The organism is Pseudosulfitobacter sp. SM2401 (assembly GCF_042932805.1).
Lineage (GTDB): Bacteria > Pseudomonadota > Alphaproteobacteria > Rhodobacterales > Rhodobacteraceae > Ascidiaceihabitans.
Map to the genome: position 1 here is coordinate 3,296,886 of NZ_CP170633.1, position 113,981 is coordinate 3,410,866.

The window sequence follows — 113,981 nt, forward strand, 5'->3', positions numbered from 1 at the left end:
AACCTGTATCAAAACCAGCTGGCGACGTGCAAACGCCGCTAGCCGATTTACTTCAGCTTTGATCCGGGCGAACCTGTGTTGAACTTGGCGTTGGAAATATTTCCACCCTTGTTCAACGCACCCAAAATCACAGTCGTTTGACCGCCATTTGAATCGTTGATGACCCATTGGCGCAGTTCGACCGGGCTATCCGTGAACTTCATCGCGATGCTGCCGTATTCGGGGTTGTCGGGGTCTTGCGCGGTCACAGTGGTCGCAGTGCCATCATAGCTATGCCCCGTGACCATCCGTGCTTTTCCAAGGTTCACATTGCGCGCCAGAATGATCGACAAAGGCGTGCGTTTTAACGGATAAGTCTCGGGTGGTTGGTTCGATTTTTTGTCATCGACAACAACCGAACCACTGCCCGCAATCACAATCGCACTGTCAGGCGCGTTGTATTCAAACCGCATTTTTCCGGGCCGTTTGATGTAGATTTTGCCGGTGCTGATCGATCCGTCATCGTTGATTTGGGTAAAATCACCTTCCGCCGTTTTCATTGCATTCAGGTACTGCGAAATCGTGTTCAACGGCAGAATGTCCGCGCTGGCGATAGACGCATTACCGATAAATGCCGCTGCAAAGAGCGATCGAAATATGACTGACATGGTTACTGTCCTGTTCGTTATTGCCTGTTGCCATCAGATATAGGGGGCGACGCGGTGTTATGCGATATCAAACGTAAAAAACGCGCCAAACCAGCGGCTTGACGCGTCTTTCACGAGGTAACTTTGGTTGGTTAACCTTGTTCAGGTACCAGAATTTCACGTTTGCCGACGTGGTTCGCAGGTGAGACCAGACCCTGATCCTCCATCTGTTCCACAAGGCGGGCTGCTTTGTTGTAGCCAATCGCCAACTTGCGCTGGATGTAACTGGTCGAACACTTGCGATCCTTGATCACGATGGCAACCGCGGTGTCATACAACGCATCTTCGCCGTCTGTATTGCCGCCAAGGCCAAGCACCGCGTCGATGCTGTTTTCTTTGTCCTCGGCAGGTCCTTCGACCACGCCGCTGACGTAATCAGGGGCACCAAACGCTTTGAGGTGGTTGACGATTTCCTCGACCTCTTCGTCCGACACAAACGGGCCGTGACAGCGGGTAATTTTCGCGCCACCTGCCATGTACAACATGTCGCCCATGCCCAACAATTGCTCGGCACCCATTTCACCAAGGATGGTGCGGCTGTCGATTTTCGAGGTCACCTGGAACGAAATCCGCGTCGGAAAGTTTGCCTTGATCGTACCGGTGATCACGTCCACCGACGGGCGCTGTGTCGCCATGATCAAGTGGATGCCCGAGGCACGCGCCATCTGCGCAAGACGCTGAATGCAGGCTTCGATTTCCTTGCCCGCAACCATCATCAGGTCGGCCATTTCGTCGACAACAACGACGATGTAGGGCAGCGCAACAGGTGTGTTTTCTTCTGTCTCAAAGATCGGCTCGCCAGTGTCTTCGTCAAATCCGGTTTGAACCGTACGGCTGAACAGCTCGCCTTTGGCCAGTGCTTCGCGCACACGGCCATTGTAGCCCTCAATGTTGCGCACGCCCATTTTCGACATCTTGCGATAGCGTTCTTCCATCTCGCCGACGGTCCATTTCAGGGCCACAACCGCCTTTTTCGGGTCGGTCACAACCGGCGACAACAAGTGTGGAATGCCGTCATAAACAGACAGCTCCAACATCTTTGGGTCGATCATGATCAGGCGACATTCTTCGGGTGTCAGCTTGTACAGCAAGCTTAGGATCATCGTGTTGATGGCCACCGATTTACCGGAACCTGTAGTCCCCGCGATCAACAAGTGAGGCATCTTGGCAAGGTTCGCAACAACGCTGTCGCCACCAATGTCTTTGCCCAGCGCAAGCGGCAGGCGCATGTTGCTGTCACCAAAATCACGGCTGGACAGGATCTCGCGCAGCACAACTTTTTCGCGGAATTCATTCGGCAATTCGATACCGATCACGGACCGACCGGGCACCGTGGAAACACGCGCGGACAAGGCCGCCATCGAACGCGCGATGTCGTCTGACAAACCGATCACACGGGATGCTTTCAAACCGGGCGCGGGCTCCAATTCGTACATCGTTACGACCGGACCGGGACGAACCGAGACGATCTCGCCTTTGACGCCGTAGTCGTCCAGCACGTTTTCCAACATGCGCGCATTTTCCTCTAACGCTTCATCGCTGAGGTGCTGGTGATTGTCGTCAGTTGCGGCCTCAAGCAGGTTGAGCGGCGGCAATTCAAACCCAGGGTGCGTGTCGTCAAACGACAGGCTTGGCTGCGCTTCGGCTTTAGCACGTACACTTGGTTGCACGGCTTTGCGGATCGGTTGTTGAACAACTTTGCGCTGCTCTGGAACCGGGATCGGCATGGGGGCAATGGCGGCGGCAGGCGCGGGCTCTGGCGCGATAATCGGTTCGGGGGTCAAAACAGGTTCAGGCGCAAATGCCGTTGGCGCGGCCACTGGCATCGGGGCCACCTGCGTGATCACCGGGGCTGCGGGCGCAGGCGCGCTTAGTGGCGGTTCAGCGCGTATCTGCGACGCGGTCAGCGGCGGCTCTGGCGGCAAGTGCACGTCCGAAGATTGCGCCATCTCGACATGTGGCTGGGTGTCCAAAACCAACGGCTGAGGACCACGTCCACGCCCTTTGATCAAAGGCGCAACCGTGTTGATTTGCACACCTGTGGACTGGCGCACGCGTGATTTGATCACGTCAGAAATTTTGGATTTGATCCGGTCCTCGTTTGGTCCCTCGTCTACTTCAGCGGTGCTGAACGCCTCGATCAACTCGGGTTCCGGCATTTCTTCGGGCAACGGATCAGCGCGTTTGATCAACGATGGCATCCGTGCCAACAGACCCGTTTTTGGCTCTGCTTGTTCAAACATCGGCTCTGGTGCTTCGACAATCGGCTCAACGTAGGTTTGCATGTCTGGCTGACTGGCCGCGAATATCGCAGCCTCTTCGGCGTCGACGCGCTTGCGCTCACGGCGATCCGCGTTGCGGGCTTGCATACCTCGTGCTGCAAACAGTGCGCCCTGCGCGCCTTTGCCGAACAGCATCATAATACCTGCGTAAACCATGATCAGACCGACCAACAGAAAACGCCCCATGCGCAGCAATTCTGGTTTCGTAAAGCCCAACACAAAGGCCCCCATTCCAAGAATGCAAACACCCATAATCAGCGACATCATCTTGATCGTAAACGCAGATCCGATGGGCAACAGCGTCAGCACAAAGCCGACAACCGTATCACCCAGCAATCCACCCAAACCAAAGCTGTGCGTCTGCATCCAAGCTGCGTTCGGCTCTAGCGTGGCACCGTAAATTGAACCAAGGACAATCGCGATTGGCGCAAAAATCAGGCGGCCCAAAGCGCGATCTTGCCCCCAGTGACCTGCAAAACGCACGCCCCACGCCAACAACACAGCGGCAATGCCCCACGCGCCCCAGCCCAAAACCATCATCAGCGGCGCGGCAATCGAAGCCCCAGAACGGCCCAGCCAATTTTGCACAGGCGCGTTCGTAGACACCATCCAATTTGGATCATGCGGCGTATAGCTAACGATCATCGCAGCGGCCAACAACCCAACAAGGATCAACGCGATGCCGATCAATTCCTTGCCGCGCTTTTCAATCGCCTCGGCCATGTTGGTGTCCAACAGGGGATCGCGCCCGCGTGTTTGATATGCCATCTAGCTCACCTCGCCTTTAATTTTTATGCGCAAAAAGACAGTCGCGGATGGCTTCTAACCCGCGCGTCATTTCTGCTTTTGGGGCCACCATGGCGACCCTGATGTATTTCTGTCCGGGATTTTGCGCGCCTGCATCCTGCGCCAAATAGGCACCGGGCAGCACACGAACCCCTGTTTCTTTCCACAATTTCAGTGCAGCTGCTTCGCCGTCTTCGACAGGCAGCCACAGGAAAAATCCTGCCTTTGGGCTGTTGTATCCGGCCACGTTGCCAAAGATACGATCCGCAATCTCAAACTTTTCAACGTAGAGCGCACGGTTTTCGATTACATGCGCTTCGTCCGCCCAAACAGCCGCCGCCGCCATCTGCAAAGGCAACGGCAAAGGCGCGCCTGCATAGGTTCGCAATTGGCGGATTTCAGCCATCGTTTCCGGCCCACTGGTAACAAACCCGGATCGTAACCCTGGCAAGTTCGATCGCTTTGACAACGAGTGAAACGCCACCACCCGTTCGGGGTTCGCGCCGATCTCGTGGGCAACTTGCAGGGCACCAACGGGTGGTTCGTCGCGGTAAATCTCGGAATAACACTCGTCCGCGAAAATGCGGAAATCATAGCGTTCAGCCAAGGCAATCAGGTCGGTCCAATACGCGCGATCCGCCACGGCACCCTGCGGATTGGCAGGCGAACAAATGTAGACAGCAACGGTGCGTTCGAGCAATTCCGCAGGTTGCGCGGCGTAATCTGGCAAGTGCCCGGTTTCTTCGGTGGCCGACACAAACACAGGGTCCGCCCCGGACGAAATCGAAGCCAACATGTAGACCTGATAAAACGGGTTCGGCATCATCACGACAGGACGTTGACCGTTCTTTGTCTCAGGACACAGGGCCATCGGCGCGTTGTACAGCCCTTCGCGGGTGCCGTTCAGCGGCATGACATTCACGTCGGGATCCAACGTCACACCGTACCGGCGCGCAGCCCAATCACAAAATGCAGCGCGCAATTCAGGCGCACCTTCATTCGGTGGGTAGCGATTAAAACCAGCGGCATTTTCAGTGATCACATCAGTGACCCACGCGGGAAAGGCATGCTTGGGTTCCCCAATCGTCATATGCACGACATCGCCGCCTGCTGGATGAACATCCAATAGGGCGCGCAAACGCGGGAACGCATAAGCCGGAAGGTTCGAAAACCGCTCGGGAAACTTCATCAAAACTGCCTCGGTGTCGGGATCGTTAACGCCCCGTTCACCTCAAACTACGCAAATCGCTTAGTTTCGTCCACTAAAACAACTCGCTCACCGAACAATTGTGGCTTTTGAGTCAAATCATGCTTGTTCTGATCAAAAATACTCAAATTGACTAGGTCAATGCAGCCTCGGCCGCCGCCCCGATGCGCAACAAATGCTCTTCCATGTCTGGTGCGCACAAAAACATGATCCCACAACTGGGAACGCCCGTCGGCAAGGTCAAACTACACAAGCCCAGCATGTTACCAACACGGGTGTTGCGCAGCGCCAGCAGGTTTTCGGTGACGTAGTACCCCTCGTCCGTGTTCAACCGGTCCAAGTTTGGTGGCATCACCGCAGAAGACGGTCCCAACACAGCATCGTACCCACAGGTCGCCGCGTCATACCCCGCACGAGCGGATTCCAGCGCACCCCATCCGGCAACATAGTCTGCGGCGCTGTGTTCAGCACCGATACGGAAACGCTCTAGGATTTTGTCATACATCACGTCAGGGTTGGCTTCGATCACGTCTTTCCAAAGGCCGTAAGCCTCTGATGTAATTAGCGTCGACGACAGGTTCAGCGCATCCTCGACCTCTGGCACGTTGATGTAGTCAACCGATGCGCCTGCTGCTTTCAGGCGCTCAACCGCGCTCTCGAATGCTGCACGAGGCTGTTCGCGTGTGTCATCCAACATCTTGGTGCGCAGCACGGCAAAGCGACGCCCTTTTAACGAAGCACCACGCAGATCTGCAACTTTTCCACCTTCCATCACGGCAAGCAAATGCGCTGCATCCTCAACTGAACGCGTCAGCGGGCCAATCGTGTCAAACTTTAACGCCAGTGGCACAACACCTTCTAAGGTCAGTCGCCCAGCGGTGGTTTTTAATCCGACCAAATCGTTCCACGCCGCCGGAATGCGCACCGAACCACCGGTGTCGGACCCGATGCCAGCTGCGGCCAAATCAAACGCAACGGACGCAGCAGCACCCGACGATGACCCGCCCGGAACCGCATCCGCGTCGTTCACGCACGGCGGCGTTCCTGTGACTGGATTATAGCCAAGGCCCGAAAATGCCAGTTCGCTCATGTGGGTTTTGCCCAAGCACACCAGCCCCATGGACGTGGCGTTAGCGAGCACAACGGCGTCCACATCTGGCACCCGCCCATCGAGCAGTTTTGACCCTGCCTCGGTGCCTGTACCCGCCGTGTCAAAAAGATCTTTCCAACTGATTGGCACACCATCCAGCAACGACAACCGCGCGCCCGATTTTGCGCGCTCTGCGGCGGCACCCGCTTCGGCCAAGGCCCGCGCGTGGGTTGTTCGCGCGTAAATCCGGTTTTTCAATTCATGTGCGTCAATCGCATCCAAATAGGTCTGCGTCAGGGCCACCGGATCAATTTCGCCCGCGCCAATGCCACGCCCCAGATCACTGGCCGTCATTTTCAACCATTTTTGCATCGACTTTGCCCCATTTTGATTTCACTTAAATGTGGACGGTAGCGACGCAAGCGCGCATGGACAATCCCCCCTGCCCTGCCCATATCTATGGCATGAGCTTTGATACAGATATCGTGATTGTGGGCGGTGGGCTGAATGGCCCGATCCTTGCCCTTGGGTTGGCGCAGGCAGGTTTAACCGTGACTGTAATCGACGCGCTGAGCACCAAAATTCGCAAGAATGCAGGCTTTGACGGGCGGTCTTATGCCGTTGCGCTGACCTCGCAACGGTTGTTGAAAAACCTTGGCTTGTGGACCGCGGTGCAAGACGACGCCCAGCCGATGCTGGAAATCAAGGTCAGTGACGGGCGCGCGGGCGAAGGTGCCTCGCCGTTTTTCATGCACTTTGATCACGCCGAAATCGAAGAAGGACCAATGGGTTACATGGTCCAAGACCGGCATTTGCGGCGCGCCTTGCTGGACGCGATGGATGCTGACGAGGGCATCACGCATCTGGCCGGGCAAACCGTTATCGGACAAACGCCAGATGCCGGTGGCGTCACGGTGACTTTGGCAAACGGCGATACTTTGCGCGCGCGGGCTTTGATCGGATGCGACGGGCGTGGCAGCGGCACCGCCACGCGCGCAGGCATCAAACGCAACGGCTGGGGATACGGGCAAACGGCGCTGGTCTGCGCGATCGAGCACGAAAAACCACACAACGGCATCGCGCATCAGTTCTTTATGCCCTCCGGGCCGCTGGCGATTTTACCCCTTACAGGCAACCGCAGTTCAATTGTCTGGAGCGAAACACAAGACACAGCCGGGGCAATCAACGCCCTTTCAGAAGCGGACTACCTCAGCGTTTTGCGCCCTCGCTTTGGCGATTTTCTAGGCGATTTCAAATTGGCCGGCGCGCGCTATTCCTACCCTCTTAGCCTGTCGATGGCGCAGTCATTGATCGCGGATCGCGTCGCCTTGGTCGGCGATGCAGCCCACGGCGTTCACCCGATTGCGGGCCAAGGATTGAACGCTGGCATGCGCGACATTGCCGCCCTCATTCAGGTGATGTCAGAGGCGTTGCATCGCGGCGAAGACGTCGGGTCTGAAAACGTATTGCACCGCTACGAGGAATGGCGCCGCTTTGACAACGCCGCGCTTGGGATGGCGACAGACACGATTAACCGTTTGTTTTCAAACGACAACCCACTGCTGCGGGTTGGCCGTGATTTAGGGATGGGGATCGTGAATGCGATGCCACGCCTGCGCCGCAGTTTCATTCGCGAAGCCGCTGGACTGACCGGTGATCTACCGGAATTGATGCGTTGAGTTAGTCGATAATCCGCGCTTCGTCGACCAGCATTACGGGGATTCCGTTGCGGATCGGGTAGGCTAGATTTGCGGCCTTTGACACCAGTTCTTGGGCCTCGGCATCGTAACGCAAAACTGTTTGCGTGCGTGGGCAAATCAGTGCTTCCAGCATCCGGCGATCTGTTTCAGTGCTCATTGCATCATGTCCCCTTCAAGGCCACCGCGCAGGGTGTATTCGATCAGCGTGACCAGCGTTTCGCGGCGCGTCGACAACGACGGGGCCTCTAGCAACGCTTGTTTGTCTTCCGGTTCGAAATCCAACATCATCGACAGGGAATTGATTAGCAATTCATCGTCGGCGTCGGTCAGTGTTTCCCAATCCGCGTTCAAACCACGCGCCTCAAAGAATTGGCTAAGCTTGTTCAGGAACGGCTCGCGGTTGAACACGACGTCCATTTCCATCTTGCCCAAGTCCCGTTCAAAACCGTCCCAATTCACTTCGCAACGACGATACGGATGAAAGCCATCGACCTCGTTCACGACACGGAAACGCGACACGCCGCCCAACGTAATCATGTAGCGGTTGTCTTCGGTTTCGGAAAACTGCGTGATCCGCCCCGCACAGCCAATGGTGTGCAAACCCGTGCCATCGCGCCCCGGCACTTCGTTTGGTTGCACCATCCCGATCAAGCGCGTTTCGGTTTTCAGCGCGTCGTCGAACATTTGCAAATACCGGGGTTCAAACAAATGCAGCGGCAGGCGCGCACGCGGCAGCAACAGCGCGCCGGGCAGCGGAAACACAGGAAGGGTATCGGGCAGGTCAGCGGATTTTATCATATTGTTCGATCTAGCGCGCGCATCGGATTAGGCAAAGATCATCGAGCTAAGCTTGCGCCGCCCGTTCATCGCAACCGGATCGTTCGGCTTTAGCGCATCAAACACTGTGAACAGCTGGGTTTTCGCTGCACCGTCGTTCCATTCTTTGTCGCGGCGGAACAACTCTAGCAGTTGATCCACAGCCCCTTCTGCATCGCCATTTGCGTGCAAGGCTTGCGCCAAATCGAAACGTGCTTGGTGGTTGTTTTCATCTGCGGCAACCGCTTTTTGCAGATCGTCAACCGGGCCTGCGCCTGCTGCTTGGCGCGCCAATTCCAACTGGGCTGCGGCGGCTTCTAGTTCCGGAGATGTCGAAATTTCGACAGGTGCACCGTTCAGAATTGCCTCGGCCTGATCCAGATCATCCAGTGCAATGTACGCGCGCACCAAACCGCCATAAGCACCGGCGTGGTTTTCGTCTTCTTCGACAATCGCCGCAAAGGTTTGCACCGCGTCAGCCGCATCACCGGCAGTCAGCATTTCCTCAGCCGCTTCAACAGCTGCGTTCAGATCATCCGCAGGCGTCGTGCCCCCACCGGCCTGAACCACGCGATCAACAAATGCGTTCAATTCAGACTGCGGAACAGCACCTTGAAAGCCATCGACCGGCTGGCCTTTGTGAAAGGCATAGACCGTTGGGATCGACTGGATTTGCAGCTGACCGGCGATGCCTTGGGCCTCGTCAACGTTGATCTTGACCATTTTCACAGCGCCACCCGCAGCGCGCACGGCCTCTTCTAATTGTGGCCCCAGCGTTTTGCATGGCCCACACCAAGGGGCCCAGAAATCAACGATGACGGGAATGGTTTGGCTGGCCTCAACCACATCCGTCATAAACGTGGCTTCGGTTGCGTCTTTGATCAAATCGGCGTCAACTGGGGCGGTTTGGCCCAACAAGTCCATCATGTCATTCTCTCCTGCAGCGTTGATCCCTATATGAAACCTATGAGGGCGAAAACCAAGGCCCCAAACGATATCAGAAAGGCCTGAGATGGCAAAAACCTTTGATATATTCGCAGCGTCCGAAAAAATGATGGGCATGGATGACGCCACATGGGCGCGCCACGCCAATCCATGGTCAGTCTATTCGCGCATGAGTGCGATGCCATTGCTGAGCGGCGCGATCGTGTCCCGTGTCTGGCTTGGCTGGTGGGCGTTGATACCGTTGGCAGTCGTTATCGTTTGGATTTGGTGGAACCCCCGCGCCTTTGTGGCACCCGCACACACCGATCACTGGGCAGCCCATGGCACCTTTGGTGAGCGGGTGTTTCTGAACCGCAAGACCATCGCAATTCCGGCGCATCACACGGCTTGGGCCTATGCGTTGGCGTGGGTTTCTACGGTTGGAATTCTGCCTTGGGTCTATGGGTTATGGGTCATAAACCTGTGGGCTGTATTGCTAGGGATCGTCATCATCGTAGGCGGAAAACTGTGGTTCGTGGACCGGATGGCATGGCTTTATCAAGACATGAAAGACGCCGATCCACGCTATTCTGATTGGCAGCGTTAAACGTCAAACGTCGCAAAAACCGGCGCGTGATCTGATGGCTTTTCCCACCCGCGTGCATCGCGGTAGACGCGGCTGGAATGGGCCGATTGTTTGATGTCGCCTGTAGCCCAAACGTGGTCTAAACGCCGTCCTTTGTCGGCCAAATCCCAATCTTTGGCGCGGTAAGACCACCATGAATACAGCAATCCTTCGGGGATGTCGGCGCGGGTTACGTCGTGCCAATCACCCGATTCCATCACGTCGTTGAAATGCTCAACCTCGATTGGCGTGTGGCTGACGATTTTCAGCAATTTCTTGTGATCCCAAACGTCATCTTCCCGCGGTGCGATGTTCAAATCACCTACAAGGATCGACTTTTTCGGCGGATCTTTGCGGAAGGCATCGCGCATGTCAGTGAGGTAATCCAGCTTTTGGCCAAATTTCTCGTTCACTTCGCGGTCCGGCACATCGCCGCCTGCGGGCACATAAAAGTTGTGGATGGTCACGCCGTTTTCCAAACGCCCTGCGATGTGACGCGCGTGGCCCAGATCGGCGTGATCCTCGGCACCGGCCTCAACCATCGGCAGTTTTGACAGGATCATGACGCCATTGTACCCCTTTTGACCGCGCGCGACCATGTGGGTGTAGCCAAGCGCTGCGAACCCTTCGAGCGGGATCTTGTCGACGGGGCTTTTGCACTCTTGCAAGCACAGCACGTCGGGGGCCTGTTCCTCGAGCAGCTTTAGCACAATCGGCTCGCGCAGACGGACCGAGTTGATGTTCCAAGTGGCAAGAGTGAATGACATGGCGCTGGCTCCGAAATTTGGGTTCGCGCGCAGCTTAGGCCGCGCGCGCTACAGACGCCATGCCGTTTCTTGCGCTAAATGCCGTTGGGGGCCAACAGGACCTTGCCTTTGCGTTCGCCCGCCCAGGAATATTTAGCCGCTTCACCGATTTGATCCAGCGTGAATACTTTGTCGATCGGCGCGTGCAATTCGCCTTTAGCGACCGACGCTGTCAGGGACGCGTAAACGCCCATGCGTTCCTCTTTGCTGGCCTTTTCGAACCACAGAACCAGCCAGAACCCACGCACGACAATATCGTTAAAGATCAACGCTGCAGCGCCCAATGCTGATGGCTGATTGGACATGCCGCCGTAGTTCACTAACGTCGCGCCACGTTCCAGCGTGTCAGCCAAACGGCCTGCCGTGTCGCCTGCGACCGCATCAACCGCCAGCTTCATTTTGGCGCCCGTGGCTTTGTGCACGTCTTTTGCCAAATCCGGGCTGTCGACGATCACTACGTCTGCGCCAATCGCTTTCATGTCAGCCACAGCTGTGTCGCGGCGCACCACGTTCACCACGTTGATGCCGCGCGCTTTGGCCAGCTGAACGATGTAGGTGCCAACGGCAGAATTGGCCGCCGATTGGATCATCCAGTCGCCCTCTTTCAGGTCGACAAATTCGGTCATCAGCAATTGCGCTGTCGCGGGGTTCACCATCATCATGCACAGCTGGTCCACATCGCCTTCTGGCATCGGGATCAGGTGGCGAATGTCGGCGATAACTTCAGTGACCCACGTGCCCACGCCTGCGGGCAACAGAACCAATTGGCCAACCGCCATGCCGCTGCCGTTAACCTCGGTCACGCGGCCAATGCCTTCGTTGCCAGCGGTTGCGGGCAGTGGCGGGCGCACACCGTAGTTGCCGGAAACCTGGATCAGATCGCTGGGGTTGATCGGCGCGCGCAGCACGTCAACGCGGGCTTGGCCGTCAGCCAACGCGGCCGCGTCGACTTCGACCACTTTCAGCACATCCACAGGATTGCCAAATTCTTCGTACATGACTTTTTTCATCGCATCGCTCCCAAATTGTTTGGGGCAACATGTCAAAGGCCCAACACTTTGACACGCCAAACCTCACGTCACGCAGGTATTGGGCAAAAAAAGACCGAGCACAGAGGCTCGGCCAAGTCCAACAGGGAGGTGCACGTCATAACCCGGACGTACGGCGGAAACTGTTATCACGCTTCTACCCTAAGTAGGTTAACAGGGTCTCAACGTATTGCAATAAGCGAGGTTAAGCCGCTTACGCCATCAACCGATATCCGCCGGATTCGGTCACAAGAAGGCGAACATTGGACGGATCCGGTTCGATTTTCTGGCGAAGACGGTAAATATGCGTCTCTAGCGTGTGGGTCGTCACGCCTGCATTGTATCCCCAAACTTCGTGCAACAGCACATCCCGAGCGACCACACCATCGTTGGAACGGTACAGAAACTTAAGGATATTCGTCTCCTTTTCGGTCAAACGAATCTTCTTTTCGTCATCGGTGATCAACATCTTCATCGCCGGTTTGAAGGTGTATGGCCCCAGCGTAAAGACGGCGTCTTCGGATTGTTCGTGCTGGCGCAACTGTGCGCGAATACGCGCCAAGAGCACTGGAAATTTGAAGGGTTTGGCGACATAATCATTCGCACCCGCATCAAGGCCTAGAATGGTGTCGGCGTCGCCATCATGGCCCGTCAGCATCATAATCGGGCTTTTTACACCCTGTTTGCGCATCAAACGGCACAATTCGCGACCATCAGTGTCAGGCAGGCCCACGTCCAGAATCACCAGATCGTACAACGCCTCTTTTGCCCGATCCATCGCGTCGTGGCCGTTGGCAGCCTCGAATACGTCAAAGTCTTCGGTCATAATCAACTGTTCGCTCAGAGCCTCGCGCAGATCATCATCATCATCAACCAGTAGAATTTTTTTCAATTGTGCCATCGAACCGTTCCCTTTCGTGTTGCATAACAAATGAGCGTGCACGTGTGATCAAACAAGATTTGTGGCACCACTCTCACAGCCTCGTGTCGCATGAGGGGCAATTGTTTCAATTCCTTACGGTTTGCCCTAGATATTTGGATCAGAACAGGCAGAAAGTGTAACATGACTTTTGCACCGACAATTATCGAACGACTGGCCCGCGCCCGCGCTGACTTGCGCATGGGTGTTCCAATTGTGCTGACCGGGCAGAATTCTGTCGTGGTTTTGGCCGCCGAAACGCTAGACGCCGCGCGATTGGGCGATGTGTTGGCGATGGGCGGCGCACCGGTTTTGGCGATCACGGCACGACGGGCGGAAACCCTCAAGGCGCGTGCGTATGACGGGGATGTGTCGCGGGTGAAGTTGCCCGATGATGCCGGTCTGACCTGGGTTCAATCGATTGCTGATCCGGCGGATGATTTGCGCGCCCCGATGAAGGGGCCGCTGGCCTCGGTTCGTGACGGCGACGCGACGGCCCACCGCGCAGCAATTGCGCTGACCAAGACGTCTCGCTTGTTGCCCGCCGCCCTCGTTTTGGATGTGGCCAACGGTGCAGCCTTTGCAAATGAACACGGGTTGACGGCGGTGCCGCTCGACCTTGCCGCCCCACATCTTGTTGCCAGCAGCCCGTTGCATCCGGTGGTTCACGCGCGCCTGCCAATGGACGTATCAGAGGCCGGTCGCCTGCATGTTTACCGCCCCGAAGACGGCGGCGAAGAACACTACGCCATTGAAATTGGACGGCCCGATCGCAGTAAACCCGTGCTGACCCGCCTGCATTCCGCCTGTTTTACCGGCGATTTGATGGGCAGTTTAAAATGCGACTGCGGCCCGCAATTGCGTGGTGCACTGGCGCAGATGGGTGCGCTTGGCTCAGGCGTGTTGCTGTACTTGAACCAAGAGGGGCGCGGCATCGGCCTTGCCAACAAAATGCGCGCCTATTCCCTGCAGGATCAAGGGTTTGACACGGTAGAGGCCAATCATCGTCTCGGATTTGAAGACGACGAACGCGATTTTCGTCTGGGCGCAAACATCTTGAAATCAATGGGATTTTCGCAAGTTCGATTGCTGACCAACAACCCGAAAAAAGTCGAGATGATGGAGGCCAGTGGAGTCAAAGTGACCGAACGTGTGCCCCTGAAGGTTGGCGAAAACCGTCACAACACCGCCTATCTTGCGACCAAGGCCGCCAAATCCGGGCACCTGCTGTAATGGACGTTACGCTTTTCCTCAGCTTCATGGCTGCGACCGCAATTATCGTGTGTACGCCCGGTCCTTCGGTCGCGTTGGCCAGCAGCCAAGCCGTGCGATACGGCCCCCGTGCCGCAATGATTTGCGTGGCCGGTGATGCCTTGGGGTCAATCGTCCAGATCATCATCGCCACCGCCAGTTTGCACTATCTAGTGGCGCTGTCTGGGCACATTCTGCCGTGGCTACAAATGGCAGGTGGTGCGTATATTTTGTACCTCGCGTGGCATGCGCTGACGGACAGCGACGATCACGCCAGCCCGCAATCTGCCCGTCGCGCATCGTTCCTATCGGGGTTTTTCGCCTGCGTGACCAACCCGAAATCCATCGTGTTTTTCGCGGCTTTGTTCCCTGGGTTTATCTCGGGTGAACACAGCGTTTGGATGCAATCGTTGATCTACGGGTTGATCTTTGTGGTTCTCGATGCGGCCTCTATCATCGGTTATGCGCTGATGGCCCTGCGCGCGTTTCATTCGCCTTTGGGCCGGCGCGTCAGTGTCGCAACGCTCAGCGGTGTCGGATTGTTCGGGGTCGGATCCCTGCTGATCTACAAGGGTTACAAGGCGCTGTCGCCGCAATGAAGCCTGCTGATCTGGTCCTGACAAAACGCGGGGTGCGATTCTTTGGTCAGACCTACCCCTGCACGATTGGCAAAGGTGGCATGACAACCGACAAACGCGAAGGCGACGGCGCGACACCGCGCGGCATTCACCGCATTGTTGGAATGCTTTACCGTCCTGATCGCATTGCAAAACCAACGTCTTGGGCGCTGCCGATTGGACCAAACGATCTGTGGTCGGATGATGAGACTGACCAAGATTACAACATGATGGTTCGCGCGCCGTATGCACCCAGTCACGAAAAACTGCGACGTGCTGATCCGCTCTATGATCTGGTTATCCTGACGGATTGGAACTGGCCCTACGCGATCAAAGGGCGCGGGTCAGCGATTTTTATCCATCAATACCGCCGGCCCGGTTTTCCGACCGAAGGCTGTATTGCGTTTCGGCGCGACCACCTCGCGCAGATTGCCCGCAAAATCACGACCAAAACGCGATTGATCGTCGCCTAGACTGGCACCCGATCAGACTGGCACTTGATTAGACTGGCATCCGATCCCCAAAGATTGCCGAACCGACGCGCACATGCGTGGCCCCCAGCGCAACCGCGCGCTCGAAATCACTGCTCATCCCCATCGACAATCCGTTTAGCCCATTACGCGCGGCCATTTTGGCGAGCAAAGCAAAGTGCAACGCTGGCTCTTCCTCGACTGGCGGGATGCACATCAAGCCTTTGACCGGCAGATCCAGAGCAATGCAATCGGCGACAAAACCGTCCACATCCACCGGCATCACGCCTGCTTTTTGCGGCTCTTCGCCAGTGTTCACCTGAATGAACAGATCGGGGCAATGCCCCATTTCCTGCGCGAGGCGGGCAAATGCAGTGGCCAATTTTGGACGATCCAACGTGTGGATGGTTTGAAACAGCTCAAACGCCTGACGGGCTTTGTTTGATTGCAGTGGGCCGATCAAATGCAGATCAATGTTGTCGAACCGCTCGCGAAAATCGGGCCATTTGCCGGCCGCTTCTTGCACGCGGTTTTCACCAAAACAGCGATGACCTTCGGCCAGAACTGCGGCGACCCGTTCGTTTGGCTGGACCTTGCTGACGGCAATCAGCTGTGCGGCGTCAGGTGCGCGACCCGCCGCGATCAGTGCTTTTGCCATGCGTTCGGAAATATCGGTCAGTGCCACTTTGCGGAAACCTCATGCTGATGTTTGGCGGTACAAAATAGAACTGCGGTACAAAAGAAAAGAGGCGGCTCCGAAGAACCGCCTCAAATCGTTTAGGTTTCGGTCAACTTAGAAGTTGAAACGAACACCCAAGTCAGCACGTGTGGAACCGCCACCGAGGGAAGCAACACCACCGCGGATGGATGTACCGCCGCCGAGGGAGTGGTTGAAGTCAACACCGTAAGAAGTGTCGGCAAATTTGTCTGCATCAGCAACGTATACTTCTACGTTTGTTGCTGCGCCTACGTCAAAACGACCGGCCAAAACGACGTGGTCGCCATCTGTACCGTTGTCAGCATATGCCAATGTCACGTCTGCGATACCGATAGAACCGCCTACAGAGAACGCGGCTTCTGTGTCACCAGCGTCGTCAGAGTCTTGTACACCAACAGCAACTGTCCAACCGGAGAACGTGTATGCAGCGTGTGCAGCAATACGGTTGCTCGTGTCGGAAGCAGATACGTGAACAGACAGGTCGCCTGCGGAGTACATTACTTCAACGCCGTTGGAACCAGCTGCGCCGTTACCACCGGAAGAGTACGCGTCGCCGTTAAAGGCGTATGCTGTGTACTCATAACCCAGACCGGTCAGGCCCAGATCGATTGGGTACATGCCTGGCATGAATTCCAGAGCGCCAAAGATGTTACCAACACCAACTTCAAAGCCACCGGTACGTGCGAAGAAACGAACGCCGTTGATGCCTGTGCCGGCTGGGCCAGCTGGAGTTGCGGTCACGATATCGTCAGCTGTGCCTGCAATGCCATCAGCACCATCAGAAATGCCGATGGTTGTGCTGTTGTCAGTGTTGTTTTGCTGAATACGAGCGCGTGCACCGAATGTGACGCCTGCGTCAGATTCTGCTGTCGCGTCGATTTGCAAACGGAAACGAGAAGTTACGTTTGTTTCGTTGCCTACGTTGGCATCGTTGTACAAGATACCAAAACGGCCGTAACCGCCAAATGTAACGTCTGCTGCTGCAACGCCAGCTGTGGCAACCAAAGCTGTTGTAGCGAAGAGAACTTTTTTCATGAGTTGTCCCTCGGGTTTTAAAATTCACATGCCCCAAGCCGGGGAATCCGGAGAGGGTATGAGCAGTGTTTCGCTCGTTAGCCCCCGACTTGGCAAGGATTGCGCCGCCTTCAAATGCAATGTCCCGAGAGATGATGCAGCTTTGCCACACCCGCCTTTTGCGGCCCAAGTGGTCGTTTGGGTGGCTGCAACCGTCACATCTGGCCGCAACACTATATAGTATAAGACAGACAATCATCTTGCCCCTTGCACGGACGTTATGTAGATCATGTGAAAACAGGGAAAAGGACAGCTGGTATGCAGGTAGGCACCTTTATCAAAATGGCAGTCGCAATCGCGGCGGTTTCATCGCTGAGCGCGTGTGGCGGATTTCGTGGTACTGCCGCGACCGAACGCCCACAGCAGTATACTGACCCGAACAACCCAAATAACCTTGATACCCAGAACACCATTTGGAATGCGTTTCGAAACAAGTCGAACGAAACCAACGTTCTGGTGAACAAGTATATCTGGTCTGCAACCATCGAAGTTCTCGATTTCCTGCCGATCCAGACGATTGACCCGTTCACTGGCGTCATCGTGACAGGCTACGGCACCCCACCCGGTGGCGGGCGCGGCTATCGCGCAACCGTTCTGATCAATGATCCCGCACTTGATGCGCGGTCACTTAACGTCGCTTTGCAAACACGTGGTGGCCCTGCGTCCGCCGCAACAACCCGCGCGATCGAGGATGCAATCCTATCGCGCGCCCGTCAGTTGCGCATCTCGGACAACAAACTCTGAGTTCTTAGTGACATCGCTTTAAGTTTTGCGCCGGGCCTCCAGTCATCTGACCAAAGGTCCGGCGTTCTTATGTAAAACACCTGCCTCTTAACAGGACATCTATTTCATGCCCGCATACACCCCCTCCGAAATCGAAGCCCGCTGGCAAGCTGCCTGGGACAAGGCTGGCATTTTCACGGCCCAACGCGACGAATCAAAACCCAAGTACTACGTGCTGGAAATGTTCCCCTACCCGTCGGGACGCATCCACATGGGCCACGTGCGCAACTATACGATGGGCGACGTGATTGCGCGGTATAAGGTGTCGACAGGGCACAACGTGCTGCACCCGATGGGCTGGGATGCTTTTGGGATGCCTGCGGAAAACGCCGCCATGGCCATCGGCGGGCACCCGCAAACCTGGACCTACGACAACATCGCGGAAATGAAGCGCCAGATGAAACCGCTGGGCCTGTCCATCGACTGGTCCCGTGAATTCGCGACGTGTGACCCTGAATACTACGGCCAACAGCAGGCCTTGTTCCTTGATTTCCTTGAAGCAGGTTTGATCCACCGCAAGAACGCCTCTGTAAATTGGGACCCCGTCGACATGACGGTTCTGGCCAACGAGCAGGTCATCGACGGCAAAGGCTGGCGTTCTGGCGCTGAGGTCGTGAAACGCGACCTGACGCAGTGGTTCTTTAAGATCTCGGATTACGCAGACGAATTGAATTCAGCCCTCGACGGTCTCGAAAACTGGCCCGCCAAGGTACGCTTGATGCAGGAAAACTGGATCGGCGAATCGCGCGGCCTGCAATTTGCGTTCTCGACGACCAGCGGCGCGCCCAAAGGCCATGACCGGATCGAAGTCTACACAACCCGCCCCGACACGCTGAACGGCGCGTCGTTTGTTGGCATTTCTGCGGATCACCCGTTGGCCAAATCGCTCGAGGCGGACAACCCCGATCTTGCCGCGTTCTGCGCGACCTGCCGAAAAGGCGGCACCACCGCTGCCGAAATCGAAACCGCTGAAAAGATGGGGTTCGACACTGGCATCACCGTGCGTCATCCGTTTGATACCGATCACGAACTGCCGGTCTACATCGCGAACTTTATTCTGATGGACTACGGCACCGGTGCGATCTTTGGCTGTCCTGCGCACGATCAACGCGATTTCGAATTCGCCACAAAATACGAACTGCCGATCATTTCGACGTTCCTGCCGTCCGAAGACGCAGACCCCAAAGTGACCGAGGCCTACGTGCCGATGAAGTCCGAAAAGGTGTTCTACAACGGCGGATTCGCGGGTGAAGCGTGGCAGACCGGCGAAGAGGCGATCAAAGCAGCCATCGATTTCTGCGAAGAACGCGGCATCGGCCAAGGCGTCACCAAATACCGCCTGCGTGATTGGGGGCTGTCACGCCAACGCTACTGGGGCGCGCCAATTCCGGTTGTGCACTGCGATGACTGCGGCGTCGTGCCTGAGAAAAAAGAAAACCTGCCTGTCGAACTGCCCTTTGATGTCGAATTCGACACGCCCGGCAACCCGCTGGATCGCCACCCGACCTGGCGCAACGTGCCCTGCCCGGCCTGTGGCAAGGATGCGACCCGCGAAACCGACACGATGGACACGTTCGTCGATTCGTCGTGGTATTTTGCCCGCTTCACCAGCCCGCGCGCCGACACGCCAACCGTGGCCGAAGACGCCGCCTACTGGATGAACGTCGATCAGTACATCGGCGGCATCGAGCACGCGATTTTGCACCTGCTGTATTCCCGCTTTTTCGCGCGTGCGATGCACATCACCGGCCACCTGCCAGAATCAGCGATCGAGCCCTTCGATGCGCTGTTCACCCAAGGCATGGTCACGCACGCGATCTACCAGACGCCCGCCAAAAACGGTGCGCGCCCAGTTTATCACTACCCCGAAGCGGTTGATTTGCACGACGGCAAGGCGTTCCTCAAAGAGGGCGGCGAAGAAGTCGAAATCATCCCCTCCGCTAAAATGTCGAAGTCCAAGAACAACGTGGTCGACCCGCTGCACATCATTTCCAACTATGGTGCTGACACGGCGCGCTGGTTTGTGCTGTCTGACAGCCCCCCCGAGCGGGACGTGGAATGGACGGCCTCTGGCGCCGAGGCATCATTCAAACACCTGAACCGCGTCTGGAACATCTGTGACCGCATTGGCGCGATGGACGCGTCAGCCACGGGCGAAGGCGACGACGACCTGCTGCGCGCCATGCACAAGACGATCCATGACGTGACAATGGGCGTCGAATCCTTTGGCTTTAACGCCGCGATTGCCAAGCTTTACGGCTTTACCGCCACCTTGCAAAAATCCAAAGCAGGGCACGCCGCGCAACGCACCGCGATCATGACGCTAGCGCAACTGATGGCCCCGATGACACCACATTTGGCCGAAGATATCTGGGCGCATCAGGGTGGCACCGGGCTGGTGATCAACGCCCCTTGGCCCACAGCGGACGAGGCGATGTTGATCGACGACACCGTCACCCTGCCGATCCAGATCAACGGCAAACGGCGCGGCGAAATTCAGGTTCCCGCCGATATGCCAAAGGACGAGGTTGAAAAACGCGCGCTTGCCAGCCAAGCTGTGCAAAAGGCGCTGGATGGTCAGACGCCTAAAAAGGTCATTGTTGTGCCGGGTCGGATTGTAAATGTCGTGGTTTAAACTGCTTTTTGTGCTGCCACTGGTTGCCGCGTGCGGGTTCACCCCCGTTTACGGCCCCGGCGGCGTGGGCAACCTTTTGCAAAACAACCTGCTGGTAGACGAACCCACCACGCGCCAAGGCTTCTTTTTGACCCGTCAAATCGAAGACCGGTTGGGGCGTGCGGCAAACCCTGACTACGCCCTCGCGATCGAACTGGAAACAACCGAAAACGCACTGGCCATTGACGCGGACGGCGAAATTGCGCGCTACAACATTTTGGGCACCGCCGACTTTGCCCTGCGGGAATTGGCGACCGGCGCGATCCTTGAAACCGGCACCGTCAACGGATTTACCGGCTATTCGGCAACTGGCACAACCGTCGCCTCGTTGTCCGCGCAACGCGATGCAACAGAGCGGTTGATGACGCAACTTGCGGATCATATCGTCACGCATCTTTATGCCAGCACCAATCTCAAATGAAGCTGGCAGGCGCGCAAGCAAACGGCTATTTCCGCAAACCAGAAACCGACAAAACCGGCCTGCTGATTTACGGCAGTGACGCCATGCGCGTGGCCATCAAACGCCAAGAAGTCATCGCAGCCCTGATCGACCCCGCCGGCGAAGAAGAAATGCGTCTGACCCGTATTCCCGCCAATGAATTGCGCAAAGATTCGGCGATGTTGCTGGATGCGATCAAGGCCATCGGGTTCTTTCCTGGCCCCCGTGTCGCCTTTGTTGAGGACGCGAATTCTTACGTCGATGCCACGATCATCGACGCGCTGGAACAGTGGCAACCGGGTGACGCGCAGATCGTCGTGACCGCTGGTGCGCTGAAACCAACCTCCAAAACGCGCAAGGCATTTGAAGGGCACCGCAACGCCTACGCCGTTGGCATCTACGACAATCCGCCAACCCGCGAAGAGATCGAAACAGCCCTGCGCGCAGCCGGCATCACCGCGCCATCCGGTGATGTCATGAACGTGTTGACTGATCTCGCGCAAGCCATTGATCCAGGCGATTTCCGCCAGACTTTGGAAAAGGTGTCGCTGTACAAGCTGAACGATACAACGCCGCTGAACGCAGACGACATCGCCGCCTGCGCGCCGACCTCGACCGAGGCGGATATCGACGATATTTTGCTGGTCGTCGGCGATGCGCGCGCCGATCAGATCGGGCCGGTATTGCGCAAGCTGCAAGCCCAAGGCGTTAACGCTGTGGCGCTGTGCATCGGGGCCATGCGACATTTTCGATCCTTGCACCGTGTCGCCAGTGACAAGACGGGGCGGCCGCAGGTTTGGGGCCCGAACAAAGACCGCATCATGGCCCAAGCCAATCGTTGGGGGCCTGCCCGTTTGGAAACTGCGCTGACGGTTCTGACAGACACCGATTTGACGCTGCGATCTGCTGGGCAAAACGCGCCCGCCATGGCCTTGATCGAACGCGCATTTATCCGAATTGCGATGCTTGGATCGCGCTAAATTGGCGCATTAGGCGCGTAAATCGCCATGATTTCAGCCTCGGTCATTTTGTCAGTGTCATTGGCAAAACTGTAGCTGTCAGGCTTTTTGTCGATGTAAATCTCTCCGACCAATTCGATGCCACTGGTGTCGTCCAGCCCACCCAAACCGACGTACCGTGTCCCAAAATGCGGGCCGGGCATGGTTATTCCGCTGTAAATATTGCTGCCACACTTCGTGCAAAATGCGCGCTCTGCCCAAGGGGACGACGCAAAGACCGTCAGGTTTTCCGCGCCCTTGATGTCCATTTGGTCCGGCGCGATTTCTACGCCCAGATAGACACCGCCGCTCCACTTGCGGCACATGCCACAATGGCAGGCCCGGGTTTGTGTGACCGTGGATTTGATGGAGTAGGTGACAGCGCCGCACAGGCAACTTCCGGAATGTGACATGTAGGTGTTCCTTTATCGTGATAGGAACACTCTACACCTGCATCCTGTCAGTTTCTGTCAGCATGGAAATCTGCATCGATCCCAAGATGGCGGGCAGCAGAAATACCGGCCCAGCGACCAGTGGCGAAACATGCGGTCAAAAGATAACCGCCTGTCGGGGCCTCCCAATCCAGCATCTCACCTGCGACGAATACACCGGGTTTGCCGGTCAGCATCAGGCTAGGATCGACAGCAGACCACGCAACGCCGCCGCTGGTTGAAATCGCCTGATCCATGGAATTCAGACCATCAACTGGAACGGGCAGTGCTTTGATCAAGGCGGCCAGATCGCTTGAATCCTCCGGCAACGGCCGCGCCCATTCTTGCAGCAAGGCGATTTTCACAGCCGACAGTCGCAGAGATTTGCGCAGGTGGTTGGACAGGCTCGCCTTGCCGCGCGATTTAAGCAGGCGGGCACGAATGTCGGTAACACTTTGATCCGGCAGCAGATCGACGTGCAAGGCCGCGCCATTTCGCAACGCAGGCGTCAGCGAATAGACACCGCCACCCTCGAGGCCCTTGGACGACACGACGCCTTCGCCGCGCGACACCTCTTTGCCAGCAGTCCAAGCGACGCCTTTGATCGGCGCGCCGAAATGACGGCGCATGTGGTCGGACCAAGTAACCGAAATACCGACGTTGGACGGGCCGAACGGCACCGTTTCAACACCCAGCGTGTCGACCCATTTTCCGTCCGATCCCAAGCGCGCCCAGCTGGCACCGCCCAACGCGAGAACGGTGACATCGGCCTGCACAGATTGTGGTCCATCCGGGGTCGCAAAGGTCAGCGCGTCATCGTTCCACCCGGTCCACGACCAGCGAGTTTGGCGCTGCACACCCAACTCATCAAGGCGCTTGAACCACGCACGCAACATGGGTGACGCCTTCATCGCTTTGGGAAAAACACGGCCCGATGATCCGATGAAAACCGGCTGGTCCAGACCCTTTGCAAAGGCCTGAACCTTTTGCGCGTCAAACATCGAAACCATCGGGCGCAACTCTTCTGATGCCTGACCGTAGGCGTCTAAAACGGTCTCAAGCCCTTCGTCCTTGGTCAGGTTCAAACCGGATTTTCCAGCCATCAAAAACTTGCGGCCCATCGACGGTTTCGCGTCATAAATCGTGACCGACACACCGGCACGCGCCAGCATTTCGGCGGCCATCAGACCTGCCGGGCCACCACCGATTACAGCTGCAGTATTGCTCATTTTGTTAGACCTTTCAGGTCGCCTTTGATTTCCACCACACGGTGCGGATAGGGAATTTCGATGTCGTTGTCTTTTAGCGCGTTCCACACCAAAAACAGCACGTCCGATCGGAATTTGTTGCGCCCGTCGTCAATGCCATTGACCCAGAATTCGACGACAAAATCGATGCCGCTATCGCCAAATCCGGTCAGTTCGCAGTCAGGCGGGAATGGGTCATCCAGCACTTCGGGGTGCTTGGACACAGCCGCGTTGATGATCGCGGGCACGCGGTTGATGTCGGTGTCGTAGCTGACGGAAAACGCCGCCTCGTAACGATTGGCAGAGCCCGAGTCAGAATAATTCACGACCCGCGTGGTGATGAAATCTTCGTTCGGGACCACGATCCAGCGGCCGTCGTAGGTTTCCAAAATCGCGGCGCGCGCGGTCATTTTCACGATCGTGCCGGCCTCGCCACCGTCCAGCTCAACGTAGTCGCCAACCGTGGCTTGGCCTTCGACCAACAGGATCACGCCCGAGATAAAGTTGGAGGCAATCTTTTGCAGGCCAAACCCAAGACCAACACCAATCGCACCGCCCAAAACCGCCAGCGCGCTCAGGTTGATGCCCATGATGTTCATCAGCAGCAAAAACGCGATGCCAAAGATGGTGAATTCAATACATTTCGCCGCCAACTGGCGCAGCGACGGGCGCATCTCTTCTTGTTTGTGGATGAACTGCGAGGACTGCTGGTTCGACCAACCACCCAACCAAAACAGCAGTGATCCTGCGATGATCCCACGCACCAGTGCCATCACGGAAAAGCTGATGTTGCCGATGTTGACCTGCATCGCGCTCAGCTGCACTTGGGCAACATCGAGCAGACCAAGGGCGTAGAGCGCGGCCATCGGGACAAAAATGAACTTGCCGATCAGGTTCAGGAACGGGTCATTGATAATGTCGCGCACCAACGCGCGCACGGCCAAGAACAGAAACACGCGTTTGCCAAAGGCGATGACGGCACCGCTGTCAAAGATCGACCGCACAATGCCTTCGCCGATACCTGTCAGCGCATAGGCCAGCAGCGGCAGCAAAAGCGGCAAGAACAACATCACAAAACGGCGCGGTGCCGCAAAAATGTTGAGGCTCTCGCCCGGGTCAAGCAGTTGCTCCGCAAACGGGCGTAAACGTCGGGTGATCAGAACGGCAGCCAGATAGGCAACAACCAGCAAGCCAAATTGCGACCACGCAGCAGGACTTAGCAACCAGCCAGCGGCCAAATCCCAGCCTTGCTGAAGGTAACCCGCAGCGGTCTGCACCATCTGTGGCTGCTGCGATAGATCGATACCAAACATGTTAACCCCTTGCCCCAACGGATCTGCGATGCATGTCTCTTGCCTATAGCGCCCTTGGGCGCAACCCTACACGCGTCGAACGCCGGTAAGGTGTGCGTGTCGCACACCACGTGTCTAGCCTTGGCAAAGTGCCTTGATACCGGCTGCAATCTCGGGTTTCGCGGCAACTGTGTCGGCACATAGACTGCAGGCCTCGGCCAGCAAATCCTCGGGTTCCACGATCCGGTCCACCAGTCCAAACACCAGAGCATCCTGCGCAGTAATCTTTTGCCCACCCATCAGGATCAGTTTCGTGCGCGCAGGCCCGATCAGCGCCGACATCCGCGCAGGGTCAGAAGGCTGCGGCAAAAACCCCAGCTTCATCACCGGATAGAAAAACTTGGCCGTTGGAACCGCAATCCGCATGTCACAGGCCAGCGCCATACCCATCGCGCCACCGGCAAGCGTGCCGTTCAACGCTGCAATCGTCAGCCCCGGCAAACGCGCGATTGCACCCGACAAACGCTCCCAAACGTCCGACACGGCAAGGCCCGCTTTTGCCGCCTCAAGGTCAGCGCCCGCACTGAATACTGTGCCGTTCCCCGTCAAGATCAAGGCCCGCGCGGACCCTGCCCGCTCAGCAATATCCGCCAGTTCTGACAGCATCGCGTGGGTCAGCGAATTCGCCTTGTCGGGGCGATCAATCGTGACGGTCCAGATGTCGCCTGTGTCATCAAGCTGGATCATACCAAACCCGCCCGTGCGCGGATCGCATCCTCGCGCAGTGAAATTTCGTGACCGCAGAATTCATCCGCATCGGCGCTGCACATCCACAACAGGGCACGCGCCGGCCAATCGGCGGGAATGTGGTCCTCCCACGCCAGTTCGCTGACGGGATTGATGCCCGACGCCTTGATCTCGCGTTGCATTTGCGTCGCGACGGTGCCGGGTGACAGGCCGATGGCGCGAATGCCGTCACCCGCGTTTTCCAGATGCAGGCACCGGGTCATCATGTTGGCGGCGGCCTTTGAGGCGCAATAGTGGCTCCATGCTTCGATCGGGTTGTGTGCAGCGCCGGAACTGATGGTCAAAATGCTGCCGCCCCCCGCCGCGATCATCGCGGGCAACACGGCGCGCATGCCGTTGAACACGCCTTTGACGTTGATATCGATCGCGTGGCCCCAACCCGCAGGATCAGCGGTCGCAAGATGCGAGATCGGTTCGATCACACCTGCGTTGTTGATCAGCACGTCGACGGGGCCAAAGGCTGCTACGGCTGCCGCGACACTTGCGTAATCTGTCACGTCACAGGGCAAGGCCACGGCCTGTTCGCCAATTTCAGCAGCAAGCGTTTTGATCGCACCATCGCTGCGGGCCATTAGGCCAACACGCGCGCCTTGGGCTGCAAAAACACGCGCCGTTTCAGCCCCGATTCCACGGCTGGCACCTGTAATCAGTACAGTCTTTGCAGTCATATCCACGGGGTGTGCTCCTTAACTATTGGCTCATTTGGACCCGTGGTAAATGGCCCAAGCGGGCGCGTCCAGCCTTACTGCTCTTGGGGCCAATGCCTTGTGCGTCGCCCATAAGTGACTAAGTTGGCGTCTGAATCATATCAGGATGCCTCATGCTACAGTTTTCTAAATCCACATGTTCCGCCATTTTGGCCGCCTCTCTGAGTGCCGCGTTTAGCGCACCTGCCGCGTTCGCAGATGTCACCAATGCAGATGTTTGGGGCAACTGGCGTGGATACATGGAAGGGTTGGGCTACACCATTTCCGCATCCGAAAGCGCATCCGGCAATACGCTGACAGTCACCGATATCACGATGACCGTGCCCCCTGCCGACGGTATGGACGAAATTTCTGCCAGCATGCCCAGCATGACGATGACCGAACAGGGCGACGGCACAGTGCGCGTCACATTGCCCCCGCTAAGCCAACTGGTGTTCAACGTAAACCCCGCCGACAGCGAAGCGGTGCAGTTGAACATCGACTACGTCCAGGACGGTTTCAACATGATCGTTTCGGGCGATACTGCGAAACTGGATTACGCCTACTTCGCCAAATCAGTCACCGCAACGCTGACCAATTTGATTGTCGACGGCACCACCCTTGGCAACGACATGGCGCGCGGCAACATTAACGTATCCGACGTGTCCGGCACCTCGACCATCACGACAAACAATCCGCGCACCGCGCAGCAAAACCTGACGGCCGGTGCCGTGACGTATGCGATGAATTTCAGCGATCCCGACACCGATGCAGCCGCCAAATTCAACGGTTCCATGCAGAACATGACGACCACCGCGACTTCTGTGATCCCGACCGCTGGCGTCAGCATGCAAGACATGAACGCAATGCTTGCCGCTGGCTTTAGCGCCACAGGCACCGTAACCCATCAGGGCGGCAATCTGGACATGTCGTTTAACGGACCAGACGGCGCTGGCACCGCGCAAACCTCGTCCGGTAGCGGCACAATCGGGTTTTCCATGTCCTCAGACGGGCTAAGCTATGATGTGGGCCAAACCGATCTGTCATTGAACGCGCTGATCCCTGATGTGCCTTTGCCCATTGTGATGAACATGGCGCGCTCGAACCTGAATTTCGCAATGCCGATCCAAAAATCCGACGCAGAACAAGACTTTGCCTTGGGCTTTACCATGGGTGATTTCACCGTGTCCGACATGCTGTGGGGCATGCTTGATCCCGGCGCGCAATTGCCTCGTGATCCGGCCACGCTGGTTCTGGACCTGACGGGCAAAGCAAAGGTGCTGTTTGATTTCCTCGACCCCGACCAAGCCGCCGCATTGGCCAGTTCCGGTGCGAACCCGGGCGAGCTGAACGCGCTGACGTTGAAAAACCTGATCGTGGACGCCGTAGGTGCGCGGCTGTCAGGCTCGGGTGATTTCACATTCGACAACACCGACACGGCGACCTTTGGCGGCATGCCACGGCCAACGGGTGCGGTCGATCTGCAACTGGTCGGCGGCAACGGCCTGATCGACAAACTGGTCGGAATGGGCCTGCTGCCCGAACAACAAGCCATGGGCGCGCGCATGATGATGGGCCTGTTCGCCGTCCCGGGCGAAGCACCAGACACGCTGAATTCAAAGATCGAATTCAACGACCAAGGCCACATTCTGGCGAACGGTCAGCGTATTCAGTAGCGCTGCGTTTGAAGTGATCCGTAGATTGCGTTCCCGCGTGGCTGCACCTGAAAAAAGGAACCCGGTTCCATGAAACACAAACTTGTTAAGTTTGGAATCGGTGGCACGCTGTTGGCGATCCTCTGTTGCTTCACCCCTCTCCTGCCTTTTGTTTTGACGGCCTTAGGGCTCGGCGGGTTGATCGGTGCGCTCTATAACGACGCGGTCTTGCTGCCCGTTTTAGCCGGATTTTTGATCCTGACGGGATACGCAATTTGGCGGGCAAGGGGCCAAAAGTAACGCAGCACGGATCCAAGGCAGTCAATCCACGGCGTAAACCGAACCGCACAATGCACCCAAAGAACGGGCTGCGCCTGCGTTTGCTAACTCTCCATTTCCCCGCTCCCCTTGCGTGGCCTCAGCTGCCACGTTACCTCATGCCCAAACCCAACTTTGCGAGGCCTCCATGACGCAGTCCCTTGATGCGCTGACAGACGCGCTACTGAATGCCGCCAAACGGGCCGGTGCAGACAGCGCTGACGCCATGGCCGTCCAAGGCACCTCGGTGTCGATTGACGTGCGCAGCGGTGGGCTGGAACATGCGGAACGATCCGAAGGGATCGACGTGGGCCTGCGCGTATTTGTCGGCCAGCGGGTCGCGAATGTGTCGTCGTCCGACACTTCCAAACGCACGATCGAGGAAATGGCCCAACGCGCCATCGCCATGGCAAAAGAGGCCCCCGAAGACCCCTACGCCGGCCTTGCTGATCCGTCACAATTGATAACCGATTGGGACATCGACGCACTAGAACTGCACGACGCAACACCAGAACCCAGCCCCCAGGATTTGCAACGTGACGCCGCCGAGGCCGAAGCCGCAGCGATGGACGTGGCTGGCATCACCCAAGTGCAATCGTCGACCGGTGCCTACGGCGCACGGCAGGTCCACATTGCCGCCTCCAACGGATTTTCTGGCGGATACGCCCGCACCGACCGCGCGCTTAGCTGCGTGGCAATCGCTGGCACAGGGTCGGGGATGGAGCGGGATTATTCAGGCGACAGTCGCATTTTCCAGTCCGATTTGCGCGGCGCCGCCGAGATCGGAACAGAGGCCGCGACCCGTACGCTGGCCCGCATGGACGCGCGCAAACCGCCTACCGGCAGCTACCCTGTGTTGTTCGACGAACGCGTGTCTTCGACCCTGATCGGCCACCTATTGGCGGCGATCAGCGGTGCGGCCGTGGCGCGCGGGGCCTCGTGGTTGCGCGATGCGATGGGCGAACAAATCTTGCCAGACCACTTGTCCTTGATCGAAGACCCGCACCGCCCGCGCACTGGTGCCTCGCGCCCCTTTGACGCCGAAGGATTGCCAACGGCCAAACGCACCGTGATCGACAACGGCACGCTGACAGGTTGGACGCTGGATCTGGCGAACGCGCGTAAATTGGGCATGCAATCCACCGGCAATGCCGCGCGCGGCACGTCGTCTGGCCCCATGCCCAGCGTTTGGAATATCGGCCTGACCAGCGGCACCGCCAGCCACGCCGATCTGGTCCGCGACATGGGCACGGGCCTGTTGGTGACCTCGATGATCGGGTCGACGATCAACCCGAACACTGGCGATTATTCACGTGGGGCCGCGGGCCTTTGGGTCGAAAACGGCGAAATCACCCATGCGGTGAACGAATGCACAATCGCCGGAAACTTGCGCGACATGCTGCGCGAAATCGTACCTGCCAACGACGCGCGCGCGCATCTTAGCCGCGTGGTTCCGTCACTGCTTGTTCCGGGAATGACCCTTGCCGGCGCATGATCTTGCCCTTCTGATTGACGCCGCCCGCATGGCCGGTCGTGTCGCCACCAGCTTTGCCGGCGACACCGCGCAACGCTGGGATAAGGCCGACAATGCGGGCCCCGTGACTGCCGCCGATTTGGCCGTGAACGACATGCTGTCCGCGACCTTGCGCCTTGCCCGTCCTGATTACGGCTGGCTGTCCGAGGAAACCGAAGACAGCGCGGCACGCCTGTCGTCTGACGCCGTTTTCATCCTTGATCCAATTGATGGCACCCGCAGTTTTATCGAAGGCTCGCGCACGTGGGCGCATTCGCTGGCCATCGCGCATCACGGTAAGATCACCGCCGCTGTGGTCTATCTGCCGTTGCGCGACATGCTGTACACGGCCGCCGTTGGGCGTGGTGCGCATCTGAATGGGCAACCGCTTGAGATCAAGAACGACATCCCGTTGATTGGTGCGCAGATCTTGTCGACCAAGGCCAATATGGCCGATAGTCTTTGGCCGAATGGCGTGCCCGAGTTTGAACGTCATCACCGCCCGTCACTGGCCTATCGCCTTGGGCTGGTAGGAGAAGCAAAATTCGACGGCATGTTGACCCTGCGCCCCAGCTGGGAATGGGACATTGCCGCAGGTGCGTTGATCGTGACCGAAGCAGGCGGTACGATCAGTGACAAAACCGGCGCGCCCTTGCGCTTTAACAACCCCGAACCATTGCTGAATGGCATTGTTGCGGGGGGCACGCAAATGCATGCGGACACAATCGCCGCCCTGAACCATAGCGCAAACTGACGCCAACCAAAGGACCACGATCATGACCCAGCGCCTGCACCTCGTCCTTGGCGGCGACTTTATTGCACCCACCAGATGCGTGCCCTGCGCGATCAAAGAATTGGGCTGAATTGCAATGGGGCAGTCGCTTGGTCTCGCGGCCTACCGCGCTTACGTGCGCCGCTCTCAGCCAGAGCCGTATGTGGCCACGACCCAGCGCCCCAAAGGCGAACTGTTGTGGATTCATGCAGCCGAGCAAGGCAGCCTGCCAACCGTTCTAGACTTTGCACGGCGCCTGATCGCACATCGCTACGGCTTGCATGTTTTGATCACCTGCGCCGCCAAAACCGACATGACCTGCAACGGCATCACCGTGTCCGCCCCGCCGGGCGAGCACCCCAGCGATGTCGATGCGTTCCTTAATCATTGGGCCCCCGATGCCGGCCTTTGGCTGTGGGGCGATCTGCAACCGAACCTAATCCTCAAAACCGCTGAAAAACGCATCCCGCTGTATCTGGCCAACGCCGGCCAAGAGGGGTTCGACAACCGCCGTGAACGCTGGTTGCCAGAGGTGGCGCGCGATGTGTTGACCCATTTTGAACGCATCCTTGTACGCTCTGATGCGGCCATGGCGCGGCTGTCGAAACTGGGGCGCAATCTGGATACGCTTGAACAAACCGCGCCGCTGATGCCCGGCGGTCAGGCCCTGCCTTACGTGCACAGCGATTTTGTCGATCTAGGTCAGGTTTTGGCCGGACGACCGCTGTGGTTTGCCGCCTCTGTTCAGCCAACCGAAGTGTCCGTGGTTTTGGCCGCCCACCGCCGCGCGCTGCGCCTGTCACACCGGTTGCTGCTGGTTTTGAACCCCGGCTCCGAGGCGCAAACCGAAGAGTGCCTACGCCAATTGTCCGCCAAAGGATTGCGCACCGCACGCTGGGAAGACGGCGATATGCCCGACGACAATTGCCAAGTGCTCTTAGCCAGCGCGCAGGATGAACTGGGCCTGTGGTACCGGATTGCACCGCTGTCATTTCTGGGCAGTTCGCTTAGCTCCGGCCATGGCGGACTGGACCCGTACGAAGCCGCAGCCCTGGGCTCGGCCATTCTGTATGGCCCGAATGTGGGGCGGCATTTAGCAAGTTATTCACGATTGGCCGCCGCCGGGGCCGGACGGATTGTGAATGACGCAAACGCGCTAGGGGCCGCCGTGTCGCAGTTGATTTCACCCGATCACGCCGCCAGCATGGCCATGGCCGGATGGGACGTAATTTCGCAAGGGGCCGCCGTCAGCGACCGCGTCATGGAATTGATCCAGGCTGCACTGGACGCCCGACAAGAAGGGACGGCCTGATGCGCGCACCAAAATTTTGGGATCACAAACCCGGTTGGCAATCCGCACTGCTTGCCCCGCTGGGTGCGCTATACGGTGCCGCAACGGCGCGGCGTTTGGCCAAGGGCGACCCCCTTCCGCTAGATATCCCCGTGATCTGCGTCGGCAATCTGAACGCAGGCGGCACAGGCAAAACGCCCACCGTCATCGCCGTCGTCGAACGGTTGCGCGACATCTACCACACACCGCACGTGGTCAGCCGCGGCTATGGCGGATCGCTGATGGGCCCCGTTCTGGTCGACCCTGCAAAACACACCGCCGCCCAAGTCGGGGATGAGCCGCTGCTGCTCGCCGCCTTTGCCGACGTCTGGGTCGCCCGCGATCGCGCCGCAGGGGGCAAAGCCGCCCAAGCCGCCGGGGCCAGCGTAGTCGTGCTGGACGACGGCCACCAAAACCCCGGCCTGCAAAAAGACCTGTCGATCATCGTCGTCGACGCCGCCAAAGGTTTTGGCAACGGTCGCTGCCTGCCCGCTGGCCCCTTGCGGGAACCGGTTAAGGTCGGTTTGAAACGCGCCGATCTGCTGTTGTCTATCGGCGACGCTGCAGCGCAAACCCAGTTCAGCGAAACGCTTTCTGCCCCAACACCACCGCATGTCAAAGCCGCGCTTGAACCCCTACAAACCGGTATGGAGTGGACAGACACGCCCGTTTTTGCCTTTGCCGGCATCGGTCACCCCGAGAAATTCTTTGCCACCCTGCGCAGTCTTGGCGCGCGCGTCGTCCACGCCGAACCGCTGGACGATCACCAAAAACTATCGTCAAGTTTGCTCGCACGACTAGAAGCCGACGCCCGCGCAAAAGGCGCGCAACTAGTGACGACAGAGAAGGATGCCGTTCGGTTGCCGATAGCCTACCGGACCAAAGTGATCACGCTGCCCGTACGGTTGAAGTTTGAGGACGACGGGGCGTTGGACAACGCGCTAAGGGCATTGCCGAATTCAGGGTAAACGGCGTTGAGGCAAAGTCGAAAATGACTGACCGCAATGCGGACTTTGCTGCCCTTCTGGGACCATGCTATTGAAGAGCAAGTTTTTCTAAAAGTAGGAACTTCAATGGAATTTAGTAGTAGATGGCGGCGAAGTTTCTTGTTCATTGGAGCAATGTTGGCGGCATCTCTACAGGGCAACGCTGCGTTTGCAGGATGTATGGATGGCGATTACATCAAGAAAGCCTTCGCTGCTCAAAAAACGGTAAAATTTGCAGATTAGGGCGTTGTAGGACGGCCAAATTGTCTAGGCTGTGCAGCAACATAGATTACTCTTCATCGGACTATGAAACAAATACAGAGCAATGGCTGTTTCGTATCAGGTTTCATGGAGATGGTGTTGAAGACGATGAGTTTAGTATGCTTCTTAATGGACAAAAAATAACAGCAATTGCGGCCAAAGAGCTAACATGCAAACCAAAGCGCGGGAGCGAAGGCTGTGAAATTATCAATGGCGTGCTTAACAACATGCTCACAGAGTAGGTTTGGGCTCAAAGTCGCGATTGGCCGTCTCAGAAATCCACTACCCGTCATCCTCGCCCAGCTTTGGCGCGGGACGATGTAGCGCCAATTCAGCGTCTGAAAACAGCATTGGTGCGCGGACACCCGGCACGCCGTCCAGTTCGATTTGCATGCCGCGCGCGACCACTTGTGGGTCGACCATCACGTCGGCCATGTCGTTGATCGGGCCTGCGGGCACGTTGGATGCTTCGCAGGCGGCCAGCAGATCTGCGCGGTCGCGTTTGGACGTCGCGCCCGTCAGCAAAGCGGTCATTTCATCGCGATTGGCGATGCGGTCGGAATTGCGCAAGAATTTCGGATCAGACGTCATCCAATCCAGCCCCAGCATCGCGCAAAGCCGCTGGTATTGCCCGTCGTTGCCCGTCGCGATGATGATGTACCCGTCGGCGCAATCAAACACTTGATAAGGCGTCAAATTCACATGCGCGTTGCCCATCCGTGCAGGGGCCTTGCCGGTGCTCAGATAGTTCATCGCCTGATTGCCTGTGACGGCCACCGCCACGTCCAGCAGCGCCATGTCGATGTGCTGCCCACGTCCTGTTGTGTGCCGTTGGTGCACCGCCGCCATGATCGCGGTCGTCGCGTAGACGCCGGTAAAGATGTCGGTAATCGCCACGCCGGATTTCTGCGGCTGACCGTCGGGTTCGCCAGTGATCGACATCAAGCCCGACATGCCTTGGATGATGAAATCGTAACCGGGCCGGTGCGCGTAGGGCCCTGTCTGCCCGAACCCCGTGATCGAGCAGTAGATCAGCGACGGAAACGCATCCTTGAGGCTGTCATAATCCAGCCCGTATTTGGCAAGACCACCAACCTTGAAATTCTCGATCAGGATGTCGGCGTCGGCCAACAATTCCTTAAGATGCGCCTGCCCCTCAGCTGTTTTGAAATCCACCACGACCGAGGCTTTGCCTCGATTGGTCGAATGGAAATACGCGGCGGAAACATCGTCGTCCCGCGTGATAAAAGGAGGGCCCCACTGGCGCGTATCATCGCCTGCGGGGCTTTCGACTTTGATGACCTCGGCCCCCAGATCAGACAGCGTTTGGCCAGCCCAAGGGCCAGCCAGAACACGGGCCAACTCAATGACCTTTAGACCTGCAAGCGGTCCCGCCATTAGTTCGCTGCTTCGTCCAGAATGACGGACATGTCAGCGTAGCTCATGTTGGAATATTTGGTGCCGTTGATCACAAAGCTCGGGGTGCTTTCAATCTCGTCTGCGCCCGCGCTCGCTTGGTACCATTCAACCAAAGTTTTCGCCTTGGTTTCATCGTTCAAGCAGCTGTCGAGCAGTTCGTCATTCATGCCTGCCAAACGGCCAACTTTGCGCAATTCGCCGATGATTGCCGCAGGTTCGCCCGCGCGCGCCCAGGTGCTTTGACCAGCAAACAACAAGTCTGTCACGCCAAAGAATTTCTCTGGACCAGCGCAGCGCGCGATCATCGAGGCCCACAGGCCGTAGCGGTCAAAATACACTTCGCGGAAGATGAAATTGATCTTGCCCGTGTCGATGTAATCCGTTTTCAGCGACTTGTAGGTGCCAGAGTGGAACGACGCGCAGTGCGGGCAGGTGTAGGACGCGTATTCGATCACAGTCACCGGCGCATCAGGGTTGCCGATCATCATGTCCGGAATGGTAGAAATATCGATTTCGCCGTCTGCGTTTGCTGCAGGTTCACCGGCAGGGGTTTCCAGCGTCGCCGCCGCGATTTGTGGGGCTGGCGTGCTTGGCTCGTGCACAAAGGCAAAATAGCCGCCAACGCCGACCAATGCGGCCACTACCATAGGGATGATTTGTTTCATTTCGTTTTCCTCAATGCGCGCGCCTGTTTGGGGCTACGTGGTTTTCTGTGTCATAATGTTTGCGCCCAGACGTTCCAAGGCAGCGCGCAGACCTTCGTCTGCAACATCGCTGGCTTGTTCCTCTGCGCGGGCTTTGATTGCGGGGGCGAATTGTTTGGGGCCGGTGTCTTTCGGCTTGTGGGCGAAATCGACTTGGCCCTCGGCAAAACCGGTGGCCGCTGTTTGCGTGATCCGCACCCGTGAAATCGCGTTGTAGCCGTAGATCGCGTTGACCTTGGCCCGCAGCTGTTCCTTTTGCATTTCCAACATCGGGGCCTGCGCCCCTGTGGTCAACAACGTCAGCGTCGCACCCATGCCGCCACGGCCATACGACACCTCGACGGGGCGCGCGATAGACGCCACATCGGCGCCCGCGATCTCGGCCCAGTGGGTCAGCAGTTTGGATTGCGCAAAGCCTTTGCTTTCAGACGCACTACGAATCCGGTCGCTCAGCAAAGTTGCTGTGCGTTTGAACCCTTTTGTAGTGGCGCGGCGCGTGGCCATTGCTATGTTCCTATCTGTTAGACGCACCATACCGTAACCGCTGCGCCAAACCAGTGAAACAGGACAAAGTCAGGGATAAAGATTGCGTGATTTAAGCAAAGATTTGCTCGAATGGTACGATATTCACGCGCGCCCCATGCCGTGGCGCACGCCGCCGGCTGACAAAGTCGCAGGCGTCACGCCTGATCCCTACCGCGTTTGGCTGTCCGAAGTCATGCTGCAACAAACCACCGTGGCCGCCGTCACCGCCTATTTCAACCGCTTTACCGCGCGCTGGCCCACCGTCGCTGATCTGGCGGCGGCGGATGATGGCGACGTGATGGGCGAATGGGCGGGGCTGGGGTATTACGCCCGTGCGCGCAATTTGCTGAAATGCGCGCGGGCTGTGGCGGCTGATCACGACGGGGTGTTTCCTGCCGATCACGCAGCACTGCTAAAGCTGCCGGGCATCGGGCCGTACACGGCTGCGGCGATTTCGTCGATCGCGTTCGATCTGCGCCACGTGGTTGTGGACGGAAACGTCGAACGGGTCATGGCACGGATGTACGATGTCCACACGCCCTTGCCTGCTGCCAAACCCGAATTGACGGATCTGGCCGAGGCGCTGACTCCGCAAAAACGCCCCGGCGACTATGCCCAAGCGGTGATGGATTTGGGCGCAACGATTTGCACGCCGAAATCACCCGCCTGTGGGATTTGCCCATGGCGCGAGCCTTGTCAGGCTCGGACCAAAGGAACAGCGCCCGAATTACCAAAGAAGACCCCCAAAAAGGCCAAGCCCATCCGCCACGGCACCGCCTACATCGCCCAGCGCGCGGACGGTGCGTGGCTGCTGGAACGGCGCCCCGACAAGGGCTTGTTGGGCGGCATGTTGGGCTGGCCCGGGTCCGACTGGATCGACACCTCGGAACCGCGGCCAACGGGCACGCCGCCAACGGATGCGGCCTGGGCCGTGGTTGCAGGCGACGTGCGCCACACGTTCACCCATTTCCATCTGATCCTGACGGTCATGCAGGCCGCCGTGCCCGTCGAATCCGAGGGCAGTTTTGTGGCACCATCCGACTTCCGCCCCTCGGACCTGCCGACGGTCATGCGCAAAGCCTTTGATCTGGCGACAAAATAGGCGCGGCGCTGCGTCACTCTTTCTACAGCGCCAAAATCGACGTAATACTACTGCAAAGTTCTGCAAGGATGACCGCTATGACCATCTCGAATCATACCCTCGCCAAGCTGCAATCCGCGCTGCCGTTCTGGATGTCGCTTGGGCTGATTCCGCTGGCGTTCATCGGGGCGGGCTATGGCGGTTGGACAGTATTCCTGTTGCCGCTGGTCACGTGGTACCTGTTTTCGCTGCTTGATTTTGCCGTTGGTTTGAACACCGAAAACGCCGATCCCCAAGCCCCCGAAGACGACTTGTTTTGGTACAAGGCGATCACGATTGCCTGGGCCCCTTTGCAGTTTTTGACGGTCTTTGGGCTGATTTATCTGACGGCTGGCGCGGATCATTTGGTCACGTGGGAAAAGGTCATGCTGTTCTTTGGCATTGGCGTGATCACGGGCACGGTGGGCATTAATTATTCGCACGAACTGATGCATCAAAAGAACAAAACAGAGCGGCGCATGGCCGATATTTTGCTGGCGATGGTGCTGTATTCGCATTTCCGGTCCGAACATTTGCTGGTCCATCACCGCTATGTTGCGACGCCCCGTGATCCGGTGTCGGCCCGCATGAACGAGAGTTTTTACCACTTTTATCCGCGTGTTTTGCACCAATCGTTTTGGTCTGCGTGGGGCGCTGAAAAAGCAATGCTGGAACGGCGCGATCTGCCTGCCACCGATTTCAAGAACCCGTTTTGGATGTACGGCGGTCTGCAACTTGGGTTTCTGGCCCTTGCCCTGATCCTTGGTGGATGGGCCGGCGTCGGGCTGTTTTTGATCCAGGCAGGCGTCGCGATTTGGCAGCTAGAGCTGGTCAATTACATCGAACACTACGGCCTGACGCGCAAACATCTGGGCGACGGAAAATACGAACACGTGCAGCCGCATCATTCGTGGAACGCCGCGCATAAGGCGTCGAACTGGCTGCTGATCAATTTGCAACGCCATTCGGATCATCACTACAAACCCGATCGCCGTTTTCCTGTGCTGCAAACCTATTCCGCGTCCGAGGCCCCGCAATTGCCCTTTGGCTATCCGATCATGACGATGGCGGCGATGGTGCCCCCACTTTGGCGACGCGTGATGAACCCACGCGTGCGCAAATGGCGCGACATGTATTACCCCGAGATTACGGAATGGACGGGCTACACCAAAATGACCAACCCCCTGCCGCGTTAAGTGGGCGGCGTTAAATGCGACCGAATAATCAGTTCTTAACCCTGAGGTGACAAGGATAGAGCATTCAGCTCGATCTAAGGGGTTCTCTTTTGCACCATTCCGCCGCCGCACACGCTAAATCCAGTGAAAGTTTCCTGATTGTTGAGGACAGTCTGTTCGATCAAGAACGCATCACGCGTATTTTGGCGCGCAATTTTCAAAGTGCTGATTTACAGTATGCCAGCACGCTCGAAGACGCCCGTGAAATTTTGCAAACACAACGCTTTTCGATGATCCTGCTGGACAACAACCTGCCTGACGGGACAGGCGCGAATTTCGCGCTAGAATTGGCAGAAGACCCTGAATTATCAGAGATTCCTGTCATTATGATCAGCGACTGGCCCTCGCCATTCATGTGGCACAAGGCACAAACCGCAGGCGTAAAATTCGTTCTCAAAAAGAACGAATTCCATGCCGGGTATGTGCAATTCGGGCTGATGAACAAATCACGCGCAGCAGGTGCCATGGCCCCCGGATTTAGCGCGCTTGCATCCAAACTGTCTGCGCCTGGTCCAAGCCCCGAATAGCCTGCCCTTCACGCTGCACAAAACCCGCTAAGTCGGGGTTGTCCGCACTTGATTCGACAATCACACGAGTTCGGAAATCATCAGAGATGACCAATGTAGTCGCCAGCTGTCGTGTCAGCGCCTCTAGCCTGCTTGCAACATTCACCGTGTTGCCGATGACTGCAAATTCCAGCCTGTTTGCGCCAATGTCACCCATCACGACGGGTCCGTAATGCACGCCAAAACTGGCCTCGATCGCGCCATCGCCGTTTGCTGCGCGCTGCGTATTCCAGCGCTTTACCGCATCACCCATCGCACGCGCGCATTGCAGCGCCCGCGTGGCATCCGTGTCCGAGGTCACAGGCGTACCAAACGTCGCCATCAACCCATCGCCAAGATACTTGTCTAGCGTGCCGCCGTGGGCAAATACTTCGCCCTCCATCAACCCGTGGAACTGGCGCAATAAATCAATGACTTCGCGTGGTTCACGATTGGCGGACCACGCGGTAAAACCAACGATATCCACAAACATGACCGCCACATCTTGGGTTCTTATCTGCTTCAGCGGCTCGTCATTGGTGGACAGTTCATTGACCATTGTCGTCGAAAAATAGCGCGACAGGTTGGTCCGCGCCCGCTCCAACCCCGCGTTGCCCAGCACCAACCGTTCAAACCGGCGCATCGATAGGGCAAGGATGTAGGTACAAATCAGAAACACCACGACCTCTTGCAACCGACGTTCCCATTGCATGACATTGGGATCCACCAAGGATGCCAAGAACGGCTCATCAGGAAACGCCGATGACACAGCCTCGCTCATTTCGGGGTAAACATCGCCAAACCACCAGATCAGGCATGACCCGATCACCCACATACCAACCGTCCAATGCCCGACCGCCATAACTGTGCGCCATGAATATGACAGGCCACCCAACATCAGAATCACGAAGAAATATAAGAATGCATTGAATTCAAAGATCAGCGCAGTCGGCCATTCCTCTAGCACCAACGGGTTGGGGAACAGCAAAACAAACGTGACCAGCGCGATGTCGACAATGATGAAAAAGAACTCTGACGTGGATCGCCCCACTCGGCCGACGCGGCGCAAAACCCAACCGTTCAAGGCAATCAAACCCAGCAAACACATCGGATAAATCATCTCGAACTGTGGGTTCAAAATCGGCAACAACACCGCCACAACGGCCAAAGCCGCCCAGCGCGCACGCACCGCCAGCTCCAAACCTTCTTGTTTGTGCCGTGCCAACGCAGCTTGCGTAAATTGATTGGCATTTTCCGCGTCGCTGTCACGTTCGGGGCTGCTAAAATCGAAAAGGGGTATGTTCGCCATTTTGGCCTCGCTCTTTGCGCCCACCATAGGGCACAAAAAAAGCCCCGCCAACTAGGGCGGGGCATAGGTGAGTGCCATTGGTATTAGCCTTGGGTAAAAGGCCGCAGGCACCGGCGGTGTTCGTGAATTTCAGAGTTAGATCAAGTCGCTCAGTTGAGCATTTCGGCCCGGATTTGCTGACGCAACAGATCGATAGGAACCTTTTTCCCGTCTTTCTTGTAGCACCAGTATGTCCAGCCATTGCAGCTTGGCGCGCCTTCAAGATGGGCACCGACTTGATGGATTGAACCTTTGACATCATCGCCAATCAGGGTGCCATCAGCACGCACTTTGGCTTTGTGTCGCTTGTTCAGAGAATACAGTTCTTCGCCCGGACGCAGCATGCCGCGTTCAACCAATTGACCAAATGGCACACGTGGCTCGGCGCGTTTCGACGTGGACACCATCAGCGCCTCACGATCAAATTTGCGGGCATTTGCGATGCGTTTTTTGGCAACCTTGCGGTAGGCTTCTTCGCGTTCGATCCCGATAAAGTCACGGCCCAACATTTTGGCAACCGCACCAGTTGTGCCTGTGCCAAAGAATGGATCAAGGATCACATCGCCTGGATTGGTCGAACCAACCAACACACGGTGCAGCAAGCTTTCCGGTTTTTGCGTCGGGTGCGCTTTGTCGCCATTGTCGTCTTTCAGACGCTCGTGGCCAGTGCAGATCGGCAAGACCCAATCGCTGCGCATCTGGATCCCTTCGTTCAACGCCTTCAGCGCTTCGTAGTTAAAGGTGTACTTGCTAGTCTCGGATTTACCGGCCCAAATCATCGTCTCGTGGGCATTGGTGAACCGCTTGCCACGAAAATTCGGCATCGGGTTCGACTTTCGCCAAACCACATCGTTCAAAATCCAGAAGCCCTGATCCTGCAAAGATGCGCCAACACGGAAAATGTTGTGATAGCTGCCAATGACCCAGATCGCGCCATTGGGTTTCAATAAACGACGTGCTGCTTTCAGCCAAGCAGACGTGAATTCATCATACGCTTTAAAGCTGCTGAACTGATCCCAGTGGTCATCAACGGCGTCGACCTTGGAATTATCGGGGCGATGAAGCTCGCCTTTCAGCTGCAAATTATAGGGCGGATCTGCGAAAATCAGGTCAATAGAATCCGCCGGCAGCGAGTTCATCATTTCGATGCAATCGCCCTCGAGAATTTGGTTCAATGGAAGTGGCATAGCCGTATTGGATGGCGCCACCGCACGCTTTGTCGTTGTCATATCTATCTGCCTCTGTCCCGGACCATTGTTGGTCTCATTGGTTGCACCCAATCTGAGTCAAAGGTGATTCGCCGTCAAACTCTTTTTGAATCAATCAGTTACGATTTTTTCTTGATACAAGATATTGTGTACCGGTTTGAACGAACGTCTATGGTGTGGGGTCACGCCAAGGTGGGATAACGCCGACATGTGTTTTTTAGAACCATAACCCATGTTCGTTTCCCAGCCATAACCAGGATGGTGTTGCGCCAAGTCCACTAGGACACGATCTCGACATATTTTGGCCACAATTGAGGCCGCCGAAATGGACACAGAACGGGCATCTCCCTTGACCAACGCAGTGGCAGGCAATTCCAGCCCGCGCGGAATCATGTTTCCGTCAATCAACGCATGCTCAGGGGCCAACGCCAATCCGGCCAAGGCACGCTCCATCGCCAAATGGGATGCCCGCAAAATATTCAGCTCATCAATCTCGGCCACAGAGGCATGGGCAACCGACACCTCGGCGCAGGCCATCAACTCTGCGTACAACCGCTCGCGCGCCCGCGCCGTCAGCTTTTTGGAATCGTTCAGACCGTCAGGTATCCGCGCAGGATCCAAAACAACCGCCGCCGCAGTAACCGGCCCCGCCAACGGACCACGGCCAACCTCATCCACACCCGCAACACGACAACCCAACTCAGTCTCAAACGCAAAATCAGGCATCGTGCCTCCAGCTTGTCTTGATCAAAAATACTCCTGCGCAAATCCCGAACGGGATTTAAATCGATCGAACAACGGCGCAGCCGTTTCCTTTTGCCAGAGCGCAAGAAAAAGGGGAAGACGCCCGAACGCCCTCCCCAAGTTGGCAACGCACACACACGCGCTGCTATGAGCCCAACCTTAGTTGTGGGCCAAACGGTACCCTTCAGCGCGCAAGCAACGCGCACCAAACCCGTGGCGAACACCTTTGCGCGTACGATCAGAGCGGAAGCAATGGTTCGGCAAACGATTCACAAAACGGTAGTTTTTCTCAAGACACCGCAGCCCAAACGCACGGACGCGGTTGCCACGACGGTTTTCGATTGTGCGCATGCACTGACCGGGCAACAGCTTTTTGTTCACACGTTTCGGCAATGGGCGCGGCTGTACGTGCGGACGCTTGTTTGCTTTTGGACGTTTGTGTGGCTGCACTTGCGGACGATGCACCCGGGACTTTTCGTCTTTTCTGGCGTCATGAATAACAGCCCCGATGATCGCGACACCCAACAGGGCGGCAAGTGCGCGTTTGGCATCATCATTGCCGGCATAAGCCGGAGCCGCAGCAAAACCTGTGATCAGGATGGACGCGGCAGCGATGGTGGCGATGAATTTCTTGTGCATGGGGTATGTCCTCAGGTTGCTTTGTGCGGTGTGCCACGTTTGGTGTTGCGGCGGTGATGCAACCAAATTGGGGGCAACCCTGTCAGACAGGCAATAACAGCGCCCTGTTATCGAATATCAGGACACGTCAGGGGGCTTTGTTATTGAATATCGCGGCGGCTGCGGACATTCTCTGTGACATGAAACACATTCTTCTTTCCCTTTTGTGCGCAGGCGCTTTGGCCCTTGCCGCACCCGTTCATGCCGCAGACTGTTTTGCCGATTACAAAGCCAAGCAAGACAACCCTCTGCGCCTGCATTACGGCGTCGCCCAAATCAACGGCGCGTGCCAAGCAGGCCCTGCACGCGCTGAACTGAAATCCCGTCTCGCCTCCCAAGGCTGGACGTTGCTGTCTATAGTCTCCACATTCGACGCATCCGGATTGGCAGAAAGGAAAAACAGTGCAGGACCCTACTACCTCCGCTTCTGAGGCGCGTCGTTCAGGCACCCGTCTGGTCGGCTTTGGGCTGGCGGCAATTGTCCTGATCCTGCTCGGCGCTGCCGTTTTGCTGTTTTTCAACCTGCCCGACGCCAATGCGTTTAACGCGCGGGTCGAACAGATCTTTATCGAAAATGACGGGCTGACGGCACAGGCCGAAATCAAGCTGCTGGAAATCCTCGCGCAATCGGGCACCGCGTTTTCGGACGTGTTGATGTCGTACCGCACGATCATTTTTGTGCTGCTGGTCTTTGCCACGGCCCTGCTGATCGCCTCGCTGGTGTTTCTGGTGATGCTGGTCGCGATGAACCGTCGCATGGCCCGGATCGAACGCGCCGGGATCGAGGTGAATTCGCTGCTGATTTCACGCGAAGAAAACACCGTCTACCTGAACGACATGGGATTCAAATTGACCGACGCCGCGATGGAAACCATGTCGATCCTGGCTGAGGCGCGCATGGATGACGACGTGCTGACCGGTTCAGAAATCGAAGGCATGATTTCAGGCCGCAGCCCCGCTGACTGCGAAGAGGCCGCAGGGGCCACCCGCATCAAACGTCTGCGCGACACCCTTGGCAACCAAATGGTGTCCGAACTTTTGGTCAAAAACATCGCCCGTCGCGGCTATATGCTGGCTGTGGGCAAGGACGTGATCAAGGTGCTCTAAGCGCCCCAGCACTTGCGAACCACTCGCAAGTGACTACATGACATCTATGAACAGACGCCAATTTACCGCCTCCCTCGGGGCCGTCGCCACGTTGCCGATGCTGCCCCTGCCCGCCGCCGCTGCGGCAACAGTCACCGCTGAATTGCCACCTGCGGCCTATGCGTGGGCGCATTTATACGCCCGCGCGCAGCCCACAATGTCGGCGGCAAAACTGGCGCGCTATCTGCGCGTCGATGCCTCTGTCGCGAACCAGTTGTTCGGCACGCTGATCCGCGATGGCGTGCTTGGCGCACCTTCGGCCCTCGGCTCTGCGACCGCGCTTAAACCGATGCCGACGCCAACCGCGCCCCACGCCAATGATATTTTCCGGCAGATACAAAACGCCACTGAAAAGCTGGTCAAAGACGACCGCGTGCTTTTAGATGCAGACGAACAAATCGATCATCTGCAGGAGAGCACACATGCCAGCCCCGACCAACACCTTCAAGAAAGCCCTGCTCGCGGGTGAAACCGTCATTGGCTGCTGGCTCAGCCTTGCCAATTCGTTCTCGACCGAGGCGATGGGATCCACCGGATTTGACTGGTTGCTGGTCGATTCAGAGCACGCCCCCAACGACATCCGGTCGTTGCGCGAACAGCTGATCGCGCTGGATAGCAGCCCGTCAGATACGGTCGTGCGCGTGCCGATCGGTGAAACATGGATCATCAAACAAGTGCTCGACATCGGGGCGCAAACGATCCTCGTGCCCATGGTCGAAAGCGCGGAAGAAGCCCGCGAATTGGTCCGCGCCTGCCGCTATCCACCGCACGGCATTCGCGGCGTCGGCTATGCGACGACACGCGGCGGCGGCTTTGGCACGATCCCGGATTACGGCCAAACCGCGGACGAACAGGTTTGCCTTTTGGTGCAGGTCGAGAACCGCAAAGGCTTGGCGGCACTGGATGAAATCCTGACCATCGACGGCATCGACGGCGTGTTCATTGGCCCTGCAGATCTGTCTGCTGACTTGGATCACATGGCCGATATGATGCACCCCGAAATGCAAGAGGTCATCTTTGGCAGCATCAAAAAGATCGCCGCATCCGGCAAAGCGGCGGGCATCCTGAGCCTCAACGACGAGATGACCACCAAGGCGCTGGCAGCTGGCGCGCGCTTTGTCGCCGTGGGCATCGACATGGTCACATTGACCGGTGCCGCGCGCGCCTTGTCAGCGAAATGGAAAGATGTCGTTAAGTAACCGCCCGCTAACCCGTTGTTATTGCAAATGTTTCGCACGCGAAACAAATGTGCAGACTTGGGTTAGCCTTCTTTGATCTGCGTGGCGGCTTGGGTGTATCCCCCCGCCGCCCCGTCGATGAAATGCACGTGATTGTTTTCCATGATCGACGGCACGATGCAGGTCATCATCGCCTCGTCTTGTTGGTGCAACCCGAACTTGATCGTGCCTGCGGATTGCGCAGTTTCCAGCAGCGCCGTCAGGTCGCGGACCGTGTCTGCGTCGCAATCAATCGTCATTTTCAGCCCGTCGTCGAACTTGCGGAAATCTGCGTTCTCGCCAACCTCACGCTTGTAACTTTTGGCGTCGAACCCACCGATTTTTAGGCCCGTCTTGATCAGCACCCAGGCGATCAATGTCTCGAGCAGAACCTGGCGGCGTTGCTTGGCAACCGACTTGTCCCCGCGCGAGGCATGCGCCTCAAGCACAGCGCCGGGGGGCGGCCAGCCTGTACCGGGCCCGTCGGCGGGGGATGGATGACCGCCACGATCCAAGGTTCCGATCCGCTCCAGTACAGTCGCGCACAATTGTGAAAACGCGTCGTCGGAGGCGTCGTTTTCTTTTTGGATGACCACGGACAGGATCGTGCCGCTTTGCGCTTTCATATGGCTCCAACGGCACGAAAGGCCGGTCAAATCCGGTTGGGTGCCTGCGGGGGCTGGCGGCAAACTGTGCGCGCCTGCTTTCATCTGTGCCTCGGCCCAGGAAATTCCACCGCCCGAAAACATTGCGTAATCCACACCGTCGGACACGCGGTGACGGGCCACGCCCACGTCCAAGCCTGCCGCCCGAATGTCAGCCATCTTTGTCATGGCGACCCGCAGCTCCATCCCGAATTCTTCGCGCGCCCAGCACTGCACGGCCGCCAGCGCATCGCTTGCCGTTTGCGCGTGTTCAGGCGGGCAGGCAAACGCCGCACCATCGCCGCCAAAAACATAAGGCAAGGCATGACCATCCGACGCGTTGATCTGCGCCGAAATCACCGCCGCCCCGATCATGTTGACGGTCTTGTATTTGCCCGCTGCAATCGCCTTGGTGGACCCGACGATATCGGACGTCCCCACGACCCAATCATCGGGCAGGTTTGTGTAGCTTTCGCCCAGCGCCATTGCCTCAAATGAATCGACCCGCGCCAGGCCGTCGTAAAAATCAAAACCTGTATTCATTCCAGAACCCTAGCAGCAATCTGTCGGTGAACCTAGCACGCACTCTTGCGTATGTCCGGCTTGCGTGTCACCCAATCACGAATGGGTAAAGGAGACATGAAATGCGCACCGGTTTGATCCTCTTGGCGCTGGCCTATGTGCTCAGTCAATTCTTCCGCGCATTTCTGGCGGTGATCAGCGTGCCGTTGGAACGTGATCTTGGTATCGGACCAGAGGCCTTGGCCGCCGCAAGCGGGTGGTGGTTCATCAGCTTTGCCGCGATGCAAATTCCCGTCGGTTGGTCGCTTGATACTTTGGGGCCAAAACGCACGGCGTCGGTGTTGTTGCTGATTGGCGGCGCGGGTGGCTCACTGCTGTTTGCCCTTGCCGGCACCGCCATGCACATCAACATTGCGATGATCCTGATCGGGATCGGGTGCTCGCCAGTTTTGATGGCCTCGTTTTATATTTTTGCCCGTGAATTTGCGCCAATGCAGTTTGCGACACTTGCGGCTACGATGGTCGGGGTGGGTACCGTTGGCAACTTGCTCGCGTCCTATCCCATGACCTTTGCCGAGGCGACAATCGGGTGGCGCGCGACCATGATCGGGCTTGCGGTTCTGTGCACGTTGATCGCGATTGGCGTGCAAATTACAGTGCGCGATCCGGCCAAAGTCGTGACGGAAACAAAAGGCAGCCTGATCGATATCCTGCGCATCCCAGCCGTCTGGTTTATCGCCCCAATCGCGATCGTCGGCTACGTGCCAGCGGCGGCCATTCGCGGGTCATGGATGGGGCCATACCTGAACGATGTGCATGGATTATCCAGCGCACAAATCGGCACCGCCGCCGTCGTCATGAGCCTGTCGATGATCGGCGGCGTGTTCCTGTACGGCCCGCTAGATCGCTGGCTGGGCACACGCAAATGGGTGGTTTTTGGCGGGAACGTTTTGGGGCTTGGATGCCTGTTCGGACTGTACGCTTACGGCGCGTCTTCGATTGTTCTGGCAGTTGTTTTGATGTGCGGAATTGGGTTCTTTGGGGCCACGTATCCGGTGATCATGGCCCACGGTAAAGGGTTGTTTCCCGCGCACCTGACCGGGCGTGGCGTGACCTTGTTAAACATGTTCAGCATTGGCGGTGTTGGACTGGCGCAATTCGTCGCCCGGCCTTTGCACGCGTCCTACCAAGGCACCGATCAACTGACGCCTTACACGGCCGTGTTCGCCTTTTTCATCGCTCTGATGGTCATCGGCCTCGCCCTCTATCTGTTTTCGCGTGACAACAAGGACTAAGCGATCAAAGGCGTCCGTCTTGTTTGAAGCGGGCAACGCCTGCCGTGATCAGAGTATTCAATTCCTCAAACAGCGCACGATCCATTGTCCTGAAATTAAAACACGACTTGCCCTGCATGCGTTTTCGCAACGCGGGGCTGATCTGGTCCAGCATATCGGGATGCACGTAGACGGGCATCAAGTGGGCTGAAACATGGGCTTTCTTGATCTCGACCCCACCAAAATCTGTACGGTAGCCATCTTTGGCCCGAACCTCGTGGGTGCCAAGGTAATAGGCCATTGCTTCGTTGCGCAAAACGACACAAGCATCTGCATGCACGCGGTAAAGCGGGTGCAACGCGTTAAAAATGTCCTGGAAATCATCAGCCATGCAAACAGCATAGCCAACGATTGCTTTGGGTCAAATGCACCACATCACGCGCCCTTGTGCGCCGCCCCCTTCCCCCTTGCGGTCAACCGGTGTAAAGGCCACCCACCATCCCTGTTATATTGGAGAAAATCAGATGGGTTACCGCGTCGTTATTGCGGGTGCCACAGGCAATGTGGGCCGCGAAATGCTGAACATCCTGGCCGAGCGCCAGTTCCCTGTAGACGAGATTGTCGCGCTTGCGTCACGTCGGTCTTTGGGTACAGAAGTTACGTTTGGCGACAAGACGTTGAAGACGAAGGACCTTGATACATTTGATTTTACGGGCTGGGATATTGCCCTGTTCGCCATCGGTTCTGATGCGACGAAAAAATACGCGCCGGTTGCTGCCAAAGCAGGCTGTATCGTCATCGATAACTCGTCTTTGTACCGCTATGATTCTGACGTGCCGCTGGTCGTGCCAGAGGTAAACCCAGAAGCCGTTCTGGATTATCACAAGAAAAATATCATCGCGAACCCGAACTGTTCGACCGCACAAATGGTAGTGGCGCTGAAGCCGTTGCACGATCGCGCAACGATCAAACGTGTTGTTGTGTCCACGTACCAAGCCGTGTCCGGTGCCGGGGCTGGTGGCGCGGACGAGCTGTGGGATCAGACAAAGTCGATCTACAATCCGACCGATGACAAACCGCCAAAAGTCTTTTCCAAGCAGATCGCGTTTAACGTGATTCCGCACATCGATGTCTTCATGGACTCAGGTGAGACCAAAGAAGAATGGAAGATGGTGGCCGAGACCAAAAAGATCGTCGACAAAAGCATCAAGGTCACCGCGACCTGTGTGCGTGTTCCGGTTTTTGTCGGTCACTGTGAATCGATCAACATCGAGTTCGAAGAGTTCCTCGACGAGGACGAAGCCCGCGACATCCTGCGCGAAGCACCCGGCATCATGGTCATCGATAAGCGCGAAGACGGCGGTTACGTCACGCCGATCGAATGTGTTGGCGACTATGCCACTTTCATCAGCCGCATCCGTCAGGACAGCACGATCGACAACGGTTTGAACATGTGGTGCGTGTCGGACAACCTGCGCAAAGGTGCGGCGTTGAACGCGGTGCAGATCGCAGAAACGCTGGGCACGCGGGTCTTGAAAAAGGGCTGATATCCGCCGAAGGCTGAAACATTTTAAGGGGTGCTTTGCGGCGCCCCTTTTCTTTTGGGCACAGCGCGCGCACCCTTGCGCCAATGATGTCCAAAAAAGGTTTCTTACCCATGCGCTTTGTTGCTTTGTTGTTTGCTGTTTCACCGTCTTTTGTCTTTGCCGATACCATCGTCGCGCGCAGTGTGCCGAGTGACGTGACCGTTTATACGGACGGTGCGATTTTGACCCGCACCACTGGCATTGCGCTGCCTGCGGGGCGTCACACGGTGCTGTTGCCGGACTTGTTTTCGTACATGGCCGACGTGCCGCTGGACATTGAGCTGCCCGGTGCCACGATTTTGGCAAGCGAATGGAAGCTGACCAATCTTGGACCTGCCGAGCCCCCTCAGACGCCTGAACTGGTGGCGGCGGATGCTGTCCTTGAAATGGCCAAACAGGCCTTGCAAGATCAGCAGGACAAGATCACTGCCGCCGGATTGTCGGGCTCTGCCGCCCAATCCCAGATCGCATTTTTAAAAGAGCTAGCCAACAGCCAGACCCTGCCCGACGGCATCGATACGTTGCGCGATTTGTCCCGGATGATTTCCGAGGAAACGCTGTCTGCCACCTCTGCCATTCAACTTAGCAATATTGACGTGCGCACGCTGTCCAAGGATCTGAAACCGCTGCAGGATGATGTTTCGCGTGCGCAACTGGCCCGAAACGCGCTGCTGCCTTACGACGAACGGATCGCCCAGCTAAGCCTGACGATCAACGTGACCGACGCGCAAGATAGTGTTCTAAAGATGTCGCATTACACTGATGCGCGCTGGGAACCGACGTATGATCTGCGGCTGGACACGACAAAGGAAACTCCGCATCTGACGATGGAACGCGGGGCGCTTGTGCGTCAGAGTTCTGGGTTGGATTGGACAAACGTCGACATGACCCTGTCGTCGCTTTCGCTTAGCAGTCGCACCGATCCTTGGGGGCCGCGTTCGCAGCTGTTGCGGATACAGGACCCGGACAAAGCGCGTAAATTTTCCAACCAAACCACCAGTCTTGAGCGTGGCAGCGCGGCGGACATGATTTTGGAAGCTCCGGTGATTATCGAAGACGCCGGATCAGACGCTGTGTTCATTCCGGGCATCGCGGCCAGCTATTCGTTTGCCCACAAGGTCGACGTGAACGGGCGTTACGAAGACGTGCGTTTGTCGCTTGGCACGCTGGAATTTGACGCTGAAATGACCGCACGCGCCGTGGCCCAAGGTCACGACACCGCGTTCCGCATGGTGAAATTCACCAACACCAGCGGCGAACGTATTTTGCCCGCAAACCAAGCGCGTTTGTATGTCGATGGGACCGTGATCAGCGAAACGACTGTCGGGGAAATCGTGGCAGGTGCGGAAACCGAAATCGGCTTTGGTCCGATCCACGGTATCCGCCTGACCCGCACCGTCCTGAACCGCAATGAGGGTGACCGCGGCATCATCTCGCGCTCGAACGAAAAGACCGAAGACGTGCGGATTGATGTCGAAAACCTGACGGGTGAAACCTGGGCTGTGACCTTGCTGGACAGCGTGCCGCACACCGAACAAGAGGATTTGGAGATCACGTGGTCCGCCGCCCCGCGCCCCACGGATGAAAACTACGAGGACCGACGCGGCATCTTGCACTGGGCGCTGGAAATGGATGCGGGCGAACAGCAGTCGATTTCGCTCAAGACCAAGATCTCGTGGCCGGATGGCATGGTATTACGTTAAAATTCTAGTAAAACGCGGATGAAAAGTTCAACCGCATTTTAATTCCCATCGGTCATCCTGAGTCTGGGTGAGTTAATTGAGGTGGGTAGAATGGACCTATTACACAGGCTAGGCAGCCGGATTTTCAGATTTCGACCAAGGAACTACAAGGCACAGCAATGGGAACCTGATCGGGTCACCAAAGAAGAAATGGTGACCCTGTTTGCGCAGGAATTGCAGCGCTATTCCAAGATTGAATCCTGAACAGGGGCGCCTGGGCGATTAAAACCGTTCGGCGCGCAACACTTGGCAATCGCACACGCTGACGACACCGATATGACGATCGACAACCGCAAAGGCCGCGTCGAGCAAAGCGTCGACCATTTCGGGGCGGATGATGCAGATGACCTGCACCATGCCAGAGGCGCGGCTGATTTGGCCTTCGCGGCTCCACCCACCAGAGCGACCTGACCCGCCCAAAACGGGCAAGACGGTGTATCCGGTGACATCTGCGGCCTCAATTGCGTCGGTCAGTCGCTTTTGCATCACCGCTTCGATGGTGATTTCTACGCGTTTGGCGTCATGGGTTTGCATGGGTTAGCCTCCTGTCGCGAATTGGGCCACCGCAAGGTACAGCGGGATGCCAATCGTTAGGTTGAATGGGAACGTTACGCCCAAGGATAGCGTCAGATAGATGGATGGTTTTGCTTCGGGCAGGGCCACGCGCATGGCGGCGGGCACGGCGATGTAGCTGGCCGAGGCGCTGAGCACCATCATCAGGACCACGCCCCCGGTGGACAGGCCCAACAACAGGCCGGCCCCAAGGCCAAAGACGCTGCCGATCACCGGCATCAAGACACCAAACGCCAACAAGCCGGGGCGCATGACACCGCCGCCTTCGCGCAGGCCACGTCCGGCAACCAGACCCATGTCCAGCAAGAACAGGCACAGCACACCTTTGAATGGGGCGACGATAAAGCTTTCGATTTCCGCGAGGCCTGCGGGGCCTGTTGCCCAACCGATAAAGAACGCGCCGATCAGCAGAACGATTGATCCGTTCAACAAGATTTCACGCATCAGGTCGTTGTCCATCCGTTGACCGGATGATCCGCGCGACACCAGCCAAAGGGCCGATAGGATCGCTGGTGCTTCCATCGCGGCTGCGACGGCGACCATGTATCCCTCGGATGCGATGCCGGAACTTTCCAGAACAGATATAGCCGCCACAAAGGTCACGATCGAGATTGATCCGTAGTGTGCTGCGACCGCTGCGGCATCAAGCCTTGACAGTTTTGACATGAATTGCAGCAGACCAAACGCAATCAGCGGCAGTGCGAAAGACAGGATTATGCCGGCCAAAAGTGACAGGCCCAGCGTGCCGTCGATCCCGTGGTCTGCGACGCTGACACCGCCCTTAAATCCGATGGCAAACAGCAGGTAGATCGACATGCCTTTGGCAACCGCTTCGGGGATACTAAGGTCGGATCGGGCCAAGGCCGCCAACACGCCAAGCGCAAAAGACAAGATTATCGGCGACACCAAATTGTTCGCCGCAAGACTTAGAATATCACCCATACCAGTCATTCCTTGCTGATTTTATGAACGCTTGTTCAATTAATCGGAGATATAGATGAAATTTTAACGAAGTAAAGTCAAACGCCCTGAAATACTTTGGTTTCGGGGTTGAAATACTCCAGCCCGCCTTCGCCGATATCCGTCCACAAGCCGTGTAATGTCAGCGCACCATCCTCGACCCGGTCTTTGATAAACGGAAAGGTCATCAGGTTTTCCATAGAGGCCATAACCGCATGTTTTTCCAGTTGGCGGGCTTGGATTTCAGGATCAGGTTCGTCTGCAACCAGCGCGTATTTCGGGCGTAAAATATCCATCCAACGGCCAACGAAACTGGCCTTTTCCTCGAGCTGCGGCGCGTTGCCTTTGCACATGTCGATGCAGCCTTGAACGCCACCGCAGCTAGAATGACCCAACACGATTAAATGCGCTACATTCAAGGCAGTTACGGCATATTCCACCGCTGCACTGGTACCGTGATGATCACCGTCTGGCGCAAACGGCGGGACAAGATTTGCGATGTTGCGGTGGATAAAAAACTCGCCCTGATCAGCGCCGAAAATCGACGTGACATGAACGCGACTGTCACAACAAGAAATCACCATTGCGCGCGGGCGCTGCCCTTCGGACGCAAGACGGCGATACCAGGCTTGGTTTTCCGCGTAACCGGTGGCTTTCCACCCTTGATATCGTTGCAAAAGATAGGCCGGCAAAGGTTTCGCGTGCTGCATATTTGGATCCAAACCCTATTCAAACGTCCTGCTCATTAGCCTGAATTCTTATCGAATTCGAGAGAAAAAGACGTGTGGATGTTCGATGCACTAACCAAATCGAAAAGGTCTTTTGCCAAATTGACGTTGGCCGTGGGGGTCATGAGTTTAGGGTGAGAAAGAAATGCAAGTGGTAACACAACTCCGACTGACGGAGCAGGTCGATCTGGATCACAGCCAGCTCAGCACGCTTTATGCGCAGCTTGGCCCCGCCGGGGCCGAAGATGTGGTGTGTCGCGCAATGGAGGAATTGGCGCTGCGCCTGTCCCATTGTGAGCGGCTGTTTAAGGCGGCGAACTGGGCTGAACTACGCAAAAGTGCCCGATCTTTGGTCGCGATTGCTGATCAGATCGGCATGAAAGGCGTGTCAATTGTTGCCAACGACGTGACCGTTTGCGTCGACAACAAAAGCGATATTGCGCTGGCCGCCACCATGCACCGTCTGATGCGCATCGGCGAGGGATCGTTGACCGCAATTTGGGAACTACAGGACATCACGATCTGATCAGCGCGGCGTATGATCGGTCTTGCAGGTCGCGCACAAGCGGCTAGGCTGTGGCCAAATTCAGGTCACAGAAAGATACCTTATGTCCGTTCAATTTGCCGACCCCTCTGCGCCAACCATCCCCCTTCATGTGATTGACGAAGCAAACTGCGCTGATTGGCTCTCGGCCCAACCGGCATCTGTTCAGGGCTGGGCAACTGCCAACGGATTTACCGGCGGGATGCGCCAAGCGGTGGTTGTACCTGGACCCGATGGGCAAATTGCGATGGCTTTGGCAGGATTCGGATCAGACGCTGCACGGGCGCGGGGTCGTTTCCCGCTGGCCGCAGCCGCCGCGACGTTACCCGCAGGTGTTTATGCCATTGAGTCCGGCCTGACACCTGATCAATTGGCCGAAGAGTCCCTTGGCTGGTTGTTGCAAAGCTACCGGTTTGATCGCTACGCTACGGCTGCTCCTATGGGTGCACAACTGGCCGCACACGCCGATATTGATGCCGCAGAAATCCAGATACTCGCCAGCGGAGAAGCATTGACCCGCGACCTGATTAACACCCCCGCATCAGACATGGGCCCGCCAGATTTAGAACACGCTGCACGCAATTTAGCCGCCGCGTTTGAGGCTGACATCACAGTTATCACCGGCGAGGATTTGCTGGCCCAGAACTTTCCTATGATCCACACCGTTGGTCGTGCGGCTGATCGCGCACCGCGTCTGATCGACTTGCGCTGGGGTGCGTCAGGGCCCAAAATTACGCTGGTCGGCAAGGGCGTTTGTTTCGACACAGGCGGCCTAAATCTAAAGCCAGGTGCGTCGATGGGATTGATGAAAAAGGACATGGGCGGTTCTGCAGCGGTCTTGGGTCTTGCGCATATGTTGATGGCCACGGGGCAAGACATTCAATTGCGCGTGCTGATCCCTGCGGTCGAAAATTCAGTGTCTAGCAACGCGTTTCGCCCGCAGGATATCCTGACATCGCGCAAGGGACTATCGGTTGAGATCAACAACACCGACGCGGAAGGGCGCCTTGTTTTGGCCGATGCCTTGGCGCTCGCCGACGAAGAAAATCCTGATCTGATCATTTCCATGGCAACACTGACGGGCGCGGCGCGTGTCGCAGTTGGTCCTGATCTGGCCCCTTATTTCACGGATGATCCAAAACTGGCGACGGCGCTTGAGGCTGCCGCGTCAGCCTGCGCTGATCCGGTCTGGCGGATGCCGTTTCATGACCCCTACGAGGCGATGATTGAACCCGGAATTGCAGATCTCGACAACGCACCCAAAGGTGGGTTTGCAGGCTGCATCACAGCCGCGCTTTTCCTGCGTCGTTTCGTGACCAAAACGCCCGCGTACATGCACTTCGACATCTACGGCTGGCAACCAACAGCGGCACCCGCCCGCCCGAAAGGCGGTGTCGGCCAAGCAACCCGTGCCCTGTTCACAATGCTCAAATCAGACGTTCTGAAATGAGCGATCCTCGATCTACTCCTGATCCGGATCGGGTCACCCAAGACAGCAAGGCACGGGTGGTTTGGCCCGTTGCTGATCTGAACCGGCACCCCGGACAATCCCGTGATCGGCAGGTTCTGTTTGGGGAACGGCTGACTGTTCTGGGCCAAGACGGGGCGGACAGTTACGTGATTGCCGACAAAGACGGCTATGTCGGTTACGTCAACACGGCTGCTTTGGGCCCTGACACTCCGGTCACGCACCGCATCTGCGCACCCGCGACGCACGCCTACACAGAGGCGAATATGAAGTCCGCAGATTTAACCACCCTGCATCATGGCAGTTTGATTCATGTCACTGAAATGGTCGGAACCTTCGCACAAACAGATCAAGGATTTGTCCCGAAACAGCACATCGCGCCGGCAACGCACCCCGAAACGGACATCATCGCAGTCGCAAAACTGTACCTTGGCACACCTTATTTGTGGGGGGGAAATAGCCGGTTGGGCATCGATTGCTCTGGCTTGATCCAAGCTGCGTTGGTCGCCTGCGCCCTGCCTTGCCCCGGCGACAGTGATCAGCAAAAAGACCAACTTGGAACACACTTGCCACCCGAATCTTTCGCACAAAAGGGTGATCTGTTTTTCTGGAAAGGGCATGTGGCCTTCGCCGCAGATTCCGAAACTTTGATCCATGCAAATGCGCACCACATGCGCGTCGTATTCGAACCTATCGACACAGCTATTGCTAGAATTCAAGCCCAGGGGGATGGCCCTGTCACAGCCCACAAACGATTGGTGCCATTGGGCTGACAACAGCCGCAAAGCAGACCAAAACCAATTTCCGGATGGGAATTGAAAACATCGTGTGGCCCGCAGGGCCTCCGTTAGATCAGTCGACGACGCGGATCAGCTTGCGTTCCAGCACGCGCAGCACGGTTTTCAAATCTTGCCCGCGCCGCAATACCTGACCGTCCATCCCTACCAGCGCGTACATGCCCTGTTTGTCACGCAGCTTTGGGCGCTTTTCGATGCGGTACAGCGGGTATTCCGCCGTCCTGCGAAATATTGAAAAGATCGCAACTTCGCGCAGGGATGAAATCCCGTAGTCCCGCCATTCGCCTGCCGCTACCATCCGCCCGTACAGCGACATAATCGGTCCAAGTTCGGTGCGGTGAAACGCAACCTGCGGTGGCGGCATTTCACGAGAGTTAGACGGCGAAGGTGTTTGCATATGCATAGCTCAACACTTGCGCCCTTTGCAGCGCAAATCAAGTCGTGTCATGGTCCAGCAATGTGCAGGCTTGAATACGTTACACATCTGACGCACTGTGCTTGAAATCGGAAACATATTAGCGAGACCTCACCCCGTGACCCCACAAACCCGTGCCGAAAAATGTGCGTCTTTGATGATTGCCAAAGATGCGACGAGCAGTGGGCTTGGCATGCGCATCACGCAGATCGCGCCGGGGTGTGCGACGCTGCAAATGGCAGTGCGCCCCGATATGCTGAACGGGCATTCCATTTGTCACGGTGGCTACATCTTTACGTTGGCGGACAGCGCTTTTGCTTTTGCCTGCAACACCTACAATCAGCTGACCGTCGCGCAACAGAACCAGATCACCTACGTGCAATCCGCGCAATTGGGGGAAGTGTTGGTTGCAACGGCAACAGAAACCTCGCGCACGGGGCGTTCCGGCACCTATAGCGTCACCATCGCTGGCCAAGAAGGCCGCAAAATTGCTTTGTTCCACGGCCTGTCCCGCACGATCAAAGGCCAACATTTTCCAGAAGCCACAACCTGATAGACTGAGCTTGCCCCATGAAAGATCTTACCCCGGCCAAACCCACCCTCGACCCCATTGAAATCGCCAGTCGAGACGAAATCGAGGCACTGCAATTGAGCCGTCTAAAGTGGTCGCTGAATCACGCCTACGACAATGTGCCGTTCTACAAAAAGGCGTTTGATGACGCGGGCGTGCATCCGGATGATCTGCACAGCCTGTCCGATCTTTCCAAGTTTCCGTTCACCGTCAAAACCGATTTGCGCGACAATTACCCGTTTGCGATGTTCGCCGTCCCGCGTGATCAGGTTGCGCGTATTCACGCCTCATCTGGCACCACTGGGCAGCCCACGGTGGTTGGCTATACGCAAAACGACCTTGATAATTGGGGGACTGTTGTGGCGCGTAGCCTGCGTGCTGCGGGTCTGAAACGCGGCGACATGTTGCACAATGCCTATGGCTATGGGTTGTTTACAGGCGGCTTGGGCATTCATCTGGGTGCTGACACTCTGGGCGTTGCCACTGTGCCGATTTCGGGTGGAATGACCCCGCGCCAAGTCCGTCTGATCGAAGATTTCAAACCCAACGGCATCACAGTCACGCCATCCTACGCCTTGTCGATTCTGGACGAATTCGCGAACCAGGGTCTCGATCCGCGGGCCTGTTCGCTGGACGTCGGTATCTTTGGGGCCGAACCTTGGACCAACGCCATGCGCGTCGAAATCGAGCAAGCCTTTGATATGCACGCCGTTGATATTTATGGATTGTCCGAAGTCATGGGCCCGGGCGTGTCGATGGAATGCGTCGAAACCAAAGACGGGCTGCACATTTGGGAAGATCACTTTTTCCCGGAAATCATCAATCCGGAAACCGGTGAACCCGTGGCGGACGGCGAACAAGGCGAGCTGGTTTTCACCTCGCTCACCAAAGAAGCGTTCCCGATTATTCGCTACCGCACCCGTGATTTGACCCGTTTGTTGCCGGGCACTGCGCGCAGCATGCGGCGGATGGAAAAGGTGACGGGACGCTCTGATGACATGATCATTTTGCGCGGCGTCAACGTGTTCCCCACCCAGATCGAAGAGGTGCTGATGGCGACCCCCGGTCTTGCCCCGCATTTCCAGATCGAGCTGAGCAAACCCGACCGGATGGACCAGATGCGCATTCTGACCGAAGCGGCAGATGATAGCGTTTCTGACGACGCACGCGCCGCCGCAGGTAAAGCATTGAGTGCCGGCATCAAGCAAAGCATCGGCATCAGCTCGGCCGTGGATGTTGGCCCTGTCGGCAGCGTCGCACGGTCCGAAGGCAAGGCCGTGCGGATCGTGGACAATCGCCCAAAATCCTAAATGCAGTGCGGGTAAGGTGCATCTTGATGCACCACCGCGCCACATTCATGGCACCACAACAGCCTCCAGCAGATCACCGGGCTGACATTCCAACACCTCGCAAATCCGCGCCAGCGTCGAAAACCGCAGCCCTTTGACCTTGCCTGATTTTAGCAAACTCAGGTTTTGCACACTGATCCCAATAGCTTCGTCCAAGTCCTTGGACTTCATTTTCCGCTGCGCCAAGACAACGTCCAATCGCACTACAATTTCCATCACAAGAACCCATCGTTTTCTTCGGATATCCGCGACGCTTCTTTCATGACCCAGCCCATAAGTACAAATGCCAATCCGTAAAAGATGTTGGTGAAATGTGTTGAGCTGTACCAAAATCGCACAGGCAGAGGCCCGCTTGGGTTGGCCCACGACAGCATCATCGGGCTATATGCCGCCGCCGCCAAATGCGTGACGGATGACAATGCACCGCACATGCCCATCCAGAAAATCATCCGTGCCATCCCGTTGGAAAATACCTCGCCCCGCGCAAGGCTCCATAAAATTCGCAGCGCAATGAGCCGCGCGAATATGCCGAATAGCACCGGTATCATCCAAGCAGCAAAGTAGATCAAACGCTGGCCAAACTGGATTTGCGCACCTTGCTCCACCCAGCTTTGGGTCACCCATTCATCCGGCGTAGAAAATACAAAATCATAGCGCCAGCTGATGGCCCGATACGGGTAATACACCAGGAACATCAAGGTCGGCACGATAAGGTTTATGTCATGCTTTTTACGCGTTCACTTTTGCCGCAGCCACAGCTTTTTCCCTGATGGGTCAGGCTGCATTTGCCGAGATCAAAACCTATGCTAGCCCCGTCAAAATCGGCGTGGTCTCGGGGTCAACCCTGACAACCTGTCAGGCACAATCCTACAACGATTTTCGCCGTCAAAAGGAACATTTCGGAGCGTTCTACCGAAGTGAAACAAACCGATGTGCGTTCTGGGTGCGCAATTTTAACGACCTGAAATCAGCCAAGGCCGCAGCGCACAAAGGCTGCATGATTTTGTCAGAAAACAAAGGAAACTGCGTTTTACACGCAATCATGGTTCCCAAAGACGTCCCTCTGGATGCAACGCAGGCGTCAGGTCTTGGAACACGCGCCTCGCAATCGTTTACTGGCGAATATGTCACCAAACAAAAAGACGGACGCCACGGTGCCTTTGCGATTTCGAAAACCAGCTATGGCGTATCTTGGATACTGGCAAAATCCCGCTGAGGCCCGCGCAACCGCCATCGCTTATTGCAACGAAGATGTGGCGACATTGATGACCACGCTAAACATCGAAGGACGTGCGTGGGCAAAAAAGAATGGCTACACGACCTGTCGTGTCATCGATGTTGTTTCACCCTGAAAAGAACGTCGGTCAGGCAAAGCTGCCTTGGCAGAACCAGCCTGCCGACATCGCGCCGCCGTGCCCGTAAAACAGCCACAACCGTTCTGCGTGGTCGGTGTCCATCACCCAATAATCGCGCACGCCGCTGCGCCAGTTGGGGTCATCCAGCCACCATTCCGGTGAAATCCGTTCAGGGCCTAACGCGCGGATGCGGGTGTGGTCACGTCCGCGCCATCGAAAGCTGCTTGGCACTTTGGGTCCGGCTTCGGATGCGGTGACGGGTTCGGGATGCCACAGCAGCAAGGGGCGCGGGTTGGGGGGCGCGGGCCACGGCCCTTTGTGCGCCTCGGACCATGTGGCCGCCAGCACCTGCGCGCTCTTTTCGGGGATGTGGCTAGAGGCGGGATGCACCCGTGTGATCGCGTCCAGCCCGATGCGCGCGCCCAACCGTCCCAGCAGATCATCGACACCCGTTTGTGTGGCCAGACGGCGATTAACGCTGTCGCCAGCCTCTAGGTGACCGACGGCGGTGCGTTCCTGCAACGGTTCGTTTTGCACGGCCTCAAGCCGCAGCATGTCGATGCCAAAACCCGCGTCGATGTCGTCGATCTTTAGCTCTAGCAGCGGGCGGATACGGGCGGGGTCATGGGATGGGCGCGCCAGCCCGATCTCGATCATTTCGACCCCCTGATCCACACGAAATGCTTGCAGGCGCACACGGCGGGCACCGCGCCCTTGGGTCTTGAGCGCCGCGCACAACCGGTCCAGCAAACGATCAACACCCGCCATCACGTCATCGGCCAATCCGATCGGTTCAGGCAAGGTCATGCGCACTGCAAAATGATGCGCGGCCCCTGCGGGCGACACGGGTTCGGGCGCGCTGCCCATTGCTTGGTCCAGCCGCATCACCAGACCCCGCCCAAACCGCCGTGCGAGCCCTGCACGAGGCTGCCCCAAAACATCCCCGACGCGGCGCAATCCAAGACGGTTCAGCTGCGCAATCGTATCTGCATCAAGGCGCAGGGCCGCGATCGGCAGCGGGCTTAGCGCCACATAGGTTTGCCCCGGCGGTGCGATCCTGTGACGGCTGTCGTTGCGCCCCATTTGCACGGTCGGGGCGGCCCCGCCTTTGGTCCAGTGTCGCCGTTTTCCGGCCCGTGATCGCGTCGCGCGGGCCTCTTGGTCAATCGCGTCACCGTTGCGATCTGATTGCCCTGATTGCCCCGCAAAACGCGCAAGCGCCCATGCCGCCCCGCGCGTGTCAGCCACGCCCAGACAAACCGATAACCCCAAATCGTTGCAGTCGTCTTGGACCACTTGCACCAGCGCCTCTTCGCCGCCGAACAGATGTGCGCAACCGCTAAGGTCGATGACCAATCCGTCGTCCCCTTCGGGTGCGACCCAAGGTGAAAATTTACCTGCCCAGCGCCGCACCACCGCCATAAACGATTGTTCTGCAAGGGTATTACGCTGGCGTGTGATCAGCCCTTCGCACATGGCGTGGGCATCACGCACCGGTTGGCCAACGCGAATTCCGTGCCTTTCGGCGATGCTGTTGATCGAGGTCAGAACCTGCATATTCGCGTGCTCCGCAACCACCCCAAGCGGGTGATCCGTAAGCAACGGGTCCCGTCGGATCAGACGGTCGGCCCCCATTCGAGGGAACCACAGCGATAAGATACGGCGGTTGGGCCCACGGGTGGACATGGTTCGGTGATTCCAAATGTTCTTATTTTGTTCTTAATCTGGATACACAAAATTCGCCCTAGGAGTCGAGTCTAGAATAGGTCGGGCTTCAGGTTCCGTAACGCGCCATGAACGTTTCGACGGCACCATCAACGACGCGTTTGATTTCTTCGTCAGTGACAGATTTCGACACACCGAACATCAGCCGTGGCCAGACATCGGCCTTGCACAGTTCGCCAAATTGATCAGCCGCCAGCACAAGGTCGTCTATTTGCAGCTCGCCCCGTTCGGTCGCATCCTTGAAATACAGCGCCATTTCGCGGCGCATCACCGCAGGACCAGAGGCATAGAACGCGCGCCCGATGTCTGGAAAGCGATCCGATTCCGCCACACAAATCCGAAAGATTTGCTGACCAAGTTTGGACGTGATGAAGCGCAAAAAATGCTGCCCTGTGCGCGTCAAAACCTCGCGTGGGGGGGCGGCGCGGTCAATATTGTGTAGGGCGTCGTCGGCCTGCCGCGTGCATTCGGTCGTTGCGACTTCGACAAAAAGCAGCCGTTTGTCAGGGAAATAGCTGTACAGCGTCGCTTTGCTGACCTCGGCCACGCGGGCGATATCGTCGACGCTGGCCCCCTCGAACCCGTCCGCCATAAACACTTTGCGCGCGCCTTCTAGCACTTGATCGAATTTGCGGCCCTTGCGGACAATTTGGGCGGCTTGCGTCATACGTTCTCCGGAATTCAGAGCACTAACATAAACCGAATAGTTCAGTTTCCACAGATAAAAATGAACTGGCGTAGTGTAAGCTTGCAAAAGTTGATTGGCTTGTTATCTTAGAATCATTCTAATGTAGGTGACGCATGCGATTTTCTCTTTCCCGCAAATGGTTCAAGGATTTGTCCGAACAAGAGGTTCTGGCGCTCGCGATTTCGTCGGAGGAAGACGATGCGCAGATTTATCGGGGGTACGCGGAAAACCTGCGTGCCGATTATCCCGCCAGTGCTGCGGTGTTCGACGGCATGGCGGTTGAAGAAGACGGGCACCGCCAGCGTTTGATCGATTTGCATCGTGTGCGTTTTGGTGACGTCATTCCGCTGATCCGGCGCGAACATGTGTCTGGTTTTTACGCACGTCGCCCCGTGTGGTTGATCGAAAACCTGTCGCTGGAACGCATCCGCACCGAAGCCGAAGCGATGGAACAAGACGCCGCGCGATTCTATCACGCCGCCGCTGCCCGCACGTCAGATGCCGCCACGCGCAAGCTGTTGGGGGATCTGGCCGCCGCCGAAGCAGGCCATCAGGCGACAGCGGAACAGTTGGAAAACCAGCACCTGAATGACGACGCAAAATCGAGCGAAGAGGAACAAGCCAGGCGCCGGTTTTTGCTGACTTGGGTACAGCCCGGATTGGCCGGTTTGATGGACGGTTCGGTGTCTACCCTTGCTCCGATTTTTGCCACCGCCTTTGCGACCCAAGACACGTGGACGACGTTTTTGGTCGGACTGGCGGCCTCTGTCGGCGCGGGCATTTCCATGGGCTTTACCGAAGCGGCATCGGATGACGGTGAATTGTCAGGGCGCGGATCACCCGTGAAACGCGGATTTGCATCCGGCATCATGACCACGCTGGGCGGTCTGGGCCACGCCCTGCCCTATCTGATCACCGATTTCTGGACCGCCACCGTCATCGCGATCATCGTCGTGTTTGTCGAACTTTGGGCCATCGCGTGGATCCAGAACAAATTCATGCAAACCCCGTTTTTCCGCGCTGCATTCCAAGTTGTCGTCGGTGGCGCGCTGGTGTTTGGCGCAGGCGTTTTGATCGGTTCGGGTTAGAGCCCTTGCAGCGTATACCTTAGCCGCGCTATCCCTACAGAATGATTGCGATTTTCCTTAAGACATTGCCGTTCTTTGCCATTATCGGGTTGGGGTACATCGCCGGACGCACCCGCTTTTTCTCGGCTGAAGCGACCGCGTATCTGACCAAATTCGTGTTCTTTTTTGCGTTGTCTGCGATGATCTTTCGCTTTGCCGCAAACCTGCCCTTGGCCGAGGTTTGGGATGGTCGTCTAATCGCCGCCTATCTTTGGGGCACCGCGTTTGTTTACGTGATCGCGACCGCCGTTGCATTTGTGCGCAAGCTGGACATCGCAACCGCCGCGATCGAGGCGCAATGCGCGGTGATCGGCAACATCGGTTTCCTTGGAATACCCATGCTGACATTGCTGCTGGGCGAGGCCGCGATTGGCCCGATCATGATGATGCTGGCGGTTGATCTGATCGTGTTTTCATCCCTGATTGTGATCCTGATTACGGGGTCGCGTGATGGCAAAATGTCATTTTCCATCCTCAAGATTGTGGGCCTTGGGTTGGTCAAAAACCCGATGATTGTGGCCATGTCTTTAGGCCTGTTCTGGTCCGGCTTTTCCATCCCGATCCCGACACCCATGAACGATTTCCTCGCGATTTTGGGCGGTGCTGCGACCCCCGGTGCGCTGTTTGCCATCGGGGCCTCGCTTGCCTCGAAATCCGCAGAACGGATCGAGGTCGCAGGCTGGCTGACATTCTGCAAACTGGCGCTGCATCCGGCGTTTGTCGCCTTTGCCGCGATCTACTTATTCTCGGTCGACAGCTACAGCGCCGGCGTGATGATTTCTGCGGCCGCCCTACCTGTCGCGGGCAACGTCTACATGCTGGCGCAACACTACGGCGTCGCCCCGCAACGCGTCTCTGCCGCGATCCTCGTGTCCACAGCCATCAGCATCGTCACAGTCAGTGTCGTTATTGCGTGGGTCACTGGCGCATAATGGGATACATCCGTTAACCAATCTGGCGTACACATCGGCCAACACGACATTCGAAGGAACGCACTTATGAAAACCATCTCTGAAAACGCCTGCTTTGGCGGCACCCAAGGCGTCTACAGCCATGCATCGGCGGCCTGCGCCTGTGACATGACATTCGCCGTGTTCCTACCGCGCGAGGCCAAGGACGGCCCCGTGCCCGTGTTGTGGTATTTGTCGGGCCTGACCTGCACCCACGAAAACGCGATGGTCAAGGCCGGCGCGCAAGTTTGGGCGGCAGAGCACGGCATCGCGTTAATCTTTCCTGACACCTCACCGCGCGGTGAAGGCGTTGCAGATGACGAAGCATACGATCTGGGCCAAGGCGCTGGATTTTACGTGGATGCAACGCAAAAACCGTGGGCCGATCATTTCAAAATGTGGACCTACGTGGCTGATGAATTGCCCGCTTTGATTGCCGAGAATTTCAGCATCGACATGGACCGTCAGGCGATCACCGGCCATTCCATGGGTGGGCATGGTGCGCTGACATTGGCGATGGGTCTGCCGGACCGGTTCTGTTCCGTGTCGGCCTTTGCGCCAATCTGTAACCCGACCTCAGCCGATTGGGGGCGCAAACAGCTGTCCGCCTATTTGGGCGATGACGAGGCCACGTGGGGGCCCCATGACGCCACATTGATGATGGAAAAGGCGGGCTTTGACGGGCCGATCCTGATCGACACAGGCACCACTGACCAGTTCATCGATTTGCTCAAGCCAGAGGCGCTGTCAGCCGCCATCGCAGCAAAACGCCAACAGGCCACCGTGCGCCTGCAACCCGGCTACGATCACAGCTATTTCTTTGTTTCAACGTTCATGGAAGACCACGTCGCCTTTCATGCAGACGCCCTATACGCGGATTAAATCATGGCCCATTACGACCTTATCATCATCGGCTCAGGCCCTTCTGGCCGCTCTGCCGCGATCCAGGCAGGCAAGCTGAAACGCAAAGTTCTGGTCATCGATCGCAAGGACCGTTTGGGCGGTGTTTCGGTGCACACCGGCACGATCCCGTCCAAGACATTGCGCGAAACCGTGCTGAACCTGTCCGGCTGGCGCGAGCGCAGTTTTTACGGGCGCAGCTACCGTGTGAAACAGGAAATCAACGCCGAAGATTTAAAGGGCCGTTTGCACCAAACGTTGGATCACGAGGTCGACGTGCTGGAACACCAGTTCAATCGCAACCACGTTGAAACGCTGAACGGCACTGCGCATTTCCTTGACGCCAACACGGTCGAAATCGAAACCGAAGCTGGTGAAACCACCAAGATGACGGCGGATAAATTCCTGATCTCGACAGGGACCAAAACCTATCGCCCCGACTACATGCCGTTCAATGGCACGACGATTTTGGACAGCGATGAATTTCTGGATATGGCGCAAATTCCACGGTCTTTGATCGTGGTTGGCGCGGGTGTGATCGGGGTCGAATATGCGACGATGTTTGCCGCCCTCGACATCTCGGTCACGCTGATCGAACCGCGCGAGACGTTCCTTGATTTCATCGACAAAGGGATCATCAGCGACTTTACCCATCAGGTCAAAGAGAACGGTTTGGACCTGCGCCTTGGGTCTGCCATCGAAAAGGTCGAAGACGCGGGAACCCACGTCGAAGTGACGCTGGAAAACGGGCGACACGTGCGCGCCGAAATGCTGCTGTTTGCCGCAGGACGTATGGGTGCCACAGACAAGCTGAAACCCGAAGCCGCCGGGCTGGAAACCGACCATCGTGGCCGTCTTGAGGTCAGCCGCAAAACCTATCAAACGACCGTGCCGCACATCTATGCTGCAGGCGACGTGATCGGGCATCCTTCGCTTGCCTCGACCTCTGGACAACAAGGGCGTGTGGCGGCCTGTCACGCGCTTGATACGCCGACACTGGGCGAAAGCGCGTGGTTTCCGTACGGCATTTATTCGGTCCCAGAAATTTCAACTTGCGGCATGTCCGAGGAAGAAATGCAGGAACGCGAAATCCCGTATGAAGTGGGCGAGGCACGCTTTCGCGAAACGTCGCGCGGACACATCATGGGGCTGGAACACGGGATGCTGAAAATGCTGGTGTCTTTGAAAACACGGCGTGTTTTGGGGGTTCAGATTGTCGGTGAAGGGGCCACGGAACTGATCCACATTGCCCAAGCGGTTTTGAACCTCAAGGGCACCGTCGATTACTTTGTTCAGAACACATTTAACTATCCGACGCTGGCAGAGGCTTATAAAATCGCAGGGCTAGACGCGTTCAACCGCATGCCGATCCCCGAAGAATTCAAAGCGCCGGACAAGAAGAAAAAGGCCAAGTCGTGAGCCTGTACATCGACGCCGACGCCTGCCCCGTAAAGGAGGAGGCGGAGCGCGTTGCAACCCGCCACAAGTGCCAGATGTTCGTGGTGTCCAACGGCGGCTTGCGCCCTTCGCAAAACCCGTTGGTCGAAAACATAATCGTCGACGCAGGGCCTGATGTGGCCGACATGTGGATCGCAGACCGCTGCGGGCCGGGCGACGTGGTTGTGACGGGTGACATTCCGTTGGCTGCAAAATGTGTCGAGGCAGGGGCCCGCGTGCTAAAACACAACGGCGAAGCATTGACCGCAGCCAACATCGGCAACGTGCTGGCAACGCGGGATTTGATGACAGATTTACGGGCCGCTGATCCGTTCCGTCAGGGTGGCGGCAAGGGGTTTACCAAGGCGGACCGTTCGCGGTTTCTAGAAGCGCTGGAGCGGGAAATGCGGGCGGCGGCGCGGGGGTGAAGGGCTGGTAAGCGGGACGAAGTTAGCTTTCGCTGTGTTCAGCCCAGCGTCCGCTTTGGGAATTGGGGCAGATACACGCTATGTTCGCGACCTGCCCCATCTTAGGAAGACACATAGTGCCCTTATGGCAATTCATGCTGTCGTCGCCGAATGCAAGAGACTGGTTAGCACTTTGGCTCAGCCGTCGTTTTCAACAGGTGGCTCGGGGCGCTCAGGACGATCACCACCGCCGCCGCCCATTGCGGCTTCGGTCACGTTTCCGCGCAGACAGCGGGGAAAGAACGGGAACGTATCGGTGGCGTAGTAGACATATTCACCGTCAACCATCGTCCCATTGCATTCATCCAGCGTGCCGGACCCGTCGACGTATTCCCAATCCTGCACATAGGTACCGTCATGGACGCCTTCTGGCGCACCTTCGCCTTCGCGTTCACCGTCTTTAAGTTGGTAGGACGATTGCACATCGCTCCCAACGTAATGAATTTCGAATCCATCAGTGGCATAGGCGAACAGTGTACCGTCAAGATTGTTCATCACAGCTTCGGGAATGCCATGATAGTGGTACATTCCGGCCCCATCCACATGTGCATTCTGAGCATCCATGATCAAACCGCCCACACCTTCGACGTTCCAGCCGGATGAGCGGTCGCGGGACCAGCCTTTCTCGGTCGTTGGATCATAGTATTCCGCCGTGCCAGGACGCAGGGGAACTCCTGTGACGGTCATGCCAGAGATCATGACCCGTTCCGTTATGGTGCCCGTATTTTCAGGCATCGCATCGACGCAGAACAAATGATCCTGAGGTTCGACAACAGCCCCTTCACGCCATGTGCCAACCTCGTGGTCAGGTATACCGTTTGAGACGATACAGCGTTGATCCCCTTGGATCGTGATATTCAGTTCATGCGCTTGCGCCGCACTGGCAGCCAGAAGTGTCAAGGCGGTTGTCGCGAAAAGGTTTTTCATAATTCTCTCCTGATGTCCGTTCCATTTTATACGGCTGACAGATAAATTTCCGTCGGTTTAATAACAAATAGGATTAACACGCGTTCCATCTGTTACGTCGTCAGCGATCCGAAAATCGGCGCAGGAATTCGCATTTAGTTCACCAAACCCATGTAACTCTAGCGGCTGGAGCAGACATTCGCTGCAAAGTATAAAACTGGCAAAGTGGGCTCATAGCCGCCGTTCACTTTTTCCTAACTTGAAGGCCCGAGCTTTTACATCATAGATTGACCTTTTGCCAATTCCGCGTGAGTCTGCCTGCGACGCTAAAAGGATACCACTTATGACCATCAAAGCCGTAATCTTCGACATCGGAAACGTACTGATCGGCTGGCAGCCGGAGCAGTTTTTTGACAGCGTGATCGGCGAAGAACGTCGCGCTGCGTTCTTTGCGGCCGTTGATCTGCATGGCATGAATGACCGCATCGATGCAGGTGCGAATTTTCACGACACATTGATGCAAACGGCCAAGGATCACTCTGACTGGGCGGACGAAATCCATCTTTGGCATGACCGCTGGATCGACATGGCGGCCCCGCTGATCACCCACTCAGAGCGGTTGATGTATGCGTTGCAGGCCAAGGGGATACAGGTTTTCTCGCTCACCAACTTTGGTATCCAGACCTATGATTTGGCGGCTGAATCCTACCCGTTCATGCGCAAATTTGATCGCGATTTCATCTCGGGTCACATGGGGGTGATCAAACCCGATCCGGTGATTTATCAGATGCTCGAGGACGCCTCAGGCCTGTCCGGTGACGCCTTGCTGTTTGCCGATGATCGCCAAGACAACATCGATGCCGCCAATGCGCGCGGCTGGCAGACACATTTGTTCGAGCATCCGCAGGGGTGGGCGAATAAACTGGTCACAGCAGGCTTGCTAGGCAGAGATGAGGCGCAATGACTTCGATCCCGTTTATCCCATTTGACGAAGGCGAGGCCGTGCTGGATTGGATCGGCCTGACGGACGCGTTGGCCGCCGGGCACACCCTGCCCAAAGCCGAAATTGGCGATACGTTTTTGTACCGCGATCCAGACACTTTGCTGTCGCGGTCCGCGTGGATCGACGGGCTGGGTATCGCAGTAAAATCAGCCACCGTTTTCCCGAACAATCCCGCCTCTGGCGCACCGATGATCAATGGCGGCGTGAACCTATATTCTAATGAAAACGGGATACTTGAGGCGATCATCGACTTTCATCTGGTGACCAAATGGAAGACCGCCGGTGACAGTCTGACGGCCGCGCGTCGCCTTGCGCGTGCCGGCAGTCGCAACATCCTGATCGTGGGCGCTGGGACTCAAGGGCGCGCGCTGCACAGTGCGTATCGTGCGGCGTTTCCCGCTGCTGTTTTCACCGTCTGGAATCGCTCTGCCCCGAACGCAGAACAGATGGCGGCAGAGCTGCCCGGCCTGTTGATCGCAGATGATCTTGAGACCGCTGTGAACAACGCCGACATCATCACCTCAGCGACGATGTCAACCGAACCGTTGATCAAAGGGGCGTGGTTGCGACCCGGCCAACACGTTGATTTGATTGGTGCTTATCGCCCTGACATGCGCGAAGTCGACAACGAAGCCTTGCAGCGCGCGCGTGTGTTCGTGGACAGCCATGACACCACGCTGGGCCATATCGGCGAGATCAAAATTCCGCTGGAAACAGGCGCGATCAGTCGCGACCACATCGTGGCGGACTACTACGACATGGCCGCGTTCAAACGCCACTCCGACGATGAAATCACACTGTTCAAAAACGGCGGTGGCGCGCATCTGGACCTGATGACCAGCCGCTATATTCTGGATCGTTGGATGGACAAATCATGACGTGGTTTATCGTCATTCTGCTCGGCGTCATTGCCGTTCCGGTCGTGATCGAGATTACGCGCAAAAGGATGAACGACAGTGCGCGTAAAACCGCGACAGGGCAGTTCGCGACGCTGTCCCAAGGCGTCACGCATTTTGAATGGTTCGGCCCTCAACGCGGCGCGATTATCGTCTGTGTGCACGGGCTGACGACGCCATCGTTTGTGTGGCGGGGGCTGACCAGGGGGCTCGCGATTATGGGCTATCGCGTGCTGACCTATGACCTGTTTGGCCGTGGGTATTCGGACAAAGCCAAAGGCGCACAGAGCAGTGATTTCTTTTTGCAGCAGTTAAACGACCTGCTGGAACACCAAGGTGTTGTGCGCGATTTCACAGTCATAGGCTATTCAATGGGTGGTGCAATTGCGACGCTGTTTGCAGCCCAAAACCCCAGCCGCTTGCGTCAACTGGTTTTGATCGCACCCGCAGGCATGGGCACGGTTGCGTCACCCATTGTGAACTTTATCGCAAAGACGCCCCTGATCGGGGATTGGTTAATGTTGGCCTTGTACCCTAGCAAAATGCGCAAGGGCATTGCGGCGGAACGCGGTCTGCCATCGTCCGTCGAGGGCATCACCGAATTACAAGAAAACGAGCTGACGTATCGCGGCTATGTTCCTGCCGTTCTCGCCAGTTTGCGCGGCGTTCTTGGCACAGCACTTGAGGCCGAACATCGCGCAATCCATGCGGCACGCACGCCGGTTTTGGCGGTTTGGGGCGGCGTTGACGACGTGATCCCGATTGCTGCGGCTGGCACGCTTGCACAGTGGTCACGCGGTGCGGTGCAAGAAGTGATCGAGGGCGCAGGCCACGGTGTGACCTACACGCACACGGATGAAATTTTGGCTATTCTTGCAGAAAATCTCGAACGCTAGACGGCGACCAGTTTTTGTTCGCGAATGGGCAAATGTACGATCGCACTGAATGCGCCGATTGCGACGCCGAACCACCAGACAGCAGTGTAATCACCGTATAAATCGTACATCCGCCCGCCCAACCAAACGCCCAAAAAGCTGCCCAACTGGTGGCTGAAAAACACGATCCCGTACAGCGTTCCCATGTAGCGCAACCCATAAAGATGCGCGACCAAGCCAGATGTCAGCGGCACCGTCGCCAACCAAAGCGACCCCATCGCGACCGAAAACAGGATGACCGACAACGGCGTAATCGGCAGCATGATGAACAGCCCGGCAATAATCGTGCGCCCGGTGTAAATGCCCGCCAGCAGGTATTTCTTGGAGAAATGCTTGCCCGCCCAACCAGCCAACAGCGTGCCAGCAATGTTGGCCAACCCGATCAACGAAATCGCAATCGCCCCCAGCGCGGATGTCGTCGTGATCCCCATGCTGTGCAGCGCGCCACCGGGCAGGATCGGACCACACATTTCAGTCACAAACGCAGGGAAATGCGCGGTGATGAACCCCAACTGGTACCCGCAAGAAAAGAAACCCAGAAAGATCAGCATAAAGGACGGATCTTTGGCCGCTCTTAACAGAATTTCGCCCATGCTTTCTTGCAATTCCGCCTTGGTTGCCATGGCGGGTGCGCGCATCAATGGCAGGGTAAACGTGATCGCCACAACCATGCCCGCAAAGACCAGAAACACAGATTGCCACGTCATGATAGTCATCAAACCTTCGGCCAACGGCGCGCCAAAGACTTGACCGACGCTGCCGGCAGCCGTCACAATTGCCAGCGACATGGATCGGTTTTCGTCGCTGGACGCACGCCCCACAACGGCCAAGATCACGCCAAATCCAGTTCCTGCGATACCAAATCCAACCAGCCATGCGTAGGTCTGATGTTCAAACGGGGTTGTGCCATTCGCAGACAGAACCATGCCCAAAGCATAGAAAATCGCGCCGATGATGATAGCCTTTCGATCACCGATCTTTTCCGCAATCGCACCAAAAAACGGCTGCCCGATCCCCCACGCGAGGTTCTGGATTGCAATCGCCAAGGAAAATTCCGCCCGCAGCCACCCAAATTCCTCGGCAATCGGAATTTGAAACACGCCAAAGGATGCGCGCACCGCAAAGCTGACCATGATAATCACGCAGCCCACGATCAAAACGGGGGTCATGATGGGGGTGCGGTGGTCCATGTCGATGTCTCCTGACCGGCGGTTGTGGCCACCTTATGCAGACACGCGCCCGCGTCAAATCAGCAATTTTTGTCAAACCATCACAAAGCTTGATCTTTTCACCAAGAAGACGGCACGCTATGCCCGACATATGACTGATTTGACACGCCTTTACGCTGACCTCGTCGCGGCAGGTTCGCTGACAGCGGACCCCGCCCAACAAGCTGTGCTGCCGCAGTTCGAACGCATCCGCGCAGGTGTCGAGGAACCTGTAAAATCCAGTTGGTTTCGCAAAGCCCCCGAGCCGCCAAAGGGGCTGTACCTGTGGGGTGGCGTCGGGCGCGGTAAATCCATGCTGATGGACATGTTTGCCGAAAACATGGGTGACGTGCCAGTGCGCCGCGTCCATTTTCACGCCTTCATGCAAGAGATCCAGACAGCGATGCACGCCGCACGCGCCACCGGTGTTAAAGACCCGATTGCACCAGTTGCGGCCGCTGTAGTGGCCCAAGTTCGCGTGCTGGCCTTTGATGAAATGCAGATCACTGACATCACCGATGCGATGATCGTGGGTCGCTTGTTTGAGGCGCTGTTTGCCGCCGGCGTTGTCGTTGTGACCACGTCAAATCGCATTCCCGATGATCTGTACAAACACGGTTTGAACCGCGAGGCGTTCTTGCCCTTCATCGACCTGATCAAAGACAAAATGGAGGTGTGCGAGTTGGTCAGCCCAACCGATTACCGCCAAGATCGCCTGTCAGGTTCGCAAGTTTATTTCACCCCGTCTAACGCCGAATCCCGCGCCGCTATGAACGCCGTTTGGCAGGATTTAACGGGCGGACCGGCAGAGCCATTGGTGTTGAAAGTCAAAGGCCGCGACGTCGTGTTGCCCGGTTTTAGAAACGGAATTGCACGGGCTAGCTTTTTCGATCTTTGCGGGAAATTCCTTGGGCCCGCAGATTTTCTAGCCGTGGCTGAGGCGGTCAAAGTATTGCTGATCGACGATATTCCGCAACTGTCGCGGTCAAATTTCAACGAAGCCAAACGCTTTGTCACGCTGATCGACGCGCTCTACGAGGCCAAGGTACGGCTGATTTGTTCCGCCGCCGCAACGCCCGAAATGTTGTATGTCGAAGGCGAAGGCACATTCGAATTTGAACGCACGGCGTCGCGTCTGCGCGAGATGCAAAGCGACGGCTGGGGCGACGCGGCTACTGCGTGATCAGCGAGGCAAGCCCAAGCAACAACGTGTCCGTATCCAAACGCCCCGACGCGGTCTGAAGCGCAACAGGAACCGACATTTCACCGCGTCCTGCGGCGGTGTTCAGCAAGGCATCAATGTAGGCATTCGACTGTCCTTCGGCTAGGGCCTGCACCAAAAGATCATACAGCGCGTCGCCTGGAACTGCGGTGTGGCCAAAGCTTTCTAATGCCGTTTTTGCCAGCTGGCGCAGGTCATTGCGCTGTCCGTTCAAACGGATCGGGCTACGCAGCATTTTGCTGACATCACCGGTCAATTCAGATTGGGTCAACGTCAACAGCGAGGTGTTAGACCGGGTTACGTCTTGGGTTTGTTGCGTGGATGCGGCGCGCGCCAATTGCGTGTCAGACGTTACAACTGCGGTTGGTTGCTCCGACGCTGCCATTTGCTGCGGTGCGCGGCTGGGTTGCATCAGGATCAAACCGATCGTCACCAGCAAAAAGGCCGCTGCAATCAACATCAATTTCATATTAGAAGACGCGCCCTCGGCGTGCGGGTCCCTAGACTCGCTTAACCAAGGCGCATTTAACTTGCGCCAGCCCATATTGCTCTTCCCTCAAAGAGTAGAGACTGATGATGCAACGTGCATCCCAGCCCTTGTGTTCTACTCAAGATATAGGCGGAAATCTGCTAATACGTCAACATGCGGTTGATTCGCGCAACTCAAATACTTCTGTAAGTTAGCCGTTTTCGCGCAAAACCGCGCCAGCAAGGTACAAAGACCCGCAAATCAGAATGCGGGCTTGGCTGTCTATGGCCAAGATTTCGGTGATCGCCGTACGCACATCCACCGCTTCATGTGCGGGAATTCCAGCGGCGTTGGCGGCAATCGCCGTGTCCGCACCGGGCAACGTGTTCACTTCGCCGGGGATCGAAACGGCGCTGAGCGACTGTACGTGTTCCACCAACGGGGCCATGTATCCATGCACGTCCTTGGTGTTCATCAGGCCACAGATCAGATGCGTGGGTCGTTTTGGCAAACGGGTCAGCGTTTCCGCCAACGTCGCGGCACAGGCCGCATTATGCCCGCCGTCCAGCCAGAATTCAGCGTCCGGCCCCAGATCGATCAACGGACCGGAATCCAGCCGCTGCATGCGCGCAGGCCAACTGACATCCCTTGGTACCGCCTCGCATGCGTCCTCGCCAAAGCCGAGGTGGCGCAGGGCCGTCAGGGCTGTGCCTGCATTCTGAAACTGGTGTGCGCCCATCAAGGTGGGGGGTGGCAGGTCTAGCAGCCCATTTTCGTCTTGGTAAATCAGGCGGCCGCGTTCTTCCCATGCGTGCCAGTGTTGGCCTTGGGCAAGCAACGGCGCGCCGATTTTGGCGGCGCGCGCCTCGATCACATCCAGCGCTTCGTCAGATTGGCCCGCGATAATTCCGGTCACGCCACGTTTCAGAATTCCCGCCTTTTCGAACGCGATTTCGCCAACGGTATCACCAAGAAATTGCGGGTGATCAAAGGACACCGGCGTGATGATTGTCAGCGCGGGTTTGTCGATTACGTTGGTCGCATCCAGACGCCCACCAAGGCCGACCTCTAGCAGGGTGTAATCCGCAGGGGTGCGCGCAAAGGCGAGCATCGCCGCACAGGTCGTGATTTCAAAATAGGTGATCGTCTCGCCGCCGTTGGCCGCGTAACATTCATCTAGCACTTCGGTCAGATACGCCTCGTCAATCAGTGTGCCCGCGAGGCGAATTCGTTCGTGAAAACGCGCCAGATGCGGCGAGGTGTAGGCGTGCACCGTCTTGCCAGCACCCTCTAGACCGGCGCGGATCATCGCTTGGGTCGAACCCTTGCCGTTGGTGCCAGCGATGTGGATCACGGGCGGCAGATCGTTTTGCGGATTGCCCAGCGCGTTCAGCAAGCGAAACATCCGATCCAAGGTCAAATCGATGATCTTGGGGTGCAAGGCCATCATCCGATCCAGGATGGCGTCCGAATTTTTCGTGCTCATTTGGCGTCAGTCACCTGTTCAGACACAGCGTCTGTGGCCTCGGGGTCTGGTGCGGGCAGATCACCTTTGATCGCCGGGGTCATGCCCATCAGCATGCGCACTATTGTAATCAGTTCTTCGCGCATGTCGGTGCGTTTGATGACGCGGTCCAGCATGCCGTGATCCAGCAAATATTCCGCGCGCTGGAACCCTTCGGGCAGTTGTTCGCGAATGGTTTGTTCGATCACGCGTGGGCCGGCAAAACAGATCAGCGCGTTGGGTTCGGCGATGTGCACGTCGCCCAGCATCGCGTAGGACGCGGTCACGCCGCCTGTGGTCGGATGCGTCAGAACCACGATGTAGGGCAGCCCGGCTTCTTTCAGCATTTGCACAGCCACGGTCGTGCGCGGCATCTGCATCAAGGACAAAATCCCCTCTTGCATGCGCGCGCCACCGGCGGCGGAAAACAGCACCAGTGGGCGTTTTTGTTTCACGGCCTCGGTGGCAGCCGCGATGATCGCGTTGCCCACGTACATGCCCATGGACCCGCCCATAAACGAGAAATCCTGCGCTGCCGCAACAATCGGTGTGCGCCCGATATCGCCAACCGCAACCAACATGGCGTCTTTTTCGCCCGTGGTTTTCTGCGCAAGCTTCATCCGGTCGGGATATTTTTTCTGATCCCGAAACGTCAGCGGATCAGCGATGGGTTCAGGCACATCGATCTCGGCAAAAATACCGCCGTCAAACAGGGCGGTAAACCGGTCACGCGGGGTGATCGCCATGTGATGCCCACAGCTGGTGCAGACATTCAGGTTGTCCGACACTTCGCGGTGAAACAGCATGGTTCCGCATTCACTACATTTCGTCCACAGATTATCCGGCGTTTCGCGACGCGAGAAAATCGAGTTGATCCGGGGCCGGACGTAGTTGGAAATCCAGTTCATGGTGTCGTTCCCTATGGGCTGTGTTGTCTTTCAAATAGTCTGGGCGATGGGCAAATGCAATCAAGCCATGATCGCCAGACGCGCGGCAAGCCAACTGATACAGATCAGCGCAAAGTCGACAGGCAGCCACGCGCGCATCAGTTCGACGTCTTGTAGGCCAAAGGGCAGCAGAAACAACGCGGCTCCGTCCAGCGATTCTGGAATGGACACAATCAATAGCGCCGAGACGTTGTTGACGAAATGCACCGCCATCGCTGGCCCCAAGCTGCCGGCACGTGCGGTCAAATCCGCCATCGCCAGCCCGAACACAAACGCCCAGATCACCAGAACATACGCGTTTTGGCCAGCATTTGTGGGGTCGTAGTGCCCGATCGCAAAAATCGCCGAGGGTACAACCATCCACACCAAAGGCGATTTAAAACGCGCGGCCAGTTGCTGCTGCATGTAGCCGCGAAACAGAATTTCCTCGGCGCTGGTCTGGATCAGAACCGCCAGCAGCGTCAGCGGCAAAATCGCCACCCATTTGCCCAGCGGCAGGTTCGGAACCAGCGGTTCTCCGTAACCCCAAGGCGGCAAAATAAAGACCACGAGCAGCAGCAATCCCATCATCGCGCAGACCCGCAAAAACTGCGGAATGACCAAGCGGACTGGCCCGAATATCGTGCCAATGGGGCGGCGATGCAGCGTCAGAACCACCAAAAACACAGCGGTTGTGAACATCGCAAAGCCTGACAGCAGCACCACTACCGACGTCGCTGTGCTGCCAAAATCACCGTCCAGCGGGACCACTGACAGGCCAAGCATGGTTAACGTGCTGACGATCACCGTGTTGTAGAACGCGAATAGGAACAGTGCTATTCCGGTGCCCAGGAACAGGCCAACGATCAGGCGCCACAGCTCGGAGTATTTCTTGGCCGGCCGTGTCAGATGCGTGTGCGCTTTGTACTCAAAATTCCACATCAGATGTCTTTCAAAGGTGGGGCGGGTGGACCCTGATCGACAGGCAAATCGACATCGGCATTGGCCAGCAATTCAGCCGCGTTTTGCAAATGCCCGCCGACGGTTTGCAGCAAGGTCAACAGCGCTGAGTTGTCGTTTTCAATGACAGAGCGGAATTCCTCGGCGCCGATCCGCAGGAATGTGGTTTCGGTTGTTGCGACCAAATCGACCTTGCGCTCTTCTTTCATGATGATCGCGAGATCGCCGATCAGACGCCCCGGTTCAACCGACGACACCGCGTATTTTTCGCCGTCATCATCCGCAAAAAATAACTGGGCACCACCTGCAACACACAAGTAAGCAGCGTCCGCCTTGTCGCCTTTGGCAAAGATCATCTGCCCCGGTTTTGCTGTGTACCACTGTGCTGCAAACGCCAGCAGCCGTTGGTTGCGGCTATCAAGCTTGGCAAAGGTGTCGGTCTGGGAAATCGCGCGTAATTTGCTGCGCAGATCATCCGATCCGCCGTCAGGAACCAGATCGTTGTCTTGCATTTGGACACCATCGATCCGACCGTTTTTGATTTCAACATACAGGTCGTATTCGCTGGGGTTTTCAAAATTGTCTTCCATAAAGATCAACGTTGAATCCGGCAAAATATCGCGCAACGCGCTGCGCATTTTGCGGCGGCTTTCGGCGTCGTGGCTGGCAATCGCTTTGTCCAGAACCAGAATATCAGGCCGCTTGATCCCGGCACGACTGAAGGCTGCACGTTCCTGAAAAACTGCCGGCAAATTGGCACCACCCAATCCTGTGGGCAGATCAAAAATGGTTTCTGCAACAAGGCGGCGTAGATCGTGCTGCGCCAAAACATCCGTGACGATGGCGCGCACGTCTTCGGTTTTGCTGCCCGCAAATGCAGAAATCCGACCGTACAGCGCGTTTTCCATCAAGGTGAGACGCGGCAGGTAATTTTCGGGCGCGACCGGCACGAACATATCTCTGGTGCGCGCGCGCAACCCCTCGGCGTTGGTGCGGCGAATGTTGAGAATATCTTGTTTAAAACTATCTGGAAAGGCGGGCCCGATCTGTTCGGCGGTAAAGGCAAATGGCACCGTCAGCAGCAGCGAAAATTCGTCTTCGCTGAGCGCACCATCGCCGTGTTCGCGCCTGCGCGTCGCGATGTCGACCAACCGTTCGTACAGGTCTTCTTCGATCCCGAGCGCGGTGAAAAGCGGGTGATTGGTACCGTCCATTCCAAAGGTTTGGTGCAGCGTTTCGATGACCGTTTGCGAGATCGCAATGCCTTGTTCGGCCAATCCCTGATCAAGGATCATCGCCAGAAAATTCTTTTCCGCGGCCAGTCGTTCCTGACTGATTTCAGCCAAAGGCGACGCGAACAGCAGGTTGCCACCCAACGGCACCGCTGGATTGAATGTTTCAGGATCAAACCGGAACACCACGTCATTTAACCCGGCCGCGACAATGCGTTTGTGCACCTCATCACGCAGCCCGACCACGGCACGGGCAAGCTGTGGATGCAGCTTTGCATCGATGCGCGCGCCCAACATACGTTGGAACATGAATTCATCGATGCCCATCGCGGTGACCAGTTCAAACCACCATTTTCGGATGGCCACGGCGTCTGACAAATCAGCCAACGCCGGATCAAGCCAATCTGCGCGCAGACTGTCGGGGCTGTTGCCTGAGCGTTCAGATTCATTGGCGAACCGGTCGCGTTTGTCAGGGTCCCACAGGATCGTTTTGGGCGAGGTCATCAGCGGCATCATCAGGTTGCTGCCCAGCGTGCCGTCAAACAAATAAGGTCGCGAATGGGCGTATCCGATGCGCGCAGCAATCACCGCTTGATGCAGGCCGGACAGGTCGTGGTCTGCAATCCGCACGGTGCCGCGCGTCGGGTTCACTTCACGCGTCAGCAGCTCTGCCAGAGCGGTCCGTTCGGTTTGGTTGGTCACTTTGATCGCCACGCGAGAGCCGTGCGGGATCGTCAGATTGATGTCCTCAAGCAGCGTGTTTCCGGACGCTGTGCGCAGGGTCACGTGATCCAGTTCAACCGCGCCGCGCAGGTGTGGCATGTCGGCAGGCGCGCCCACGAATAGTTCTTCTGCCACCATGCCTTTAGGTTGGAACCGCTCTGTCACGATGTCCCAACGCAGGGACATGTCTTGCACTTGATTGTAGTAGGTCAGCAGTTCTTTCCACGGGCTAGACAGGTCTTTGTATGCCGCCAGCGCAGCCACCAGCGCACCAACGGTAATGTCGCCACGAATGGCCAGATAGCCACCAACGAGGTAGAAAAAGAACGGGGTCAGCTGGGTGATGAAGTTGTTGAGAAACTTCATAAAAAACTTTTTGTTGTAGATTTTGTAGCGAATTTCAAACAGCCGCCCCAAGCGATCGGTGAACACAGCCAAGCGATACCGCAGCCCGCCATTGGTGCGCAGATCGGTGATGCCCGCGGCGGTTTCGCCGATCTCTGCGGCAAGGCCACGCACCTCTTTGATGCGATCCTTGTTCAGCAAATTGATTTGGCGTTGCAGCAGCGGAATGATGTAGGCCTGCAGCGGGATCAGCGCGATCCCCGCCAGGCCGAACCACACCGATTGCAGAAACAAAAAGATCACAATGATCAACATTTGACCCAGCTGAAACACGGGCTGCGCGACCGCATCGCCCATCAGGCCACCCATCGGTTCGGCCTCGGATGTGACCATCGCGACCAGTTCGCCTTGCGATGTGGCTTGGAAATAGCTGCGCGGAAACCGCATCATCCGTTCGATCAGCCCAAAACGAAAGCGGCGCAGCAAGCGTTCGGCCACCACACCCTTCATTGTGTTCAGGCGCATCTTGATCAGCCCGTGCACCAGCACTGATCCGAGATAGCCAAAGCACAGCGCCAGCAAAAACTGGGTTTGGCTAAAGCTATTGCCCCAGACCACAATCGTATCGCTGGTTGCACCAATGGCGTCGTTGATGATCCGCTTTGGCAACTCAAGCGTGACGTACAAAAGCGGGAAGGAAATCAGCGTCACTGCCAGCAACATCAATTGCTCGCGTTTCGAATATTTCCAGATGAATGAAAAGAGGGTCGGTTCCATGGGTGCAATCCAGTGCAGGGACACGCCGAAATAGACCTGCCGTGAGTGTCGAAATTAGTCACACCGCCGTTACAATACAAGTTCTATACGCCTGCAAAAACCGCTGGCCTTTGATCCGTTCTTGCAGGCGCGCGCGCGCTTGGGTATGCCAAACCAAATGTTTCGCCAGAGTTTCGAAGGGGAGAGAACCGATGTCTCAGGGTAAGTTCGACAAATCCAAATTGCCAAGCCGTCATGTAACCGAAGGGCCCGCACGCGCGCCGCACCGGTCGTATTACTACGCGATGAACATGACAGAAGAGCAAATTCACCAGCCATTGGTCGGCGTTGCCACCTGCTGGAACGAAGCTGCCCCCTGTAACATTGCCCTGAACCGTCAGGCGCAATCGGTCAAAGTTGGCGTTGCCGGTGCCCAAGGCACGCCGCGTGAATTCACCACGATCACCGTTACCGACGGCATCGCGATGGGCCACGAGGGCATGCGGTCATCCTTGGCCTCACGCGAGGCGATTGCCGACACGGTCGAGCTGACCATGCGCGGCCACTGCTATGACGCGCTGGTGGGCCTCGCGGGTTGCGACAAATCCCTACCCGGCATGATGATGGCGATGATCCGTCTGAACGTGCCGTCCGTGTTTCTGTACGGCGGGTCGATCCTGCCCGGTCGTGCGCCAAAAGGTGCTGACGTGCCTGCCGATTTCGCAGATCGCGATCTGACGGTTCAGGACATGTTCGAGGCTGTTGGCAACTATCAAAACGGCACGATGTCCGAGGCCGCGCTAGAAGTTCTGGAACGTGTGGCCTGCCCGACCGCTGGTGCCTGTGGTGGTCAGTTCACCGCCAACACGATGGCCTGTGTGTCCGAGGCGATCGGCCTTGCGTTGCCGAATTCATCCGGTGCCCCTGCACCCTACGAATCCCGTGACGAATACGCCCAAGCATCCGGTGCTGCGGTCATGAACCTGATCGAGAAAAACATCCGCGCCCGTGACATCGTCACACGCCAATCGCTGGAAAACGCAGCCCGCATCGTGGCCTGCACAGGCGGCTCTACAAACGGTGGTTTGCATCTGCCCGCAATGGCGCACGAGGCTGGCATCGATTTCTTCCTCGATGACGTCTGCGAGATTTTCCGCGACACGCCGTATTTCGTAGACATGAAACCCGGCGGCCAATACGTCGCCAAGGATTTGTACGAAGCTGGCGGCGTTCCCGTCGTGATGAACGAGCTGCGCAAAGCCGGTCTGATCCACGAAGATTGCATGACAGTCACCGGCTATTCCATGGGCGAAGAGTTGGACAAAATTACCCGTCAAGCAGATGGCAAAGTCATCCACTCGGTTGCGGAACCCCTGACAAAAACCGGCGGCGTTGTTGGTCTAAAGGGCAACGTCGCCCCCGAGGGCGCAATTGTAAAAGTTGCAGGCATCGAGCCACAGCACCAGATTTTCACCGGCCCGGCACGGGTTTTTGAATGCGAACAAGACGCCTTTCAAGCCGTCCAAGACCGCACCTACGAAGAAGGCGACGTGTTTGTCATCCGCAACGAAGGCCCCGCAGGCGGCCCCGGTATGCGCGAAATGTTGGCGACCACAGCCGCCCTGTCCGGTCAAGGCATGGGCAAGAAAGTTGCGCTGATCACCGATGGTCGTTTTAGCGGCGCGACACGCGGTTTCTGCGTGGGTCACGTGGGCCCAGAGGCGGCACACGGCGGCCCGATTGCACTGCTGAACACCGGCGACGTCATCACAATCAACGCCATCGAAGGGACGATCAACGTCGCCCTGACGGATGACGAATTGGCGGAACGCAAAGCGGCGTGGCCCGGCATGCGCGAGACGATCTATGGCGCAGGCGCGCTCTGGAAATACGCGCAGCTGGTTGGCGGCGCTTACAAAGGGGCGGTAACCCACCCCGGTGCCCGCGACGAGCGTCATGAATACTGGGATCTGTAAGGCTGCCTGTCTTGGGCTGATGGTGGCAACGCTGTCGGCCTGTACCGAAGGCACCGAGCTAGGTTTTTTGCAAACAAAGCAAGGCGCTAGCGCCTCCGGACCGGCACCTTTGACCCAAGCACAGATGATGCGCGGGGCCGTGACTTTGGTCCCGCCGTCGGGCTATTGCATTGATCCGCGAAGCCTCAAGCAGAACTTTGCGCTGCTGGCGCGCTGTGACACGTTGGGCGGCAAAAACGGAGCCCTTGATGCACCTTTGGGCGTGATGACGGTCAGTTTGGCCGCATCGATCGGCCCCGCGTTGTCATTGTCATCCGTGGCGCAGGCCGCAGATGCCACAAGCCTCGGAGAACGGTTCGACGTCAAGGGCGTGGAACTGGCGCGCGCAACGGCAACCAGCCCCAAAGGCGACCTGTCAAAAAACCACTGGCGCGCGGTGACCCAAATCAACCGCACTGACCTAAGTATCGCACTGTTTGCACCGGCCCAAAGCCCCGCCTTGAGCAACGAGGGACGCAGCATGATCCGCAGCATGATCAACGCCACCCAAAGCGCATCTGTGGCCACATCTGTCGCCACGGGAATACCGCCCAAAGCCACAAATCCAAAAAAAGGATTGGCTGCCACACTTACGGGTTTATTTGAGTGAAACCTTTTCAGTAGATTGTATCCAAACCGGAAACAGTACACTCAGGGGTTATGGCGGAAAAATCACTCAACATATTGGACAAGCTATCGCATCGCCGGGCAATGCGCCGTTGGGCGCGCGCGGCGCGTAATGCAGCCAAGGCAAACCTAGCAAGCTTGCGTCAAAACCGGTCAGCGGCACGGCTGTTGCGCACCCATCTGGATCGCCTGATCCACCGTGCGGATGAACGGTTGGCGTTGCCTGTAATCGGGTCGACCAGTTTTCCACGCCCCCACAATGCGGACTGGGCATGGCGCCCGGAACTGTGGCGCGGTCCCCTGCCTACGCCGGGCATGTCGTCAGTGCAAACCAAGTCGATGCTGGGCGAAGAAGTCACGCTATTTCATGACTGTAACCTATCTGAACTGACCCTGCGCCAGTTGCGAAACCTGCGTGAAGCAGACCTTGCGCCCTACGGTTTGCGCATGGATGTTTTCAAATTTGACGGCTCGTTTTTGTCGCTGGTTATCGACCTGCCGACAGATGCGACAAACGCGTTAAAACGTACGCATTTGCTGCGGATGAACTGCATCGTCGAGATGGAAAAACCGCTCGAAATTTTTGCCCGTCTGAACATTCGTCACGGGCCGAACACCGAACAAATCGTGCGCGAACTGCCCTTGCACGAAGAAGATATTATGGTCGAATTCGACCTCGCCTATTCCAACCTGAACGAAAAACGGGTGGAACGGGCGTGGATCGATTTGATCTTTGAGGGGCCGGAAATGAACCAGGTGATCCTGCGGGATCTGACGTTCTCGCGTCGCCCCCGTGCCGCCCTTTGACCCCCCGCTGTAGGAGAAAAACATGACCACATTGACTCTGACAGCCACCCGTATGCGCCGCGGCGTTTGGGAAGGCGTGATAACAAATTCCGAAGCTGGTGTGCCGCAAATCAAGGTCACGCATCTGGACAAACCAGTGCCCGATTTTGACCTGACTGAAAACGATGGTGCCTGGGTTCTCAAGGTGCCAATTCCGGCTGAGGCGATTGCTGACGGGGTGCAAACTTTTGTCATTACCGACCAGATTAACAGCGAGCGTTTGGGCTATTTTACCCTGATCGCAGGCGAGGCATTGGGCGACGATATGCGCGTCGAAGTGGAGCTGCTGCGCGCCGAATTGGACATGCTGAAACGCGCCTTCCGTCGCCATTGCGTCGAGACATCCTGAGCGGGTCAAACACCCAACGGGCGCTGCGTTAACCGTGATTCTGGCGGGCTGTTAGCGGTGTTTGGATCAAAAAACTGCGCAGTTATCCCCGAAATCTGTGCAGTTTGACCTGCATGATTTGCCCCTAAAACCATGTGAATTTGTAAAATTGTACAGATTTCGCCGAAAACTGAGCAGTTTTGCCGAACACTTAACAAACCCTTGGCAAAAGGGTTAATCCGCGTGGTTTTGACACAGAAAACCCCCGCATGTTTGCATGCGAGGGTTTGTTTTGACTGTAAGTCAGATCAGTTTTTCGGACTTAGTTTTTTGGACCAAGCGCGCTCAGACCTTTGAGGATATCGATGGCGTAGGCCAGTTGATAATCGTCCTCGCGCAGCGACGCGGCGGTCTCGGCCTTTTCGCGATCCGCTTCGATCTGTTCGATCTCGTCGTCGGTCAGGCTGTCGTTGTTCAGGCTGCCGCGCAACGATGCTTCGGTGCGTGCTGGACGCGCCTCGTCATCATCGGCTTCGGCCGTGCGGCGCGGTTGTTCGACGATGATGTCTGGCGACACACCCAGCGACTGGATCGAACGACCCGACGGCGTGTAGTAGCGCGCCGTGGTCAAGCGCATCGCGCCTTCGCCGCGCAGTGGCATGATGGTTTGAACCGATCCTTTGCCAAAGCTTTTGGTGCCGATGACGATGGCGCGACGGTGGTCTTGCAACGCGCCCGCAACGATTTCAGACGCCGACGCAGAGCCGCCGTTGATCAAAACCACAACCGGTTTGCCCATGGCCAGATCACCCGGTGTTGCGTTGAAACGATCGCCTTCCTCTGGGTTGCGCCCACGGGTCGAGACGATTTCGCCTTCTTCCAGGAACGCATCCGACACGCGGATCGCTTGGGTCAACAAGCCGCCCGGGTTGTTGCGCAGATCGATGACAAAGCCGTTGACCGCGTCCATGCCGCCCAGCTCTTCGACTTTTTCGGCCAGCTGTTCGGTCAGGTTCGGTGTGGTTTTGTCGTTGAACGTGGTGACGCGCAAAACCACGGTTTCGCCTTCGGTGCGCGAACGGACCGCTTGCAATTCGATGGTCGCACGAATGAGCGACACGTCAAACGGTTCGCTTTCGCCTTCGCGCACAACGGTGATGATGATTTCGGCGCCAACAGGGCCGCGCATTTTGCCAACCGCTTCGTCCAGCGTCAGGCCCAGCAGGCTTTCGCCGTCAACGTGCGTGATAAAATCGCCCGCTTGCATGCCCGCCTCGTCGGCAGGGGTGCCATCCATGGGCGAGACAACTTTGACGAACCCTTCTTCTTGGGTCACTTCGATGCCAAGACCGCCGAATTCACCACGCGTTTGCACACGCATCGATGCGGCATCGTCGGGCGACAGGTAGCTAGAGTGCGGATCAAGCGAGGTCAGCATGCCGTCAATCGCGGCTTCGATCAGATCGCTGGTGTCGACTTCTTCGACGTACTGACTGCGGATGCGTTCAAAAATATCGCCGAACAGGTCAAGCTGTTCATAAACGCCGGCGTCTTTTTTGGTTTCCTGAGCAAGCAGCGGACCTGCGATTTGCGTCGTCGCCAATACACCTGCCAAAGTGCCACCTACTGCGGCCATCACGAACTTCTTCACTGTCTATCCATCCTTGTCAGTCCGGAACCACGATGCGGGGTCCTGAGGAACATTTTGTTGTCTTACTTCTATATAGAGCGTTTCCGTTCGCCCATTGCCAGCCCCATCACCATCTGTTGATGCGGAAGTCGCGTTGTTTTCGGCACTTAGCCCGCCCATCAAACCCAAAGGCGTGCCTTCGGCGATGACCTGCCCTGCCGCCCCATAGGTAACGTCGAGGCCGGCAAAGACAAATAACGTGTCCGATTGCGGTTCTAGAATCACGACGTTGCCGTAATCCAGCAGGGGGCCAAGATAGCGGATTGTGGCGGCTGTGGGCGTTGTGACCAGCGCGCCTGCGCGGGTGGCTATAATCATGCCGGGGCGTTTGATGCCTGCGGCGTCTGCCTCGTTTGCGGCGCGCAGAACGATGCCTTGGACCGGCAAAACCAGCCCGCCGATACGGTCATCAAGGGGCGGCAGGTCAACGCCTTGATCATCAAGCGTGATTTCGGACAGCCCACTGGCAAAGCCCGTCAGTGTTTCGGTCGAGGAAATCAGGATGGCGGTGCGCACCGGATCTTCGGTGAACCGTTTGGGTAAATCGGTGCGTTCGGCCATTGCGCGGTTCAGCGACACACGGGCGCGTTGCACATCGGACAGCCCGATTTGCAGTTGGTCAGCGGCGTCCTGTTGCAGAGAGCGCAAGATTTGCACCTCTTGCAGGTCTTTGCGCAACAGCCCGGCTTTTGCATTCAGGGCTGGCGTCAATTCGGCCAGTAACATGCCGGCGCGCGCGGTGCCGGTTGGCCCTTGGGGGTGGAAAAATGCGGTGGGCGACGGGTTCGCACCAACCGATTGCAGCACGCCGAGGAATTGCGCGATTTCACCGTCCGAGGCTTGCAACTTGCGGCTTAGTTGTTCTTCGCGCAGGACCACGCGGCGCAGACCGTCGCGCATCGCCGTCAGCCCCGCCTCGTAGGCGCGCACAGTTTCCGACAGCGCCTTGACGCGGTTGCGCGCGCCTTCGGCTTTTTCCAGTTTGGCCGAGGCATCAGCAAGCTGAGTTGCAGCAGCGCGTGCTTGGGTCGCGACGTCTTGGGCCGCCGCAGGAACTGCCAGCGTCATGGCAAGTGTTATGGCCGCAAAAATCTTCATGCGATCAGGTTCTTTCCGGTCATTTCCGGCGGCGTTTCAAGCCCCATCAAATGCAACAACGTCGGGGCAAGATCGGCCAATCGCCCGGCGTTTAACGTGGCCCCATCCGGTCCGCCGATCAGCGCGACAGGCACCGGGTTCAGCGTGTGCGCCGTGTGTGGCCCGCCGGTTTCGGGGTCGATCATCATCTCGCAATTGCCGTGATCTGCGGTGACGATCATCGCGCCACCTGCCGCATCAAGGGCTTGCAGCACGCGGCCCAATCCGGCGTCAACTGCCTCGCAGGCCGCAATGCCCGCATCCAGATCGCCGGTGTGCCCGACCATGTCAGGATTGGCGTAATTGGTGACGATCAAATCGTAGCCCTTTTCGATGGCCGCAACGAATTGATCTGTGACTTCGGGGCACGACATTTCGGGCTGCAAATCGTAGGTCGCAACCCGTGGGGACAGCGGCATAAAACGGTCTTCGGCGGGGGCTGGTGCCTCGACGCCGCCATTCAGGAAAAATGTCACGTGAGGGTATTTTTCAGTCTCTGCAAGGCGGAATTGGGTCTTTCCGTGTGCTGCAACCCAGGCCCCAAGCGTGTTGGGAATGTCGGCCTTGGGGTAGGCAGCGGTCATGAAACCGTCGTGGGTTTTCGAATAGTCCACCATGCCAAGAACAGCTGCGAAACGGGGGCGGCCAGTGACATCAAAAGCGTCGAAATCAGGGTCGCCAATGGCCGACATCAATTCGCGCGCGCGGTCGGCCCTGAAGTTCAGGCAAAAGACGCCGTCGCCGTCTTTCATGCCGCCGTAACCTTCGACCACAAAGGGGTCGATGAATTCATCCGTTTGGTCCAGATCGTAGCAGGTCGCGATGCCGTCTTGGGCGTCTAGCAACACGTCGCCGTCCGCCAAAACCATGGTGCGCCACGCCTTTTCGACACGGTCCCAACGGTTGTCGCGATCCATTGCGAAATAGCGCCCGCTGACTGTAGCGACAAGCGCCCCTGAGGGTTTGGACCGCTCTACGATCTGAATGTCGCTGGACGCTTGGGTCGGGGCCACATCGCGCCCGTCGGTGATCACGTGGATCGCGACAGGGACGCCCTGTTCTGTCAGCAATTTGGCGGCGGCAAACATGTGATCTTGGTGCGCGTGGACCCCGCCTTTGGAGGTCAGACCAATCAGATGCGCCGTGCCGTTTTCTGCTTTCACCTTGCGCGCGAAATCCAGAATCGCGGCGTTGTCGAAAAAGCTACCGTCTTCGATTGCCAGATCGATTTGACCCAGATCCATCGCCACCACACGGCCCGCGCCAATGTTCGTGTGCCCGACTTCAGAGTTGCCCATTTGCCCCGACGGCAGGCCGACGTCGGGACCGTGGGTGATCAACGTCGCGTTCGGACAGCTGCCCAAAATGCGGTCCATGTTGGGTGTGTTTGCCAGCGCCGGCGCGTTGCCGGTGCGCACATCAGACAGACCCCAGCCATCAAGGATGCAAAGAACGACAGGTTTCGGGGTGGGCATAACTGCGTGCGCCTTTGGATTTGTTTTGCGGGTCTTTTATCTGGTCTGGTGGTTGGGGTGAAGGGCTTAGAATTTGGTGGCTTTTTCTTGCCGTTTGGGCGGCGGTGTCAGCAGGTGGCGCAGCAGCGCGACGGGGTGGGATTTTAGGGTTAACCGCATGGCCACGTAATCCTCGACCACGTGTTCGCCCATGGTCATTTCGGGCAGTAGGGCTGTGGGTTCGTCCACGACCTCGCCGTCGATGTCATTGGCAAATAGCGGTAAAATTGGCCCCGGGGATAGGGCTTTTGCCTCCCAGAGGGCCTCGCGCCGGTTGAGGTTGAGGGCTGCGAACACGTCCGCTTCGGCCAATCGTTCAACGACGTTGGGGGCGACACCTGCGCGCCGCCACACATCGCGCAAATGTTGATAGCCGTTGCCGCGCGACGCTGTGATCCACGACGAATCTTCCTCTGACAGGCCTTTGATCTGGCGAAACCCAAGGCGCAGCGCCAAGCCGCCAAGCCCGTCGGGTTCCATCGCGTTGTCCCAAAAGCTGTTGTTGATGCAGATCGGGCGCACGTCGACGTGGTGTTCGCGGGCGTCGCGCACGATTTGCGCGGGCGCGTAAAACCCCATCGGCTGGCTGTTCAGCAGGGCGCAGGCAAAGATGCCGGGGTGGTGGCATTTGATCCACGAGCTTGCGTAAACCAGCAGCGCAAACGAGGCCGCGTGGCTTTCGGGAAAACCGTAGCTGCCGAACCCTTCGATCTGGGAAAAGCAGCGTTCCGCAAAGTCGGAATCGTAGCCGTTGCGCTGCATCCCCCGCAGGAACAGCGCGCGAAATTCACTGACGTTGCCGTGCTTTTTGAACGTCGCAAGCGAACGCCTAAGCCGGTCGGCCTGTTCCGGCGTGAACCCGGCCCCGACGATCGCAATCTGCATCGCTTGTTCCTGAAACAGCGGCACACCCAGCGTTTTGCCAAGCACTTTGCCCAGCGCATCGGAGGGAAAGCTGACCTCTTCTTCGCCGTTCCTGCGCCGGATGTAGGGGTGCACCATGTCGCCCTGAATAGGGCCGGGCCGAATGATCGCCACCTCGATCACCAGATCGTAAAACGTGCGCGGGCGCATGCGTGGCAAAAAGTTCATTTGCGCCCGGGATTCGACCTGAAACACACCCACGCTATCGGCGCGACACAGCATGTCGTAGACCACCGGATCTTCGGCGGGCAGCGTCGCCAGCGTGTAATCCAGCCGGTGGTGCATCTGCATCAAATCGAACGCTTTGCGGATGCACGTCAGCATGCCGAGCGACAAAACATCGACCTTGAGAATGCCCAGCGTGTCGATGTCATCCTTGTCCCAGCAGATCACGGTGCGCCCTTCCATCGTGGCATTTTCGATGGGAACAAGTTCGTCGAGCCGCCCTTCGGTGATGATAAATCCGCCGACATGTTGGGACAGGTGGCGGGGGAAACCTTCGATTTCATGCACCAGTTCCAGCGTCTGGCGCAGGCGTTTGTCATTGGCATCAAGGCCGATTTCCGCAAGGCGCGCGGCCTCGATCCCTTTGGTGGAAAAGAACCCCCACAACTGTGATGACATGGCGGAAATCGTGTCTTCGGACAGACCCATGGCACGGCCGACTTCGCGGATGGCGCGTTTGCCCCGATAGTGGACGACGGTGGCGCACAGGCCGGCGCGGTGACGCCCGTAGGTTTCGTAGATGTGCTGGATGACTTCTTCGCGCCGCTCGTGTTCGAAATCAACGTCGATGTCAGGGGGTTCGTCGCGGGCCTCGGAGACGAAACGTTCGAACACCATGGTGCCGATTTCGGGGGAAACAGACGTGACGCCAAGACAGTAGCACACGACGGAATTGGCGGCTGATCCGCGCCCCTGGCACAGGATATTGCGCGAACGGGCAAAGGCCACGATGTCGCGCACAGTGAGGAAATAGGGTTCGTACGCCAGCTTGCCGATCAGGGTCAGCTCGTGCTCAAGCAGCTGGCGGACGTGCGCAGATGCGCCCGCAGGATAGCGCCAATCGAGCCCCTCATACGCCAAACGACGAAGGCGCGCGGTGGGGGTTTCGCCCGCAGCCGCTTCGGACGGGTATTCGTAGCGCAACTGATCCAAGGAGAACGACAGCGATTGGGCAAGGGTGTGGCTGCGTGCGATGGCAGGTTCAAACCCTGCAAAGATACGTTGCATTTCGGGCGCGCTGCGCATGCGACGTTCACCGTTGACCATGGCCCCACGCCCCAGATCATCCACCCGCGTGCTGGTCCGAATAGCCGTCATCACGTCCGCCAGTTTACGCCGCGCACCGTGATGCATGCGCGGGGCAGCGCTGGCCAATGTGGGCAACCCCAACGCGTCAGCCTGAGCCTGCAATCGCGCAAATCGCTGACCGTCGCGCCCGTCATACTGCGGTGCCATAAGCACATGCATCCGCCCCGAAAAACGACGCATCAACCGTTTCGCGGCACGCTGCCATGCCCCTGCGTCGCCCGCCTGTGTTTGCGCGTGTGGCCACAGGACCAATTGCAACCCATCGCTAAATTCCTCGAGATCGCTGAGCGCCAAATCACAGCTGCCTTTGTCCGCCGCCAATCGGCCCTTGGACAGGATCCGGCACAGGTTTCCCCATCCCGTCCGATCCATCGGCAACACCGTCACGGGCGGCGCGTCCTGAAACACCAGTCGCGCAGCAGGGATCAAACGCGGCGTCGCCTTTAGGCCGATCCCCTCGATGGGGGCCGCAAACGCCTCAGGACAAGGCGGCCCGATCAACCCATAACTCGCATCCCAATCCCGCCGCTCTTGTACCTGCCGCTTGATCTTGCGCGCCTGCGTGTGCGCCCGCACAATCCCCGCCACCGAATTGTCATCGGCGATCGCAATACCCTCCATCCCCAGCAAGGCGGCGCGCGTCATGAATTCCTCGGGGTGCGACGCCCCGGTGAGAAAGGTGAAATTCGACATGATCGACAGTTCGGTGAACATGGGCACAATCGATTAGGGGATTCGCAATGTTCCTATTTTGTTCTGATTCTAAATACGCGTCAATGCGCAGCATTCGGGTTGCCGGAACGTCAACAATTCTGGAACGATGCACCCAACAAGGAGACCGCACATGCCAACATTCACCGCCATGCCCACCGACATCGTCACCGCCTACCGCAACGGCGCAAAAGACGCCCACGGGAACCCGCCCGAGCGGCACATTTCGAACGGTTCAGGCAATCCGTGTCGACACTGTCTGAAAAATATTCCCGAGGGGGCAGAGATGCTTGTTCTGGCGCACAAACCATTCGAGGGCACGCATCCCTATGCCGAAGTCGGGCCGCTGTTTTTATGCGCGGATGCCTGCGCGCAAGGTGGCGGACAGGCGTTGCCGGACATCCTGACCACCTCGCCCGATTACCTGCTGAAAGGCTACAGCGCGGATGACAGGATCGTTTATGGCACCGGCGCGATTGTCCGTCCGTCCGACATGTCCGTCTATCTGCAAACCACCTTTGAAAATCCGCAGATCGCCTATGTGCACGCCCGCTCTGCCCGGAACAATTGCTATCAATTGCGTATTGATCGCGACGCCTAGGGGTGGCACTACAGGCGCACGACTTTCGCCATTTCTAAGGACGCGCCCATGACCCTGCCAGCACCAGAGACAAAAATCGTGGACAAGTATCGCATCGCTTGTGATGGCGGCGTCGGTGGACACCCCCGCGTTTGGCTGCAAATCGACACAGACACCGGCTGGGTCGAATGCCCGTACTGCGACTGCAAATACGTGCACACGGATTTTGCCGACAGCGTCGATAAAATGGCTTGAGCCACCCCGGCCTTTAGGGCGCCCAAAAGCCGCCCAACTGTTGCCCGATTTTTTTGTTATGCCCCGTATGTGACACCACCTTTGTGAGGTCACTTTTGTGAGACCAAGGGGCCGTGCGATGACTGGATCAATGCAAAAATATGGACACCTCGGCATGGGCTTGGGCGCAGTTGGTCTGGGCATTGCGGTTGTGCATTTCTTTGCCGGGCCGTTTGCCCCACAGCAGCACATTGACGTCAGTCTGGGCGAAATCGCTGCAAAGATTGCCAAATCGGCCACCCGCGAATTCCTGAACCAACCGCAACCCGCACCTGTTCCAAAAGTTTGGGATATTGACGCGGTTTTGCGAGTTGCTGCGGCTGTTGCGTCAGTATTCGCGATTGTTCTGGCGGCTGTGGCCTATGTGCTAAAGGAAAAACGGCGCGTGGCAACTGCGGCGGCGGCATTGGGTCTGACAGCGCTGGCGTTTCAATTTGCCATCTGGCTGGTGATGATGGTGGTCGGTTTGATCCTGATTTCGATCATCTTTAACAGTCTGGATTTGGACTTTGCCTAACAAACACTGAATCATGTTGCAAAACCCCAAAGCCGTGATTGCGGCGGGCGTTCGGATGCGAGATAGTTAGCGCGCATATGATCAGCGCGGGGCAGACGACATGACCACTTCGACATTCGGCAAAGGGTGCCATTTGCACCTGATCGACGGCTCTGCGTTCATCTTTCGCGCCTACCACGCGCTGCCGCCTTTGACGCGCAAATCTGACGGCGCACCCATCGGGGCGGTCGCCGGTTTTTGCAACATGTTACAGCGCTACGTCGAGGGCAACACCGGCACCGACGCGCCCACCCACGTCGCGGTGATTTTCGACAAAGGCAGCCACACGTTCCGCAACGATTTATACGACCAGTACAAAGCCAACCGCGAGGCGATGCCCGAAGATTTGCGCCCGCAAATGCCGCTGACCCGTGATGCAACCCGCGCGTTCAACATCGCCTGCGAGGAAATCGAAGGCTTTGAGGCCGACGACATTATCGCCACTTTGGCCGTTCAAGCGCGCAATCTGGGTGGCCGCTGTACCATCATCAGCTCGGACAAGGATCTGATGCAACTGGTCGGTGACGGTGTTGAAATGTTCGACGCGATGAAAAACAAACGCATTGACCGCGACGGTGTGCACGAGAAATTTGGCGTCTATCCCGAACGGGTTGTCGACGTGCAGGCGCTGGCTGGCGATAGTGTCGATAACGTGCCCGGTGCCCCCGGAATTGGCGTGAAAACCGCCGCGTTGCTGATCAACGAATACGGGGATCTGGACGCATTGCTGGAACGCGCAGGCGAAATCAAGCAACCCAAGCGCCGTGAAACCTTGATCAATCACGCCGATCAAATCCGCCTGTCGCGCACGCTTGTGCAGCTGGACGAAGGCATGGTTTTGCCATTCACCATCGACGATATGGAGGTTCGCGAACCCGATCCGGACGTCCTGATGCCGTTTCTGGCAGAGATGGAGTTTCGCACGCTGACCAAACGCATTGCCGATCAATTGGGCGTCAAAGCCCCCGTGATCGAGGACAAATCACCGGACGTGCCAGACGTCGAAGCCATCCCGTTTGATCAGGCAAAATACGAGCAAGTCGGCGACCTTGAAGGCCTGCAAAAATGGATCGACCTGATCTATTCACGCGGCCATGTCGCCGTCGATACCGAGACAACTGGCCTGAATGAAATGACCGCCGATCTGGTCGGAATTTCGCTGTGTGTTGACGCCGGCCACGCCTGCTACATCCCGCTGATCCACAAAATCGCGGGCGGCGATGATCTGTTTTCTGACGATACGCTTGCGCCCGGGCAGATCGCGATTGAGGATGCCTTGCGCCTTTTGACCCCGATGCTTGAGGATGAAAGTATTCTGAAAATCGGGCAAAACATGAAATACGACACCAAGATTTTTGCCCAAATCGGCATCAATGTCGCCCCCATCGATGACACGATGCTGATGTCGTATGTGATGCACGGCGGCCTGCACAATCATGGCATGGATTCTTTGTCGGAACGCTATTTGGGCCACGTGCCGATCCCGATAAAACCCTTGTTAGGCTCTGGTAAATCGGCGCGCACGTTTGACGCGGTCCCGCTGGAACAGGCGGTGCCCTACGCGGCTGAGGACGCCGATATCACCCTGCGCCTGTGGCAGATGTTCAAACCGCAATTGCACGTATCAAAGGTCACGCGTGTCTACGAAACACTCGAACGCCCCTTGGTCCCAGTGCTGGCGGGAATGGAACGATCCGGCATCAAAGTTGATCGTGATACGCTGTCGCGGATGTCCAATGCGTTTGCCCAAAAGATGGCGGGGCTAGAGGATGAAATCTATGAATTGGTTGGCCGCAAGTTCAACGTCGGATCCCCCGCGCAAGTCGGAGAAATCCTGTTTGACGAAATGAGCCTTGAGGGCGGCAAAAAGGGCAAAACCGGAAAATACGCCACCGGCGCAGACGTTCTAGAGGACCTCGCGACCGAACATGTTTTGCCCGGTCGCGTGCTCGATTGGCGCCAATTGGCCAAGCTGAAATCGACCTACACAGACGCGTTGCAGGACCACATTAACCCCGACACAGGCCGCGTTCACACGTCCTATTCTATCGCCGGTGCATCGACAGGACGGCTGGCCTCGACCGATCCAAACCTGCAAAATATCCCGATCCGTTCCGAAGAAGGGCGCCGCATTCGCGAGGCCTTTATCGCAGAGCCGGGCAAGACGTTAGTTGCGCTGGATTATTCACAAATCGAACTGCGCATCCTTGCCCACATCGCCGATATTCCTGCGCTAAAACAAGCGTTTGCAGACGGTCACGACATTCACGCCATGACCGCATCCGAGATGTTCGACGTGCCATTGGATCAGATGACCCCTGACATCAGACGCCAGGCAAAGGGCATCAACTTTGGTGTCATCTACGGCATTTCCGCCTTTGGTTTGGCGCGCAATTTGCGCATCCCGCGCGCCGAGGCCCAAGGGTTCATCGACCGCTATTTCGAACGATTCCCGGGCATCCGCACCTACATGGACGACACCAAGGCGTTCGCCAAAGAGCATGGGTTTGTGCAGACATTGTTCGGGCGCAAAATCCACACGCCAAACATCGGGGCCAAAGGACCACACGCCGGATTTGCCGCCCGCGCCGCGATCAACGCGCCGATCCAAGGCACCGCCGCAGACGTCATTCGCCGCGCCATGATCCGCATGCCCGACGCGATCAAAAATATCCCCGCCGCGATGCTGTTGCAGGTCCACGATGAACTGCTGTTCGAGGTCGACAACGCTGCCGTAGATGACTTGATCGGTGCCGCTCGCGAGGTCATGGAAAACGCGAACGATCCGGTCGTGAAACTGGACGTGAAACTAACCGTCGACGCAGGCCAGGGCGCGAATTGGGCCGAGGCGCACTAGCCTAACAGGTGTAATTCAACCCGAGACGCCCACCGTCGACATAGATCGTTTCACCCGTGATGTATTTCGCCTTTTTGCTGGCCAGAAATGCGACGGCATCAGCGACGTCACGCGCCTCGCCGATGGATTTTAGCGGTGTGCGCGACATGACCGTGGCCATCGCTGCGGGGTCCGCATTGACGCCTGCCAGCATCGCCGTGTCGATGGATCCGGGGCCAACCGCATTGACCCGGATGTTGTGCGGCGCAAGCGCGAGCGACGACGCCTTGGTCAGCTGCATGACGCCACCTTTTGACGCGCAATACGCGGCGATTGACGGGATCGAAATGACCGCATTGACCGACGACATGTTTACAATTGCGCCTTCAATCTTGTTCGCAACCATGGCGCGCGCAGCGCGTTGAGTGGCAAGGAAAGTGCCCGTCAAATTGACGTCGATAACCTTGGTGAATTGTTCGGCCTCAATGGTTAGAAAATCGCCGGGCAGCGCAATTCCTGCATTGTTCACAAGGACTTCGACAAAACCGTGATTGGTTTCGATCTCGTCGAACATCGCGGTGATTTGCGCCGGATCAGCCATGTCGCAGACCAGCCCGACCGTTCCATTGCCCAGTTTTTCTGCCGCTGCTTGCACGCCATCTGCGTTGATATCCGCCAAAATTATGCGTGCGCCATCAGCGGCGAGCGCCTCGGCGCAGGCGTATCCGATGCCCTGTGCACCGCCGGTAACAAGTGCGATTGGTTTGGTCATTTTGATGGTCCTTTGGTGAAATCTGGTGGCTCAAACGCTTGCACGTCCGGTGGTGTTTCGGTGAATTTCGCAACGTCTACCATCGCGGAATGTGACGCGGGACTTTGGGTCAACGACGAGGTGCGCACGTCATGCGTCAACACGTTCGGGTTGCCGTGTCGGTCGCGGGCTTGGGGGGCGTCGAAGTCGGGGTCATACCACGCACCGGTCCACAAAAAGACGCAGCCTTTGCGAACCTCATCACTGACTTTTGCCCCGGCAAGGCAACGTCCGCGGTTGTTAAAGACCTCAACGATCTGACCATTTTCAATGCCCCGTGCAGCGGCATCATCGGGATGAACAAGGATCGGTTCGCGCCCTTGAATTTTGTGCGAACGGCTGTAGTCACCATTGTCGAGTTGACTGTGCAGGCGCGTTTTCGGTTGCCCGGAAATCAGAAATAACGGATGCGTTTTCGCAGTCAAATCGCGCGGCGTAAACCATGTGGCGTGCCCCTTGCAATCGGGCAAATCGAACTTGGCGATGGTGTCACTGAACAGCTCGATCTTACCGCTTGGCGTCGGCAACGGGTTGGCCACGGGATCAGCGCGAAAATCGGCAAGAAAGATCTGGTTCGGAGCCGGATCAGGCAAGGACACGACGTCGCCCGCGATAAAATCGTCCCAATCGGGCAGCGTAATTTGCGCGCTTTTTGCGTGATCCTGCGTCACTTTCCAAATGTCGCGCAGCCATGTGTCTTGGGATTTGCCTTTGGTGAAATCTGTGCCGCCCAGCCGTTTTTCCAGCGCTGCATAGATGTCGAATTCGGCGCGCGCCTCGCCTATGGGCGGAACCGCTTGGGGCATCGGGATCAGTGCGTTGTCGGATTTTCCCGCCCCGAAATCCAGCCGTTCCTGAGGGGCCGCCACAGGCAAAACGATGTCGGCGTGGCGCGCGGTTGCGGTCCAGTTGATTTCGTTCACGATCACGGTTTCAGGGGTTTGGAATGCGGCATGCAGACGGTTCAAATCTTGGTGGTGATGGAACGGATTTCCACCCGCCCACCAGACCAAACGCGCGTCTGGAAACATGCGTTTTTTCCCGAGGTAATCGAAGGGTTTTCCTGCGTTCAACAGCATCTCGGAAATCATCGCAACGGGGATAAAATCGGGCACCGGATTGTCACCTTGGGGCAGCGAACCCCACGGAAATGGCCGCTCCATATTGCCGATGTTTCCGTTGACACCGTAGCCAATAACGTAGCCGCCACCGGGTAGGCCCATCTGCCCCAGCATCGCGGCCAAGGTCACGATCATCCACAAAGGTTGTTCACCGAAATCAGTACGTTGCACACCGGCGGCAAGGCTCATCATCGTCCGTTTCACTGCCATTTTCCGGGCCAGATCACGGATGTCTTGGGCGGGAATATCTGTTTGAACAGCAGCCCATTCAGCGTCTTTGATCTGCCCGTCGGTTTCGCCCAAAAGATAGGATTTGAACCGGTCAAACCCGACGGTGTAACGATCTAAAAACGGCTGGTCATGCAGCCCGCCATCTAACAATGTATGCGCTAAGCCCATCATCAATGCCACGTCAGAACCGGGACGCGCAGGCATCCATTGCGCACCCGTTCGAAAATCGGATCGCAGGGGGCTGACGTTCACGAATTCGACACCGTTTTTCTGGCACACATCGAGGTTCCCTTGCATCCTGTGGCGCGCAAATCCGCCGTCGCTGACTTGGGTGTTTCGTTCAGCCATGCCGCCGAACATCACCATCAGATCGGTGTGTTTCGCGATCACAGACCAGCGGGTCGCTGCGGCCACGTGGGTGCGGTAGGGACCAACGATAAACGGCATCAAACCAAGGGCCGCGTTAAAGCTGTAGTTGCCCTCGGAGCGCACGAAACCGCCTTGCGTGTTCAGGAAGCGTTTCAACTGGCTTTGGGCGTGGTGAAAACGGCCAGCACTGGCCCAACCGTAGGACCCTGCGAAGATCGAATTGTTGCCGTACGTGTCGCGCACACGGGTTAATTCGGCGGCGATATGATCGAGGGCCGTGTCCCAACTGACTTCGATAAAGCTGTCACGCCCACGCGGCGTAGTGCCGTTTTCAAGCCAACTTTTGCGGATTGCAGGGCGCAAAACGCGCGCCCGTCCATTCAGGCTGCTGGCGATATTGTCGTTGATATCGGACGGCGCGGGGTCATCGCCATGCGCTGTGACGCCGACCAATTTGTCGCCTTTGACGCGGACAATGCCCGGCCCCCAATGGCTGGATGTGAGGCGTGTGAAGCTGTCGCTCATCCAAGAATCCGATCCGTTTCAGACTGTTCCCAAGCATCGTGGCGGTTTTTTTGCTCATTGTCATCACGTGACATTGTGACCCTTGGAAACTGATCTGCCGCGTGCCACATTGTGCGCAACAGGAGGCTTCGTTATGACCAATCCTATCGTCGATCTGGACAAGAAACCGAACGTAAAAGCGTTCTTTGACCCGCAATCAAACACCATCAGTTACGTGGTCAAAGACCCCGACAGCAACGCCTGCGCGGTCATTGATGCGACGATGCAGTTTGACGTGGCGGCGGGTCGGCTCAGTTACGAAAGTGCGGATGAAATCATCGCCGACATCACGGCGCGTGGGCTGGATCTGGAATGGATTATCGAGACGCACGTGCATGCCGATCACCTGTCGGGTGCGCCCTACATCCAGCAAAAACTGGGGGGCAAAATCGGGATCGGGGAACACATCCAAGAGGTGCAGGACACCTTTGGCAAGATCTTGAACGAAGGCACTGAATTCCAGCGCGACGGGTCGCAATTTGATGCCCTGTTCAAGGATGGTGATCGCTATAATGTCGGGTCTTTGCAATGCTTTGCGATGCACACCCCCGGCCATACGCCTGCCTGTATGGTGCATGTGATGGGTGACGCGGCCTTTGCTGGCGACACGTTGTTTATGCCCGATGGCGGGTCGGCGCGCGCCGATTTTCCAGGGGGTGATGCGGGGCAATTGTTCGACAGTATTTCACGCGTTCTAAGCCTGCCGGATACGGTCAGGTTGTTCGTGTGTCACGACTATGGTCCGAACGGGCGCGCGATCGCTTGGGAAACCACGATTGGCGATCAAAAGGCCGCGAACATCCACGTCGGTCACGGCGCCAGTCGCGAGGATTTCATCAAAATGCGCGAAGAACGGGACAAGCAGTTGGCCGTGCCAAAACTGATCATCCCGTCGCTACAAGTGAACATGCGCGCCGGCGAGGTGCCCACGGATGAAAGCGGCAATATGCAGTTGAAAATTCCGGTGAACCGGCTTTAATCCAGTTCTGCTGACGGGATAATTCCGAAAAACTGCCCGCCCGACCACACGCCGAACCAGCCGTCGTGATGCACCCCGAGATCGACAAGGCGGTAAAAGCTTTTGCGATCAATCAGCGCCTCTAGATCGGAACGGATCAGCACGTAGGGCGAGGGTTCGCCCGTCTCGGGATCACGCTCTACCCGAATGGGCAAATCAGGGCCGGCTTTGGCCATGTCGTCAACTTGGGTGGTAAAGGTCAAAACCTGATTTTCGCCAGTCCCAGTTACGTCGAAATCAATCGCCACAAACGGTGCGTCATCAACGATGATCCCGACCTTTTCAACAGGCGTCACCAGAAAGTATTTGCCGTCCTCACGTTTAAGAATCGATGAGAACATTTTCACCAATCCGGGGCGGCCAATCGGCGTACCTTCGTAAAACCACGTGCCATCGCGGGCGATGCGCATGTCCAAATCGCCGCAAAACGGCGGATTCCACAAATGCACCGGCGGCAATCCGCGCGTTTTTGTGGCGTTTATTGAGGCAACCAGCCCTTCGGCGTTCGGTGTCACAATATTTTGTCCGCTCATGACCGCTGAATCCCCTGATTTAAGTCATTCATATGTTTTGCCATTCCCACGCAACGCGATAGGTTAGGGACAAGCATATAACCCGTCGGAGACAAATGTCATGAGCGAAACCCAAACAAGTGCAACCGATATGGTCGCTGATATCGAAGCCTTGGGCGAAAAACTAGGGCGCGCCAAGGCGTCCATTTCGGCGCGTTTCATCGGACAGGCGCGCGTTGTCGACCTGACCCTGACGGCGCTGCTGTGTGGTGGTCACGGGTTGTTGATTGGTCTGCCCGGTTTGGGCAAAACGCGGCTGGTCGAAACGCTGTCTACCGTGATGGGGCTGGATGGCAGCCGCATTCAATTCACGCCGGATTTGATGCCTGCGGATATTTTGGGATCAGAGGTGTTGGATACTGAAACCGATGGCAGCCGTGCGTTCCGGTTTGTCCCCGGTCCGGTGTTTTGCCAGTTGCTGATGGCGGATGAAATCAACCGCGCCAGTCCGCGCACGCAGTCTGCGTTGTTGCAGGCGATGCAGGAAAAGACCGTGACGGTTGCGGGGATGGATCGTCCGCTTGGCACTCCGTTTCACGTGCTGGCAACGCAGAACCCGATTGAACAAGAAGGCACCTACCCCCTGCCCGAAGCGCAGCTGGACCGGTTCCTTGTGCAGATCGACGTGAACTATCCCGACCGCGACACAGAGCGCGATATTTTGATGGCAACCACCGGTGACGAAGACGCGCAAGCCGTGGCCGTGTTTGGCGACGGCGAATTGCTGGCCGCCCAAGCGTTGTTGCGCCGGATGCCGGTGGGCGAAAGCGTGGTTGAGGCGATCTTGGATCTGGTGCGCGCCTTTCGTCCTGACAGTGCCGATGCGTCTGAACAGGTTCGCGAAACGGTGGCGTGGGGCCCTGGCCCACGTGCGGCCCAAGCCTTGATGTTGGCCGTGCGCGCGCGCTGTTTGCTAGAGGGTCGTTTGGCCCCGTCCATCGAGGACGTCATCGACATGGCCCGCCCCGTTCTAAGCCATCGGATGGCGTTGAATTTCGCGGCCCGTGCACGCGGTGACAGCCTGACTGATCTGATCGATCAAACGGCAGCGCAGATGACCAAAGGGCAGGCCGCAGCGTGATCCAAAACGTCGCCCAAAACGCAGCTGGTTTACGGGCCAGAGCGGAATCCCAAGCCGCCACTCTGCCGCCGCTGTTAGCACGGGCAGAGCATTTGGCGGGTGCCGTTCTGCTGGGCGATCACGGGCGCAGGCGTGCCGGTATGGGCGATGATTTCTGGCAATACCGCCCCGCGCAAGTGGGCGACAGCCGGCGCATGATCGACCACCGTCGCAGCGCAATGGGTGACCAGCAATTCGTGCGCGAACGCGAATGGCAAATCGCGCAATCGGTGATGGTGTGGTGCGATCAAGGAGCGTCGATGCGCTTTGCCTCGACCGATGCATTGCCGACAAAGGCGGACCGTGCACGAACCCTGACGTTGGCCGCTGCGATCTTGCTGATCCGCGCGGGCGAACGTGTCGGTTTGACCGGAACCCGCCTGCCGCCGCGCCGTGGCAACGACCAGATTTTGCGGCTCGCAGACATGCTAAGCCAAGACCAAGACATCGAATACGAACCGCCCGAGCATCGCGCGATGCTGCCCAACGCAGCCGCGCTGTTTGTGTCCGATTTCATGGGCGATATTTCGGGGGTGCAGACTGCCCTGACCAAGGCCGCAGATCGCGGTGTGCGCGGCACGTTGTTGCATGTTCTGGACCCCTCAGAAGAAGCGTTTCCCTTTCGCGGGCGCACCATTTTCGAGAGCGTCGGCGGCACCGTGCGGCACGAAACGCTCAAGGCGAACGACCTCAAGGATCGCTATCTTCAGCGGCTCGCCGAACGCAAGGCCGAGTTGCAATCGCTGTGCGCCCTGACCGGTTGGCAATACGGTTTGCACCACACCGATAGCAGCGCGCAGGCCGGGCTTTTGTGGCTTTACCAAGCGCTGAATGGCGGGGTGCGGGTATGACCATTTTTGGTGTCGGATTTGCAGCGCCGTGGTTGCTGGTGGCGTTGGCCGCTTTGCCGGTTTTGTGGCTTTTGCTGCGTGCCGTTCCCCCCGCTCCGATCAAGCGGCAGTTTCCGGGCGTCGCGCTGCTGCTGGGTCTCAAGGACGACGAAACCGTGTCCGATCGCACGCCGTGGTGGTTGTTGTTGTTGCGCATGTTGGCGGTTGCCGCAATCATTGTCGGGCTCGCGCAACCGGTGCTTAATCCAGAAGATCCAAGCGCAACAACAAATGGCCCGTTACTGATCGTTCTGGATGGGTCTTGGGCCGGTGCCGCCGGGCACACGCAGCGAATGAATTCGGTTCAATCCGAATTGTCGCGTGCCAGTGCTGCCGGTCAAACCGTCGCTGTTTTGCAGCTGAGCAACCCTGCGGATTTGCTGTTTCTGCCTGCCGCAACTTGGGCCACGCGGCTTGCCGGACTGCCCCCACGCCCGTGGCAACCAAGCGCCGGGAATATTTCGAAAGCCACGCAAATCATTGCGGATGCCGATGCGTCATCCAGCCTTTGGTTTAGCGATGGGCTAGAATACGACGGGCGTGACGCTGTGTTGGCCGCGCTCGAAACGGTTGGCCCGTTGCAGGTGTTTCAGTCGGGTCGGGAAACCTTGGCTTTGACCCCTGCCAGCTACATCGACGGGGCGATTGATCTGACGGTTGAACGCTCTGCTGCGGCCCAAGCGCGCGACGTGATCGTGTTGGCGCAGGGCCGTGATCCTGCGGGCAACGGGGCCACTTTGGCGACCGCGACGGCCAGTTTTGACGCGGGGCAAACCAGCACGGATGTGGCGCTTGTCTTGCCATCAGAATTGCGCGCACGCATCACCCGTTTCGAAATTCAAGGGACCCGATCAGCCGGGGCGACCACGCTTGTCGACGACGGTTTGCGCCGCCGCGAAGTCGCTTTGGTTTCAGCCCGCGAAGGCCGCGAGGGGCTGGAATTATTGTCCCCCCTCCACTTTTTGAAACAGGCGCTGGAACCGACAGCGGACCTGATCGAAGGCGCGCTCAGCGACGTGTTGCCGGCCAACCCTGACGTGATTGTTTTGGCCGATGTCGCGACGTTGTCCGAGCGCGAAACCGACGCGTTGCTGGCGTGGATCGAAACCGGCGGCATGCTGCTGCGATTTGCCGGACCGCGCGTTGCCGCCAGCGACGTCAGCCGCGTCGAAGAACACCCGTTGATGCCGGTGCGATTGCGCTCTGGCGGCCGGTCCGTCGGCGGCGCAATGAGCTGGGGAGAACCCAAATCAGTTGCCGCCTTTGCCGACACGTCGCCATTCTTTGGGCTGTCGATTCCGGACGATGTTGTCGTGCGATCGCAGGTCGTCGCACAACCCGATCCGACACTGGCCAACCGCGTCATCGCAGAGCTAAGCGACGGCACGCCGCTGGTCACCCGCAAGGTCATCGACCAAGGGCAGATCGTGCTGTTTCACGTCACCGCCAATGCCGAATGGTCGACGCTGCCGCTGTCGGGTTTGTTCGTCGAAATGCTGGAACGGCTGTCCATCTCTTCATCCGCCCGCCTGCCCGACGCCGAGGATTTGAACGGCACCACGTGGACGCCGTTGCAGGTGATGAACGGCTTTGGCATTTTGCGCGACGCGGGTGCTATGCCGGGGGTTGCCGGACCCGAGTTGATCGACGGTGCCACGCGCCCTGATCTGCTGCCGGGATTGTACCAATCGGGCGAACGCAGCCTTGCGCGCAATGTGTTGCAAACGGGCGCTGTTTTGACCCCTGCGATGTGGCCTGCGCGCATCCCCGTGTCGGGCCTGACGGTGCGTCCGCCGCAGCCTTTGGGCGGTATGTTGTTGGCGCTGGCTTTGGTTTTGTTGCTGCTGGATATCGTCGCATCGCTGGCCTTGTCCGGTCGCCTGCTGGGGCAATCTGCACGCGGGACGTTAACCATGTTGGCGCTGGGGGTGATGCTAGCGCACCCTGACGCCACGAAGGCGCAAGACGCCATCGATACCGGTGCTGCGGCCGAGGTCGTTCTGGCCAATGTCATCACCGGAAACACAAAGGTGGACGACGTCGCCTATGCGGGTCTTTTGGGCCTGACCGACACGTTGTATTTCCGCACCTCGATCGAGCCTGCACCGCCCACCAGCATCAATCTTGAGACAGACGAGCTGGCGTTTTACCCTCTGCTGTACTGGCCAATCACGCCCGAACAACCAACCCCTTCGGTTGAGGCATACGCCAAGTTGAACGCCTATCTACGCTCTGGTGGGTTGATCCTGTTTGATACGCGTGACGCCAACATCGCGGGCTTTGGCGCGGCCAGTCCGAATGGGCGCAAGCTGCAAGCGCTGGCAGGTCCGCTGGATATTCCGGCCCTGGAACCACTGCCGCGTGATCATGTTTTGACGCGCACCTTCTACCTGCTTCAGGATTTTCCCGGACGCCACAACAGCCGCGACGTTTGGGTCGAAGCATCGCCAAATGCCGAGCAAATCGAAGGCATGCCATTTCGAAATCTGAACGATGGCGTCACACCGGTGATCATCGGCGGCAATGACTGGGCGGGCGCGTGGGCGATCACATCTTCGGGTGGACCAATGTTGCCTGTCGGTCGTGGATTCAGCGGCGAACGTCAGCGCGAATTGGCCAACCGGTTCGGCGTCAATTTGGTGATGCACGTGCTGACTGGTAACTACAAAAGCGATCAGGTTCACGTCCCGGAACTACTGGAAAGGCTGAGCCAATGATGGGCGATTTCAACGCTGGAAGCATACTATTTGATCCGCTTTTGCCGGTGCCGGTTCTGGTGGCTTTGGCGGTTGTTGTCGCACTTGGTATTTTGCTGGCGCTGCTGCGTGGGTTGCGCGGTTGGGCCTTGCGCAGCTTGGCCGCAATCGTTGTTTTTGCAGCACTTTTTGGCCCGTCATTTCAACAAGAAGACCGCGCGCCGCTTAGCGATATCGTGATTTTGGCCGAGGATACGACGGCCTCGCAGAACCTTTCGGATCGTGGGGCACAGACGCGTCAAGCGGCTGATGCCTTGGCGGATGAAATCGCGGCACGCGCCAACACAGAAGTGCGCCGGGTCACCGTGCCAGACGGCGAAGGCGACGCAGGAACACGGTTGCTCAGCACCCTGACCGATGCCTTGGCGCAGGAACCGCGTGGCCGCATCGCAGGGGTCATTTCACTGAGCGACGGCCAAGTTCACGACGGTGATTTGCCCATCGATCTGCCCGCGCCTTTGCACCTGTTGCTGAGCGGCAAATCGTCGGATTGGGATCGCCGCCTGACCATTCGAAACGCGCCCGCATTCGCTGTGATCGGCGAACCTGTCACGCTGACTTTGCGGGTCGAAGACATGGGGGACGTGCCCGACGTTGGCCGCACCGCGCCGCTGGATATTTCCATCGACGGCGAGCCTGCGCAGCGGTTCAACATCCCCATCGGGCAGGACTTGGAATTGCCCGTGACCCTGCCACACGGCGGGCGCAACGTGATCCAATTTACCTCGCCTGCGATCGACACGGAACTGACGGATCGCAACAACACAGCGCTTGTTCAAATGAACGGCGTGCGCGATCGATTGCGGGTCTTGCTGGTCTCGGGCGAACCGCATGCGGGCGGGCGAACGTGGCGCAATTTGCTGAAATCCGACAGCTCGGTTGATCTGGTGCATTTCACGATTTTGCGGCCACCAGAAAAACAGGACGGAGTGCCTGTCACCGAACTTAGCCTGATCGCATTCCCAACGCGCGAGCTGTTTTTGGAAAAGATCAACGACTTTGATTTGATCATCTTTGATCGCTACAAACGGCGTGGAATTTTGCCGGCTCTTTACCTTGATAATGTGTCCAATTACGTCGAACAGGGCGGCGCGGTTTTGATTGCTGCCGGCCCTGATTATGCGACAGCGGACAGCATCTTTCGCTCGCCTCTGGGTCGCGTTGTTCCGGCCGAACCAACGGCCCGCGTGCTAGAGCAAGCCTACCGCCCAAGCGTCACTGATTTGGGCACGCGTCACCCCGTGACAAACGACCTGCCATCGAACGGCGATTGGGGTCGTTGGTTGCGCCAAATCGACGTGCGCGCGACCTCTGGCAACGTCGTGATGGAGGGCATCGACGGGCGCCCCTTGTTGGTGTTGGACCGTGTCGGCGAAGGCCGTGTTGCTTTGCTCGCATCTGATCATGCGTGGCTGTGGAATCGCGGCTACGAGGGCGGTGGCCCGCAGTTGGAATTGCTGCGCCGTTTGTCCCATTGGATGATGAAAGAACCCGAGCTTGAGGAAGAGGCGTTAACGGCGATTGCCACGGGCCAAGACATGCGCATCGAGCGGCGCACGCTACAAGAAACCGTGCCTGACGTGACGATCACAGCCCCCGACGGAACGGTCACCGTTTTGCCCCTGACCCAAACGGGACCCGGTCAGTTTACAGCTGATTTTTCCGGTCTCGAAATAGGCCTGTACCGTTTGGAAAATGGCGACCAAACCACGGTGATCGGCCTTGGCCCCGCCGCCCCGCGCGAATTCGTGAACACCATCGCGACGCCGAAAATTTTGGAGCCGCTGGTCAGCACGACGCGCGGCGGTATTTTGCGGCTCGAGGATGGCACGCCATCGGTGCGCACCGTGCGCGCGGGTCGTGTTGCATCTGGTCGCACTTGGGTCGGGATCACGCCGCGAAACGCGTACGAAGTACGTGACGTCCGCCTCACTCAACTGTTGCCCGGATGGCTGGTTTTGCTGCTCTCGTCACTGCTGATTATCGCTGCGTGGTTACGCGAAGGGCAGCGCTAGTCAGTTCGCCAATTGGATCTGCACCGCTTGACTTTGCCCCGTCGCATCGACCACGGAAATCCGGCTAAATCCGATGCCTGGGCTAGACAGCAATGTCTCGCGTCCGCGCAGGCCGGTGATCATCGCTGCGTCGTTCACAAGCACGGTAAATGGCGCTGTCCCGCCTCGTAATTTCAGCGGCACCACGTCGCCTGCTGCCAGCACCGCACCGTCCGGTGGAAAGGCGACACGCAGGTCATTCACCTCGTCTTGAGTTCGCCGATTTCCAAAACTTTGCAAAGGCTTAGGCAATCGCGCTGTTGACAAAATCAAGGCATCTGAAGGGGGTGCTGCGAGGGGTTCAAAGATCGGTTTAATCCGCCCGAATGTTTCGGACATGATCGGGGCTGCGAGGTCACCACCAAAGGCACCGGGGACGGGGGTTCCGTCGGGATGACCCATCCAAACACCAACGACGTGCTGCCCGTCAAACCCGATCGCCCACGCGTCGCGGTGCCCATACGAGGTGCCGGTTTTGTAGGCAAGCCGCCCCTGACGCGCACCCGCAGGCGGGGCAAGACCGCCAAGGATATTCCCCACGTACCACGCGGAACGCGGCGACATGAACCGCTTGGTTTTACGCGTCTCCGCCTGCGGGTTCCACGTCAGAATTGGGCCTTGTCCGCCATGCGCAATTCCCGCGAAAATCTGTACCAAATCTTGCAATGTCAGGCCGACACCACCCAAGGCAACCGCCAAACCCGGCGCGCCATTGCCCGGCAATTTCGGCGTGGCACTTGCCCGTTTCATCGCCGCCATCAAGCGGTGTGGACCCAGCGCGTCGACCAGCTGAACAGGGGGAATATTCAGGGACAATTGCAAGGCTTCGCGGGCGGTGATTTCGCCCCGGAATTGCCCGTCGAAATTGCGCGGCACGTAGCGCCCGAACGCGGTGGGTGCGTCGTTGAAAACGGTTTCGGGATGGGCCAACCCTTGGTCAAACGCCAGTCCGTAAATGAGCGGTTTCAGGGTCGATCCGGGGCTGCGGACCGCGCGGGTCATATCGACAAATCCAAGCGCTCCGTTCGCGCTGGAATAGGCCGAGGACCCAACCGAGGCGAGGATCTGCCCCGACTGGTGGTCGGCCACAAAGATCGCAGCGGACACGCCTTTTGCTTGGTCACGCACGGACCAGCGCGCGAGAGTTTCGAGCTGACTTTGCAACGTGGCATTCAGGGTCACGCGGTGGATTGGTGCGACAGGGTTTAGGGCGCGCAAGTGGTCACCCAGATGCGGAGCAAGGCGGGGAAATGGCGTCATTTTGGACGGGATAATGCCACGTGGATTGCCTAGATTTGTACGCGCCAAGACCCGATTTCGCGCCGCTTCCGCAGCCAACGGATGGCGATCTGGACGGCGCGTTTCTGGTGCTTGTGGCAGGGCAATCAGCAGGGCGGATTGCGCCGGTGTCAGGCGTTTGGGTTCTTTGCCAAACCACGCGAGCGACCCTGCGCGGATGCCCTCAACCGGACCGCCGTAGGGCGCGTGTTGCAGGTACAGCGTCAGGATTTCCGACTTGGTTAACCGCGCCTCTAGCGCCCATGCCACGCGCATCTGACGCAGCTTGCCAGACCAGCGCCCGGTGCCGGTATTTTCGAGCAGGCGCGCCACTTGCATCGACAAAGTCGAGCCACCCGAAATCACCCGCCTGTTCCATGCCGCTTGCACCCCCGCACGCAGCACGGCGCGCCCGTCTACACCGCCATGAGTCCAGAACCGTTTGTCCTCGAATTCAACAAGCATTTCAATGAATTGAGGATCAACATCGTCAAGATGAACCGCAAGCCGCTGACGCCCGTCTTCGACCGGAAACACCCGCAAGAGCGCATCGTTTTGCCCACGCACCTCGACCGAGGTTTCCGCCAGTAAAAGCGGCAATTCCGTACGCACAACCCAGTCCTGCCAACTGTCGCGCAACAGGGCTGCGCTGAAGCCCGCGAACGCCAGAATGAACAACCAGCGCGCCATGATTTAGGGTCGAACCGACAGCGTGCCGCTGGCCGTCAATGCACGGTATTCGGGGCGGTACATGTCTTCGACCAAGGCCGCCGGATGATGGTAATCGCCCGGGCTGACGGCGCGCACGATGTAGGCCAGTTGGAACGCGTCGTTGCCGCGATGATCGACCGCCGCAAGGAACCGGTCCGCGCGGAATTCGGCGTGCAGCGCGAATTTGGGTTTCAACCAGTCCAGCCCTTTGATGTCGCCAGACCGCAGCAAGTTCGGGTTGTCGATTTCGAGCCCCGCTGGCAGTGCGTCATCCACGATCAACCGCGCCCCGACGTTTTCGAATGGCTCGATTGACAGCACCACAACGCGGCGTTCGCCAGCCTTGAAATCGCCCTCTGCGTAGTCCCCGTCTAACGTGAAGTAATCGCGTTTGATGCTATAGCCATACCCGGTGGGTTCTTGGGGCGCATCGGGCACGCCGTAGGTCGTCAGCGTGACGTCCATCGCGCTGGTGGATGTATTGCGGATTGTGTGGCTGGCTCGGTCTGTGTCGGCCAGCGTTTGGGTGAATGGTCCTTGCTGCGTCTGCCCGTTGATTTCGACACCGCTGGCCCCGACAGATTGGCGCAACGCTTGGGCTGCCATGACGACTTGCGCGGCTTCTTGTGTCGACAATTGCCGGCCTGCGCGGGTGACAAATGCGGACAATGCGTTTTGATCAATCGCTGTGCTGCCTGCCTCGGCCACCAGTCGTAAAACCCCTGCGGTGTCGCGCAATTGCGATCCGAAATCAGAGCGCCAGACGTTTTTCGCAGGCTTTTTCAGCAACAGGCCAGCGGCGCGGTTGAACATCCGGTCTGCGCGGGTTTGATCACCGTATTGCGCCAGTGCCGCCCCCAGTTGTGCAGCCCCCAGAGGCGTCGAAAACGCGCCCGCTTTGGTGTCTGCATAGTAGCGCAAATCGCCCATGGATGCGGCCCCTTCGCGCGCCAAAACCAACAGCGCATAGGCGACGTCTTCGCCGCCTTTGTCGAAATCAGGGGCGTAGTTTACGCGGTTGCGCAAGTTGTCGAGCGCGATGCTAAAGCCCAGCTTCGGCACGTCATATCCGCCGGTTTTTGCACGGCTTAAAAAATCGGTGACGTAGGCGTCTAACCAGAATTCACCGGATTGTGCGCGCCACAAACCAAAGGCGCCGTTGCTGGCTTGGCGGGTCAAAACGCGGGCGATTGCATCGTTGATCCGCGCCTGCACATCGTCGATGCCTGCCTGATTTGCAAACGCCCCAACGCTTAGCAACGGCATCGCCGCCGAGGTGACTTGTTCGGTGCAGCCATAAGGATAACGGTCAAGCTGGCGCAGCAATCCCGGCACGTCAAAACGCGCGAGCGGGCCTGCGGTCAGCGTTGCGTTGCCCGTGCCAGACAGCAGCCCTGCGAACACGTTTGCGTCGTAGGTAAACGTCTCGCCCGCACCAAGGCTAAAGCGCCGCGTGGTCGCGGTAACAGGATCATTGCTGCGCACGCCAAGGGTCAGGTTTTTGGTCAATGTCGCCCCGTTCGGCAAGGTCAGCGTGACAGTGATCGGATGATCCCCGATGGCATCAGCAGTCAGGCCAAGGTCGATTTTGGCACTGCCTTTTTCAGTAAGCGTGACAGACACGGGCGCGGTTTCCAGCATGACACCTGAGGCTTGCACTTGCAGGCCGACGTCGCCTGCCGGACCGTCTGCATGGACCAGTTCCAGCAACAGACGCGAGTTGTCACCCGGCGCAAGGAACCGCGGCAGTGATGCCGTCAGAACCACGGGATCACGCGCAAGGATATCGCGTGACGCTTGCCCCACGCCACCCTTCGACCACGCGACCGCCATCAGTCGAATTGCGCCGTTGAAATCCGGGCGATCGATTGCGATGCTTGCAGCGCCATCTGGCCCCACGGTCACGGGCCCCGAGAAAAACGCCATCAATTTTTCGGTCGGCGGCGGCGATTGCAAGCGCATGCTAGACGCCGCGTCGCCACCGGATCGCACCTGCCCGACAGCACCGTTGAGCCCGTCGATCAAACGCCCGTAGACGTCGCGCATTTCGACACCCAAACGACGTTGGCCAAAGTAGTGGTCTTGGGGGTCTGGCGCGTCAAATCCGGTCAGGTTCAGAATGCCCAAATCAACCGCCGCCAGCGTGACGTAGGCCGTTTCGCCTGCCTTGACCCCCTCGACTTTGACCGAGATGTTTGTGCGGCCCGATTGGCCAGAAACCGTGTCTGGGGCCTCAATCGAAACGCTCAGCGCCTTGTCCGCAGGATCGATGCTGGCGTGTGCCAAACCTAGGCTGCGTGCAGGGTTTTGCCCGGCGCTGACGTCCATCGGGCGGATCACCGTGGCGCTGACATACGCGCCTGTGCCCCACGCATCCGAGACGCTCAGCGGGATGACGTTTTCACCCTCCGAAACCTCGACCACTTGCCGCTCAATCACGTGGCCTGACAAGACGCTGATCAGCGCCGTGCCCGCGTAGCGTGGGACGATCCGCAACCGTGCTGTGTCGCCCGCCGAATAGCTGGTGGCGTCCAGCGAAACGTCCAAACGGTCCGGTGTGGCCGACGCATCGCCGCCCCCGTACCAGCCTGCGGAAAACCCGAAAGACGACGCCGTGAATTGGCCAGAGGCGCTCTCGACCACCAGTTCGTATTCACCCCATTGCGTCGGCGCGCTGATGGCTGTTGGGGTGGCTCCAAGTGCGGCGTCGCCGGTTGCGATCCGCGTGCGTCGTGTGATCGGTTCCCAGTTCCAATTGCCAAACAGGCGGTACCATTGATAGCGGGTTTGCACGCGGTTTACCGTCCAGGTCACGTCCATGTTTGTGGCTTGTCCATCGGCCCCGACCGCGATTAATTCGAACAAGGCGTCGCTGTTTTCCGAGAGGATATCCTCGAACCCGGCTTTGATCCCGATGACCGGCTGGTCGGGCGTGATCGCTTTGCTGATGCGCCGTTCGACGGGGCGCCCTGACCCTTCGGTGACGGCGATGATTGCCGTCGCCTCGAGGATCGGATGATCGCCGTCAACCGATGGCAACGTCAGTTCCATTTGCGCGATGCCATTCGCGTCCGTGCGCCCGCCGTTCAGGTAGGCGGTGCGGGTCGTCAGTTTCGCGTCGTGGCGGCCAAAGACGTAACCGTTCCAGCCGTCCAGCGTGTCACGACTGCGCAACCGGACCGACCCTTCGACAACCAGATCAGCGCCCGGTGCACCAAACAGGTATTGCGCGTTGACGGTCAGCGGCGGGCGGTCGCCCAAGCGCAGGGGTGCCTCGGGCAGCGACAGGTCCACGTCGATCCGTTCTGGCAAGAAATCTTCGACCAGAATGGTTTGGGTGGCCAGCGGTGCGGCGTCCAGATCGGACATCAGTTGCAAGCGCCACGTGCCGCGCGCAACAGTGTTCGCGACCGGCAGCGCAAAGACGTGCCCACCGGCCACACCGCCTGTGCTGGTGTGGCGACTGTATTCGACGCCATCGGGGCGGCTGAGGATCGCGGTCAACGGCAGATCAAGGATCGCTTGGGCCTGCGCATCGCGGGTCAAAACGGTGGCGTGAATGACGTCACCGGGGCGGTAGGCTCCTCGGTCTGTGGTCAGGAACGTGTCGATTGGGGGGGCCGGTGGGCGCCCTTCGACGCCACGATCCGACAGGTCAAACGCGGGGTCGGTCAGGGGCAAGAACGCGATGTCATCGTCGCCCAAACGCGCAACGACCAAGGCGGGCGCAGACGCCCCTGTGCCACGGGTCAAACCGGCCGCGAATTGCACAAAGCCATCGGTGTCTGTGGTCGCCGTGCCCAGCACAGCGTTGGCGCGCGAGATCAGCGTGACCTCGGCCCCGGCGCGCGCACCAGCGTCGCTAAGACCGCGCAAGCCGACGGTCAGCCCGTCGTTGCCTTTCCACGTCGAAATCCCCAGATCGGACAGCACAAACCACTGGGTCGCACCGGCGTTTTCATACGGGTCAGCGCCCGGGATACGGGCACTCAGCGCGTAAATTCCGGGGGCAAGATCACCGATCACGTCGCCCATCGGCAGGCGCGTGGTCATCTCTGTGTTCAGCGTGTTTTGCACATCGCCAGTGCCGGTCCAGATTTCTTGCGCAATATCGTTGACGAAGTTCTTGTCCTCCCAACCGCTAAGCGGTTTGCCGAAATAGCTGTCTTGGATTGCGCGTAAAACATTGCGTTCACTGACGCGGCGCAGGCGCAGTTCCAACGCGTTCAGGTTGACGGTTTGCACAGGCAATGCAGCGTCAGCCGAGCGGGGCAAAACAAAGGCCCGACCCGGAAAGCGGACAGCAGCGGGGCGGTCACGAACGTACAGATTGACGCCGACATCGCGGATCAATGTTTCGTTGGTTTCGCTGGGCAAACCGCTGCGGAACGTGACAGCGTAGCGTGCGCCAAATTCGACACCTTCGACGCACAGGGTTTGGCCCTCGGCGCTGACGATTGTGCCTGGGGCATTGACGCGTACGAAGTCTTCGTAGTCTTGGCCCGAGGCCAGATTTTCCGAGAATTCAGCGCAGATGCGCGGCACGGCGCTGTTGTTGTCAACGCGTGTACCGACCACGCGGAACCCGTATTTTGCGATGGCTTTGTCTAGTGCTTCGCTCACCCGTTGCGAGGGTTGGATTTCGGACGCAAGGCGCAAGGCGCGCACCATGTCTTTGCCGCGGCGGCGGTCCTCGTAGGCGCGGGCCAATTGGCGCAGCGCCCATGATTGATCTTGGGGTGTTTGCGCGCGCAAATAGCCGTTGACGATGGCGGGGATCGCATCAGCCTTGGATGTGTTTTTCAGAGCGAGCGTTTGACGGCCAAAACGGGTCCATAGATCAGCCCGGTCAATGACGGCCAAGGCAGTCCCGACTTGGGTGCGCGCGGATTTGGCGTTGGCCGGTGTCCATGCCGACAACGCATCCGCCAGCACGCGGTCGTAATCGCGTTCGTTCAGCGGGAAACGTGCGCCAATGCCACGGGCCAAGCGACGGGCGTCAGCGATGTCACGTTCGGTGATGAAAGGTGCCGCGTTCAGGCGTTCGGCGGCCACTGCGATTACCCTATCTGATGTGGTGACTTTCTGCGCTGAAATCGCGCCTGCGTAGGGTGTTTGATCGCTGAC

General features: G+C 57.8%; 106 protein-coding genes (2 of these 106 cut by a window edge). 56 read left to right on the forward strand and 50 right to left on the reverse strand.

What is annotated here, in order from left to right; genetic code table 11:
* Positions 1-42: the 3' end of a lytic transglycosylase gene (locus ACFIO0_RS16175; protein WP_390911424.1), read on the forward strand. 546 nt of this gene lie to the left of the window's left edge; only the last 42 of its 588 coding nucleotides appear in the window; the start codon falls outside the window, past its left edge; its stop codon occupies positions 40-42.
* 5 nt (positions 43-47) lie between these two features.
* Here ACFIO0_RS16175 and ACFIO0_RS16180 read toward each other — a convergent pair whose 3' ends face one another.
* The 4 genes from ACFIO0_RS16180 to ACFIO0_RS16195 form a co-directional block, all read right to left on the reverse strand.
* Positions 48-647, reverse strand: coding sequence for an outer-membrane lipoprotein carrier protein LolA (locus ACFIO0_RS16180; protein WP_390911425.1), 600 nt, complete (start codon positions 645-647; stop codon positions 48-50).
* Between the two features lie 131 nt (positions 648-778).
* Entirely contained in the window at positions 779-3,736 is a 2,958-nt protein-coding gene (locus ACFIO0_RS16185; RefSeq protein WP_390911426.1) for a DNA translocase FtsK 4TM domain-containing protein, read from the reverse strand.
* 16 nt (positions 3,737-3,752) lie between these two features.
* Positions 3,753-4,943: an aminotransferase class I/II-fold pyridoxal phosphate-dependent enzyme gene (locus ACFIO0_RS16190; protein ID WP_390911427.1), complete on the reverse strand. Its 1,191-nt coding sequence runs from the start codon at positions 4,941-4,943 to the stop codon at positions 3,753-3,755.
* 151 nt (positions 4,944-5,094) lie between these two features.
* Positions 5,095-6,423, reverse strand: coding sequence for an amidase family protein (locus ACFIO0_RS16195; RefSeq protein ID WP_390911428.1), 1,329 nt, complete (start codon positions 6,421-6,423; stop codon positions 5,095-5,097).
* Between the two features lie 56 nt (positions 6,424-6,479).
* Here ACFIO0_RS16195 and ACFIO0_RS16200 point away from each other — a divergent pair, with 56 nt between their 5' ends.
* Positions 6,480-7,730, forward strand: coding sequence for an FAD-dependent monooxygenase (locus ACFIO0_RS16200; protein ID WP_390911429.1), 1,251 nt, complete (start codon positions 6,480-6,482; stop codon positions 7,728-7,730).
* A 1-nt stretch (position 7,731) separates the two neighbouring features.
* On the opposite strand, the gene ACFIO0_RS16205 is transcribed toward ACFIO0_RS16200, so the two are convergent.
* From ACFIO0_RS16205 to trxA, 3 genes are read right to left on the reverse strand one after another with little or no spacing between them, the layout of a single operon-like run.
* A complete protein-coding gene (locus ACFIO0_RS16205; RefSeq protein ID WP_390911430.1) occupies positions 7,732-7,908 on the reverse strand; it encodes a Trm112 family protein in 177 nt (58 codons plus the stop codon).
* Complete coding sequence (locus tag ACFIO0_RS16210; RefSeq protein WP_390911431.1) at positions 7,905-8,549, reverse strand: LON peptidase substrate-binding domain-containing protein; 645 nt, start codon at positions 8,547-8,549, stop codon at positions 7,905-7,907. The genes ACFIO0_RS16205 and ACFIO0_RS16210 overlap by 4 nt, the downstream gene beginning before the upstream one ends.
* A gap of 27 nt (positions 8,550-8,576) precedes the next feature.
* Positions 8,577-9,494: a thioredoxin gene (gene trxA, locus ACFIO0_RS16215; RefSeq protein ID WP_390911432.1), complete on the reverse strand. Its 918-nt coding sequence runs from the start codon at positions 9,492-9,494 to the stop codon at positions 8,577-8,579.
* Positions 9,495-9,579: 85 nt separating this feature from the next.
* Between trxA and ACFIO0_RS16220 the strand changes: the two genes are divergently transcribed.
* Entirely contained in the window at positions 9,580-10,098 is a 519-nt protein-coding gene (locus ACFIO0_RS16220; protein WP_390911433.1) for a DUF6653 family protein, read from the forward strand.
* On the opposite strand, the gene ACFIO0_RS16225 is transcribed toward ACFIO0_RS16220, so the two are convergent.
* The 3 genes from ACFIO0_RS16225 to ACFIO0_RS16235 form a co-directional block, all read right to left on the reverse strand.
* Complete coding sequence (locus tag ACFIO0_RS16225) at positions 10,095-10,883, reverse strand: exodeoxyribonuclease III (RefSeq protein ID WP_390911434.1); 789 nt, start codon at positions 10,881-10,883, stop codon at positions 10,095-10,097. The genes ACFIO0_RS16220 and ACFIO0_RS16225 overlap by 4 nt on opposite strands.
* Positions 10,884-10,957: 74 nt before the next feature.
* The gene (locus ACFIO0_RS16230) at positions 10,958-11,932 is read right to left on the reverse strand and encodes a zinc-binding dehydrogenase (protein WP_390911435.1); all 975 of its coding nucleotides are present in this window, start codon (positions 11,930-11,932) and stop codon (positions 10,958-10,960) included.
* A gap of 232 nt (positions 11,933-12,164) precedes the next feature.
* Positions 12,165-12,851 (reverse strand): response regulator, encoded by a 687-nt coding sequence (locus ACFIO0_RS16235; protein WP_390911436.1) that lies wholly within the window; start codon positions 12,849-12,851, stop codon positions 12,165-12,167.
* Positions 12,852-13,013: 162 nt separating this feature from the next.
* Here ACFIO0_RS16235 and ribA point away from each other — a divergent pair, with 162 nt between their 5' ends.
* The 3 genes from ribA to ACFIO0_RS16250 are packed head-to-tail and all read left to right on the forward strand — an operon-like array spanning position 13,014 to position 15,210.
* A complete protein-coding gene (gene ribA, locus ACFIO0_RS16240; protein WP_390911437.1) occupies positions 13,014-14,102 on the forward strand; it encodes a GTP cyclohydrolase II in 1,089 nt (362 codons plus the stop codon).
* Positions 14,102-14,719 (forward strand): LysE family transporter, encoded by a 618-nt coding sequence (locus ACFIO0_RS16245; protein WP_390911438.1) that lies wholly within the window; start codon positions 14,102-14,104, stop codon positions 14,717-14,719. The genes ribA and ACFIO0_RS16245 overlap by 1 nt, the downstream gene beginning before the upstream one ends.
* Entirely contained in the window at positions 14,716-15,210 is a 495-nt protein-coding gene (locus ACFIO0_RS16250) for a L,D-transpeptidase family protein (protein WP_390911439.1), read from the forward strand. The genes ACFIO0_RS16245 and ACFIO0_RS16250 overlap by 4 nt, the downstream gene beginning before the upstream one ends.
* 28 nt (positions 15,211-15,238) lie before the next feature.
* On the opposite strand, the gene ACFIO0_RS16255 is transcribed toward ACFIO0_RS16250, so the two are convergent.
* Positions 15,239-15,892 (reverse strand): YggS family pyridoxal phosphate-dependent enzyme, encoded by a 654-nt coding sequence (locus tag ACFIO0_RS16255; protein WP_390911440.1) that lies wholly within the window; start codon positions 15,890-15,892, stop codon positions 15,239-15,241.
* Positions 15,893-16,000: 108 nt separating this feature from the next.
* Complete coding sequence (locus ACFIO0_RS16260; protein WP_390911441.1) at positions 16,001-16,960, reverse strand: porin; 960 nt, start codon at positions 16,958-16,960, stop codon at positions 16,001-16,003.
* 297 nt (positions 16,961-17,257) lie between these two features.
* Here ACFIO0_RS16260 and ACFIO0_RS16265 point away from each other — a divergent pair, with 297 nt between their 5' ends.
* The 4 genes from ACFIO0_RS16265 (at position 17,258) to holA (ending at position 21,875) form a co-directional block, all read left to right on the forward strand.
* Complete coding sequence (locus tag ACFIO0_RS16265) at positions 17,258-17,743, forward strand: DUF3576 domain-containing protein (protein WP_390911442.1); 486 nt, start codon at positions 17,258-17,260, stop codon at positions 17,741-17,743.
* A gap of 106 nt (positions 17,744-17,849) precedes the next feature.
* The gene (gene leuS, locus ACFIO0_RS16270) at positions 17,850-20,417 is read left to right on the forward strand and encodes a leucine--tRNA ligase (protein ID WP_390911443.1); all 2,568 of its coding nucleotides are present in this window, start codon (positions 17,850-17,852) and stop codon (positions 20,415-20,417) included.
* Positions 20,404-20,877, forward strand: coding sequence for an LPS assembly lipoprotein LptE (gene lptE, locus ACFIO0_RS16275; RefSeq protein WP_390911444.1), 474 nt, complete (start codon positions 20,404-20,406; stop codon positions 20,875-20,877). Before leuS ends, lptE begins: the two co-directional genes overlap by 14 nt.
* Complete coding sequence (gene holA, locus ACFIO0_RS16280) at positions 20,874-21,875, forward strand: DNA polymerase III subunit delta (protein ID WP_390911445.1); 1,002 nt, start codon at positions 20,874-20,876, stop codon at positions 21,873-21,875. The genes lptE and holA overlap by 4 nt, the downstream gene beginning before the upstream one ends.
* On the opposite strand, the gene ACFIO0_RS16285 is transcribed toward holA, so the two are convergent.
* The 5 genes from ACFIO0_RS16285 to ACFIO0_RS16305 all read right to left on the reverse strand — a co-directional run bounded on the left by ACFIO0_RS16285 (position 21,872) and on the right by ACFIO0_RS16305 (position 26,344).
* Positions 21,872-22,306, reverse strand: coding sequence for a GFA family protein (locus ACFIO0_RS16285; RefSeq protein WP_390911446.1), 435 nt, complete (start codon positions 22,304-22,306; stop codon positions 21,872-21,874). The two genes, holA and ACFIO0_RS16285, sit on opposite strands and share 4 nt — an antisense overlap.
* A gap of 47 nt (positions 22,307-22,353) precedes the next feature.
* Positions 22,354-23,553, reverse strand: a complete 1,200-nt coding sequence (locus tag ACFIO0_RS16290) for a TIGR03862 family flavoprotein (RefSeq protein ID WP_390911447.1) — start codon at positions 23,551-23,553, stop codon at positions 22,354-22,356.
* Positions 23,550-24,884: a mechanosensitive ion channel domain-containing protein gene (locus ACFIO0_RS16295; protein WP_390911448.1), complete on the reverse strand. Its 1,335-nt coding sequence runs from the start codon at positions 24,882-24,884 to the stop codon at positions 23,550-23,552. The genes ACFIO0_RS16290 and ACFIO0_RS16295 overlap by 4 nt, the downstream gene beginning before the upstream one ends.
* 114 nt (positions 24,885-24,998) lie before the next feature.
* Positions 24,999-25,610 carry an enoyl-CoA hydratase-related protein gene (locus tag ACFIO0_RS16300; protein ID WP_390911449.1) on the reverse strand — a complete coding sequence of 204 codons (612 nt, stop codon included), beginning with the start codon at positions 25,608-25,610 and terminating at the stop codon, positions 24,999-25,001.
* Positions 25,607-26,344 (reverse strand): SDR family NAD(P)-dependent oxidoreductase, encoded by a 738-nt coding sequence (locus tag ACFIO0_RS16305; protein ID WP_390911450.1) that lies wholly within the window; start codon positions 26,342-26,344, stop codon positions 25,607-25,609. Before ACFIO0_RS16305 ends, ACFIO0_RS16300 begins: the two co-directional genes overlap by 4 nt.
* 146 nt (positions 26,345-26,490) lie before the next feature.
* Between ACFIO0_RS16305 and ACFIO0_RS16310 the strand changes: the two genes are divergently transcribed.
* The 7 genes from ACFIO0_RS16310 (at position 26,491) to ACFIO0_RS16340 (ending at position 33,173) form a co-directional block, all read left to right on the forward strand.
* Positions 26,491-28,032 carry a DUF2125 domain-containing protein gene (locus ACFIO0_RS16310; RefSeq protein WP_390911451.1) on the forward strand — a complete coding sequence of 514 codons (1,542 nt, stop codon included), beginning with the start codon at positions 26,491-26,493 and terminating at the stop codon, positions 28,030-28,032.
* A 69-nt stretch (positions 28,033-28,101) separates the two neighbouring features.
* Positions 28,102-28,311 (forward strand): mercury resistance system transport protein MerF, encoded by a 210-nt coding sequence (gene merF, locus ACFIO0_RS16315; RefSeq protein WP_390911452.1) that lies wholly within the window; start codon positions 28,102-28,104, stop codon positions 28,309-28,311.
* Positions 28,312-28,477: 166 nt separating this feature from the next.
* Positions 28,478-29,824: a metallopeptidase TldD-related protein gene (locus tag ACFIO0_RS16320; protein ID WP_390911453.1), complete on the forward strand. Its 1,347-nt coding sequence runs from the start codon at positions 28,478-28,480 to the stop codon at positions 29,822-29,824.
* Entirely contained in the window at positions 29,811-30,596 is a 786-nt protein-coding gene (locus ACFIO0_RS16325; protein ID WP_390911454.1) for an inositol monophosphatase family protein, read from the forward strand. Before ACFIO0_RS16320 ends, ACFIO0_RS16325 begins: the two co-directional genes overlap by 14 nt.
* A 115-nt stretch (positions 30,597-30,711) precedes the next feature.
* Positions 30,712-31,926: a glycosyltransferase N-terminal domain-containing protein gene (locus ACFIO0_RS16330; RefSeq protein ID WP_390911455.1), complete on the forward strand. Its 1,215-nt coding sequence runs from the start codon at positions 30,712-30,714 to the stop codon at positions 31,924-31,926.
* The gene (gene lpxK, locus ACFIO0_RS16335) at positions 31,926-32,912 is read left to right on the forward strand and encodes a tetraacyldisaccharide 4'-kinase (RefSeq protein WP_390911456.1); all 987 of its coding nucleotides are present in this window, start codon (positions 31,926-31,928) and stop codon (positions 32,910-32,912) included. Before ACFIO0_RS16330 ends, lpxK begins: the two co-directional genes overlap by 1 nt.
* Before the next feature lie 36 nt (positions 32,913-32,948).
* Entirely contained in the window at positions 32,949-33,173 is a 225-nt protein-coding gene (locus tag ACFIO0_RS16340; protein WP_390911457.1) for a hypothetical protein, read from the forward strand.
* 300 nt (positions 33,174-33,473) lie between these two features.
* Here the strand turns inward: ACFIO0_RS16340 and ACFIO0_RS16345 are convergent, their stop codons facing one another.
* Genes ACFIO0_RS16345 through ACFIO0_RS16355 form a run of 3 tightly spaced genes read right to left on the reverse strand, consistent with a single transcriptional unit; the run spans position 33,474 to position 35,818 of the window.
* Positions 33,474-34,589, reverse strand: a complete 1,116-nt coding sequence (locus ACFIO0_RS16345) for a CoA transferase (RefSeq protein ID WP_390911458.1) — start codon at positions 34,587-34,589, stop codon at positions 33,474-33,476.
* A complete protein-coding gene (locus ACFIO0_RS16350) occupies positions 34,589-35,275 on the reverse strand; it encodes a thioredoxin domain-containing protein (RefSeq protein ID WP_390911459.1) in 687 nt (228 codons plus the stop codon). Before ACFIO0_RS16350 ends, ACFIO0_RS16345 begins: the two co-directional genes overlap by 1 nt.
* A gap of 33 nt (positions 35,276-35,308) precedes the next feature.
* Complete coding sequence (locus ACFIO0_RS16355) at positions 35,309-35,818, reverse strand: DciA family protein (protein WP_390911460.1); 510 nt, start codon at positions 35,816-35,818, stop codon at positions 35,309-35,311.
* 136 nt (positions 35,819-35,954) lie between these two features.
* Between ACFIO0_RS16355 and ACFIO0_RS16360 the strand changes: the two genes are divergently transcribed.
* The 3 genes from ACFIO0_RS16360 (at position 35,955) to ACFIO0_RS16370 (ending at position 38,721) form a co-directional block, all read left to right on the forward strand.
* Positions 35,955-36,941 carry an NUDIX domain-containing protein gene (locus tag ACFIO0_RS16360; RefSeq protein WP_390915353.1) on the forward strand — a complete coding sequence of 329 codons (987 nt, stop codon included), beginning with the start codon at positions 35,955-35,957 and terminating at the stop codon, positions 36,939-36,941.
* Between the two features lie 68 nt (positions 36,942-37,009).
* Entirely contained in the window at positions 37,010-38,155 is a 1,146-nt protein-coding gene (locus ACFIO0_RS16365; protein ID WP_390911461.1) for a fatty acid desaturase, read from the forward strand.
* 89 nt (positions 38,156-38,244) lie between these two features.
* Positions 38,245-38,721, forward strand: coding sequence for a response regulator (locus ACFIO0_RS16370; RefSeq protein WP_390911462.1), 477 nt, complete (start codon positions 38,245-38,247; stop codon positions 38,719-38,721).
* Here ACFIO0_RS16370 and ACFIO0_RS16375 read toward each other — a convergent pair.
* The 4 genes from ACFIO0_RS16375 to ACFIO0_RS16390 form a co-directional block, all read right to left on the reverse strand.
* A complete protein-coding gene (locus ACFIO0_RS16375) occupies positions 38,672-40,048 on the reverse strand; it encodes an adenylate/guanylate cyclase domain-containing protein (protein ID WP_390911463.1) in 1,377 nt (458 codons plus the stop codon). The genes ACFIO0_RS16370 and ACFIO0_RS16375 overlap by 50 nt on opposite strands.
* A gap of 149 nt (positions 40,049-40,197) precedes the next feature.
* Complete coding sequence (locus ACFIO0_RS16380) at positions 40,198-41,316, reverse strand: DNA methyltransferase (RefSeq protein ID WP_390911464.1); 1,119 nt, start codon at positions 41,314-41,316, stop codon at positions 40,198-40,200.
* Between the two features lie 90 nt (positions 41,317-41,406).
* On the reverse strand, positions 41,407-42,021 hold the full coding sequence (locus ACFIO0_RS16385; RefSeq protein WP_390911465.1) for a ribonuclease HII: 615 nt from the start codon (positions 42,019-42,021) through the stop codon (positions 41,407-41,409).
* Positions 42,022-42,198: 177 nt separating this feature from the next.
* Positions 42,199-42,678: a hypothetical protein gene (locus tag ACFIO0_RS16390; protein WP_390911466.1), complete on the reverse strand. Its 480-nt coding sequence runs from the start codon at positions 42,676-42,678 to the stop codon at positions 42,199-42,201.
* 179 nt (positions 42,679-42,857) lie between these two features.
* Here ACFIO0_RS16390 and ACFIO0_RS16395 point away from each other — a divergent pair, with 179 nt between their 5' ends.
* The 4 genes from ACFIO0_RS16395 to ACFIO0_RS16410 are packed head-to-tail and all read left to right on the forward strand — an operon-like array spanning position 42,858 to position 45,062.
* Positions 42,858-43,148, forward strand: a complete 291-nt coding sequence (locus ACFIO0_RS16395; RefSeq protein WP_390911467.1) for a hypothetical protein — start codon at positions 42,858-42,860, stop codon at positions 43,146-43,148.
* A complete protein-coding gene (locus ACFIO0_RS16400; RefSeq protein ID WP_390911468.1) occupies positions 43,120-43,824 on the forward strand; it encodes a transcriptional regulator in 705 nt (234 codons plus the stop codon). The genes ACFIO0_RS16395 and ACFIO0_RS16400 overlap by 29 nt, the downstream gene beginning before the upstream one ends.
* 46 nt (positions 43,825-43,870) lie before the next feature.
* Entirely contained in the window at positions 43,871-44,332 is a 462-nt protein-coding gene (locus ACFIO0_RS16405) for a hypothetical protein (protein ID WP_390911469.1), read from the forward strand.
* Positions 44,286-45,062 (forward strand): aldolase/citrate lyase family protein, encoded by a 777-nt coding sequence (locus ACFIO0_RS16410; protein WP_390911470.1) that lies wholly within the window; start codon positions 44,286-44,288, stop codon positions 45,060-45,062. Before ACFIO0_RS16405 ends, ACFIO0_RS16410 begins: the two co-directional genes overlap by 47 nt.
* A 62-nt stretch (positions 45,063-45,124) precedes the next feature.
* Here ACFIO0_RS16410 and ACFIO0_RS16415 read toward each other — a convergent pair whose 3' ends face one another.
* A complete protein-coding gene (locus ACFIO0_RS16415) occupies positions 45,125-46,267 on the reverse strand; it encodes a DUF3095 family protein (protein WP_390911471.1) in 1,143 nt (380 codons plus the stop codon).
* 101 nt (positions 46,268-46,368) lie between these two features.
* On the opposite strand from ACFIO0_RS16415, the gene ACFIO0_RS16420 reads away from it, so the two are divergent.
* Complete coding sequence (locus tag ACFIO0_RS16420; protein ID WP_390911472.1) at positions 46,369-47,541, forward strand: MFS transporter; 1,173 nt, start codon at positions 46,369-46,371, stop codon at positions 47,539-47,541.
* A gap of 4 nt (positions 47,542-47,545) precedes the next feature.
* On the opposite strand, the gene ACFIO0_RS16425 is transcribed toward ACFIO0_RS16420, so the two are convergent.
* Complete coding sequence (locus tag ACFIO0_RS16425) at positions 47,546-47,911, reverse strand: hypothetical protein (protein WP_390911473.1); 366 nt, start codon at positions 47,909-47,911, stop codon at positions 47,546-47,548.
* 133 nt (positions 47,912-48,044) lie between these two features.
* Here ACFIO0_RS16425 and ACFIO0_RS16430 point away from each other — a divergent pair, with 133 nt between their 5' ends.
* The 3 genes from ACFIO0_RS16430 to ACFIO0_RS16440 all read left to right on the forward strand — a co-directional run bounded on the left by ACFIO0_RS16430 (position 48,045) and on the right by ACFIO0_RS16440 (position 51,052).
* On the forward strand, positions 48,045-49,067 hold the full coding sequence (locus ACFIO0_RS16430; RefSeq protein WP_390911474.1) for an aspartate-semialdehyde dehydrogenase: 1,023 nt from the start codon (positions 48,045-48,047) through the stop codon (positions 49,065-49,067).
* Positions 49,068-49,177: 110 nt separating this feature from the next.
* Complete coding sequence (locus ACFIO0_RS16435) at positions 49,178-50,809, forward strand: mucoidy inhibitor MuiA family protein (protein WP_390911475.1); 1,632 nt, start codon at positions 49,178-49,180, stop codon at positions 50,807-50,809.
* A 90-nt stretch (positions 50,810-50,899) separates the two neighbouring features.
* The gene (locus tag ACFIO0_RS16440; RefSeq protein WP_390911476.1) at positions 50,900-51,052 is read left to right on the forward strand and encodes a hypothetical protein; all 153 of its coding nucleotides are present in this window, start codon (positions 50,900-50,902) and stop codon (positions 51,050-51,052) included.
* Positions 51,053-51,070: 18 nt separating this feature from the next.
* Here the strand turns inward: ACFIO0_RS16440 and ACFIO0_RS16445 are convergent, their stop codons facing one another.
* The 3 genes from ACFIO0_RS16445 to ACFIO0_RS16455 form a co-directional block, all read right to left on the reverse strand.
* A complete protein-coding gene (locus tag ACFIO0_RS16445) occupies positions 51,071-51,382 on the reverse strand; it encodes a P-II family nitrogen regulator (protein WP_390911477.1) in 312 nt (103 codons plus the stop codon).
* Positions 51,383-51,385: 3 nt separating this feature from the next.
* Positions 51,386-52,363 carry a sodium-dependent bicarbonate transport family permease gene (locus tag ACFIO0_RS16450; RefSeq protein WP_390915354.1) on the reverse strand — a complete coding sequence of 326 codons (978 nt, stop codon included), beginning with the start codon at positions 52,361-52,363 and terminating at the stop codon, positions 51,386-51,388.
* Between the two features lie 77 nt (positions 52,364-52,440).
* Positions 52,441-53,091 carry a carbonic anhydrase gene (locus ACFIO0_RS16455; protein ID WP_390911478.1) on the reverse strand — a complete coding sequence of 217 codons (651 nt, stop codon included), beginning with the start codon at positions 53,089-53,091 and terminating at the stop codon, positions 52,441-52,443.
* 163 nt (positions 53,092-53,254) lie between these two features.
* Between ACFIO0_RS16455 and ACFIO0_RS16460 the strand changes: the two genes are divergently transcribed.
* From ACFIO0_RS16460 to ACFIO0_RS16470, 3 genes are all read left to right on the forward strand, one after another.
* Positions 53,255-53,635 carry a hypothetical protein gene (locus ACFIO0_RS16460; protein ID WP_390911479.1) on the forward strand — a complete coding sequence of 127 codons (381 nt, stop codon included), beginning with the start codon at positions 53,255-53,257 and terminating at the stop codon, positions 53,633-53,635.
* Between the two features lie 82 nt (positions 53,636-53,717).
* Positions 53,718-55,103 (forward strand): leucyl aminopeptidase family protein, encoded by a 1,386-nt coding sequence (locus tag ACFIO0_RS16465; protein ID WP_390911480.1) that lies wholly within the window; start codon positions 53,718-53,720, stop codon positions 55,101-55,103.
* Positions 55,100-55,894: an NlpC/P60 family protein gene (locus tag ACFIO0_RS16470; RefSeq protein ID WP_390911481.1), complete on the forward strand. Its 795-nt coding sequence runs from the start codon at positions 55,100-55,102 to the stop codon at positions 55,892-55,894. The genes ACFIO0_RS16465 and ACFIO0_RS16470 overlap by 4 nt, the downstream gene beginning before the upstream one ends.
* Before the next feature lie 79 nt (positions 55,895-55,973).
* Here the strand turns inward: ACFIO0_RS16470 and ACFIO0_RS16475 are convergent, their stop codons facing one another.
* Positions 55,974-56,321: a DUF2794 domain-containing protein gene (locus ACFIO0_RS16475; RefSeq protein ID WP_390911482.1), complete on the reverse strand. Its 348-nt coding sequence runs from the start codon at positions 56,319-56,321 to the stop codon at positions 55,974-55,976.
* Between the two features lie 130 nt (positions 56,322-56,451).
* Here ACFIO0_RS16475 and paaI point away from each other — a divergent pair, with 130 nt between their 5' ends.
* On the forward strand, positions 56,452-56,886 hold the full coding sequence (gene paaI, locus ACFIO0_RS16480; protein WP_390911483.1) for a hydroxyphenylacetyl-CoA thioesterase PaaI: 435 nt from the start codon (positions 56,452-56,454) through the stop codon (positions 56,884-56,886).
* Between the two features lie 17 nt (positions 56,887-56,903).
* Positions 56,904-58,214 carry a phenylacetate--CoA ligase PaaK gene (paaK, locus tag ACFIO0_RS16485; protein ID WP_390911484.1) on the forward strand — a complete coding sequence of 437 codons (1,311 nt, stop codon included), beginning with the start codon at positions 56,904-56,906 and terminating at the stop codon, positions 58,212-58,214.
* A 45-nt stretch (positions 58,215-58,259) separates the two neighbouring features.
* Here the strand turns inward: paaK and ACFIO0_RS16490 are convergent, their stop codons facing one another.
* On the reverse strand, positions 58,260-58,469 hold the full coding sequence (locus ACFIO0_RS16490) for a helix-turn-helix domain-containing protein (protein WP_390911485.1): 210 nt from the start codon (positions 58,467-58,469) through the stop codon (positions 58,260-58,262).
* On the reverse strand, positions 58,469-58,948 hold the full coding sequence (locus tag ACFIO0_RS16495; RefSeq protein ID WP_390911486.1) for a DUF2975 domain-containing protein: 480 nt from the start codon (positions 58,946-58,948) through the stop codon (positions 58,469-58,471). The genes ACFIO0_RS16490 and ACFIO0_RS16495 overlap by 1 nt, the downstream gene beginning before the upstream one ends.
* A 74-nt stretch (positions 58,949-59,022) precedes the next feature.
* Here ACFIO0_RS16495 and ACFIO0_RS16500 point away from each other — a divergent pair, with 74 nt between their 5' ends.
* Complete coding sequence (locus ACFIO0_RS16500) at positions 59,023-59,469, forward strand: hypothetical protein (RefSeq protein WP_390911487.1); 447 nt, start codon at positions 59,023-59,025, stop codon at positions 59,467-59,469.
* Between the two features lie 148 nt (positions 59,470-59,617).
* Here ACFIO0_RS16500 and ACFIO0_RS16505 read toward each other — a convergent pair whose 3' ends face one another.
* Together ACFIO0_RS16505 and ACFIO0_RS16510 are read right to left on the reverse strand one after the other, a co-directional pair.
* Positions 59,618-61,294 carry a Y-family DNA polymerase gene (locus ACFIO0_RS16505; RefSeq protein ID WP_390911488.1) on the reverse strand — a complete coding sequence of 559 codons (1,677 nt, stop codon included), beginning with the start codon at positions 61,292-61,294 and terminating at the stop codon, positions 59,618-59,620.
* A gap of 88 nt (positions 61,295-61,382) precedes the next feature.
* Positions 61,383-62,000 carry a TetR/AcrR family transcriptional regulator C-terminal domain-containing protein gene (locus ACFIO0_RS16510; protein WP_390911489.1) on the reverse strand — a complete coding sequence of 206 codons (618 nt, stop codon included), beginning with the start codon at positions 61,998-62,000 and terminating at the stop codon, positions 61,383-61,385.
* Between the two features lie 134 nt (positions 62,001-62,134).
* Here ACFIO0_RS16510 and mbfA point away from each other — a divergent pair, with 134 nt between their 5' ends.
* The 5 genes from mbfA (at position 62,135) to ACFIO0_RS16535 (ending at position 66,863) form a co-directional block, all read left to right on the forward strand.
* Positions 62,135-63,109, forward strand: coding sequence for an iron exporter MbfA (mbfA, locus tag ACFIO0_RS16515; protein WP_390911490.1), 975 nt, complete (start codon positions 62,135-62,137; stop codon positions 63,107-63,109).
* Between the two features lie 41 nt (positions 63,110-63,150).
* On the forward strand, positions 63,151-64,080 hold the full coding sequence (locus ACFIO0_RS16520; RefSeq protein WP_390911491.1) for an AEC family transporter: 930 nt from the start codon (positions 63,151-63,153) through the stop codon (positions 64,078-64,080).
* Between the two features lie 66 nt (positions 64,081-64,146).
* Positions 64,147-64,980, forward strand: coding sequence for an S-formylglutathione hydrolase (gene fghA / locus ACFIO0_RS16525; protein WP_390911492.1), 834 nt, complete (start codon positions 64,147-64,149; stop codon positions 64,978-64,980).
* Positions 64,981-64,983: 3 nt separating this feature from the next.
* Complete coding sequence (gene sthA / locus ACFIO0_RS16530) at positions 64,984-66,417, forward strand: Si-specific NAD(P)(+) transhydrogenase (protein ID WP_390911493.1); 1,434 nt, start codon at positions 64,984-64,986, stop codon at positions 66,415-66,417.
* Positions 66,414-66,863, forward strand: a complete 450-nt coding sequence (locus ACFIO0_RS16535; protein WP_390911494.1) for a YaiI/YqxD family protein — start codon at positions 66,414-66,416, stop codon at positions 66,861-66,863. Before sthA ends, ACFIO0_RS16535 begins: the two co-directional genes overlap by 4 nt.
* Positions 66,864-67,040: 177 nt before the next feature.
* Here the strand turns inward: ACFIO0_RS16535 and ACFIO0_RS16540 are convergent, their stop codons facing one another.
* The gene (locus ACFIO0_RS16540; RefSeq protein WP_390911495.1) at positions 67,041-67,829 is read right to left on the reverse strand and encodes a YHYH protein; all 789 of its coding nucleotides are present in this window, start codon (positions 67,827-67,829) and stop codon (positions 67,041-67,043) included.
* Between the two features lie 322 nt (positions 67,830-68,151).
* Here ACFIO0_RS16540 and ACFIO0_RS16545 point away from each other — a divergent pair, with 322 nt between their 5' ends.
* From ACFIO0_RS16545 to ACFIO0_RS16555, 3 genes are read left to right on the forward strand one after another with little or no spacing between them, the layout of a single operon-like run.
* A complete protein-coding gene (locus ACFIO0_RS16545; RefSeq protein ID WP_390911496.1) occupies positions 68,152-68,772 on the forward strand; it encodes an HAD-IA family hydrolase in 621 nt (206 codons plus the stop codon).
* The gene (locus ACFIO0_RS16550) at positions 68,769-69,689 is read left to right on the forward strand and encodes an ornithine cyclodeaminase family protein (RefSeq protein ID WP_390911497.1); all 921 of its coding nucleotides are present in this window, start codon (positions 68,769-68,771) and stop codon (positions 69,687-69,689) included. Before ACFIO0_RS16545 ends, ACFIO0_RS16550 begins: the two co-directional genes overlap by 4 nt.
* Complete coding sequence (locus ACFIO0_RS16555; RefSeq protein WP_390911498.1) at positions 69,686-70,603, forward strand: alpha/beta fold hydrolase; 918 nt, start codon at positions 69,686-69,688, stop codon at positions 70,601-70,603. The genes ACFIO0_RS16550 and ACFIO0_RS16555 overlap by 4 nt, the downstream gene beginning before the upstream one ends.
* On the opposite strand, the gene ACFIO0_RS16560 is transcribed toward ACFIO0_RS16555, so the two are convergent.
* Positions 70,600-71,832 carry an MFS transporter gene (locus ACFIO0_RS16560; protein WP_390911499.1) on the reverse strand — a complete coding sequence of 411 codons (1,233 nt, stop codon included), beginning with the start codon at positions 71,830-71,832 and terminating at the stop codon, positions 70,600-70,602. The genes ACFIO0_RS16555 and ACFIO0_RS16560 overlap by 4 nt on opposite strands.
* A 130-nt stretch (positions 71,833-71,962) precedes the next feature.
* Here ACFIO0_RS16560 and zapE point away from each other — a divergent pair, with 130 nt between their 5' ends.
* On the forward strand, positions 71,963-73,033 hold the full coding sequence (gene zapE, locus ACFIO0_RS16565; RefSeq protein WP_390911500.1) for a cell division protein ZapE: 1,071 nt from the start codon (positions 71,963-71,965) through the stop codon (positions 73,031-73,033).
* Here the strand turns inward: zapE and ACFIO0_RS16570 are convergent.
* The 5 genes from ACFIO0_RS16570 to ACFIO0_RS16590 form a co-directional block, all read right to left on the reverse strand.
* A complete protein-coding gene (locus tag ACFIO0_RS16570) occupies positions 73,023-73,541 on the reverse strand; it encodes a hypothetical protein (RefSeq protein WP_390911501.1) in 519 nt (172 codons plus the stop codon). The two genes, zapE and ACFIO0_RS16570, sit on opposite strands and share 11 nt — an antisense overlap.
* A 211-nt stretch (positions 73,542-73,752) precedes the next feature.
* Positions 73,753-75,027 carry a Mur ligase family protein gene (locus ACFIO0_RS16575; RefSeq protein WP_390911502.1) on the reverse strand — a complete coding sequence of 425 codons (1,275 nt, stop codon included), beginning with the start codon at positions 75,025-75,027 and terminating at the stop codon, positions 73,753-73,755.
* Positions 75,024-75,953, reverse strand: coding sequence for an acetyl-CoA carboxylase, carboxyltransferase subunit beta (accD, locus tag ACFIO0_RS16580; RefSeq protein WP_390911503.1), 930 nt, complete (start codon positions 75,951-75,953; stop codon positions 75,024-75,026). Before accD ends, ACFIO0_RS16575 begins: the two co-directional genes overlap by 4 nt.
* 60 nt (positions 75,954-76,013) lie before the next feature.
* On the reverse strand, positions 76,014-76,913 hold the full coding sequence (locus ACFIO0_RS16585; protein WP_390911504.1) for a type II CAAX prenyl endopeptidase Rce1 family protein: 900 nt from the start codon (positions 76,911-76,913) through the stop codon (positions 76,014-76,016).
* A complete protein-coding gene (locus ACFIO0_RS16590) occupies positions 76,913-80,008 on the reverse strand; it encodes an ABC transporter transmembrane domain-containing protein (RefSeq protein ID WP_390911505.1) in 3,096 nt (1,031 codons plus the stop codon). Before ACFIO0_RS16590 ends, ACFIO0_RS16585 begins: the two co-directional genes overlap by 1 nt.
* 191 nt (positions 80,009-80,199) lie before the next feature.
* On the opposite strand from ACFIO0_RS16590, the gene ilvD reads away from it, so the two are divergent.
* The 4 genes from ilvD to ACFIO0_RS16610 are packed head-to-tail and all read left to right on the forward strand — an operon-like array spanning position 80,200 to position 83,824.
* Entirely contained in the window at positions 80,200-81,963 is a 1,764-nt protein-coding gene (gene ilvD, locus ACFIO0_RS16595; protein ID WP_390911506.1) for a dihydroxy-acid dehydratase, read from the forward strand.
* Positions 81,944-82,612 (forward strand): hypothetical protein, encoded by a 669-nt coding sequence (locus ACFIO0_RS16600; protein WP_390911507.1) that lies wholly within the window; start codon positions 81,944-81,946, stop codon positions 82,610-82,612. Before ilvD ends, ACFIO0_RS16600 begins: the two co-directional genes overlap by 20 nt.
* A gap of 50 nt (positions 82,613-82,662) precedes the next feature.
* A complete protein-coding gene (locus ACFIO0_RS16605; protein WP_390911508.1) occupies positions 82,663-83,436 on the forward strand; it encodes a DUF6478 family protein in 774 nt (257 codons plus the stop codon).
* A 22-nt stretch (positions 83,437-83,458) separates the two neighbouring features.
* Positions 83,459-83,824 (forward strand): hypothetical protein, encoded by a 366-nt coding sequence (locus tag ACFIO0_RS16610; RefSeq protein ID WP_390911509.1) that lies wholly within the window; start codon positions 83,459-83,461, stop codon positions 83,822-83,824.
* A gap of 301 nt (positions 83,825-84,125) precedes the next feature.
* Here the strand turns inward: ACFIO0_RS16610 and ACFIO0_RS16615 are convergent, their stop codons facing one another.
* From ACFIO0_RS16615 to ACFIO0_RS16630, 4 genes are all read right to left on the reverse strand, one after another.
* Positions 84,126-85,454 (reverse strand): S41 family peptidase, encoded by a 1,329-nt coding sequence (locus tag ACFIO0_RS16615; RefSeq protein WP_390911510.1) that lies wholly within the window; start codon positions 85,452-85,454, stop codon positions 84,126-84,128.
* A 3-nt stretch (positions 85,455-85,457) separates the two neighbouring features.
* On the reverse strand, positions 85,458-86,591 hold the full coding sequence (locus tag ACFIO0_RS16620) for a peptidoglycan DD-metalloendopeptidase family protein (RefSeq protein WP_390911511.1): 1,134 nt from the start codon (positions 86,589-86,591) through the stop codon (positions 85,458-85,460).
* On the reverse strand, positions 86,588-88,105 hold the full coding sequence (gpmI, locus tag ACFIO0_RS16625; protein WP_390911512.1) for a 2,3-bisphosphoglycerate-independent phosphoglycerate mutase: 1,518 nt from the start codon (positions 88,103-88,105) through the stop codon (positions 86,588-86,590). Before gpmI ends, ACFIO0_RS16620 begins: the two co-directional genes overlap by 4 nt.
* A gap of 66 nt (positions 88,106-88,171) precedes the next feature.
* Positions 88,172-91,096, reverse strand: coding sequence for an error-prone DNA polymerase (locus ACFIO0_RS16630; protein ID WP_390911513.1), 2,925 nt, complete (start codon positions 91,094-91,096; stop codon positions 88,172-88,174).
* Between the two features lie 130 nt (positions 91,097-91,226).
* Here ACFIO0_RS16630 and ACFIO0_RS16635 point away from each other — a divergent pair, with 130 nt between their 5' ends.
* The 4 genes from ACFIO0_RS16635 (at position 91,227) to polA (ending at position 95,380) form a co-directional block, all read left to right on the forward strand.
* Complete coding sequence (locus ACFIO0_RS16635; protein ID WP_390911514.1) at positions 91,227-91,694, forward strand: DUF1203 domain-containing protein; 468 nt, start codon at positions 91,227-91,229, stop codon at positions 91,692-91,694.
* Positions 91,695-91,742: 48 nt separating this feature from the next.
* Entirely contained in the window at positions 91,743-91,928 is a 186-nt protein-coding gene (locus ACFIO0_RS16640; RefSeq protein WP_390911515.1) for a zinc-finger domain-containing protein, read from the forward strand.
* Positions 91,929-92,046: 118 nt separating this feature from the next.
* On the forward strand, positions 92,047-92,484 hold the full coding sequence (locus ACFIO0_RS16645) for a hypothetical protein (RefSeq protein ID WP_390911516.1): 438 nt from the start codon (positions 92,047-92,049) through the stop codon (positions 92,482-92,484).
* Positions 92,485-92,584: 100 nt separating this feature from the next.
* Positions 92,585-95,380 (forward strand): DNA polymerase I, encoded by a 2,796-nt coding sequence (polA, locus tag ACFIO0_RS16650; RefSeq protein WP_390911517.1) that lies wholly within the window; start codon positions 92,585-92,587, stop codon positions 95,378-95,380.
* 1 nt (position 95,381) lies between these two features.
* On the opposite strand, the gene ACFIO0_RS16655 is transcribed toward polA, so the two are convergent.
* Together ACFIO0_RS16655 and ACFIO0_RS16660 are read right to left on the reverse strand one after the other, a co-directional pair.
* Positions 95,382-96,131: an SDR family oxidoreductase gene (locus ACFIO0_RS16655; RefSeq protein ID WP_390911518.1), complete on the reverse strand. Its 750-nt coding sequence runs from the start codon at positions 96,129-96,131 to the stop codon at positions 95,382-95,384.
* Positions 96,128-98,416 carry a molybdopterin-dependent oxidoreductase gene (locus tag ACFIO0_RS16660; RefSeq protein WP_390911519.1) on the reverse strand — a complete coding sequence of 763 codons (2,289 nt, stop codon included), beginning with the start codon at positions 98,414-98,416 and terminating at the stop codon, positions 96,128-96,130. The genes ACFIO0_RS16655 and ACFIO0_RS16660 overlap by 4 nt, the downstream gene beginning before the upstream one ends.
* Positions 98,417-98,549: 133 nt before the next feature.
* Between ACFIO0_RS16660 and ACFIO0_RS16665 the strand changes: the two genes are divergently transcribed.
* Positions 98,550-99,434 carry an MBL fold metallo-hydrolase gene (locus tag ACFIO0_RS16665; protein ID WP_390911520.1) on the forward strand — a complete coding sequence of 295 codons (885 nt, stop codon included), beginning with the start codon at positions 98,550-98,552 and terminating at the stop codon, positions 99,432-99,434.
* On the opposite strand, the gene ACFIO0_RS16670 is transcribed toward ACFIO0_RS16665, so the two are convergent.
* Positions 99,431-100,006, reverse strand: a complete 576-nt coding sequence (locus ACFIO0_RS16670; protein ID WP_390911521.1) for a DUF1285 domain-containing protein — start codon at positions 100,004-100,006, stop codon at positions 99,431-99,433. The two genes, ACFIO0_RS16665 and ACFIO0_RS16670, sit on opposite strands and share 4 nt — an antisense overlap.
* A gap of 100 nt (positions 100,007-100,106) precedes the next feature.
* Between ACFIO0_RS16670 and ACFIO0_RS16675 the strand changes: the two genes are divergently transcribed.
* The 4 genes from ACFIO0_RS16675 to ACFIO0_RS16690 are packed head-to-tail and all read left to right on the forward strand — an operon-like array spanning position 100,107 to position 106,826.
* Complete coding sequence (locus ACFIO0_RS16675) at positions 100,107-101,126, forward strand: AAA family ATPase (protein WP_390911522.1); 1,020 nt, start codon at positions 100,107-100,109, stop codon at positions 101,124-101,126.
* Entirely contained in the window at positions 101,123-102,016 is an 894-nt protein-coding gene (locus ACFIO0_RS16680; RefSeq protein WP_390911523.1) for a DUF58 domain-containing protein, read from the forward strand. Before ACFIO0_RS16675 ends, ACFIO0_RS16680 begins: the two co-directional genes overlap by 4 nt.
* Positions 102,013-104,772: a DUF4159 domain-containing protein gene (locus tag ACFIO0_RS16685; RefSeq protein ID WP_390911524.1), complete on the forward strand. Its 2,760-nt coding sequence runs from the start codon at positions 102,013-102,015 to the stop codon at positions 104,770-104,772. Before ACFIO0_RS16680 ends, ACFIO0_RS16685 begins: the two co-directional genes overlap by 4 nt.
* The gene (locus tag ACFIO0_RS16690) at positions 104,769-106,826 is read left to right on the forward strand and encodes a hypothetical protein (protein ID WP_390911525.1); all 2,058 of its coding nucleotides are present in this window, start codon (positions 104,769-104,771) and stop codon (positions 106,824-106,826) included. The genes ACFIO0_RS16685 and ACFIO0_RS16690 overlap by 4 nt, the downstream gene beginning before the upstream one ends.
* Here the strand turns inward: ACFIO0_RS16690 and pbpC are convergent, their stop codons facing one another.
* Positions 106,827-108,833, reverse strand: a complete 2,007-nt coding sequence (pbpC, locus tag ACFIO0_RS16695) for a penicillin-binding protein 1C (protein ID WP_390911526.1) — start codon at positions 108,831-108,833, stop codon at positions 106,827-106,829.
* Between the two features lie 3 nt (positions 108,834-108,836).
* On the reverse strand, positions 108,837-113,981 hold the 3' portion of the coding sequence (locus ACFIO0_RS16700; protein WP_390911527.1) for an MG2 domain-containing protein. Its footprint extends 243 nt past the window's final position; the window shows 5,145 of its 5,388 coding nt (coding positions 244-5,388); its start codon lies beyond the right edge, outside the window — the gene reads right to left on this strand; its stop codon occupies positions 108,837-108,839.

Excerpts from the sequence above, each read along its gene's own strand:
- ACFIO0_RS16180 (WP_390911425.1), bottom strand. The coding sequence starts at position 647 with ATGTCAGTCATATTTCGATCGCTCTTTGCAGCGGCATTTATCGGTAAT.
- ACFIO0_RS16185 (WP_390911426.1), bottom strand. The coding sequence starts at position 3,736 with ATGGCATATCAAACACGCGGGCGCGATCCCCTGTTGGACACCAACATG.
- ACFIO0_RS16190 (WP_390911427.1), bottom strand. The coding sequence starts at position 4,943 with ATGAAGTTTCCCGAGCGGTTTTCGAACCTTCCGGCTTATGCGTTCCCG.
- ACFIO0_RS16195 (WP_390911428.1), bottom strand. The coding sequence starts at position 6,423 with ATGCAAAAATGGTTGAAAATGACGGCCAGTGATCTGGGGCGTGGCATT.
- ACFIO0_RS16200 (WP_390911429.1), top strand. The coding sequence starts at position 6,480 with ATGGACAATCCCCCCTGCCCTGCCCATATCTATGGCATGAGCTTTGAT.
- ACFIO0_RS16205 (WP_390911430.1), bottom strand. The coding sequence starts at position 7,908 with ATGAGCACTGAAACAGATCGCCGGATGCTGGAAGCACTGATTTGCCCA.
- ACFIO0_RS16210 (WP_390911431.1), bottom strand. The coding sequence starts at position 8,549 with ATGATAAAATCCGCTGACCTGCCCGATACCCTTCCTGTGTTTCCGCTG.
- trxA (WP_390911432.1), bottom strand. The coding sequence starts at position 9,494 with ATGATGGACTTGTTGGGCCAAACCGCCCCAGTTGACGCCGATTTGATC.
- ACFIO0_RS16220 (WP_390911433.1), top strand. The coding sequence starts at position 9,580 with ATGGCAAAAACCTTTGATATATTCGCAGCGTCCGAAAAAATGATGGGC.
- ACFIO0_RS16225 (WP_390911434.1), bottom strand. The coding sequence starts at position 10,883 with ATGTCATTCACTCTTGCCACTTGGAACATCAACTCGGTCCGTCTGCGC.
- ACFIO0_RS16230 (WP_390911435.1), bottom strand. The coding sequence starts at position 11,932 with ATGAAAAAAGTCATGTACGAAGAATTTGGCAATCCTGTGGATGTGCTG.
- ACFIO0_RS16235 (WP_390911436.1), bottom strand. The coding sequence starts at position 12,851 with ATGGCACAATTGAAAAAAATTCTACTGGTTGATGATGATGATGATCTG.
- ribA (WP_390911437.1), top strand. The coding sequence starts at position 13,014 with ATGACTTTTGCACCGACAATTATCGAACGACTGGCCCGCGCCCGCGCT.
- ACFIO0_RS16245 (WP_390911438.1), top strand. The coding sequence starts at position 14,102 with ATGGACGTTACGCTTTTCCTCAGCTTCATGGCTGCGACCGCAATTATC.
- ACFIO0_RS16250 (WP_390911439.1), top strand. The coding sequence starts at position 14,716 with ATGAAGCCTGCTGATCTGGTCCTGACAAAACGCGGGGTGCGATTCTTT.
- ACFIO0_RS16260 (WP_390911441.1), bottom strand. The coding sequence starts at position 16,960 with ATGAAAAAAGTTCTCTTCGCTACAACAGCTTTGGTTGCCACAGCTGGC.
- ACFIO0_RS16265 (WP_390911442.1), top strand. The coding sequence starts at position 17,258 with ATGCAGGTAGGCACCTTTATCAAAATGGCAGTCGCAATCGCGGCGGTT.
- leuS (WP_390911443.1), top strand. The coding sequence starts at position 17,850 with ATGCCCGCATACACCCCCTCCGAAATCGAAGCCCGCTGGCAAGCTGCC.
- lptE (WP_390911444.1), top strand. The coding sequence starts at position 20,404 with ATGTCGTGGTTTAAACTGCTTTTTGTGCTGCCACTGGTTGCCGCGTGC.
- holA (WP_390911445.1), top strand. The coding sequence starts at position 20,874 with ATGAAGCTGGCAGGCGCGCAAGCAAACGGCTATTTCCGCAAACCAGAA.
- ACFIO0_RS16285 (WP_390911446.1), bottom strand. The coding sequence starts at position 22,306 with ATGTCACATTCCGGAAGTTGCCTGTGCGGCGCTGTCACCTACTCCATC.
- ACFIO0_RS16290 (WP_390911447.1), bottom strand. The coding sequence starts at position 23,553 with ATGAGCAATACTGCAGCTGTAATCGGTGGTGGCCCGGCAGGTCTGATG.
- ACFIO0_RS16295 (WP_390911448.1), bottom strand. The coding sequence starts at position 24,884 with ATGTTTGGTATCGATCTATCGCAGCAGCCACAGATGGTGCAGACCGCT.
- ACFIO0_RS16300 (WP_390911449.1), bottom strand. The coding sequence starts at position 25,610 with ATGATCCAGCTTGATGACACAGGCGACATCTGGACCGTCACGATTGAT.
- ACFIO0_RS16310 (WP_390911451.1), top strand. The coding sequence starts at position 26,491 with ATGCTACAGTTTTCTAAATCCACATGTTCCGCCATTTTGGCCGCCTCT.
- merF (WP_390911452.1), top strand. The coding sequence starts at position 28,102 with ATGAAACACAAACTTGTTAAGTTTGGAATCGGTGGCACGCTGTTGGCG.
- ACFIO0_RS16320 (WP_390911453.1), top strand. The coding sequence starts at position 28,478 with ATGACGCAGTCCCTTGATGCGCTGACAGACGCGCTACTGAATGCCGCC.
- ACFIO0_RS16330 (WP_390911455.1), top strand. The coding sequence starts at position 30,712 with ATGGGGCAGTCGCTTGGTCTCGCGGCCTACCGCGCTTACGTGCGCCGC.
- lpxK (WP_390911456.1), top strand. The coding sequence starts at position 31,926 with ATGCGCGCACCAAAATTTTGGGATCACAAACCCGGTTGGCAATCCGCA.
- ACFIO0_RS16340 (WP_390911457.1), top strand. The coding sequence starts at position 32,949 with ATGCGGACTTTGCTGCCCTTCTGGGACCATGCTATTGAAGAGCAAGTT.
- ACFIO0_RS16345 (WP_390911458.1), bottom strand. The coding sequence starts at position 34,589 with ATGGCGGGACCGCTTGCAGGTCTAAAGGTCATTGAGTTGGCCCGTGTT.
- ACFIO0_RS16350 (WP_390911459.1), bottom strand. The coding sequence starts at position 35,275 with ATGAAACAAATCATCCCTATGGTAGTGGCCGCATTGGTCGGCGTTGGC.
- ACFIO0_RS16355 (WP_390911460.1), bottom strand. The coding sequence starts at position 35,818 with ATGGCCACGCGCCGCGCCACTACAAAAGGGTTCAAACGCACAGCAACT.
- ACFIO0_RS16360 (WP_390915353.1), top strand. The coding sequence starts at position 35,955 with ATGCCGTGGCGCACGCCGCCGGCTGACAAAGTCGCAGGCGTCACGCCT.
- ACFIO0_RS16365 (WP_390911461.1), top strand. The coding sequence starts at position 37,010 with ATGACCGCTATGACCATCTCGAATCATACCCTCGCCAAGCTGCAATCC.
- ACFIO0_RS16375 (WP_390911463.1), bottom strand. The coding sequence starts at position 40,048 with ATGGCGAACATACCCCTTTTCGATTTTAGCAGCCCCGAACGTGACAGC.
- ACFIO0_RS16380 (WP_390911464.1), bottom strand. The coding sequence starts at position 41,316 with ATGACAACGACAAAGCGTGCGGTGGCGCCATCCAATACGGCTATGCCA.
- ACFIO0_RS16385 (WP_390911465.1), bottom strand. The coding sequence starts at position 42,021 with ATGCCTGATTTTGCGTTTGAGACTGAGTTGGGTTGTCGTGTTGCGGGT.
- ACFIO0_RS16390 (WP_390911466.1), bottom strand. The coding sequence starts at position 42,678 with ATGCACAAGAAATTCATCGCCACCATCGCTGCCGCGTCCATCCTGATC.
- ACFIO0_RS16395 (WP_390911467.1), top strand. The coding sequence starts at position 42,858 with ATGAAACACATTCTTCTTTCCCTTTTGTGCGCAGGCGCTTTGGCCCTT.
- ACFIO0_RS16405 (WP_390911469.1), top strand. The coding sequence starts at position 43,871 with ATGAACAGACGCCAATTTACCGCCTCCCTCGGGGCCGTCGCCACGTTG.
- ACFIO0_RS16410 (WP_390911470.1), top strand. The coding sequence starts at position 44,286 with ATGCCAGCCCCGACCAACACCTTCAAGAAAGCCCTGCTCGCGGGTGAA.
- ACFIO0_RS16415 (WP_390911471.1), bottom strand. The coding sequence starts at position 46,267 with ATGAATACAGGTTTTGATTTTTACGACGGCCTGGCGCGGGTCGATTCA.
- ACFIO0_RS16420 (WP_390911472.1), top strand. The coding sequence starts at position 46,369 with ATGCGCACCGGTTTGATCCTCTTGGCGCTGGCCTATGTGCTCAGTCAA.
- ACFIO0_RS16425 (WP_390911473.1), bottom strand. The coding sequence starts at position 47,911 with ATGGCTGATGATTTCCAGGACATTTTTAACGCGTTGCACCCGCTTTAC.
- ACFIO0_RS16430 (WP_390911474.1), top strand. The coding sequence starts at position 48,045 with ATGGGTTACCGCGTCGTTATTGCGGGTGCCACAGGCAATGTGGGCCGC.
- ACFIO0_RS16435 (WP_390911475.1), top strand. The coding sequence starts at position 49,178 with ATGCGCTTTGTTGCTTTGTTGTTTGCTGTTTCACCGTCTTTTGTCTTT.
- ACFIO0_RS16440 (WP_390911476.1), top strand. The coding sequence starts at position 50,900 with ATGGACCTATTACACAGGCTAGGCAGCCGGATTTTCAGATTTCGACCA.
- ACFIO0_RS16445 (WP_390911477.1), bottom strand. The coding sequence starts at position 51,382 with ATGCAAACCCATGACGCCAAACGCGTAGAAATCACCATCGAAGCGGTG.
- ACFIO0_RS16450 (WP_390915354.1), bottom strand. The coding sequence starts at position 52,363 with ATGGGTGATATTCTAAGTCTTGCGGCGAACAATTTGGTGTCGCCGATA.
- ACFIO0_RS16455 (WP_390911478.1), bottom strand. The coding sequence starts at position 53,091 with ATGCAGCACGCGAAACCTTTGCCGGCCTATCTTTTGCAACGATATCAA.
- ACFIO0_RS16460 (WP_390911479.1), top strand. The coding sequence starts at position 53,255 with ATGCAAGTGGTAACACAACTCCGACTGACGGAGCAGGTCGATCTGGAT.
- ACFIO0_RS16465 (WP_390911480.1), top strand. The coding sequence starts at position 53,718 with ATGTCCGTTCAATTTGCCGACCCCTCTGCGCCAACCATCCCCCTTCAT.
- ACFIO0_RS16470 (WP_390911481.1), top strand. The coding sequence starts at position 55,100 with ATGAGCGATCCTCGATCTACTCCTGATCCGGATCGGGTCACCCAAGAC.
- ACFIO0_RS16475 (WP_390911482.1), bottom strand. The coding sequence starts at position 56,321 with ATGCATATGCAAACACCTTCGCCGTCTAACTCTCGTGAAATGCCGCCA.
- paaK (WP_390911484.1), top strand. The coding sequence starts at position 56,904 with ATGAAAGATCTTACCCCGGCCAAACCCACCCTCGACCCCATTGAAATC.
- ACFIO0_RS16490 (WP_390911485.1), bottom strand. The coding sequence starts at position 58,469 with ATGGAAATTGTAGTGCGATTGGACGTTGTCTTGGCGCAGCGGAAAATG.
- ACFIO0_RS16495 (WP_390911486.1), bottom strand. The coding sequence starts at position 58,948 with ATGTTCCTGGTGTATTACCCGTATCGGGCCATCAGCTGGCGCTATGAT.
- ACFIO0_RS16500 (WP_390911487.1), top strand. The coding sequence starts at position 59,023 with ATGGGTCAGGCTGCATTTGCCGAGATCAAAACCTATGCTAGCCCCGTC.
- ACFIO0_RS16505 (WP_390911488.1), bottom strand. The coding sequence starts at position 61,294 with ATGTCCACCCGTGGGCCCAACCGCCGTATCTTATCGCTGTGGTTCCCT.
- ACFIO0_RS16510 (WP_390911489.1), bottom strand. The coding sequence starts at position 62,000 with ATGACGCAAGCCGCCCAAATTGTCCGCAAGGGCCGCAAATTCGATCAA.
- mbfA (WP_390911490.1), top strand. The coding sequence starts at position 62,135 with ATGCGATTTTCTCTTTCCCGCAAATGGTTCAAGGATTTGTCCGAACAA.
- ACFIO0_RS16520 (WP_390911491.1), top strand. The coding sequence starts at position 63,151 with ATGATTGCGATTTTCCTTAAGACATTGCCGTTCTTTGCCATTATCGGG.
- fghA (WP_390911492.1), top strand. The coding sequence starts at position 64,147 with ATGAAAACCATCTCTGAAAACGCCTGCTTTGGCGGCACCCAAGGCGTC.
- sthA (WP_390911493.1), top strand. The coding sequence starts at position 64,984 with ATGGCCCATTACGACCTTATCATCATCGGCTCAGGCCCTTCTGGCCGC.
- ACFIO0_RS16540 (WP_390911495.1), bottom strand. The coding sequence starts at position 67,829 with ATGAAAAACCTTTTCGCGACAACCGCCTTGACACTTCTGGCTGCCAGT.
- ACFIO0_RS16545 (WP_390911496.1), top strand. The coding sequence starts at position 68,152 with ATGACCATCAAAGCCGTAATCTTCGACATCGGAAACGTACTGATCGGC.
- ACFIO0_RS16550 (WP_390911497.1), top strand. The coding sequence starts at position 68,769 with ATGACTTCGATCCCGTTTATCCCATTTGACGAAGGCGAGGCCGTGCTG.
- ACFIO0_RS16555 (WP_390911498.1), top strand. The coding sequence starts at position 69,686 with ATGACGTGGTTTATCGTCATTCTGCTCGGCGTCATTGCCGTTCCGGTC.
- ACFIO0_RS16560 (WP_390911499.1), bottom strand. The coding sequence starts at position 71,832 with ATGGACCACCGCACCCCCATCATGACCCCCGTTTTGATCGTGGGCTGC.
- zapE (WP_390911500.1), top strand. The coding sequence starts at position 71,963 with ATGACTGATTTGACACGCCTTTACGCTGACCTCGTCGCGGCAGGTTCG.
- ACFIO0_RS16570 (WP_390911501.1), bottom strand. The coding sequence starts at position 73,541 with ATGAAATTGATGTTGATTGCAGCGGCCTTTTTGCTGGTGACGATCGGT.
- ACFIO0_RS16575 (WP_390911502.1), bottom strand. The coding sequence starts at position 75,027 with ATGAGCACGAAAAATTCGGACGCCATCCTGGATCGGATGATGGCCTTG.
- accD (WP_390911503.1), bottom strand. The coding sequence starts at position 75,953 with ATGAACTGGATTTCCAACTACGTCCGGCCCCGGATCAACTCGATTTTC.
- ACFIO0_RS16585 (WP_390911504.1), bottom strand. The coding sequence starts at position 76,913 with ATGTGGAATTTTGAGTACAAAGCGCACACGCATCTGACACGGCCGGCC.
- ACFIO0_RS16590 (WP_390911505.1), bottom strand. The coding sequence starts at position 80,008 with ATGGAACCGACCCTCTTTTCATTCATCTGGAAATATTCGAAACGCGAG.
- ilvD (WP_390911506.1), top strand. The coding sequence starts at position 80,200 with ATGTCTCAGGGTAAGTTCGACAAATCCAAATTGCCAAGCCGTCATGTA.
- ACFIO0_RS16600 (WP_390911507.1), top strand. The coding sequence starts at position 81,944 with ATGAATACTGGGATCTGTAAGGCTGCCTGTCTTGGGCTGATGGTGGCA.
- ACFIO0_RS16605 (WP_390911508.1), top strand. The coding sequence starts at position 82,663 with ATGGCGGAAAAATCACTCAACATATTGGACAAGCTATCGCATCGCCGG.
- ACFIO0_RS16610 (WP_390911509.1), top strand. The coding sequence starts at position 83,459 with ATGACCACATTGACTCTGACAGCCACCCGTATGCGCCGCGGCGTTTGG.
- ACFIO0_RS16620 (WP_390911511.1), bottom strand. The coding sequence starts at position 86,591 with ATGAAGATTTTTGCGGCCATAACACTTGCCATGACGCTGGCAGTTCCT.
- gpmI (WP_390911512.1), bottom strand. The coding sequence starts at position 88,105 with ATGCCCACCCCGAAACCTGTCGTTCTTTGCATCCTTGATGGCTGGGGT.
- ACFIO0_RS16630 (WP_390911513.1), bottom strand. The coding sequence starts at position 91,096 with ATGTTCACCGAACTGTCGATCATGTCGAATTTCACCTTTCTCACCGGG.
- ACFIO0_RS16635 (WP_390911514.1), top strand. The coding sequence starts at position 91,227 with ATGCCAACATTCACCGCCATGCCCACCGACATCGTCACCGCCTACCGC.
- ACFIO0_RS16640 (WP_390911515.1), top strand. The coding sequence starts at position 91,743 with ATGACCCTGCCAGCACCAGAGACAAAAATCGTGGACAAGTATCGCATC.
- ACFIO0_RS16645 (WP_390911516.1), top strand. The coding sequence starts at position 92,047 with ATGACTGGATCAATGCAAAAATATGGACACCTCGGCATGGGCTTGGGC.
- polA (WP_390911517.1), top strand. The coding sequence starts at position 92,585 with ATGACCACTTCGACATTCGGCAAAGGGTGCCATTTGCACCTGATCGAC.
- ACFIO0_RS16655 (WP_390911518.1), bottom strand. The coding sequence starts at position 96,131 with ATGACCAAACCAATCGCACTTGTTACCGGCGGTGCACAGGGCATCGGA.
- ACFIO0_RS16660 (WP_390911519.1), bottom strand. The coding sequence starts at position 98,416 with ATGAGCGACAGCTTCACACGCCTCACATCCAGCCATTGGGGGCCGGGC.
- ACFIO0_RS16665 (WP_390911520.1), top strand. The coding sequence starts at position 98,550 with ATGACCAATCCTATCGTCGATCTGGACAAGAAACCGAACGTAAAAGCG.
- ACFIO0_RS16670 (WP_390911521.1), bottom strand. The coding sequence starts at position 100,006 with ATGAGCGGACAAAATATTGTGACACCGAACGCCGAAGGGCTGGTTGCC.
- ACFIO0_RS16675 (WP_390911522.1), top strand. The coding sequence starts at position 100,107 with ATGAGCGAAACCCAAACAAGTGCAACCGATATGGTCGCTGATATCGAA.
- ACFIO0_RS16685 (WP_390911524.1), top strand. The coding sequence starts at position 102,013 with ATGACCATTTTTGGTGTCGGATTTGCAGCGCCGTGGTTGCTGGTGGCG.
- ACFIO0_RS16690 (WP_390911525.1), top strand. The coding sequence starts at position 104,769 with ATGATGGGCGATTTCAACGCTGGAAGCATACTATTTGATCCGCTTTTG.
- pbpC (WP_390911526.1), bottom strand. The coding sequence starts at position 108,833 with ATGGCGCGCTGGTTGTTCATTCTGGCGTTCGCGGGCTTCAGCGCAGCC.